This window comes from Leifsonia sp. Y862 (genome assembly GCF_057669585.1).
The window spans coordinates 1-111,857 of the sequence record NZ_JBYHFR010000002.1 but is presented as its reverse complement, the minus strand read 5'-3'; the positions used below and the strand labels follow the sequence as shown (position 1 = coordinate 111,857).

Below are 111,857 nucleotides of genomic sequence, written 5' to 3'. Positions count from 1 at the left end.
GCCGAACCCTGCTTCGGCGTCGGCGACGATCGGGGCCAGCCAGTCGCGAACGACCTCTGCTGTTCGACCCTGCTGGCCCTGCTCGCTCTGCTCGATCTGGTCTGCGCGCAGCAGCGCGTTGTTGATGCGGCGCACGACCGCCGGAACCGAGTTCGCCGGGTAGAGCGACTGGTCTGGGTAGGTCTGACCGGAGAGGTTGGCATCCGCTGCCACCTGCCAGCCAGACAGGTAGATGGCCTTCAGGCCTGCCCGCACCTGCTGCACAGCCTGGTTGCCGGTGAGCGCTCCGAGCGCCGACACCCAGTGCGGGTCTTCAGGGGTGCCGTTGTCGTTGATCAGCTCCCACAGGTTCTCGGCTCCCCGGCGAGCGAGGGTGCGCTCCTCGCGGACGGTGCCGCGGAGCGCAATGACGTCTTCTGCGGTGTAGTCGCGACGGATACCGTTCCAGCGGGGGTCAGCCGCCCACTCGAGTGCGAGCTCTGCAGCGGTCTGCGTCTGGTCGCCTGGACGGGTGGTGTTCTGTGTGCTGCTGGCGTTTCGGTCCATGAGAGTGCCTCCATTGGCTTCGGTCTGAGTCCACTGTGCGGGCGGCCTGGAGGTGTTGATCCGGATTGGTCTGCAGAAATACCCGGCTATTTCTGTTTGCCAGAACAACCGGGCCATGTGAGCATGAATCATGATCATCGACGATCGACCCGCATCTCCCACGACGGATGCCGCGAATGGGCCAGCAGAGACCGACGCGCTCACGCTGGGCCGCCGCATCCGTGAACTGCGCACAGTGCGGGGTATGACGCTGGAGGATCTGTCGAGCGCGGTCGAGCGCGCACCGTCGCAGGTGTCGATGATTGAGAACGGCAACCGCGAACCCCGGCTCGACATGCTGCGCTCCCTCGCCGCGGCACTCGGCACCACCGTTGACGACCTGGTGAAGGCCGAAGCGCCCTCTGAACGTGCAGCCCTGGAGATCGCGGTCGAACGGGCACAGCGCGGACCGGTGTTCGAGGCGCTGCGCCTGCCGAAACTCCGCGTGAATAAAGGACTCAGCGACGAGAACCTGCAGACCATCCTGGCGCTGCACGGCGAGATCGAGCGGCTGCACCGCGAACGCGCTGCGACGCCGGAGGAAGCCAGACGGGCGAATGCAGAGCTCCGCGCCACGATGCGCGCACGCGACAACTACTTCCCAGAGCTCGAGGCAGAGGCACTGAAGCTGCTGACAGCCGTCGGGCATTCCGGCGGGCCGGTCTCGCAGCAGGTGGTTGCCGACATGGCGACGCACCTCGGCTATTCACTGCACTACGTCGGGGATCTCCCACATTCCACGCGCTCTGTGACAGATAAGAGGTATGGCCGCATCTACCTGCCGATGGAACGGTCGGAGTCCCGCGACTCGCGCTCCCCGATCGTGCAGGCGTTCGCCAGTCATCTCTGCGGCCACGAAGAGCCGAGAAGTTATGCCGATTTTCTGCGACAGCGTATCGAGACCAACTATCTGACCGCCGCCATCCTGTTGCCGGAGAAAGATACGGTGAAACTGCTCACCGAGGCGAAGAACCTCCGCCGCATCTCCATGGAAGACCTGCGGGATGCCTTCTCCGTGTCGTATGAGACAGCGGCGCACCGCTTCACCAATCTCGCCACGGCCAGGCTCGGCATCCCGGTGCACTTCATGAAGGTGCACGAATCGGGCACCATCATCAAGGCGTACGAGAACGATTCGGTCCGATTCCCGAGCGACGCCCTGGGAGCCGTCGAGGGCACGACGGTGTGCCGCAGCTGGACAGCGCGAACCGTGTTCGACGTCGAAGACCGCTTCAGCCCCTGGTACCAGTACACCGACACTCCCTCTGGCACGTTCTGGTGCACCTCACGGGTGGAGAAGGCCAGGGAAGGTGAGTACTCGGTAAGTGTTGGCGTGCCATTCGCCCACGTGAAGTGGTTCCGCGGGCGGGAGACAATCCATCGCGCCGTGTCGACGTGCCCCGACGAGCGCTGCTGCAAGCGGGCGCCCGACGATCTCGCCGAGCGCTGGGCCGGCCAGTCGTGGCCGGCGGCACGCACCCCAACCAGCCTGCTCGCTGCCCTGCCAACCGGGACCTTCCCCGGCGTCGACCAAACCGAGGTGTACCAATTTCTTGAAGTTCACGCGCCGCGTTGATTCGATCTGATCCGATCCGACACAATGGCCTGAAGCCCAGACAGAGAGAGCGAGAGTCCCTACGTGGAACGCACAGTCTTCGAGAGGTCTCGTCCTCAGACCTCCGTCGTTGATCACGCCCTGGATGGCTCGAAGCTGGCAGCATTCTGGTTGGACGACATCGCTCCTGCCCAGCGCTATCCCACGCTGACGGCGGACCTCGAGTGTGACCTCGCCGTGGTCGGTGGCGGCTATTGCGGTCTCTGGACAGCGATCCTGGCCAAGCAGCGCAATCCATCATGGCGGGTGGTGCTGCTGGAGGCGAAGACCGTCGGCTGGGCGGCATCCGGTCGAAATGGCGGGTTCTGCGAAGCCAGCCTCACCCACGGTGAGGAGAACGGCCAGAGCCGGTGGCCGAAGGAGATCGACCGCCTGAACGAGATGGGTATGGAGAACCTCGACGCCATCGAGAAGGCCGTCACCGACCTCGATCTCGACTGCGACTTCGAACGAAACGGCGCCCTCTCCCTGGCCGTCGAGGAACACCAGGTCGAGTGGCTGAAAGAGATGGCCGCCGATGCAGCGAAGGCCGGTGATACCGGTGCAGGTAATACCGGTGCAGGTAATACCGGTGCAGGTAATACAGACGAGGAGTACCTCGACACCGCCGCGGTGCGCGCACAGGTCAACTCGCCCACCTACCTCGCCGCCGTCTGGAGCAAGCGCTCCTCCGCGCTCGTGCACCCTGCGAAGCTCGCCGCTGAACTCGCGCGCGCCGCCACCGAACTCGGTGTTGAGATCTTCGAGCACTCCCCCGTCAGCGCCCTCGACACGTCAGGACTGAGCCCAGCGCAGGGCACGGCGGTGCGAACGGGCAAGGCCCGCGTTCTGGCGAAGAAGACCGCGCTGGCGACCAACGTCTTCCCGTCACTGCTCAAGCGCAACCGCCTGTCGACGGTTCCCGTCTACGACTATGCGCTGATGACAGAGCCGCTGGATGCCGCCCAGCTCGCGGACATCGGCTGGGAGAACCGGCAGGGCCTCGGCGACCTGGCCAACCAGTTCCACTACTACCGGCTGAGCCGCGACAACCGCATCCTGTTCGGCGGCTATGACGCGATCTACCACTACGGTCGCCGGGTGCGCGCAGAGTACGAAGACCGCCCCACCACCTACAACACCCTCGGCCACCACTTCTTCACCACGTTCCCGCAGCTGGAAGGCCTGAAGTTCACCCACCGCTGGGCCGGCGCCATCGACACGTCGACCCGCTTCTGTGCGTTCTTCGGCACGGCACGCGGCGGACGCATCGCGTACGCGGCAGGCTTCACCGGCCTGGGTGTTGCCGCAACGCACTTCGCCGCAGAGGTGATGCTCGACAAGCTCGAGGGCAAAGACACCGAACGCACCCGCCTGGCCATGGTGCGAGAGACCCCGCTTCCGTTCCCGCCTGAGCCCCTCGCATCCATTGGAGTGCAGGTCACTCGGTGGTCGCTCGATCGCGCCGACCACAACAAGGGAAAGCGCAACGTCATTTTGAAGACCCTGGATGCCGTCGGCCTCGGTTTCGACTCCTGAAGAAACGAAGGACAATGCTTGACACCTCCCTGAAAATCGCCGCGACAGAGCTCGGCATCGAGCTCGAGCCTGTTGCCGTAGAGCAACGTCTCGCGGGACATCCGCACACCGGGTCGGCCACGCTGGGTGAATTCGGCGGCAGCGAGATCGGTGTCTGGGAGATGACCCCAGGAGCCATGAGCGACATCGAGGACGACGAGATCTTCATCGTGCTGTTCGGCACCGGTTCCGTCGAGTTCGAGGAGACCGGCGAAACCGTGCAGCTCGCTCCCTGCGACGTGATGCGCCTGCGCGCTGGCCAGCGCACGGTCTGGACGATCACGCAGACGCTCCGGAAGATCTACGTCGCGTAACTGCGGCAACACTGGCCTGTGCCTGGGCGCCGCGTCATAACACCGCCGTGTCATAACAGGGATCGAAGCGGAGTCCATCCGATCGGCAACGGACCGCGAATGTCGGCCCGTTCCCTGTCAGACGCAGCCGACCAGCCCTGGGCGTCGTCAGCAGCGGAGTGACGAACGGCCCCTCGAGCGACGCGGAAGCCGACATCCTCAAGGATCGCGTCTGGCGCACTTCCTCGGCGAACCGAGGCGCGGCAGCTCCAGGATTGATCAGCCCAGCCTCCGCCCCTGAGCGCGCGGTAGTCGCCGTACCGCGCGGTGTCGGCATAGTCCCAGCACCACTCCCAGACGTTGCCGAGCGTGTCGTAGAGCCCCCAGGCATTCGGTGATTTCCGGGCAACCACCTGAGGCCCATCGACACCATCGGCGGCCGTCCACGCCACCTCGCTCAGGGGTCCGTACGTTGGCGCGTCCGTGCCGGCCCTGCAGGCGAACTCCCACTCGGCTTCGGTGGGCAGGCGGTAGCCGTCCGAATCGATGTTCCACCGCACGCTGCGGCCGTCGATCGAGTACGCAGCGGGGATTCCGGCCGCGGCGGACGCGGCGTTGCACCACTCGATCGCGGCGAACCAGGTCACGGCGTGTGCGGGAACATTGGATGAGCCGGAGCGCACCGGTGTCGTGCTGATGGTGAATGGCCGGAGTTCAACGTCTCGCGAACCACCGGTGCGGGCGTCCCGCATCGTGATGAGCCCACCAGGAACCGGGGCGAAACTCACGGAATCGACGGTCATCAGTCGAGCGTACTGGCTTGTAGCGATTGGCCATCGAAGCTAACCTGAGCAAAACTCGCATGCGCCAGGCGTGAGCCAGCGGTGCGGGTGTTCCTGTTCCGTGACGCTTGGGAGGATCGCCCATGCCGCTGTATGACTTCCGCTGTCCAGACGGAACGTCGTTTGAAGCCGCGTTCCCGATGGCCACAGTGCCGGATGCCGCGGCGTGCCCAGAGTGCCATCAGCAGTCGCCCCGCCAGATGAGTTCGCCACGGCTGTCGATTGCCACGAGCGCCGAATTCAAGCTCATCGACTCCACGAAGCGAAGCGCCCACGAACCGGAGGTGGTCTCCGGCCGCACCGGATCCTCCAGGCAGGGCACCAGGTACACCAGCAACCCGTTGCATCGAAAGCTCCCGCGCCCATGATCGGGCGCAAGATCCCATCCAAGTACAACGTCGTTTAAGGAGAAAACACCATGCCAGAAGTGATCTTCCCGCTCGATTCGACCAAGAAGTTCGAGGATCAGGCGAAGCTCGGCCACAACAGGTGGCACCCCGAAATCCCACCCGTTGCCACGGTCAAGGCCGGGGACGTGTTCCGCGTCGATTGTCGGGAATGGTTCGACGGGGCCATCAAGAACGATGATTCGGCGCAGGACATCCTCGACGCACCGCTGCTGACCGTGCACAAGCTCTCTGGCCCCTTCGCTGTGGAAGGTGCCAGGCCAGGCGACCTGTTGATTGTCGACATCCTCGACGTTGGTCCGATTCCCCAGGAAGACACCGGCCCCCTCGCGGGGCAGGGGTGGGGCTACACCGGCATTTTCTCCCGCAACAATGGCGGCGGCTTCCTCACCGAACAGTTCCCCGATGCGTACAAGGCAATTTGGGACTTCACCGGGCAGGTCGCAACCTCCCGGCACATTCCGGAGGTGTCATTCGAAGGCCTCATCCACCCCGGCCTGATGGGCACGGCGCCCTCTGCAGCGCTCCTCGCGACCTGGAACAAGCGCGAAGGCGATCTCATCGCCACCGACCCACACCGTGTGCCGCCACTTGCCCTGCCACCAGAGGCTGAGCATGCCGTGTTGGGCGGACTGCCCCGCGAGCATTGGGCCCGCGTTGGCGGTGAAGCCGCTCGTACCGCACCGCCGCGTGAGAACGGCGGAAACCAGGACATCAAGAACCTGTCGAAGGGCTCCCGGATCTTCTATCCGGTGTTCGTCGACGGCGCGAACCTGTCGCTCGGCGACCTGCACTTCTCCCAGGGCGACGGGGAGATCACCTTCTGCGGCGCGATCGAAATGGGTGGCTTCATCGACCTGCGGGTGGACATCATCCGCGGTGGCATGGACACCTATGGGGTTTCGGAGAATGCCATCTTCCTGCCGGGCAGGGTCGACCCGCAGTTCAGCGAATGGATTGCGTTCTCTGGCACCTCTGTCACCCTGGGCGGTGAGCAGCGCTACCTGGATTCGCACCTGTCATATCAGCGTGCCTGTCTCCATGCGATCGACTACCTCACGAAGTTCGGATACTCCCCAGAGCAGGCCTATCTGCTGTTGGGCGCAGCGCCGATCGAGGGCCGACTTTCCGGCGTGGTTGACATCCCGAACTCCTGCTCGACGGTCTACCTGCCAACGGCAATCTTCGACTTCGACGTCCGGCCGTCGGCCAGCGGTCCACACCAGGTGAAGTCCGGAATGGCTGCGCCTCGGGCGTCGAACAAGTAAGCCGCGGCGCTCGCGCCTAACCAGCGAATCAGGCTAGAGCCGGTGCGTCCTGATGCGCCGGCTCTTCCTGCTGTTCCGGCGCGTCCTCATCCACCAGCTCTGGCGCCTTCCGAATGAAGAACGCACCAACGATCGCGAACAGCGAGATGATCGCTCCGACGAGGAATGCCATCCGCACCCCGCCTGCCGCCGCGACGTCCGGCGCAGCGCCCGCTACGAGCAGCGACGCGCTCTGCGACGCCATGATCGTGATGAAGACGGCCGTCCCAGCGGCACCGGCCACCTGCTGAACCGTGCCGAGGATCGCGCTGCCGTGCGAGTAGAGCTTCGGCTGCACGGCTCCAAGGGCCGACGTGAAGAGCGGCGTGAACACGAGGGCAAGGCCGAGGCTCAGCACGATGTGCGCGCCGAGCACGTAGAACTGCGACGTGCTCTCGCTCACGATCGTGAGAGCCCAGAGCGCCGCGCTCACGATGATCGAGCCAGGGATCAGCAGCGGGGCTGGTCCAACCCTGTCGTAGATCCGCCCGACGAACGGGGCAAGCACACCCATCAGCAGGCCACCGGGCAAGAGGAGCAGACCCGTATTGATCGCTTCGAGGTGCAGCACCTGCTGCAGGTAGATCGGCAACAGGATGATCGTGCCGAACAACGCCACCATGCTCACCGCCATCATCGCGATCGACACCGCGAAGGTCGGTGACCGGAATGTCCGAAGGTCGAGCAGCGCATTGTCGGTGCGTTGCAGGATGAGCTGACGGATCACGAAGGCCGCGAGTGCCACAACGCCAACCCCAATGGATGCCCACACCTGCGTGACCGCCATGGCATCCGCTGCAGGCTGGCTCAGTTCGCCGACGCGGCTCAGTCCGTAGATCAGCCCACCAAAACCGAACGCAGACAGGATTACAGAGATCACGTCGATCGGCACCTTCTGCGGCACCGTGACGTTCTCCACCCGACGGATGCCGATGATCAGCATCACGATGGCGATGGGCAGCACGAGCCAGAACATCCAGCGCCAGGTCAGGGTGTCGAGGATGATGCCGGAGATCGTCGGTCCGATTGCGGGAGCCACGGAAATGACGATGGAGACATTGCCCATGGTCTTGCCGCGCGATGCCACAGGCACAAGCGTCATGATGGTCGTCATGAGCAGCGGCAACATGATTGCCGTGCCGGATGCCTGCACGACGCGGGCAAGCAGCAACACGCCGAACCCTGGCGCCAGCGCGGCCAGCAGCGTACCCACTGAGAACAGCGACATCGCGGCGATGAAGATCGGGCGGGTGTTGAACCGTTCGAGCAGGAACCCGGTGATGGGGATGACCACCGCCATGGTGAGCATGAATGCCGTCGAGAGCCATTGCGCCGTCGCGGCTTCGATGTCGAGATCGAGCATCAGGTCGCGAAGCGCCACGCTCATGATGGTCTCGTTGAGAATCACCACGAAAGATGCCGAGAGCAGCAGCCAGATCACCCGGCGGTTTCGCCGTGTGTGATCCAGCTGAACGGTGGCGCTGGCCTGGGTCGATTCACGCTGGGTCGATTCACGCTGTGTCGATTCACTCACTGGCGATTCCATTCGTCGTCGGCGCGGCACGCTTTGCCACGTATCAGGGACGAAGAGAAGTAACCGAGAGCCAGCTCGGAGTATTCCGAGAAAATCCTGTTCTCTGACTGGTCGTTACGCGAACGCGTTCAGTCCGGTCAGGGCGCGGCCAATGACCAACTGGTGGATTTCATCCGTTCCCTCATAGGTGCGCACCGACTCAAGGTTGGCCAGGTGGCGCATCACGGGGAACTCACTCGTGATGCCGTCGCCGCCGAGGATCGTCCTGGCCTGCCTGGCGATCTCGATCGCTTCGCGCACGCTGTTGAGCTTTCCAACGCTGATCTGTGCCGGGGTGAGCGCACCCCGCTCCTTGAGCCGTCCGAGGTGCAGTGCCAGCAGGGTGCCCTTCTCGTACTCGACGAGCATGTCGGCCAGCTTCGCCTGCGTGAGCTGCATCGCTCCGATCGGCTTGCCGAACACACTGCGCGTGCGTGAGCGTCCGATCGCGGCCTCAAGACACGTCCTGGCTGCGCCCATCGCTCCCCACACAATGCCGAACCTGGCTTCGTTCAGACAGCTGAACGGCGCCGACAAGCCGCGCGCCGCAGGAAGCTCTGCCCCTGCAGGCACCCGCACTGCCTCAAGGGTGACATCACACTGGATGGAGGCCCGCATCGAGAGCTTGGTGTCGATCGGCGTCGCGGTGAAGCCCGCCGCAGTGGTCGGCACAAGGAACCCGCGGATGCCGTCCTCGGTCGCAGCCCACACCACCGCGACATCCGCGATGCTGGCCAGGCCAATCCAGCGCTTTGAGCCGTCGATGATCCAGTCGCCGCCCTCCCTGCGCGCAACGGTCTGCATGGCCGCCGGATCGCTGCCGCCCGTTGGTTCGGTGAGTGCGAAACAGCCCACGATCTGGCCGGCCGCCATGCCGGGCAGCCAGCGTTCCTTCTGCTCCTCTGAGCCGAATTTGGCGATGGCCGTCATCGCGAGGGATCCCTGCACAGACACGAAAGTGCGCCATCCGCTGTCTGCCGCTTCCAGCTCCTGGCAAACCAGCCCGTAGCTCACCGCGCTCGCCCCTGCTGCGCCGTAGCCGGTGAGGTGCATGCCAAGGAATCCGGCCGCCCCGAACTCGGCGACGAGCTCCCGGCGAAAGTGCTTGTCGTCGTAGTCCTGCTCGATGGTCGGCAGGATGCGCTCCGTCGCGAAGGTACGTGCCTTCTGCTGCCACGCGCGTTCCTCGTCGCTGAGCAGGGCGTCGAGGTCGAAGACCTCATCGACGTACAGCTCTGTGCCGGTGCCGGCACGGGTGAACTCGGTTGTGGTGGTGCCTGTTTCCGTCACTGCACGTCTGCTTTCAGGTGGGGGTGGTGGGCTGGGTGTGGTTGGGAAGCGCTGGACTGAGTGGGCTCGTGCCAGTCGGCGCCCGCGTGCTCACCGAGCGTTGGGGGCACCGATCGATACGCGGCAGGGGCACCAGACAGGTGGATCGGGTTGGCCACCTGCCGGCTGACCTGGCCACTGGCGTCCTGCAGCTCGACGACGGCGGCCAGTCCGAGGTCGGCGGCGAATGCGAATCCTTCGTCGATGGTGTTCACGACACCGGCTGGCACCCCGGCATCGGTCAGGGCTGCGACCCACGACGCGGCGGTGGCGGCAGCCAGGCATCCGTTCAGGGTGTCGCGCAGCTCTTCCCTGTGTGCGACCCTGCGCTCGTTGGTCAGGTAACGCGGGTCGTCGGCGAGCGCCGGCGCGCCGATGAGCCGAGCCAGGGTGCGGAACTGCCGGTCGTTTCCGACGGCGATGATGAGCTCACGATCCGCGGCTATAAACGATTCGTACGGCGCGATGCTCGGGTGAGCGTTACCGTGCCTGGCCGGTGAGACGCCGGTGGCGAGGGTGCTCGATGCCTGATTGGTGAGCGCGGCGAGCAGGGTGGTGAGCAGGTCGACCTCAAGGTGCTGGCCGGTGCCCGTCTGGTCACGGGCACGCAGTGCGAGCAGGATCCCGCTGAACGCGTTCTGCCCCGTGAGCACGTCGACGAGTGCAACACCCACCTTGCTCGGCTCACCGTCGACCGGTCCGGTGATGCTCATGAGCCCGCCGACACCCTGGACGAGCAGGTCGTAGCCGGCCAGGTGCGCTCCTGTCCCGCTGCCGAATCCGGTGATCGAGCAGTACACGACGCCGGGGTTCTCGGCGCGGAGCGTGTCGAAATCGAGGCCGAAGCGTTCCATCACCCCCGGTCGGAAGTTCTCGACCACCACGTCGGCGCTGGCAGCCAGGCGTCGCGCCTCTGCCAGCCCTGCGGCTGTCGCCAGGTCGCACACGACAGAGCGCTTGTTGCGGTTGAGCCCCGCGAAGTACGTCGACCCGCCATGGGCATCGACGGGCGGCAGCCAACCCCTGGTCTCGTCGCCAGACGGGCTTTCGATCTTGATGACGTCGGCACCGAAATCGGCCAGCATCATGGTGGCGTACGGGCCGGCAAGCACTCGGGAGAAATCGGCGACGCGAATGCCGGCAAGCGGGCCCGCTGCTGCATCGTTGCCCTGTTCACCCCGCACTGGCTCGCCTCCTCGCGTCCAGTGCGATCCTATACCGGATGTTTTCCCCGATAGATTGGCACCATGGCGGCTGAGCGACTCCCCGGTGCACGCGAAGCCGTCTTCGCGCAGTTGAACGAGGCCGGCCGCTCAGAGCAGGTGGCACAACGGCTCTCCGACGCGATCATCCTGGGCGTCCTGGCCTCCGGAGAGCGCCTGCCGACAGAACAAGATCTTGCGAAGCGCTTCGGTGTCGCCCTCATCACCGTGCGCGAGGGCCTCGGAATCCTGCGCGACTCCGAACTCATCGAGACCAGGCGCGGCCGCGAGGGCGGCAGCTTCATCACGAAGAACCCCGCCCCGCACGGTGCGCTGCTCGCGGCGCGACTCCGCACGCTGGCCAGGGTCGACATCAGCGATATGGCCGTGTACTTTGCCACGATCGCGGCCGGGTCAGCGGAACGCGCAGCCACGCGGGCATCCATCGACGATGCGGCGCGCCTGGCCGCCTGGCTCGCCGCTGCGGACTTCAGCACGGCGGCTGCCGCCCGCACCAATGCGGGAGGATTCCACCTGGAACTCGCGGTACTCAGCCAGTCCCCCCGCCTGGTGCGCGAGCAGATCAGCCTGCAGGCAGATTTCGGGCCCCTGCTGCTCATGTCGATGATGGATGCGTCAGCCAGGGAGCGTCTCGCCGCCGAGAACGCCGCCATCGTCGCCGCCGTGGCTGTCCAGGACGCCGGGGAAGCGCGCTCACTCGTCACCGTCCAGATCCAGCACCTTGCCGAGTGGTTACTCGCCGCCAAGTCAACGATCGAACGAGGAGGCCACCTCGATGACAGTGCCTGACCAGCAGATGACAGTCTCTGACGAGCACACGACGCCGACGATGGTGGCCGCCGATGTCGGCGAGCTCTTCGGGCGGATCTTCTCCCAGCTCGATGAGTGGCGGGATCGCATCAGCACCAGCACCAGCACCAGCACCAGCACCAGCGACGTGACCGGTGCGCCCGGCGACCTCGATGCGCTCGTCGAGACGCTGGTCGTTCCCGACCTCGCAGGATCGGATCCACTGTTCATCGGTGCTGGTTTCATCGGTGCTGGTTTTATCGGTGCCGGTGTCGCACCCACCCCCGATGTGCACTTCTCCTGGTGGCTGGGACCGCAGGGTGGCAATCCGGTCATTGCCCGTACCCTCGAACCGACGAGACTCGACCTGGCTACCCGCATCCACACCGAGTACCTGCGCGATTTCCGCTCGCTCGAGTGGTACAGCATCCCGGAGTCAACCCGGCGCACCCACGTCACAGGACCGTACGTCGATCACCTCTGCACCTTCGAGTACAACCTGACCATCACCGTGCCGGTTCCCACGCAGGGCGACGACCGCATGGTCGGCGTCGTTGGAGTGGATGTCACCGTGCGAACCCTTGAGGACCGCCTCCTCCGGCGCTTTCTCGACTGCAGTGCTCCCCTGGCGTTGCTCAGCCACAGCGGACGGGTCATCCTGTCGACAGACCCCGCTGTCGCACCAGGGTCGCTGCTTGACTCGGCTGTCGGCGATCGTGTCGCCTGCCAGGGGACCCCGTTCACGCTGGCGACACTGCAGCCGAAACTGTACGGCTCGTCCATTCCTACCGGAAGCTAAGGCCCCTAAGCTGGTGGCTCAATCTGCGTCGCATGAAGGAGCCCCCATGAGTGACTATGCCGTCATCAACCCCGCGACCGGGGAAACGGTCAAGACTTATCCCCTGATCACCGATGAGCAGCTCGACGCTGCGATCGCGTCCGCGGCGGCAGCTCATCGCGATTGGTCACGGGCCAGCACCGTCGAGGAACGTGCCGCACTCATCCGCCGGGTCGGCGAGTTGCACACAGAGCGTCGCGACGAACTGGCCGCGATCATCGTTCGCGAGATGGGCAAGCCCATCGAACAGGCTCTCGGCGAGGTCGACTTCAGCGCCGACATCTATTCCTACTACGCAGAGCACGCCGTCGACCTGATGAAGGATGAGGCGATCACACTGCGCGACGGTGATGGGTCAGCGCTCATCCGCCGCAGCTCACTCGGCGTGCTGCTCGGCATCATGCCGTGGAACTTCCCGTACTACCAGGTGGCCCGATTCGCCGGCCCCAACCTCATCGTCGGCAACACCATCCTGCTCAAGCACGCCTCACAGTGCCCGGAATCCGCCGCGGCCATAGAGCAGATCTTCCACGACGCCGGCTTCCCCGTCGGCGCGTACGTCAACATCTACGCGAGCAACGACCAGGTCGCCAGGGTCATCGCCGATCCCCGCGTGCATGGCGTCTCCCTCACCGGCTCTGAGCGTGCAGGGGCCGCCGTCGCAGAGGTGGCCGGCCGCAACCTGAAGAAGGTCGTTCTCGAACTCGGCGGCTCAGACCCGTTCATCCTGCTCAGCACCGACGACCTCGACGCCACCGTCGAAGCGGCCGTCGCTGCTCGCCTCGACAACAACGGCCAGTCCTGCAACGCGGCCAAGCGGTTCATCGTGGCCGACAGCCTCTACAACGAGTTCCTGGAGAAGTTCACGGCAGCGCTCGGAGCGGTGACCCCTGCCGACCCCACCTCGCCGGACACCGTGCTCGGCCCACTGTCTTCAGAGCTGGCCGCTGAGCGCCTGCAGGACCAGGTCGATCGTGCTGTCGCCCAGGGCGCAACGGTCGCCGTCGGTGGCGAGCGCAACGGCACCTTCTTCCCGTCGACAGTGCTCACGAACCTCACCCCTGACAATGACGCGTACCACGAGGAGTTCTTCGGCCCAGTGGCCTCCGTGTTCCGTGCCACGTCGGAGGACGACGCGATTCGCCTGGCCAACGACACCCCGTTCGGGCTCGGCTCCTACGTCTTCACAACGGATGCAGACCAGGCAGAACGCGTCGCCAACCGCATCGAGGCCGGCATGGTTTTCATCAACCTCGTCGGCGCTGATGGTGCAGAACTTCCGTTCGGTGGTGTCAAGCGTTCGGGTTCCGGCCGCGAGCTCGGCCGTTTCGGCGCAGACGAATTCGTCAACAAGAAGATGATCCGCATCGGCTAAGGACCAAACGCCGGACACCGGACGAAAAACCAATCATCCGGTTCTATAGCTTTACCGACACACCTTTCGCTATGTTTGGCTCACCACTGAAGGCTCCTGGCCGTACTGGCCGGGAGCCTTCTCGGATTCTTCTCCGAAAGGTCAGCCATGTCAGTAGATATGCCAGCGCAGAACGGGCTCGAAGACAGCGAACACCTCAAGGTGCTCGGCTACGACAACTCCTTCCACCGATCTATGTCCCTCTGGGGCAACTTCGCTCTCGGATTCACCTATCTCTCCCCGCTCGTCGGCGTGTACTCGCTCTTCGCCCTTGCCATGGCGACGGGTGGTCCGCCCTCCATTTTCTGGTTGTTCATCGTGGGTGGCGGACAGCTGCTCGTCGCACTCGTCTTCGGCGAGGTCGTCTCCCAGTACCCGATCGCCGGCGGCATCTACCCCTGGACACGGCGACTCTGGGGCAAGCGGTACGCCTGGATGGCCGCGTGGGTCTACATCTGGGCGATGCTCGTGACCATCACGGCCGTGGCGGAGTTCGGCAGCGGCTTCCTCGCCAGCCTGATCGATGCCCCGCTCACGAAAGAGGTCACACTCGTCCTGTCGATCGTGTTCCTGGTCGTCGCGTTCGCCTTCAATTTCTCCGGCACGAAGATGCTCGCCAGGGTCGCCAGGATCGGCCTCGCCGCCGAACTGGTCGGTGTCATCGCCGTCGGCCTGTACCTGCTCATCTTCCAGCGCCAGCAGGAGTTCAGCATCTTCTTCGACTCGATGGGCGTCGAGGGCGATGGCAGCTACGGTGCTGCATTCCTCGGTGCTGCCCTCGCAGGGCTGTTCCTGTTCTACGGGTTCGAGGCCTGCGGTGACGTCGCCGAAGAGGTGGCAGACCCGGCCAGGCGCATTCCGAAGGCCATGATCATGACTATCCTCGTCGGCGGCGTCTCCGCTCTGTTCGCCTTCGCCGGCTACGTCATGGCAGCCCCCGATCTCCAGGCCGTGGTCGACGGAACGGATGCCGACCCGATCCCACTCATCCTCGAATCGACGCTCGGTACTGTCGGCGCGAAGATCTTCCTCGTGATCGCCATCACCGCGTTCCTCTCCTGCGTGCTCAGCCTGCAGGCCGCGGCCAGCCGACTGCTGTTCTCGTTCGCACGCGACGGGATGATTCCAGGGCACCGCTGGCTCTCGCACGTCTCGCCGCGCACCGCGGTGCCGATCAACGCGCTGATCGTCGCCTGCTCGATCCCGCTGCTACTCTGCCTGCTGATCTACATCGGCTCCGACGCCCTGCTCACCCAGATCACGGCGTTCGCGGTCATCGGCATCTACGTCGCATTCCAGGCCGTCGTCCTCGCCGCCCTCCGGCAGCGGATCAAGGGGTGGAAGCCCGCCGGCCCGTTCAGCCTCGGCACCGCCGGGTACATCGTGAACGTTGTCGCCCTGCTCTACGGCATCTTCGCGATCATCCTGCTCGCACGCCCAGGAACATCCGGTGTCTTCCTCGACGACTGGATCGTGCTGATTGGTCTCGGCATTGTCATGATCAGCGGCCTGGCCTACTTGCTGCTCGCCAAGCCAGACCAGCAATCGAATGCGCCAGAGGGCGATGCCATCGAGGTCGCAGAGCGGCTGCGCTCGCACGCCACGAACACCAGAGTCTGACCCACGTCGCCATGGAGATTCTGCAGGTTGCCCAGCACGCCGACGATCTCGATCGGGCGGCGGAGTTCTACACCGACCTGCTCGGCAGTCCCCCTGCGGCTCGATTCGAGCCGCAGGGGCTGCTGTTCTTCAATGTCGGCATCTCCCGGCTGCTGCTGGAGAAGGCCGCGCCATCCGCTCTGATCTACCTGCAGGTCACTGACGTGCGTGACACCGTCGAGCGGCTCCGCGCGCGGGGCGTCACCATCGTCGACGAACCGCACGTGATCTTCAGCCACACCGACGACGCGCTCGGGCCGGCAGGAACAGACGAGTGGATGGCGTTCATCACCGACAGCGAGGGCAACACCGTTGGCCTGGTGAGCCACGAACCACGGCACGACCCGTAGCCAGCGACCCCTGAGCACTATCCCCCGCGCTGCTCCATGCCCATCCGGCGCAGCACGAGGTTCTCGGCCAGCTGGGCGAGCCCGTAGAGCAGCAAAGACACGATGGTGATCACCACGACGGATGACCACACCTCGAAGTTCTTCACCTGTGCGACGGCTGTCACGATCCCGTTTCCGAGCCCCTGGCCGGTGGCCAGCCACTCGGCGAGCAGGGCTCCGGTGATCGCGCCGGGAATCGAGATCTTGACGGCGGCGAAGAACGACGGCAGCGACCCGGGGAACGCCACCTTCCGCAGCACCGTGAATGCGTTGCCGCCATACACGGTCACCACGTCGGCGATCTGCGGCGACGGGCTCCGCAGGCCGAACGCGATATTCACGAGAGCAGGGAACAGCACGACGATTCCGCCCATTACAGCGGCAACGGATGCCCCGCGCCCGACGATCAGGATGATCACCGGCGCCAGCGCCACCAGTGGCACCGACCGCAGCAGCAGCGCCAGCGGCATGAGTGCACTCTCGATGCCGCGCGACAGCGTGAACACGGTGGCAAGCACCGTCGCCGCAAGGATGCCGGCGACGAACCCGATGAACGCGTCGTTCAGTGTGACGATGAGGTTGTCCCAGACGCCGGCCCGATTGTCGGCGGCGGCCGGCACCGTGAACAACCAGTTCCAGACGTCGAGCGGTCCCTTCGCGATGAACGGTGAGATGTTCAGCAGCAGGAGCAATCCCTGCCACACCGAAAGCACCACCACGAATGTGACGAGTCCGGTCAGCAGGCCCCTGGCCAACACAACGCCCATGCTCCGTGTTGCGTTCATCGTGCGCTCCCACCGCGTGACCACGGCGCCGCCGCGCGGGCGATGAGCCCGAAGAGAAGGTAACCGAGTCCGGCGACCAGGCCGGACACGATGGCGAGCCCCCAGACCCGATCCACGTTGGCCGACGATCCGGCGGTCAGCAGTGCGACGCCGAGGCCGCGTTCTGCCCCGCCCATGTACTCACCGAGCACGGCACCGAGGAAGGCGGCCGGCGCCGCGATCTGGAGGGCGGACAGCACGCTCGGCAGGCCGGCGAAGAGTCGAACTTTGCGTAACTGGGTAAGCCGGGTACCGCCGTAGACGGTGATGATGTCGAGACTGGCGGCATCCGCTGCCTTCAGGCCGACGAGGGATCCAACCACCGTCGTGAAGAAGACGGAGAGCGCGGCGAGGAAGACCGCGGTGCCGGAGATGCCACCGGCAGACGACGGGCCGATGACGATGTACGCGAGGGGCCCGATCGCGACGATGGGGACGCAGTACGTGATGACGGCCACCTGCATGGCCGTCTTCTCGATACGCGGAAAGATGAGCACGAGCGCGGCGAGGAGCAGCGCGAACGCGTTACCCCAGACGAACCCGATGCCGGCCTCTGTCGTGGTCGCGACGATGTGTGGCCAGTAGTACGCGAAACCATCGGTGACCAGCTGCCTGAGCACAGCACCCGGCGTGGGGATCGCGCCCCCTGGCACAGCACCAACGTTCTGGAAGACCGTGACGGCACCGCTCCACCACAACGCGATGATGACGATGCCGCCGATCGCTCCCGTCGCCCACTGCGGCAGGCGCCCGAGTGCGGCCATCAGTGTGCCACCGCCGCCTGGGCATCTCCGAAGAGCAGGTCGGACGCGCGGTCGTGCAACGCGTGAAACTCCGGCGTTCGCATGATGTCCGGATGCCGCGGGCGTGGCAGATCGACGTCGATGACCTCCTTGATACGTCCGGGCCGCGGGCTCATCACCGCCACCTGGTCTGAGAGGAAGATGGCCTCTGAGATGCCGTGCGTGACCATCAGCGTCGTGGCAGGCTTCTCCGTCCAGATGCGCAGGAGCTCGACATTCAGGCGCTGCCGCGTCATGTCGTCCAGCGCGCCGAACGGTTCATCGAGCAGCAGCACAGACGGCTTCAGCACCAGCGACCTGGCGATCGACACCCGCTGCCGCATCCCGCCGGAGAGCTGGGCCGGCTTGGCCTTCTCGAAGCCCTCCAGGCCGACGAGCGCGATCAGCTCTGTGACGTAGTCCTGGTCGACGGGCAGACCTGCGACCTCGAACGGCAGCTGAATGTTGGCGCGGACTCCACGCCACGGCAGCAGAGCTGCGTCCTGGAACGCGATTCCGAGTTCATGCTCTGAACGCAGTTGCTCAGGAGTCTTGCCGTCGACGAGCGTCGTGCCACTCGTCGCCTTCTCCAGGCCGGCCAGGATGCGGAGAATCGTGGACTTGCCACAGCCAGACGGCCCGAGCAGCGACAGGAAGCTGCCCTTCTCGGTGTGCAGGGTGGCGTTGTCGAGCGCGACCACCTGCTGCCGGCCAACCGTGAACGTCTTGTGAAGCTCGGAAATGTGGAGGCCGGTACCCGAGGTCGCCCCTCGGATACCGGCATCTGTGGTGCTCATTACTTGCTGTAGGCAATCAGGTCCGGGTTCTCCTTGTAGACCTCTGCGAGCAGGCTCATGTCGAAGAGCTTGTCTGCCGCAACGGTGATACCGGCAGCCTTCAACGTTGCGATGCTCTGCTTCTGCAGCTCCGTGGTGATCGTGAAGAGACCGTTCTTGGCCGTGTCTGCGCTGACGACGAGGTCAGTTGACTGCACGGAGGCCTGCTTGGATTCCTTGGCCATCGTCAGTCCGAGCTCGGTGCCATAGGTGTCTACGACGTAGGTCGCGGCGGCCTCAGGGTCGTTGATCGCGTCCGCCCAGCCCTTGATCTCTGCAATCAGCAGCGCTTTCAACTTGTCGCGGTCATTCGCGATGGAGTCATCCGACGCGATGAACGTCTCTGCGACGAACGGCAGGCCGTTGTCAGCCAGCGGGAGGTTGACGGGATCGAGGCCAGCCAGGTCGGCGTCAATTGCCTCGTTGGTCAGGTAGCCGAACCAGCCATCGACTTCACCGTTGAACAACGGGGTCGGGTCGTACTCAACGGGCACAGTTGTCACGTCACTGTCGGTGAGGTCGTTGACCGCAAGGAAGGCTTCCCACAGGTTCATGTTGCTGGCCTGTACGCCAACCGTCTTGCCCTTCAACGCGTCGACGGAGCTGATATTGCCGACGCCCTTCAGCGACAGGATGGTGAAGGGGTTCTTCTGGTACGTCGCGCCGATGATCTTGATGGGAGCGCCCTCGTTGGCGATGACAGTGCCCGTTGAGATGGCGTTGCCGAGTGCGATGTCGACGTTGCCGGCGATGACGGTGGCTTCAGCGGATGTCGGAGGCCCTGCGACCAGATCGACGCTGCCGAGTCCCGCCTCTGCGTAGTAGCCGTTCTTCTCCGCCAGGAATTCACCCATGAACTCGGCGTTCTTGATCCACGAGAGCTGAATGCTGGCATCACCCAGCGCTTCCTTGCCACCGTCTGCCCCAGAGGTTGCGCTGGTGTCTGCGGCGCAGGCGCTGAACGCCAGGGCGGCAACCGCTGCAACGGCCGCCAGCTTCCCGATGCGGAATGCCGACGAACGGGCGGTCTTCGAAGCTGATCTCATAAGTCCAGTCTTTCTGTGTCGTATCCGATGTGTCGGCAGGGAGGTATCGCTGGTGCCGCCGCGCATCACACTATGAGGCTCACGTCACGCCATTGAATCGATCATGTTTCAGACGCGTTGCGTGACCAACTCGTGACAATTACGGGCCCCCATCTGGGCTTTATCACCGCCATGAGTCGCCTGTGAACCACCGCGAAACACGCGAGAAACCCCGGCTTGCTAGAGTCCAATCCACGTACGAGAAAGGTGTCACCACCCATGTCACAGACTGTTCCGGATCGGGATTTCGTCACCGGCCTGCCCAAGAGCGAGCTCCACCTTCACCTGGAGGGCACGCTTGAGCCCGACCTGAAGCTTGCCCTCGCAACCCGCAATGGCGTGGACATCGGCCAGAGCACCGTCGCCGACGTGCAGCAGACCTATGTCTTCGATTCGCTCGCGAGCTTCCTGGCCGTGTACTACCCGGCCATGAACGTGCTCGTCACAGAGCAAGATTTCTATGACCTGGCCAACGCCTACTTCCTGCGCGCGGCCACCGACGGGGTTCGCCACGTCGAGGCATTCTTTGACCCGCAGGCGCACACCTCGCGCGGCGTGCCGATCGAGACCGTCATCACCGGCTACGCACGCGCTGCAACGTATGCCGCGAACTTCGGTGTATCCGCCGATCTGATTCTCTGCTTCCTCCGTGACTTCACCGCTGAGAGCGCCCTGGCGACCCTGCAGGAAGCGCTTCCGTACAAGGACCTCTTCATCGGTGTCGGCCTCGACTCTGATGAGCGGGACAACCCGCCGTCGAAGTTCGCAGAGGTCTTCTCCCTCGCACGGGCTGAGGGCCTGAAGCTCACCATGCACTGCGACATCGACCAGGTGGGCAGCATCGAGAACATCCGCCAGGTGCTCGAGGACATCAAGGTCGACCGTATCGACCATGGCACGAACATCGTTGAGAACCCCGCGCTCATCGAACTGGTGCGTGAGCGCGGCATCGGCCTCACCTGCTGCCCCGTCTCGAACAGCTTCGTCACGAGTGACATGAAGGCGTCCGAGATCATCGAGTTGCTTGCCAGCGGCGTGAAGGTGACCATCAACTCCGACGACCCTGCGTACTTCGGCGCATACGTGACCGACAACTACCTCGCACTGATCGAGGCCGGATCCCTGGGCATCGACGAGGTCGTGACGCTGGCGAAGAACTCGTTCGAGGCATCCTGGCTGCCAGAGAAGGACAAGGCAGAGTATCTCGCAGAGATCGACGCCTACGTCGCGGCATACACGGCATCCGCTTAAACACAAAAGGCCCGTCCAATGGACGGGCCTTTGCGTTGTTCCGAAGAACGGTGTTACGAAATTAGATGCTGTTCACATCGAGGGGGATGCCAGGACCGAACGTGGTCGAGACAGCACCCTTCTGGATGTAACGGCCCTTGGAGGAGCTCGGCTTCAAGCGCACGATCTCTTCGAGGGCAGCAGCGATGTTCTCCTGCAGCTGCTCTGCGTCGAACGAAGCCTTGCCAACGACGAAGTGCACGTTGGAGTGCTTGTCAACGCGGAACTCGATCTTTCCACCCTTGATGTCGGAGACGGCCTTTGCGACGTCAGGCGTCACGGTGCCGGTCTTCGGGTTGGGCATGAGGCCACGCGGGCCGAGTACCTTTCCGAGACGGCCAACCTGGCCCATGAGCTCCGGGGTCGATACGGCGGAGTCGAACGAGGTGTAACCAGCGGCTACCTTCTCGATCAGCTCTGCGCCACCGACCTCGTCTGCACCGGCTGCGATTGCAGCGTCGGCAGCGGGGCCCGTTGCGAAGACGATGACGCGGGCGGTCTTACCGGTACCGTGAGGAAGAATCACGGTGCCGCGGACCATCTGGTCTGCCTTGCGGGGGTCAACACCAAGCTTGAGGGCAACCTCAACGGTGGAGTTGAACTTGGCTGAACCGGTCTCCTTGGCGAGGGCGACTGCATCTGCCGGGGTGTAGAACTTGTCGGTGCCGATTTTCTCGGCCGCGGCCCGGTAGGCCTTTGACTTCTGTGCCATTTGATTCTCCTGTAATGCTACTGAGACTGTGGTGCGAGCCTGGCAGGCTCTTCCACGTGATGCCTGCGACTACTGTCGCCGGCTTTAGTTCTAGTGAACTCGTTCTGGTGAACGGGGAAGGACTAGCCCTCGACCGTGATTCCCATTGAACGAGCGGTGCCCGCGATGATCTTCGACGCTGCGTCGAGGTCGTTCGCGTTGAGGTCAACCATCTTGGCCTCGGCAATTTCGCGGACCTGAGCCTGCGTGAGCTTGGCAACCTTGACGGTGTGCGGGGTTCCTGAACCCTTTGCAACACCAGCTGCCTTCTTGATGAGCTCAGCTGCCGGCGGGGTCTTCAGGATGAACGTGAACGAGCGGTCCTCGTAAACGGTGATTTCAACCGGAACAACGTTTCCGCGCTGGGATTCTGTCGCAGCGTTGTACGCCTTGCAGAACTCCATGATGTTGACGCCGTGCTGACCGAGCGCCGGACCAATGGGCGGTGCTGGGTTGGCGGCGCCGGCCTTGATCTGAAGCTTGATCAGACCAGTAACCTTCTTCTTCGGTGCCATAGTTCTATTCCTTTTCGGTGATCGAGCCTGTCGAGATGCCTCGACGAGGTTCTCCCGCATCCCCGGCGAATCCGAGGCGCGGTAGTTGAGGGGAGTTGTTAGAGCTTGGTGACCTGGTCGAAGCTGAGCTCGACCGGGGTCTCACGCTCGAACAGGGAGACGAGCACGGTGAGCTTGCCGCTCTCCGGCTTGATCTCGCTGATCGAACCGGGAAGGCCAGCGAACGAGCCTTCCTTGATCGTGATGGTCTCGCCGATTTCGAAGTCGACCTCTGCGGGGATGACACGGGCCTGCGCCTTGCCAGGCTGTCCGCCACCTGCCTTGGTGACCGGAACGTCCTTGGGCTCGACCAGGCTCTTCAGCATGCCGAATGCCTCTTCGAAACGAAGCGGTGTCGGGTTGTGCGAGTTGCCGACGAAGCCGGTGACGCCAGGCGTGTGGCGAACCACTGACCAGCTGTCTTCGTTCAGGTCCATGCGCACCAGCACGTATCCGGGGATACGAACGCGGGTGACCATCTTGCGCTGGCCGTTCTTGATCTCGACGACATCTTCCATCGGAACCTCGACCTGGTAGATGAAATCTTCCATGGCCATCGACTGCTTGCGGTTCTCGATGTTCTGCTTGACGCGACGCTCGAAGCCGGCGTACGAGTGGATGACGTACCACTTGCCAGGCGCGAAACGAAGTTCCTTGCGGAACTCGTCGTAGGGGTCTTCAGAAGCTTCTTCTTCTTCGGCTTCTACAGCTTCAACAGCTGCTTCGGCTTCTTCGACGGAGTCGATGTCGAGCGCGTCGTCGACGAGTGCGTCGGCTTCGGGGTCGGTCGAGTCCGCGAGTGCATCCAGAGCGGCATCGAGGTTGTCTTCGACATCCTCGTTCTCGTCTTCGATGTGCAGCGCGACGTCTTCTGCAGCCTTGACTGCGTTCTCCTCGGCAGCCAGAACGTTTCCGGACTGGGCTTCGTCGTCTTCAGCGGACTGCTCAGCAGCGGTTGCCCAGTCGGCGTCGCCGTAATTCGTCTCAGACACTAAATCTCAATCCTTCTCTGTTGCATGGGCACGAAATCTTTACCCGTGCAGCGTTGCCATGTATGTCGCGCAGGTGCCAGCCCGACGGTGACGGCGGACTTAGCCGCCTGGCGTTCCGAACACCCAGGTGACGGCGAGTGCGAACACCCAGTCGAATAGCGATACGAGAGCCATCATGATGACCACGAAGACCAGCACGACGCCGGTGTAACTCAGGAGCTCCTTGCGGGTCGGCGTGACGACCTTCTTGAGCTCCGCAATAACCTGCTTGATGAACAGGGACATCCGAGCGAACGGGCCGCGCTTAGAATCGCGCGCCTGCTTCGCGTTGGCGACGATTTCCTCACTGGGTTCGTCGAGAACTTTTCGGGCCACCTATTACACCTTTCATGGGCCGGAGGAAACCCACCGACTTGCAGGGCGGACAGGACTCGAACCTGCAACCTGCGGTTTTGGAGACCGCTGCTCTACCAATTGAGCCACCACCCTATGGGCGAAATCTAAATGCTTCCTCGCACGTACCTATTCAATCAAATCACCTGGCATTTCACCAAAACGAGAAGCAAAAAAGGGCGCAAAAAAGCATGGCAGATTTCACTACCTGGATCTAGTGTAGGTCACTCAGGGGTGGCTGTAAAGCTGGGCCCCTGGCATCCGCTCACTCGATCATTTTCTTTCGGCGTACGTATTACAGAGTAGTCGCTCTGTGCACCAAACGTGTGCCCCCGTATGCTCGTACCGTGACCCACGAACTTCCACGAATCTCCCACCGCGTCGGCTCAATTGCAGAGTCGGCAACTCTCAAAGTCGATGGCAAGGCCAAGGCCCTGCAAGCTGCCGGACGCCCTGTCATCAGCTATGCAGCCGGCGAGCCGGATTTCGCGACGCCTGAGCACATCGTTGAAGCCGCCCTCGCTGCGGTGCGCGACCCGAAGAACTACCGGTACACCCCGGCAGCAGGGCTTCCTGAACTGCGTGAGGCTGTGGCCGCCAAGACTCTTCGTGACTCCGGTCTTGAGGTCTCCCCCAGCCAGGTGATCATCACCAACGGCGGCAAGCAGGCCGTCTACCAGGCGTTTGCCACCCTGCTCGACCCTGGGGACGAGGTTCTCGTGCCCACGCCGTACTGGACCACGTACCCGGAGGCCATCAGGCTCGCAGGCGGCGTGCAGGTCGACGTCTTCGCCGGCAGCGACCAGGGCTACCTCGTCACGGTGGAGCAGCTCGAAGCCGCCCGCACCCCTCGCACGAAGGTTCTGCTGTTCGTCTCCCCGTCGAACCCCACCGGTGCCGTCTACTCGCCAGAGCAGACGAAGGCCATCGGCGAGTGGGCCGACGAGCACGGCCTCTGGGTCATCACCGATGAGATCTACCAGAACCTCACCTATGACGGTGTGCAGGCCATCTCCATCGTCGAAGCCGTTCCTGCGCTGGCCGACCGCACCATCCTCGTGAACGGCGTCGCCAAGACGTACGCCATGACCGGATGGCGCGTTGGCTGGATGGTCGGCCCCTCCGACGCCATCAAGGCAGCAGGAAACCTGCAGTCGCACCTGTCGTCGAACGTGTCGAACATCTCGCAGCGCGCAGCGATCGCGGCGCTGAACGGCCCGCAGGATGCGGCCGCCACAATGCGTGACGCTTTCGACCGCCGGCGCAAGCTGATCGTTGCCGAGTTGAGCAAGATCCCCGGCATGATCACGCCAACACCACAGGGCGCCTTCTACGTCTACCCGGATGTCACCGGCTTGCTTGGCAAGACGTGGGGCGGCGTCACGCCGACCACCTCCCTTGAGCTGGCCGACCTCATTCTCGACCAGGCAGAGGTTGCCGTCGTTCCTGGGGAGGCTTTCGGCCCGAGCGGCTACCTGCGCCTGTCGTACGCACTCGGTGACGCTCCCCTGCTCGAGGGCGTTGAACGCCTGCAGCGACTCTTCTCGTAGGACTGCAGATCTGACGGTCCGGCACTCGTGCGGCTCAGGAGTCAGGTATCCACCGATCAGTGGATACCTGACTCCTCCGTTTGGAGGCTTCACACTCGAGTCGCCGACTGAGAGGCTGAGGCCATGAACGAGACATCCGCTTCACCGGTCGTGCGAGTACGCGACCTGCACAAGAGCTACGGCGGCGCTGTCGCCGTCGACGGCATCAGCTTCGACATTCAGGCCGGCGAGACTTTCGCTCTGCTCGGGCCGAACGGAGCGGGCAAGAGCACGACCATCGAGATCCTCGAGGGCTACCGCGATCGCACCAGCGGCGACGTCAGCGTGCTCGGCGTCGACCCAGCCAGGGGCGGACTCGACTGGAAGGCACGGCTCGGAATCGTGCTGCAGTCCAGCGGTGAGAGCGGCAACGTCACGGTGACCGAACAGCTCACCCACTTCGCCGGCTTCTACCCGCACCCGCGGAGCGTCCGTGAGGTGATCGAGGCCGTCGGCCTCACCGAGAAGGCCAAGACACGCATCAGCAAGCTCTCCGGGGGGCAGCGTCGGCGAGTGGATGTCGCGCTCGGCATCATCGGGCGCCCAGAGTTCCTCTTCCTTGACGAACCGACGACGGGCTTCGATCCGGAGGCCAGGCGCCAGTTCTGGGACCTCATCCGCTCGCTCAAAGCCGAGGGAACCAGCATCCTGCTGACCACGCACTACCTCGATGAGGCCGCGCAACTCAGCGACAGAGCCGGGGTGATCGCGGGTGGTCGCCTCATCGACATCGGAGCCATCGACGAGATCGGTGGAGCGGATGCCCGTATCCCCGTCGTTCGCTGGCGCGACGCGTCTGGCGCTGTGCGGCAGGAACGCACAGAGGAGCCAGCTATGCGCGTGGCCGCACTCGTGAGCGAGTACGGCGGAGAGCCAACCGATCTTGAAGTGATCCGGCCGAGCCTGGAGGACGTGTACCTCGACCTCGTGCGCGCAGCCAATGTCGAGACCCCAGAGCACACATTCCAGGAAGAAGAGGCCAACGCATGAGCACCATCGCCCTCGGTGCATCGCGCATCGGCTACGAGACCAGGATCTATTTCCGCGGTTTCGACACACTCTTCTTCACGTTCCTGTTCCCCGTTGTCATGCTCGCGATCTTCACGAGTGCGTTCAGCACGGCCGGCAACGTCGGCACGGCGGCGGATGGCTCAGGCGGCATCAGCGTCGGTGCGTACTACCTGCCAGGCATGTTGGCTGCCGGCATGCTGCTGTCCGGCCTGCAGAACCTGGCCGTCGACATTGCGACAGAGAAGGGCGACGGCACGCTCAAGCGACTGGGGGGCACCCCACTGTCTCCGTTCAGCTACTTCATGGGCAAGATCGGGCAGGTGTTCGTGACCGGCGTGCTGCAGGCTGCGTTGCTCCTGGCTGTTGCCCACTTCGCCTTCGACGTTGCGCTGCCAACAGAGCCAGAGAAGTGGCTCACCTTCGGGTGGGTGTTCGTGTTCGGCGTCATCACCTGCGCGTTCCTCGGCATCGCGCTCTCCGCGCTGCCCCGCTCTGGCAAGAGCGCGACGGCCGTCGTCATCCCGACGGTGCTGGTGCTGCAGTTCATCTCCGGCGTCTACCTGCAGTTCTACATGCTGCCGGAGTGGATGCAGAACGTGGCCAGCCTGTTCCCCCTCAAATGGATGGCGCAGGGAATGCGAGGTGTTTTCCTGCCGGAGAGCTTCGCCGCACTTGAGCCGTCTGGCAGCTGGGACTACGGCCTCATCGCGTTGAACCTCGGCATCTGGCTGGTCGTCGGCCTGGTGCTCAGCAGGGTGACGTTCCGCTGGATCCGCAAGGACGCTTGATCCGGTGGGATACTGCGTCGGTGGGACACTGAGCAGATGACGATGAAACGCTGGTGGGACCTCGCCGTGGCCGGGGGACTCACCGTGATGGCGATGGCCGCCGTGGTCGGCTACTCGGCATCGACCGCGAACCGAATCAGCGCCATCGTCACCCTTGCGGCAATCGGCCTCTGTTACGCGCTGTGGGGTCGTCGCCGACTGGGCGGTGACCGTCCGTCTGTCGTGTTCTGCATTGTCATCTGTATCGGATGCGGCGTCGCCACGTTCTTCGTTCCCAATATGGCGACGCTGCAGGCGATCGCCTTTCCACTTATCTGGGTGTTGTGCGGGCCGGTTGCCGTCGGTGTCACACTCAGTGTCTTGCTCGCGGCATCCGTTGCGGTCGGCTATGCGCTTGGCCTCGGCGGTTCAGTAGCCGTCACGCAGGAGGCACTCGCAATCGAGGGACTCTCGCTGCTGTTCGCCATCGCGCTCGGGCTGTGGATCAGCCGCATCGCCCACACCGGCGAGAAGCACCGCACGCTACTCGCCGAACTCACCGCGGCCCAGGGCGAGTTGGCTGCCATGCACCGGGATGCCGGCAGTGCGACAGAGCGGGAACGGCTGTCACGCGAGATCCATGACACCATCGCGCAGAGCCTCACCAGCCTGGTGATGCTGGCTCAGCGCACGAGATCCGAGCTGGCTGCCGCAGGCGCAGAGGCATCACCAGCGGCCGAGACGATCGATCTCATCGAAGACACCGCGCGAGATGCCCTGACCGAAGCCCGCGCCCTCGTCGCTGCCATGTCACCGGCGAGCGTCGGAGACTCCACGCTCACCGAGGCCCTGCATCGGCTGGCCGAACGCTTCGAGCGTGAAACGGGCATCCAGGTGGATATGACCGTTGCCACACGCGAGCTCGATCGGGAGATCGAGGTTGTGCTGCTGCGGTGCACCCAGGAGGGTCTCGCCAACGTGCGAAAGCACTCACGGGCGGAGACGGCATCCATCTCCATTGCGCTGGCCGATGACGATGACAGCATTGGCAATAGTGTGACCCTCACCGTGCTCGACAACGGGCGCGGACTCGGCGCGTACTCCCCAGACACTGCGACCGGATTCGGCCTGTCTGGAATGCGTGACCGCGTCGGATTGGTCGGTGGCGACCTGCGGGTCGGCGCTGGGTCTGCCGGCACGGGCACGGAACTGCGCATCAATATTCCGTTGGGAGAACCTTCGTGATCCGTGTGCTCGTCGCCGATGACCATCCCATCGTCCGCAGCGGCATCGTCGGCCTGCTCGGGGTAGCAGAGGGCATCGAGGTGGTCGGTGAAGCCTCCGACGGCCGCGAAGCTGTTGACCGTGCGGCCGCGCTCTCCCCAGACGTCGTGCTCATGGACCTGCGGATGCCTCATCTCGATGGCGTCGCTGCGACGGCACAGATCCTTGCGGCGACGCCCGGCATCCGCGTGCTGATCCTCACCACCTATGAGACGGATGACCAGATCCTCGGCGCGATTGAAGCCGGGGCAAGCGGCTATCTGCTGAAGGCAGCGCCGCAGGCGGAGATCATCGAGGGCGTGCGCTCGGTGGCCGGCGGCCAGACCGTGCTCGCACCCTCGATCGCCACCAAGCTCGTGCAGCGAGTTCGAACGGATGCGACGCCGGCGCCACGCCTGTCGGCCAGGGAACTCGAGGTGCTTCGGCTGGTGGCCGCCGGCAACAGCAATCCGGCAGTCGGGCGGGCGCTGTTCATTGGCGAGGCGACAGTGAAAACGCACCTGCTGCATGCGTTCGAGAAGCTTGGCGTGAGCGACCGCACGCGGGCCGTTACCCGGGCGATGGAGCTGGGACTGCTGTAGGGCTGGGCTCGCTGCTAGAGCAGCTTGCGCTCCAGCGCCCAGGCGGTCAGTTCGTGCCTGCTCGAGAGCTGCAGCTTGCGCAGCACGGCAGACACATGGGTTTCGACGGTTTTCGCCGAAATGAAGAGCGTGCCAGCCACCTCTTTGTAGGTGTAGCCGCGGGCGATCAATCGCATGACCTCCTGCTCGCGCGCGGAGAGCCGGTCGAGCTCATCGGTGGTCTCCGCGGTCTCGCCGGACACCGCGCCGAACGCATCGAGCACGAAGCCGGCCAGCTTGGGCGAGAACACGGCGTCGCCGTCGGCCACACGGCGGGCGGCATCCGACACCTCTGCCCCCGATGAGCTCTTGGTGATGTATCCGCGGGCGCCGGCACGGATGACGCTGACCACGTCGTCGGCGGCATCCGACACGCTCAGCGCCAGGAACAGTGTGGCCGGCGCGAGCGGCGCTGCGTCGCGGATGACCTCTGCTCCCCCGCCGCCGCGACCGCCAGGCAGGTGCACGTCGAGTAGCACGACCCGCGGCTGCAGCTGCGCGACCAGGGCGATGGCCTCATCGACGGTCGCTGCCTCGCCGAGCACTGCGATACCGGCGTCGAGTTCAGTCCTGAGCCCAGAGCGGAAGATCGAGTGGTCGTCGACGATCACCACGGGCAGGGTCGCCGGTGGCGGGGTGGGCTCCGCCGCTGCGAGGTCGGTCATTCGGCATCCGTTTCTGGTGACTGTGATTCTGAAGGCTGTGTTTCTGGGCTGTGCGACGCGGGCAGCGTCAGCAAGATCTCTGTGCCTGCTCCGCCAGGGCCCGGCCGAACAGACGCCGTGCCGCCGACCCGTCGCATCCGCCCCAGGATCGACTCGCGCACGCCGAGGCGGTCTTCTGGGATGTCATCGATGGTGAACCCTGGGCCGCGATCCGTGATGCTGAGTTCGATGCCGCGAGCGCCGCTCTCGAGGTAAACCGAGACCGCACCGCCGGCGTGCCTGGCCGCGTTGAGCATGGCTTCGCGGGCGGCGGCGACGAGTCCCTCAGGTGCGTCCTCAGGGCCGCTCCCTGCCGTGACGATCTCGAAGTGCACGGGGTGGTCCTCTTCGATGACCCCGGCGACCCGACGGAGTTCTGTTGCCAGGTCGACGCGCGTGGACTCAGCGCCGGTGAACAGCCATTCACGCAGCTCGCGTTCCTGTGCCCTGGCAAGGCGCGCGGCGTCGCTGTGCGGGCCGGCCTTCTGCTGGATCAGGGCGAGTGTCTGCAGCACCGAATCGTGCAGGTGGGCCGCGATCTCGGCGCGCTCCGCCTCGCGCACCCTGGCGGCGCGCTCATCGGCGAGGTCGCCGAACAGGCGAATCAGCCACGGCGCGAGCACGACAGCAACGCCGATGAGCACCGCAGCTGCGGCAACGACAACCGTCCAGACGTTCGGCTGCTCCCCGGTCACGAAGAAGAGCAGGATACCGACGGCGACCAGCACGAGGGCACCGAGGATGCGCACCAGGATCGCGGAGGTGCGGAGCGCTGCGCCGCTTCGCAGATCGGCGAACTGTCGCCAGGCGAGTGCAACACCGGCGAGCACCACGATGGCGGGGATGATGACCGCCAGCGGAATACTGGCGCCGTACCGGCTGGCGATCAGCGCGACTCCCGCCGCGAGCAGGGCAAGGCCGAGCAGGATCTCGGTGACAGGTGCGGTGCGAGCGGATGCCGTGGTCGTCGCGGCCGCGTCCGACGCGGCTCGGGGAGTCGTCGTCTGTGCTGGATCTGCCGGGGCGGGTGTCGCCCTCTCGGGAGTCGTCGTGGGGTCACACGTCGCCCCGGCCGGCGTCACAAGACTGGCCTTCGGCAGGGCGGCGGAGCGGGCGGCAGCGCTGCCGGCATCCGGTGTGGTGGCCCACAGCCAGGCGTAGAGAAGGATCCCTGCGCCGCCGCAGAACGCGAGGATGACCGTGGCCACCCGCACAACGTTCACGGGAAGACCGGTGTGCTCGGCGAATCCCGCGCACACGCCGCCGATGATTCGGAGCCGCGGCCTCGTCATCCGTTCGGTCTTCACTCCAGAATCAAAGCATGCCCGGGCTCTCTCCGGGAATCGGGGCGGGTAATTCAGGGACGAGCCAAACCTTTTCAGGGATGAGTCAGGGTGATCCCTGATAGCGAGCAACCCCGTGGCCGCGCCACACTCGAATCATGACCAACCACACCGACAACAGCTCGGGCGCCAGCCATGCCGATGGCTACGCGCAGATCACCCGATTCTTCAACTGGATCCGGTCGCTCGGCCTCGTTCGCGGCACAGACCGCTGGGCCGCCGGCGTCTGCGGTGCCATCGCCGCGCGCACCGGGCTCGACCCGCTGATCATTCGCGGCATCGTGATCGTGCTCGCCGTACTCGGCGCGCCGGCCATCCTGCTCTACGCACTCGCCTGGGCGCTGTTGCCAGACACCAGTGGCCGCATCCACGCTGAGCAGCTGGTGCACGGTGTCGTCGAGCCGGTGATGATCGGCATCCTGGCGCTGATCCTCTTCTCGCTCGCCCCGTTCAACCGCGGGCTGTGGTGGCAGGGCGCGCCCATCGCCTGGGGCATGCCGGACTGGCTCGCCACGACGCTGGCCGTCGGCTGGTTCCTCGCCGTAGCCGCCGCCGGCATCTGGCTGGTCGTCTACCTGCTGCGCCGCACGCCGGCTCCCGACTTCATGACGAAGCCGTTTGACTCCAGGCCGTACCAGACCACGCAAGCGGATGCCGCACCCGCCGGCTCCCCGACGGCCGCCTCATCCAGCGCGTACGCCTTCACCGCTGGCGCCGCCGGTGCCGCCGGGACGACAGTTCCCGCGCCACCGCCGGCCGAACCACAAGCAGCCACCGTTGGCGGAAGCACTGACGCCTACGCAGCAGCAGGGGCAGCAGGAGCGGCAGGGGCGGCAGCGACACCTCCGCGCAGCACCTGGGACGCCTGGCAGGAACAGAACCGCGCCTGGAACGAGCAGAGCCGCGCGTGGACTGAGCAGAACAAGCAGCGCCACCAAGGCAACAGCCTTCAGCACAGGCACCACCATCGTCACCCCGGTGCCGGCTTCTCCGCGATCGCGCTCGGCCTTGCCCTCGTGGCTGGTGCCGCAGCGGCTGGTTTCTTCACGATCAGCGTCGAGGGCGGGCTGTGGACCGGCCAGTCGCTCCTCATCGGACTCGCGTTCACCCTCGGCGTCCTCGCCATCGGGATCATCGTGTCTGGCATCCGCGGTCGTGACAGCGGAGCCATGGGCGGTTTCGCCTTCTTCGCCGCCCTCGCCCTCGTCTTTCTCGGAGTGTTTCCGCAGGGCACCCAGTTCTCGCCCTTCGGCTCACCGAACTGGACAGTGAGCTCGAACGATGTCGACGCCGTTCCCGGGTACGCGATCATCGCAGGGGCTCCGACAGTGGACCTCAGCCAGCTCGACGACGCACGACTGAACGACGGCCGCACCATCGACGTCTGGCTCGGATTCGGGGAGACCGAACTCATCCTGCCGTCCGATCGCACCGTCACGGTGCAGAGCAACCTGCTCGCCGGCGCCATCGAAGACGAGTCAGACCAGGGCAGCACCCGTGCCTCCAACGAGCGCGGCGGCGTCTTCCTCCACGACTCCCGCACCTTCAACTCGGGCGATGCCGGTGCCGCAACCGAGATCCGCGTCTGGTCGTTCGCCGGCCAGGTATCCATCGTCGATGCCGACACCGACCGCTAGGAGCATCCGAATGACAACCTCACCAGATTCGCCGACAGAACCGCAGCCCACCGATGGCCGGGCGGCCGATGCCCTGCCCACCGATGCTCAGCCGACAGTCCCTCTGCCGGCCGCAGACAAGGTCGGCGACGCCCGGCCCACAGACCCACTTGATGACCTCTTCGCGCCACCCGCCCGGCCTGCGCCGGCTCCAACCGACTCGGCCTGGGCACCCGCAAGCAGCGCCGCTCCGGCATCCGCTTCGGCACCTGCACCGGCACCCACCACCTGGCGTCCGCAGTTCGGCACCATCGTGTGGGGCGTTCTGCTGCTGGTCTTCGCCGCGTTCATGGTCGTCTGGACCGTCGTTCCGACGAGCCAGGACCCCACGCTGTGGCTTCTCGGTGCTGTGATCGTGACGGGCCTGTTGCTCGTGGTGGCCGGCATCGTGGCAGCGGCCAGGCGCGCGGGCTAGCTCCGCTCTCCTCTTACGTGCTGCGGTTGAACTGCCGAATCACCCGTGGCCGTAGGAGTTGGTCTGTCCCCACGTAGCCGACCAGTATCAGTACGGGCAGCCAGGCTGGCCAGTGCCCACCGAAGATGACAAACACGGCGAGGACGGCTGTTGGGATAGCTGTCACGAGCACGAGGTGCGGCGTCCGCACGCCGAACCGCCACGCGATCATCACGTTGGCGAGGTGGTAAACGGCGACCCCGCCGCCCAAGGCCACCACGGAACCATACGGGAGATGCGAGTCGTCTGCATGCTCGATAGCCGAACCGAGACCGGCCGCAATCCCAATAAGGCCGAGCACGATGAAGAAGTGGGCGACACCGATGACATCGCGTAGAACCGTCCCAGAGCTGTGACCCAGCATCGTGCTCGTGACAGGTATTCCCTGCTGGAAGTACTGCCACCAGATCGCGCAGATCAGCACGAAGCCCCCGGCAGTGATCGCCCAGGCAAGCGGCGACTGGTCCACGCGGACCGCGAGAACGAGCTCAAGGATCGACTCACCGAGCACGATCATGACGAAGAGGCCGACTCTCTCAAGAAGATGCCCAATCGCGAACGAGGCCTGTCCAAAGCCTGACGCACTGTAGACCACCTCGGCAACGACGAGACAGAGCCAAACCCAGGGGCGCACATCATCCGGAGAGAGAAGCGACCCAAGCCACAGCACAGAGATGCCCGGTCCGTGCATGGCCGCGCGGATTCCTCCGCCCCTGTGCGCTCTGAACCACAATGGCCAGACTGCGGTTCGAGCCACCGCGAGCCCCAGGACGAAGAGCGGGGCCGCACGGGATGTCGCCTCCGGTATCGATACGGCGATCAGCCCGACTCCGGCCATCGAGACCAGGAGAGGGATTCTCCAGTCACCGGCGCCATCACTCCAGAGGTTCACGAAACCGGTCACTGTCAGCCAGACGAGCCAGGCGACCGCAAGCAGACCGGCGACCGTGATGAAGTCGGTGAGTTCTGGTGCTCCGTGAAGCAGCCCCGTCAGCCGCAAGACGATGACGACGAAACCAAGGTCGAAGAATAGTTCGAGCCAGTCGACGTGACGGGTCGAGCTGACGTCGATCTCGGATGCCTCGGGGGCCGCCATGGTTCCTGCCCCTTATGCGGCTAAGCGCTCGTTCGCGGGTCGACGACGGAGGCTCACCCTTTCGATCGCCGGCGGGACGTAGGCCTGGTCGAGGGTGCCGATGTCCGTTCCGGGCGGGACGATCTCATCGATCCTGTCGAGGACGTCGTCGGAGAGGTGGACGTCCAGCCCCGCGAGGAGGTCGTCGAGCTGCTCAATGGTTCGTACCCCAAGCAGAGCGCTGGTGACTCCGGGGTGCGAGATAGCGAATGCCATTGCGAGGTGGGGCATGGTCAACCCGGCCTCCCCGGCGAGTGGGATCAGCTTCTCCACCGCGTCCAGGCGTCGCTCATCGCTGAACGCGGTGAAGATTTTCGCGCGAGTGACGTCGTTGGTCTGCCCACGGCGGACTCGACCGGTGAGCATCCCCTGGCCGAGCGGGCCCCACGCGAGAACGCCCATGCCGTACTCCTGTGCAACCGGAAGAACCTCACGCTCGATGCCGCGATTCAGGATCGAGTACGGCGGCTGCTCAGTGCGGAACCGATCCAGGCCACGCCGTTCGGCAGCCCAGTGTGCCTCCACGAGGTTCGACGCCGGCATCGTCGAGCTTCCGAACGCGCGGATTTTGCCGCTCCGGACGAGGTCCGTTAAGGCGGAGAGTGTTTCCTCGATATCCGTATCGGGGTCAGGACGCTGGAGCTGATACACGTCGATGTGGTCGACCTGGAGACGGCGCAGCGAGTTCTCGACCGCGGTCATGATCCACCGCCGGGAGGCGCCCCGCTGGTTCGGGTCTGTACCCATCGGGCGACTGACCTTCGTTGTCAGCACCACGTTGTCGCGTCGACCCTTCAACGCCAGCCCGACGACCTCCTCCGAGTCTCCGTACGCATCAGCGGTGTCGACCAGGTTGATGCCGGCGTCGAGCGCCTTGTGGATGATTCGGATCGAATCTTGGGGGTCGGAGTTACCGATTTGAGTGGCGAACATGAGCGCGCCGAGCCCGTACGGACTGACCTTGATTCCCGTTCTGCCGAGGTTTCGATAGTGCATGAGGTTCTCCAATTGTGTGTTTTCGAGATGCGGGAGTATCCCGTCCGGTCGTACTATGAAGAAACGGAATCTATTTCCAGTACTATACGGAACAGCGTTCCGCTAAGCAAGGGGTGCACCAATGGAACCAACCACCGTCCAGCCAGCCACGCAGCCTGCAGAGCTTGGCGGCACTACACGTCGCCGTCAGCGCGTTGACGCGCAACGCAATCTCAACGCCCTGCTCGAGGCAGCGAAGACTGTGTTCGCGAGCGCTGGCGTTGACGCGCCGGCGAAAGAGATCGCAGACCGTGCCGGTGTCGGCGTCGGGACTTTGTATCGGCATTTCCCTCGCCGCTCTGAGCTGATCGTCGCCGTTTTGCAACACGAGGTCGACGCCTGCGCCGATGCTGCGACAGCGCTGAGCGCCGAGCACGAACCATGGGACGCGCTCACGAAATGGATCGAACGGTTCACGGACTTCGTCGGAACGAAGCTCGGTCTCGCCGCTGCCCTCCACTCGGGTGACCCGGCGTTCAACGATCTCCCCCGCGTTCTCCTTGACCGCCTCGAGCCCGCGCTCGATGGACTTCTCACTACCGCACGAACCGACGGTCGGGTTCGACCAGACGTCAGCGCCAGGGACCTCCTGCTCACCGTTGCGCTGATGTGCCAGCCCGTTCCTGGCGAGGACCATCACTTTAATGAACGGATGATCCGCATCTTCATGGAAGGACTTGAGCTCAGGTGACACGGGAGTAGCTGCTGGGCGTTAGATGGCCGTGCGGCCGGCCGCGCTACTTGTAACTGCGTCTAGAGCGAGACCCCGATGAGCACGGGCTCCGGCTGCAGCACGACGCCGAACTCGGCTGCGACGCGGCCCTGCACGAAGCGCGCCAGCTGGGCGATCTCCTCTGCTGTTGCACCGCCCGTGTTGGTGAGGGCCAGGGTGTGCTTGCTTGAGATCGCAGCAAGGGAGCCCGGCAGGCGGAAGCCGCGCCTGATCCCCGCGTTCTCGATGAGCCACGCTGCGCTCAGCTTCACGAGGCGCACCCGTTCGATGCCGGGGACGGGCCCGACGCCGTAGTAGTCCTCCAACGGGATGACCCGGTCGGGGATGGCGTCTTCCTGCGTCCATCGCGGCGCGGATTCCGGCAGCGTGCGCGCGAAGCTCTCGCTGACGATCGGGTTCGTGAAGAAGGAACCGGCACTGGCGGTGTCTGGGTCGGCAGCATCCAGCACCATGCCCTTTGAGCGGCGCAGGGCGAGCACGGTGTCGCGCAGGTCCTGGATCGGCACCCTGTCTCCCAGCTGCACACCGAGAGACCCGGCCAGCTGGGCGTAGGCAACGGGCTGGCTGAGCGCGCTGCCCAAAACGGATGCCTCAGCCTGCGTGTCATGGAGGGCAAGTTCGATGGCCAGCACGATGCCCTCCAGCCCCTGCTTGAGCACCGACGTGCGGTAGCCGAGCTCGAGGTCGGCTGCGGTCAGCCGCTGCACATCGCCCGATTCGTAGTCGAGGAAGTCGATGGCCGTGAGGCTGGCCGCGATTTCCTGGCCGTACGCACCGATGTTCTGCACGGGGGCAGCACCGGAGGCGCCGGGGATTCCGGAGAGGGCCTCAAGCCCTGCCCAGCCCTGCGCGACGGTGTACGCCACCAGGTCGTCCCACGGTTCGCCGGCCTGCACACGCAAGCGCACGTGCTCCGAGTTATCGGATTCCAGCACCTCGATGCCGCGCGTCACCAGCTGGATGACCGTGCCGTCGAATGGGTCGTCTGACGCCAGCGTGTTTGAGCCGCCGCCCAGCAGCATCCACTTCTCGTCGCTTGCCCACACCTCGCGGGCGGCGTCGACCAGCTCTGCTTCGGTGGCGGGCGCCACCAGCCGACGCGGCACACCGCCGACGCGCAGGGTGGTGAGGTCGCTGAGCGGGATCGGTTCAGACACGCTTACGCCAGGGTGACGCGTGCTTGCGCCTTGCCGAGCACGGTCTGGTCGTTGTAGGTCACGGTGAGGTCGATGCGCGCGATGGCCGCATCGACATCGAGGGCGCCGACCTTGGCCGACACCGTGATGACTGCACCATCGGTACCGTCAACGGGAACCGGGCGGGTGAAGCGCACCTGGTAGTCAACGACGCGCGCGGGGTCGCCTGCCCAGTCGACGACGGGCTGCACGGCGATGCCCATGGTCAGCATGCCGTGCGCGAGCACACCGGGCAGGCCGACGGAGGCTGCTACGTCGTCGCGGTAGTGGATGGGATTGAAATCACCGGATGCCCCGGCGTAGCGCACGAGGGAATCGCGCGTCAGCGTGAAGCTGCCACCGGCGACGACATCGCCGACGGCCAGGGAATCAAGGGTGGGCGCTGGTGCGATTGTCATTCGTCTCCCCTGACGACGAGGGTGGATGTCGCGGTCACGACGTGTGCGCCGGTGGCGTCTGTGATGCTCGACTCAGCGGTCACCATGGAGTGTCCACCGAGCGACTTCACGCTGGCGACGGTGAGCGTTGCGGTCAGCTCATCACCGGCCACGATCGGGCGGGTGAAGCTGAAGCGCTGGTCGCCGTGGACGACGCGAGTGAAGTCGATGCCGGCATCCGGTTCTGAGAGCAGCTGTGCGAGCGTCTGTTCCTGCACAACAACGGCGAAGGTAGGCGGGGCGACAACGTCGACGTGGCCCGCAGCGCGTGCGGCATCCGGCTCGAAGTGGATGGGGTTCGTCGCGAAGACGGCGCGGGCAAACTCGCGTATCTTCTCGCGTCCGACCATATATGGCGTTGTGGGCGGGAAGACCCGGCCCTGAAGTTCGGGGTTCACTGGCACCATTCGAGTGTACTTGGAGGCCAGCGGGCGAGCGCCAGCATTCACCTGCGCAGTGCAACTGGCAGGCTAACGCAACTGGCAGACTAGTGCGAGTGAAATTCGCACGTGTGGGCTTGAACAGCCCGGAAGCAGCTCGCCTCCTCGATGGACTCCGCTGGGAGTACGAGACCCGCTATGGCCCCGGCGACGCGGCAGATGATGTTCCGGCCATCGAGTTTGATCCCCCGTCTGGCACCTTCCTGGTGCTGCTCGACGGTGAGACCACTGTCGCGGGCGGCGGTATCCGTCGTTTCGACGAGACCACCTGCGAGATCAAGCGGATGTGGACCCACCCCGACTACCGTCGCCAGGGTCACGCGAGCAGCGTGCTCGGGCGTCTCATCGAGATCGCTCGCACGGAGCTCGGCTACAGCCGTTTGCTGCTTGAGACTGGGCCGGCCCAGCCGGAAGCGCTCAGAATGTATCGCGAGCTCGGCTTCCGCGAGATCGGCAGCTACGGCAAGTACGAGCACGCCCACGGCTTCGAGCTCATGCTGAACCCGGCGCCGGCAGCTCCGTAACTCTTGTGTCTCCACGGGCGCCGGGTCGTGCGCGGGGTTGTGCGACGGGTTGTGGCTGCATAACTCCTGCAATTCGCCTGGCGGTCTGGCATCCGCTCCCGTATTTCCAAGGCTGCGGGCCGGGTCCGTCGAATTCTGCAGGAGTTATGCACCAGCAGCTCGGCTGAACAGCAGCGAGCGCAGCTGCACGAGCAGCAGACTACTTGGCGGTCGGGATGACCAGGCCGCCCCAGGTGTCTTCCATGAACTTCTGGGTTTCGGGTGCGAGCAGCAGCTCGGTGAGCTTCACGACGCGCGGGTCGCTCTTCAGCTCTGCGCGGGTGGCCAGAACGTTGGAGTACGGGCTGTCTGCGCCCTCGATGAGGATGGCGTCATCGGCGGTGAGGCCGGCGGGCAGCGCGAACGAGATGGTCACGAATGCGGCGTCAACGTCGGGCACGGCCTGCGGCAGCGTAGCGTTCTCGATCTCGAGGAACGTGAAGTTGTGCGGGTTCGAGGTCACGTCGGCGACGGTGGTCGGCTCATCCGTGGTTTCAATGAGGCCCTCTGCGGCGAGGATCTTGAGCGCGCGGCCCTCGTTCGTCGGGTCGTTCGGGATGCCGATCTTCGCGCCATCCTTCAGGTCATCGACGCTGTCGACCTTGTCGCTGTAGAACGCGGCGCTCGGCAGGTAGATCGAGCCGAGGCTGATCAGGTCGCCGCCAGCCTGGGAGAGGTAGGTCTTCAGGAACGTCTCGTTCTGGAAGAGGTTGGCGTCGATCGAGCCGTCGGCCAGCGCGGCGTTCGGCGTGTTGTAGTCGGTGAACTCGGTGAATTCGATGTTCAGACCGGCGTCGGCGGCCAGGTTGTCCTGCACGAATTTCAGGATGTCGCCAGCGGGGGTCGCGAGCGCGCCGACCTTGATGGTGCCGAGGTCTGAGCTGTCGGCGGCCGTGGTGGCCTCAGGGGTGGATGCGGCGCAGCCGGCCAGGCCGACGAGAGCGGTGACGGCAATGGCGGCACCGGCAAGACGCGAGGTGCGAGCGGAGAACTTCATGTGATGACTCATCTCAAGAGGGGGCTGTGGACAGGGGTGGTGCGTTGGTGCGTGGTGCGAGCTCAGGCGCTGGCTGCGGGAACGAGCAGCGTGCGGGAGGTGACCGAGCGTTGTGAGCGGCCGGTGTGAGAGAACCGGCGGGCAAGCCACGTTGCGATGCCCTGCAGAATCATGACGATGATGAAGATGACGACGATCACCGCGAACATGTGGATGGCGCTGTAGCGCTGGTATCCGTAGCGCACGGCGACATCGCCGAGGCCGCCGCCTGCCACCGTTCCGACCATTGCGGAGAAGTTGATGATCGAGGTGACCGTCGTCGACAGGCCCAAGATCATCGACGACAGCGCTTCGGGAACCAGCACCTTCGACACGATGTGCCAGCGGGTGGCTCCGAGCGACTCTGCCGCTTCGACGAGACCTGAGTCGACTTCCTTGACGGCGATCTCGACCATGCGGGCGAAGAACGGGATGGCGACGACGCTGAGCGGCACGATTGCCGCTGTCGACCCGATGAAGGTGCCAACGACCAGGCGGGTGAACGGGATGAGCGCCACCATCAGGATGATGAACGGCACCGAGCGGCCGAGGTTCACCACGAACTCGAGCACGCGATTGATCACGATGCCGAGGCGGCGGGAGCCGAACGGCTTCTCGAAGAGTCCGCCGGCTTCGGTACCCACGAGCACGATGCCGAGCGGGAGACCAACGATGATGGTGATCAGCAGCGCGACGCCGACCATATAAAGGGTCTGCCCTGTGCCGACGAGCAACACCTGGATGAGTCCCTGCCAGAAGCCTGGGGCGGATGAATCGATCATTCTGCAGCTCCTACGAGTTCGACGAGCAGGCCCTGCGCGCGGAGGTCCTCGATCGGCACCGCATTGGTGGCTGGCGTGCCAGGCAGCTCCAGTCGAGTGCGGCCGGCCTGGTTGCCACCGATCGTCTCGATGACAGCGCCCAGGATGCTGATGTCGAGTCCGTAGTTCCGCGCCAGCTGCGCGATGACCGGCCGGTCTGCTGTGCCACCGCTGAACGTGATGTCGATGACCGTGTTGCCTGTCGGCAACGGCGCGTCGCCGAGTGGGAACAGGTCACGGGCCAGACGCGAGCCCGGCGTGGAGATGAGGGAGACGATCTTGCCCTGCTCGACGATGCGGCCACCCTCGATAAGCGCGGCCGAGTCGCAGACGCCCTTGACGACATCCATTTCGTGCGTGATGAGCAAGACGGTGAGGCCGAGTTCGCTGTTGATCGTCTTGATGAGGTCGAGGATCGAGCGCGTGGTCTCTGGGTCGAGAGCGGATGTCGCCTCATCGGAGAGCAGGACCTTCGGGTTTCCGGCGAGGGCGCGGGCAATGCCGACGCGCTGCTTCTGTCCGCCGGAGAGTTCGGCCGGGTATGCGGTTGCCTTGGCGGCGAGGCCGACGAGATCGAGGATCTCCATCGAGCGACGCTTGCGGGCGGCGCTGTCGACGCCCATGATTTCGAGGCCGAGCTCGACGTTGCCCTGCACCGTGCGCGAGGAGAGCAGGTTGAAGTGCTGGAAGACCATGCCGATCTTCCTACGCGCTGCGCGCAGTTCTGCGGGACTCAGTGCGGTCAACTCGTCGCCGTCAACCGTCACGGTGCCGGAGTCGGGACGCTCAAGCAGGTTGATCGCTCGAATGAGCGTGCTCTTGCCTGCGCCGCTCTGGCCGATGACGCCATAGATCTCGCCCTCGGCGACGTCGAGGCTGACATCGTTCAACGCGAGGGTCGCCCCACCGCCTGATGCGAAGGTTTTCGAGACATGGCTGACGGAGATCACTGTTCACCCGGGTTCAGAGTAGGCGAGGCAGGTTGTTACCGTCGCCCATCGATCTTGTCAATCGGTAACGTCACACTCAAATTCGAGTGACGAATTGTTGCATTCTGACTCGATTTCGTGCATTGTGCACGGTCTGGCGCGGTGCGGTCTGAGGCGCCGATCAACGCGCGTACCCTCTACAGAGCGGATGGAGGATCATCCGCAGGGAAGTGGGCAGTAATGTACGAACGTTTCGTCGTGATGGGTGACAGCTTCAGCGAGGGAATCGGCGATGAACTCGCCGATGGCCGGGTGCGGGGCTGGGCAGACCTCGTCGCCGCCGGACTGGCTGCTGCGTCAGAGGCGCCCGTCGGCTACGCGAACCTCGCGATTCGAGGCAAGCTTCTCGGACCCATCGTCGCCGAACAGCTGGAGCCAGCGCTGTCTCTCGCGCCAGACCTGCTCACGATCTGCGGTGGCGGCAACGACTTGATGCGGCCCAAGGTTGAGATCTCGTACGTGGTTGACCTGCTTGACCAGGTCGTGGAGCGTGCCCGTGCAGCTGGCGCCCACGTCGTGCTGCTGAGCGGCGCCAATCCGAGCGGTCATCTGCCCATGGGCGCGCTCATGCAGAAGCGCGGCGACAAACTCGCCGAGGTCGTGCGCCCGGCGTTTGATCGCCCCGGTGTCACCGTTGTCGACAACTGGGCGGATACCGAGCTGCACTCAAGTCGCTACTGGTCGGCAGACAAGCTGCACCTCAACGCGATTGGGCACACCAAGGTTGCGTCCAATGTGTTGCGCGCGCTCGACATGCCTGTACCTGTCGCGTGGGAAGCGATCCTCGCCGACGCGAGCACCACGTCGCCCGGGCGCAGCAGGAACTCCCCCGCGTATTACCGGGAGCACGTGCTGCCCTGGATCGGTCGGCGCCTCACCGGTCGCTCGTCTGGCGACGGCCGGCTGCCCAAGCGTCCGACGCTGGAGCCTGTCGTACTCGACTAGGGACTCGCGTGTAGTTGATTCGCATGGGGTTGACTCGCGTGGGGTTGACTCGCGTGGGGTTGACTTGCGTGAAGTTGACTCGCGTACGCGGGGTCGCGGCGGTGGCGGGCGCTCGACACTACACTCCCAAACATGACCGACACTCAGATTGATGAGCGTGCTGTTCTGGATGCACGACGCGCATGGTTCCTCGGCGGGTCACTATTTCTCGCTTCGGTTCTCGTCAGTTACCTGATCCTCCTGCCCCTGATCCCTGGCGGGCGCACCATCGCCACTGCACTGTTCTCGGCAGCCCTCCTCGTGTTCGCCTTCGGCATCCGCGGATCTGGCAGCGTCACGTCGCGACGCCCGCTGGGGACGACGGCATTGGCCGCGCTCGGCGCCTGGGTGTTGGTGGGAACCGTGCTGCAGGACGTTGTTTACTCCAACTATTCCAACGACTCGCCGCCGGGAACCCTGCTCGCATTCGGATACGTCGATTCGTTTGTTCGGTTCGCACTGGCGCTGATCGCTGTCATTCAGATCGGTCGCACCAGCACCGTGCCCGCCCCGTGGAACTGGGGACCCGCCTGGATCGTCGGAGCGATATCGGCGCTCTGGCTGGTGCAGGCGATCATTTTTTCGGTACCGGCCTCGCAGAATGCGCTACCCCTGATCACGGCATTCTCCGCCGCGGACAATTTCATCCGCACTGGCGGCCAGATGCTCCTCGGCGTCGTTGCAATCCTTTTGGCGGACCGCACTGGGCGCTCCCTTGCCGTTGCCGATGAAGGGAACACTGTCACTGAGGAGGGGAACACTGTCACTGAGGAGGGGAACTCCCGGTAGGGCGGCGAACGATTCATGGGCACAACTGTACGACTTAAATGAGGAAACCTCTAGCTTCTTTCGAAACTTTGATCTAGAATTGAGGCATGGATCCAGCGCTGGAACATCCCGAACGGCCGGTGAACACTCCCGCCACTTCACCTTCCACGCGCTCCGCCTCCTCCCTTCCCGCCGCATCTCTTCCTGCCGCATCTCTTCCTGCCGCATCTCTTCCTGCCGCTTCTCGCCCGCGCCCGGTCATATCCGTTCCTGCGGTATCTCTTCCCCCTGCCTCGCTTCCCGCCGCCCAGCTTCCCGCCGACTCGCTTCCTGCAGCCTCGCCTCCCGCCGTATCTCTTCCTGCCGTATCTCTTCCTGCCGGCTCGCTTCCCGACCGTGTCCTCGCCACCGTTAGCCGGCTCGGCGCGGCGCAGACTCGGCCCATAACGTTTGACTGGTCCTATGCCGAGTGGCAGCTCTCGGGGTGGGTCATTGAGCGGGACGTGCAGCTGGTGGCGGAGCAAGCTGCGGAAGAGGCCGCAGAGCAAGCTGCGGAACAAGTGGCCGTAGAGCAGGCGGTAATGCGGGCGGCTGAGGAGGAGCTTGCAGAGCAGATGGCCGCGACGCAGGTCCTGATCGGCGATGTCGGTGGCCCGGGAACAGAGTCCGCACATGGCGCGATCAACCTCGCGCTCCGAAAAGCCGAGACCGCGCAATCCACGACGGCCCGGTCGATGGCCGTGGAGGTCGCAGCTGCGGCGGAGGTCATACGCCTGGCCCGTAACAACCTCAGCATCTACTTGACGCCAGGCGGGATGAGCGAGCCAGACGCCCTGGACCTGGCCGAACGAACCGCGGCCACCGACCTGAGCCTCCGTTTACATCGCTCGCCCGACCAGGTGCGGACCATGGCCCACGAAGGGTTGGTGCTCGCCGAGTCACTGCCGCAGCTCTGGGCACTGTTCCAGGCCGGTCACACCGGATACGCGCAGGCCCGCGCCGCCGTCAACCATCTCACCGGGTTGACCGACCCGGAGGTGATCGCCCACTACGACACCGAACTCACTGCGAAGGCCACCGAACTCACGCCGGAAGCATTCCAACGCAAAGCCCGCACCCTGCAGCAACGGCTACTCGCAGAGCCCCCTGAGCTCCGTCACGCCCGCGCGATGGCTGACCGCCGGGTCGTGATTGAACCGGCCAACGATGGCATGTGCACGGTTTTCGCGGTGATCAGCGCCGCGGACGGCATCCGGATCAACGCCCGACTCGATGCCACCGCCAAGAAGATTGCGAAGAAGGAAGCGGAAGAAGCCAAGGCTGCCGGCACTGGCCGGGACCGGTGCCGTACCCGGGCGCAGATCCGTACCGACCTGTTCGCCGGCTGGCTCGCGGGCGACGGCACACCGACCGCCGCGAAGGTACGGCCGCTGCTGTTCGTCCCCATCCATGGGCTCCTCGGTGGCACCAACTCTGCCGGGCAGGCCGACCACTCCGGTCAGGCTAGCCAAGACGGGCACTCGGGTCACGAGGGCCACGAGGGCCACGAGGGCCACGAGGGCCACGCCAGTGCTACTGATCCAGCTGGTCAGCCTGGTCAGGCCGGCCAGCCGGTCCCATTCGATCAGCCCGCAGTCTTGCAGGGCTACGGACCCATCGACCCCGTCACCGCCGCGCAACTCTTCATCGACGCCCCGGCGTTCCGCCGGGTGGGCACCGACCCGTTCACCGGCGAGATCCTCAGCTTCGACCGCACCCGCTACCGGCCCACAAGAGCGCAACGCGAATGGCTCGCCGTGAAATACGGCACCTGCGCACGGACCGGCTGCAACCGGCTCGCCGTCAGCTCCGACGTCGACCATCTCAAAGAATGGGTTCGCGACCACGGGCTCACCAACGAAGACAACCTGATCCCGCTGTGCGCACCCGACCACCGGTTGAAGACCTTGACGAAGATCCGGTACAAACGAGACCCAGACGGCAGCGTCACCGTCACCACACCGACGGGATACGTCGGGATCAACGCACCACCCGATCCACTGCCCCGGCATCCACTGCCCACGAATTCACTGGCACGTTCGCCACTACTCCGAAAGCTACGGGAGTCTCGCGCACCATTGCCCGAGAACCCGCCGTTCTAAGACTCCTTGTCGGGCACAGGCACGGACACAGACGCCGGCTCCGGCACAGGCACAGGCACCCAGCCGTGCTCGGCCAGCCACGCTTCGCAGAGTGCGCTCCACGCTTCGAGGGGACCGAGGCCAGAGGCGAGTCCCTTGCCGTGTTCGCCACGTTCGAAGACATGCAGGTCGAAGGGAATGTTGTGCGCAGCCAGAGCACTGGCATAGCGCAGCGAGTGACTGACCGGCACGCCGCCGTCATCGGCCGTATGCCAGAGGAACGTCGGCGGCGTGTGTGCGTCGACCAAATACTCGGCGCTGAGTGCTCGCCGATTGTCGAGGGTGTCGTCATCGCCGAGAAGATTGGCCAGTGACTGCGAGTGCGGCTCATGGGTCATCGAAATGACCGGGTAGGCCAGAATCGACAGGTCGACCCGCCCCTCAGCTGCAACCGGAGCTGAGGCCACCCCCGTCGAGAGCAGGGCGGCTACATGGCCACCAGCCGAGAAACCAACCACGCCGATGCGCGTGCGGTCGATGCCAAGGTCCAACGCGCCGGTACGGGCGGCAATGAGCACATCCTGCACGCGCTTGAGCCCGGTCGGGTACCGGTTCGGGTCAACCGGGTAACGCACCACCAGGGCGTTCAAGCCGATCTGCGACAGCCAGTCGGCGATGGCCGTGCCCTCGTGGTCTGCATGTTCGCGGTACGAGCCGCCAGGGAGCACGAGCAGCAGGGGCGCCGGCGCCGAGGCCGGCGCCAGATCAGAGGCCGGTGCCAGTTCCAAGGCCGACGTCGATACTGCTGGCGAAGCCGCGCGGAATGTCAGGTCCGCGTCCTTCAGGGAGGGTACAGAGGCGGTGGAATCAGCAGCGTGAGACGTGTCGGTCATGCCGCCATCGTAGCCAGACTGGGAATAAGTTGCACGGGGCCACAAATGATTTGCGTGGAGCGCTTCGATGACTTACCGTTGGTGTGCAGGCGATTCATCGAAGCGCTTAGACAATGCCGAAACAATGGAGTTATTGTGGCCAACATCAACGACGTAGCTCGTGTCGCTGGTGTCTCCATAAGCACTGTCTCTTATGCATTGTCTGGGAAACGCCCCATTGCCGCCGAGACCAAGACGCGCATCGCCCAGGCCGTAACCGAACTCAGCTACCGCCCAAACGCCGGCGCTCGCATGCTGGCCGGCTCCCGCACCAACATCCTGGCGCTCACCGCCCCGATGCACGCTGACACCCACCCGCCGGCACTCATGGCATTCGTGCTCTCCGTCGTCACGGCTGCCCGCAGCTTCGACTACGACGTGCTCCTGCTCACCGAGGGCGATGCAATTGCCGGCCTCCGTCGTGTCGCCTCCAGCTCACTTGTCGACGGCGTCATCATGCTCGACGTGACAGTCGACGACGAACGGGTCGCCGTCATCCGCGAAGTGGGCCTGCCAACCGCACTCATCGGAATCCCGAATGACACCGACGGGCTCACCTGTGTCGACCTCGACTTCGAAGGCGCCGCACGCCTGGCCGTCAACCAGCTCGTCGCCCTCGGCCACACCTCGATCGGCCTAATGGGCCACGCCCGCAACCTGTACGAACGCGGCTCCAACTACGCCCCGCGCTTCCGCGACGCCTTCCTCGCCGCTGGAGCAGCTGCCGGTATCGACACCGCGTTCAACACCACCGAGGCCACTAGGGCAGGAGTCGAGGAATCCTACGACGGCCTGCGCGCACAACTGCCTGCCATGACGGCCATCGTCCTCAACTGCAACGAGAACATCCACGGAATTCTGCTCGAGGTACTGCGGGAACGCGAGATCGCCGTCCCCCACGAGCTGTCGATCGTCTCTGCCTGCTCCAGTTTTTCCACCGATCATTTTGTCCCCCCGGTGGACGTCATCCCGCTGCCAGCGCTCGAGTCAGGCCGCCGTGCCGTCGAACTCGTCATGCAGCAGCTGGGCGGATTCGCTAACCCGCACATCGAGCTGATCGATCCGGTCTACGTCCGCAAAAGTTCAACCGCCCGTCCATCACCCTCGTGATCGACTAGCGCGGCCCCTTCCCCCCTAGCCCCACAGCCCCAAACGAAAAGGACGCCCTCAAAATATCGAAACGCTTCGATGCCCACGAAGCAGCATGTACGCCAGTTCAAAAAGAGGGAACACCACGCGGTGTTCGCCTACAAGGAAGTAGTTTTGAAATGAAGAAAAGCAAATTTGTCGCCGCAATCGCAGCCGTTGGCGTTAGCGCTGTACTGCTCAGCGGATGCTCCGCCGGCTCTGGCGGCAGCGATGAGAAGGTCACTCTCGATTTCTGGTCGTGGGCACCGGGCACCCAGGAGATGGTCGACACCTGGAACGCGGCCAACCCCAACATCCAGGTCAAGTACACGGATGCCGGTGGCGGAAAAGACTCCTCCGCGAAGCTCCTCACCGCGAGCCGCGCCGGAAACGCCCCCGACATCGCCGCAGTCGAGTACCCAACGCTGCCGTCGCTGATCGTTGCCGACGTGCCGCTGGACATCACCGACCTCGTCTCAGATGTGACAGACAAGTACGACGAGGGAACCCTCTCGCAGACCACCTTCGACGGCCACATCTACGGCCTGCCGCAGGACATCGGACCGATGGCGTTCTTCTACCGTTCCGACCTGCTCGCTCAGTACGGCATCCCCGTTCCCACCACCTGGGCAGAGTTCGCCACTGCAGCAGCAGCCGTTCGCGCCGCTGACCCGACCGCATATCTCGCATCATTGCCTGCCGACCAGTGGGCGTTCTACGCCGGCGTCGCAAACCAGGCCGGCTCCAAGTGGTGGTCAGTCGAAGACGGCACCTGGACTGTCGGCATCGCCGACGACGCCTCCCTCAAGGTGGCCGACTTCTTCGAGGGCCTCGTCGACGCTGACCTGATCTCGACCGACCCGATCCTCACCCCTGAGTGGAACGCCAAGGCCAACAGCGGCACCATGCTGTCCTGGCCAGGCGGACTCTGGGCTCCCGGCGTCATCGAAGGCGTCGCACCAGACACCATCGGCAAGTGGTCAATGTCCAACTTCCCCGAGTGGACCGCCGGAGACCCGTCCGTCGCCTACCAGGGCGGCTCCGCGAACATCGTCACCAAGGACTCCGATCACCCCGAGCAGGCGGCAGAGTTCATCTCCTGGCTGAACGCCAGCGAAGAAGGCGCCGACCTGCTGCTCACCGTGCAGAACGCATACCCGGCCGCCATCTCCGGCCAGGAAACGGCCAAGTCCAGCGCCCCGCCGGCCCTGATGCCGCAGCAGACCGACTTCTACGAGCTCGCCGCAACCATCTCGTCGAACGCGATCCCTGTCACGTGGGGCCCGAACGTCAACGTGGCAGAAAGTGCCTTCACCGATGAGCTGAACAAGGCCATCACCGCTGGAACCTCATGGCGCGACGCATTCACCGCCGTGCAGAAGACCGTCGTCGCCGACATGAAGAAGTCCGGCTTCGAAATCACCAACAAGTAGTACAGCACTTCAGAAACACACAGCAACACCCAGCTCACTCGCGGCGCCAGTCGCACTGAGAGGGTCGGCCACCGCCGGCCCTCTCCTGAAGAAGGAAGAATCGATGACTGCCACCTCCGCCAGACCGGCGGCGCCACTCACGCGCACGGGTTCCGTCCCACCGCGGAAGCGACCGCGTTCGCGCATCCGCTTCGCCCCGTACCTGTTCGTTGGGCCCGCGGTTGTGCTGTTTGTGCTGTTCATGCTCGTCCCGATCATCTACGCGGCGTACCTCAGCTTCACGGCGTACAAGATTCAGGGCGGCGGCATCCTCGGCACCAAGGCACTGGTCTTCGCCGGCTTCGACAACTACATCGCCGTACTCACCGACCCTGCCCTTGGCAGCGGATTCTGGCACCTCGCGCTGTATGCCGTGATCGCAGTGCCCGTCACCCTCGGGCTTGCACTGCTTTTCGCCCTGCTGCTCGACACCCCTGGCGTGCGCGCCAGCCGGTTCGGTCAGACCGCCATCTTCATCCCATACGCAGTGCCCGGCGTCATCGCCGCCCTGCTGTGGGGCTTCATGTACCTGCCGTCCACCAGCCCCTTCTCGTACATCACGCAGGCGCTCGGCTGGGGCACCATCCCGTTCCTCGAACCGGGTGGCATCTTCGGATCGATCGCCAACATCGCAATCTGGGGTGGCGTCGGCTTCAACATGATCATCATCTACACCTCGCTTCGCGGTATTCCAGGTGAGATCTACGAGGCCGCACGCATCGACGGCGCCAACGAGATCCAGATCGCCCTGCGCGTGAAAATCCCCCTCGTCGTCCCCGCGCTGCTCCTCACCGGAATCTTCTCCGTCATCGGCGCCCTCCAGCTCTACAGCGAGCCCACAACGCTGAAGCCGATGACCGACATCATCAGCCAAACCTGGGTGCCGCTGATGACCATCTACCGCAACGCATTCCTCACCGATGACCTCCCCGGCGCCGCAGCGCTGTCCGTGGTTCTCGCGGTCGGAACCGTTGCACTGTCTGGAATCGTCATCTGGCTCAGCAACCGCCGCAACAAGGGAGAAAAGTCATGACCGCCGCCGCAACTCGCGAGACGGCCAAGCTGGCCACCAATCGCGGCAAGGTCTTGCCAACCACCATCCTGATGATCGGTGCGCTCTACTGCCTGGTTCCGGTGCTGTGGGTCTTCACCGCCATGTCGAAGTCGCCGAGCGAACTCTTCACGACCTTCTCGTTCATCCCCGGCAGCGGCCTGATGGAGAACCTGGGTGACCTGTTCAGCTACGGCGGAGGCCAGTACGGCCTGTGGGCTGCCAACTCGATCCTCTACGCCGGCTTCGGCGGAGTGCTGTCGACGTTCGTCTCCACGATGGCCGGATACGGCCTGGCCAAGTATGAGTTCAAGGGCCGCACGGTCATCTTCTACTCGATCCTCGCCGGCGTCCTGATTCCCGGGATCACACTGGCCATCCCGCAGTACCTCCTGCTCTCGCAGGTGGGCCTGGCCGGCGGAACCCTGTCCGTGCTCCTCCCGCTCATCATCAGCCCGTTCGGCATCTACCTGTCCCGCGTTTACGCCTCTGCCGCCGTTCCGCAGGAAACCATCGAGGCCGCGCGTCTCGATGGCGCGGGCGAGTGGAAGATCTTCCTCCGCATCGGCCTGCCCATGATGCTCCCCGGCATGGTGACGGTCTTCATGCTGCAGTTCGTCGGCATCTGGAACAACTTCCTGCTGCCGTTCATCATGCTCAGCGACCAGAACAGCTACCCGCTGACCGTGGGCCTGTACACGCTCTTGTCGAAGGGCTCCGGCACCCCGGCGCTGTACTCGGTGGCCATCACCGGCGCCGCGATCTCCATCATTCCGCTGATCGCGCTGATGCTCTTCCTGCAGCGCTTCTGGCGTCTCGACCTGCTCTCCGGCGGGGTCAAGGGTTAGAACAGTCAATGTCAGCACAGGTTGAGCACGAGGCGGCGGTCCGCACGGCACCGCGCACCCTCGGACCGGATGGGCCAGCGGTCTCCCGGTTGTGCCTCGGCACCTCGTCCTGGTCGCGCGCCCGTTTTGGCGACGATCAGGTCACGGTGCTCGAGGCCATGCTCGACGCTGCTGCTGATGCTGATGCTCCGAACACCGCCGCCATCACCTTCATCGACACCTCGAACGAATACGGCGCTGGTGCCAGCGAAAGCTACATCGGCGATGCCATCCGTCGCCGCGGCGGGCTCCCGACCGGCGTCGTGCTGCAGACCAAGCTCGATCGTGACCCCGTCACCGGTTCGTTCTCAGGCGAGCGGATGCGAAGGAGCCTCGACGAGAGCATCGACAAGCTTGGTCTCGACCGATTCCCCATGCTGTACCTGCACGACCCAGAGCTGATCAGTTGGGATGAAGCCTTCGCGGTCGACGGACCGGTACGAGCCCTCGTCGAGATGCGTGATCGCGGGCTGGTCGACCAGATCGGCATCTCCGGCGGCCCCGCACCGATGCTCCAGCGCTATGTCGAGACCGGGCTGTTCACCGCGGTCATCACCCACAACCGGTACACCCTCGTTGACCGCTCCTCCGAGGAACTGGTGACGGTGGCGGCAGAGAGCTGCGTCAGCGTCATCAATGCCGCGGTGCTCGGCGGCGGCGCACTTGCTCGGTGGCCGGAGGTCGCACGCACCTACGCGTATCGACCCGCGTCATCCGCTCTGGCTGATGCCATCGTCCAGATGGGCCTGGCCTGCCAGCGCGCTGGGGTGAGCCTGTCGGCGGCGGCACTGCAATTCAGTACACGTGACCCGCGGATCACCTCCACCATCGTCGGGGGCAACACCGTCGCGCAGATGGAGCAGACGGTGGCGGCCGACTCCCTCGATATTCCACAGGAGCTCTGGGCAGAGCTTGAACAGCTCGTGCCAGACCGCTCCGTCTGGCAGGAACCGCCCGGAACCACCTGGCCTTGACCCCCATTCGTTGCAAGAGAAAGTGACCCACCCATGACGGACTTCGTGTCCCGCTCCGCCGATGTACCGGTCGGAACCACCTTCCCCTGGATCGCTGACGGCTTCGCCCTTGGTGGCGACTACAGCCCAGAGCAGTGGCCAGAGTCCGTCTGGGCCGAGGACATCGCGCTGATGACCGAAGCCGGCGTGAACTCGCTGAACGTCGGCGTCTTCTCCTGGGGCCTCCTCGAGATCGCCGATGGCGTCTTCGACTGGGGCTGGCTCGACCGCATCATGGACCTGCTCGCAGAGGCCGGCATCGGCGTCAACCTCGCCACTCCCACCGCGGCTCCGCCCATGTGGCTGATGCAGGCGCACCCGGAGATCGCCACCGTCAACCAGCACGGTGTGCGCAACTCCCAGGGTGGCCGCTTGGGCTGGTACCCGAGCTCTGCCGTCTTCCGTCGCTACGCGCTCCGCATGGTCGAGGCCATCGCCACCCGCTACGCGACCCACCCCGCACTGAAGCTTTGGCACGTGAGCAACGAGCTCGGCAACGAGAACGCCCACAGCTACGACGACGAGACCAGCCGCGCCTGGCAGGTCTGGCTTGAGAAGAAGTTCGGCACCATCGAAGCGCTGAACGACGCATGGGGCTCCGCGTTCTGGGGGCACCACTACACCGCGTTCACGCAGATCGTGCCGCCGCGCTACACCAGTACCAGCCACAACCCAGGGCTGCTGCTCGACTTCGAACGCTTCACCTCAGACGCGCTGCTCGACTACTACATGGCAGAGCGCGAGGTGCTGCGCCGGATCACCCCGAACATCCCCATCACCACCAACTTCATGGTGCAGAACCACCCCAACGGCCTCGACTACGCTCGCTGGGCCGACGACGTCGACCTCGTCGCCAACGACCACTACACGATGGGCCACGACCCGGAGACCTACGGCGAGCTGGCGTTCTCCGCCGACCGTGTGCGCGGCATGTCGGGCGGTGACCCGTGGCTGCTCATCGAGCACTCCACCTCTGCGGTGAACTGGCAGCCGCGCAACCGCGCAAAGGCCCCCGGCGAGCTCACCCGCAACAGCCTCGCCCACATCGCCCGCGGCGCAGACGGCGCACTGTTCTTCCAGTGGCGCCAGTCGACGGCCGGCAGTGAGCAGTTCCACTCCTCCGTGGTGCCGCACGCCGGCGCACGCACCAAAATCTTCCGCGAGGTGACCGCGCTCGGCAAGACGCTGCGCGACATCCGCGAGGTGGTTGGCAGTCGCGTGCAGCCGTCGCAGGTCGCGATCCTGTTCGACTACGACTCCGCCATGGCGCTGAAGTCCGGTGCGAAGCCCACCGTCGACGTGAACTCGCTCGACGTCGCCCTCGCCATGCACCGCGAGCTGACGAGCAGGGGCATCCAGGTCGATGTCGTGCACCCGTCTTCCCCGCTCACCGGGTACAAAGCGGTGCTGGCGCCCACCCTCTTCCTGCTGACTGCAGCGGATGCCGCGAGCCTCAGCGACTACGTCGAGGGCGGCGGCCACCTGGTCGTCACGAGCTTCTCCGGCATCGTCACCGAGCACAACCGGGTGATCGAGGGTGGCTACCCCGGCGCCCTGCGCGATCTCCTTGGCGTTCGCGTCGAAGAGTTCTTCCCGCTGTTCGAGGGCGACACTGTCGGCCTCGAGGGTGAGATCACGGGCGACGGATCGTGGACGGGCGCAATCTGGAGCGAGCTGATGGAGGCGACCACAGCATCCGTTGTCGCCCACTACACCTCAGGAGAGCTCGCCGGACTCCCCGCGATCACCCTCAGGGAGGTCGGCGCAGGGACAGCGCAGTACGTCTCGACCCAGCTCGACCGCCCGTCAACCGGTGCCCTGCTCGACCTGCTCATCGAGCGCGCGGAGCTGACCCCCGTCGCCCCAGCCGACCGCGGCCTTGAGCTCGTTCGCCGCGTCGCTGGGTCAGCGGATGCCGGCCCCTCCACCACCTGGCTCTTTGCCATCAACCACTCATCAGGGCCGCTCGCTCTCGATGCAACCGGACTCGACCTCGTGTCGGGCGACCGGTTCACCTCTGGCGGTTCCGTTGCCGCCGGAGCCGTCGCCGTCATCCGAGAGGACAGCACCGTATGAAGTTCACCGATGGTTTCTGGCAGGCACGCCCCGGCGTGACCGCCCTGTACGCCCAGGAGGCGTACGACATCATGCCCGACGGAGATACCCTCCGCGTCTACGCCCCCACCAAGGTCATCAACACCCGCGGCGACACGCTCAACCGCCCCATGCTGACGGTGACGCTGTCCTCCCCGCTCGACGGCGTCATCCGGGTGCGCATCGAGCACCACAAGGGCAGGCGTCCAGCTGCCGGCTTCGACCTCGTTGGCGCCACTGAGGGTGTTGGTGTTGCAGAGACCCAGTCGGTCGACGGCGCCCTGGCCTCTGGCACGCTGACCAGCGGTGGCCTCACCGCGCGCATCACCCCCGGCGCCCCGTGGAACCTCACCTTCGAGTCAGACGGCCGCGTGCTCACCTCGAGCAAGCACAAGTCGGTCGGCTACATGCGCCTCGCCTCCGATGCCCCCATCGCCGCCGAACCGGTGGGCGAGGTTGGCATCACCACGACCGGTCTCGCCCCGGCCAGCACGTACGTGCACGAGCAGCTCAGCCTCGGCGTCGGCGAACTCGTCTACGGCCTCGGCGAGCGCTTCGGCGCGCTGGTCAAGAACGGCCAGACCATCGACATCTGGAATTCAGATGGCGGAACATCCAGCGAGCAGTCGTACAAGAACATCCCGTTCTACATGACCAACCGCGGCTACGGCGTGCTGGTCAACCACAGCGAGCACGTCTCATTCGAGGTCGCCTCAGAGTCCGTCGAGCGCGTGCAGTTCTCCACTGCAGGCGAGGCACTCGAGTACTTCGTCATCCAGGGCCCGACCCAGAAGGATGTCCTCGAGCGCTACACGACCCTCACCGGTCGCCCGGCCAAGGTGCCGGCCTGGTCATACGGCCTGTGGCTGTCCACCAGCTTCACCACCGACTACGACGAAGCGACAGTGAACAGCTTCATCGACGGGATGCGCGAGCGCGACCTGCCGTTGTCTGTCTTCCACTTCGACTGCTTCTGGATGCGCGAGTTCAACTGGACAGACCTCGAGTGGGACGCCCGCGTCTTCCCAGACCCAGAGGGCATGCTTGCCCGCCTGCACGAGCGCGAACTGCGCCTGAGCGCCTGGATCAACCCGTACATCGCCGAGCGCTCCAAGCTGTTCGACGAAGCAGCGGATGCCGGCTATCTCGTTCGCCGCGCAGACGGCAGCATCTGGCAGTGGGACCAGTGGCAGGCCGGCATGGGCCTCATTGACTTCACGAACCCTGAAGCGACCGCCTGGTTCCAGGCCAAGCTGCGCGTGCTGCTCGAGCAGGGCATCGATGCGCTGAAGACCGACTTCGGCGAGCGCATCCCCACCGACGTCGTCTGGCACGATGGCTCTTCTCCTGAGGCCATGCACAACTGGTACACCCAGCTCTACAACCAGGCCGTCTTCGAGGTGCTCGAAGAGCACCGTGGGCAGGGCGAGGCTGTGCTGTTCGCCCGGTCAGCGACCACCGGCGGGCAGCGGATGCCGATTCACTGGGGTGGCGACAACTCGTCCTCCTACGAGTCGATGGCAGAGACCCTCCGCGGTGGGCTGTCCCTCGCTTTCAGTGGCTTCGGATTCTGGAGCCACGACATCGGCGGCTTCGAAGGCAAGCCAGACCCGGAGGTCTTCAAGCGCTGGGTCGCGTTCGGCATGTTCTCCAGCCACTCGCGTCTGCACGGCTCCTCCAGCTACCGGGTGCCGTGGGCATTCGACGAGGAGGCCGTCGAGGTCACGCGAAAGTTCTCCAAGCTGAAGCTCGAGCTGATGCCGTACCTGTACTCGGTGGGCCTCGAAGCCCACGAGCGCGGACTGCCGTTCATGCGCCCCATGCAGCTGGAGTTCCCGAACGACCTGTCGTGCTCCTACCTCGACCGCCAGTACATGATCGGCGCCGACATCCTCGTCGCTCCGGTCTTCAGCGGCGACGGCAGCGTCGAGTACTACCTGCCGGCCGGCACCTGGACGAACTACCTCACCGGTGAGGTCGCCCAGGGATCGACCTGGCGCAGGGAAACCCACAGCGTGCTGAGCATGCCGATCTGGATTCGCGGCGGCGCCGTGCTCGCCACCGGAAACCGCACCGACCGCCCCGACTACGATTACCTCGACGGCCTGCTCGTCACGGTGTACCCGGGTGCAACAACGGAGTCCACCACCACCCGTGTTGTGAGTTCTGAGACGGGTGCAGAGGCCCTCGTTACCGTGACCACAACCGGCACAACAGTAGAGGTGTCGACCACCGGCGCGGACATCCGTGTTCGCCTCGCCGGCGGCGACATCGTCACCACATCGAATGGAAAGGCCGTTCTCACCTATGTCTAACGCACCCACCACCACGGGCTCCGCAGCAGCATCCGTCGGCAACGCCGACTACCGCGACTGGGGACTGGAGTTCCCCGCTGACTTCATCTTCGGTTCGGCCACAGCGTCGTACCAGATCGAGGGAGCTGCCACCGAAGACGGCCGCGGCCCGTCCATCTGGGACACCTTCAGCCACACGCCAGGAAAGGTCTGGAACGGCGACACCGGCGACGTGGCGGATGACCATTACCACCGCCTCGAGTCCGACCTCGACCTGATGAAGGAGCTGGGCCTTCAGGCCTACCGCTTCTCCATCTCCTGGTCACGCATCCAGCCGACAGGCACAGGCCCGGCCAACGCCAAGGGCCTCGACTTCTACACGCGCCTGGTCGACGGGTTGATCGCTCGCGGCATCAAGCCCATCGCGACCCTGTACCACTGGGACCTCCCGCAGGCCCTTGAGGACGAGGGTGGCTGGACCAACCGCGCCACGTCATACGCATTCGCTGAGTACGCCCGCATCATGGGCGAGGCACTCGGCGACAAGGTCATCACCTGGACGACGCTCAACGAGCCGTGGTGTTCCGCCTACCTCGGCTACGGCTCAGGCGCGCACGCCCCAGGCCTCACCGACGGCGCGAAGGCCCTCGCCGCTGTGCACCACTTGAACCTCGCGCACGGCCTCGCCGTCACCGCGCTGAAGAAGGTCGTCACCAACGACCCCGCCTTCTCGATCACCCTCAACCTGCACGTCATCCGCGGAGAGGGCGAGCAGGCTGCAGAGGCCGTGCGCCAGATCGACGGACTCGCCAACCGCGTCTTCCTCGGCCCGCTGTTGCACGGCGCATACCCTGAGGACGTCTTCGTTGACACAGCGGATGTCACGGATTGGGCGTTCATCCTCCCCGGCGACCTCGAGCTGATCCACCAGCCGCTCGACCTGCTCGGCGTGAACTACTACTCCACCACCCTCGTTCGGATCTGGGACGGCGTCAGCCCCCAAGCCAACAACGACGGCCACAAGGACATGGGCGGATCACCGTGGCCGGGCGCCGACCGCGTCGAGTTCATCGCGCAGGCCGGCCCGTACACCGAGATGGGCTGGAACATCGAGCCGGCCGGCCTCGAAGAGCTGCTGGTGGCGTTGCACGAGGAGTTCCCGACCCTGCCTCTGATGATCACAGAGAACGGCGCATCCTTCGCTGATGTCGTCACCTCTGAGACCGCAGAGTCCGGCGAGACGATCTCCGTTGTGCACGACGAGCAGCGCACCGACTACCTGCAGCGCCACTTCACCGCCGCTCACCGGGCCATGGCCCGCGGCGTCGACCTGCGCGGCTACCAGGTGTGGTCGCTGATGGACAACTTCGAGTGGGGCTACGGCTACTCGAAGCGGTTCGGCATCGTCTACATCGACTTCGAAACGCAGGAGCGCATCATCAAGGACAGCGCCAAGTGGTACTCGAAGGTCATCGCCACCCGCACCATCCAGCCGCTTAGCTAACGAGAGCGACACCAACAAGGCCGGGCCCCACCGAATCATTCGGTGGGGCCCGGCCTTGTTGTGTTAGCGGATGCCGCCCTGCAGGGTTCCCCACGACTGGGATGCACCGGCCGCGTTCCGCTGCTGCGGAACATTCCACGGGTTGTCATCGCGCAGCGGAATCGGCAGCAGTTCCTGCGGAACGCTCTGGTAGGCGACTGGACGCAGGAATCGGCCGATGGCCGCGCTCCCCACAGAGGTGCCGCTGTCGTTGCTGGTGGCCGGCCACGGCCCGCCATGCTGCTGCGCCGGCGTGACGGCGACGCCAGTTGGCCAGCCGCCCAGCAGTACACGTCCGGCGTTCTGGGCGATCCAATCGATAATCCCGCGGAGGGCAGCGCTGTCTTCACCGGTGCCGGCGTGCACCGTACCGGTGAGGTTGCCCTCGAACAGCTGGCTCGCCTGCGCCGCGAGCTCTGCAGCGTCGTCGTACTCGACGAGCACTGACAGCGGGCCGAAAGCCTCATCGCCCAGGGTGTCGCGCCCGGCAAGCAGGTCGGTGGACGACACCGACACGATGGTGGGCGTCGCCCAGCCATTGCCGTCGTCGTCGACACGAACTGAACCCAGCACGATGGGCGTGACTCCAGCGGTTCCGAGGATCGCGTCGCGCCTGGCCTGGTAGCCGGCGGTGATCCCAGGGTTCAGCAGGCGGTGTTCTCCCACAGCGACCGCCTTCGCCACCAGAGCATCGGCCAGGTCGTGACCGCTCGGCACGAAGAGGAAGCCCGGCTTGGTGCATAGCTGGCCGGCTGAGCCCGACACGCTCGTGACGTATCCGCCTGCGATGGCGTCGGCATCCTCATCGAGCGCGGCCTGGGTGACGAACACCGGGTTGACGCTGCCGAGTTCACCGTAGAACGGGATGGGGGCTGGGCGTGCCGCAGCGATGTCGGCCAGAATGCGGCCGGCCTTGATCGACCCTGTGAAGCTGGCGGCTGCGATGCGCGCGTCCTGCAGCAGCTGCACGCCCTCTGCCTGGCCGGTGATGAGCTGCAGGATTCCGGCTGGCGCTCCAGCGCCCTCGAGCGCTGCGGCCACGATCTCTGCCGTGCGCGCAGAAAGCAGCGGATGCCCAGGGTGCGCCTTCACGATAACGGGGCACCCAGCGGCGAGGGCAGCGGCCGTGTCTCCGCCGGCGACGGAGAACGCGAACGGGAAGTTGCTGGCGGCGAAGTTCAGCACGGGGCCGACCGGTATGCGGTAGCGGCGGAGGTCTGGACGGGCACCGAGCACGAAGCCGGGGTCTGCATCGTCGATGCGCACATCGAGGTACGACCCGTCGATGACGACCTCGGCGAAGAGCTTCAGCTGCACGGCCGTGCGGCCGACCTCACCGGTGAGGCGCGCAACCGTCAGGCCCGTCTCGTCCTGCGCGATCGCGACGAGCTCGTCGCGGGCCGCGATGAGGGCATCCGCTGCCGCCACCAGGGCAGCTGCACGCACGCTCGGCTCTGTGGCGGCCCAGACGGGCGCCGCAGCCACTGCGCGGTTCGCGATCGCATCGAGCTGCTCTGGGGTGGTGACGGGGGTACTCGTTGCGGTGCTCATGGCACGACGCTCCTTACAGATAGAACGGGGTGAAGCAGAGAAAGAACGGGGTGAAGCTAGAACTGGAATCCGGTGGGGAACGGGTCTGCGGGGTCGAGCAGGTACTGGCCGATGCCGGTCACCCAGGCCCGACCGGTGATGGTGGGGATGACGGCGGGGATACCGGCAACCGTCGTCTCCCGAATCAGGCGTCCGGTGAACGTCGAGCCGATGAATGACTCGTTCACGAAGTCCTGGTCGAGGCCGAGCTCACCGCGAGCCCAGAGCTCTGCCATGCGCGCAGACGTGCCGGTGCCGCACGGTGAGCGGTCGAACCAGCCGGGGTAGATCGCCATTGCATGCCTGGAATACTCCGTCGTCGAGCCCGGAGCGATGAACTCGACATGGTGGCAGTGGTCAAGCCCGTCGATCTCTGGATGCTTCGGCGGGTTCGTGGTGTTGATGGCCTCCATGATGGCCAGGCCGGCGGCGAGGATCTCCTGCTGGTTGGCGCGGTCGAACGGCAGGTTGACCGCATCGAGGTCGACCATGGCGTAGAAGTTGCCGCCGAAGGCGAGGCTGTACTCGATGGGGCCGTAGCCGGGCACATCGACGGTGTCGTCGAGGCGCACGCTGTATGACGGCACGTTCTCCAGCGTGACGGAATCCGCATGGCCATCGCTGACGGCCACCCTGGCGATCACGAGGCCGGCCGGAGTGTCGAGGCGGATGGTGGTGACCGGCTCGACGACCTCGACCATGCCGGTTTCCACCAGCACGGTGGCAACCCCGATGGTGCCGTGCCCGCACATCGGCAGGCAGCCCGACACCTCGATGTACACGACGCCCCAATCGGCATCCGCTCTCGTCGGCGCCTGCAGGATCGCACCGCTCATGGCCGCGTGGCCGCGTGGCTCGTTCATGAGGAACAAGCGGATATCATCCATGTGCTCCATGAAATGGAGGCGCTTCTCGTTCATGGTCGCGCCGGGGATGACCCCGATGCCACCGGTGATGACCCTGGTGGGCATCCCCTCTGTGTGGGAATCAACCGCTGTATACATTCGCGATGAGCGCATGACTATGCGGCGGAATACGCAGCGCGGCGCACAGCCAGGTAGTCGAGCGCCTTCTTCGTGTCTGCACGCACCTGGGCGTCGACGGCCGGGCTCAGCGGTCCGCGCGGCGGACGCGTGGGTCCGCCGTAGCTGCCGCCAGCGAGGTCGATCGAGAGCTTGATGGCCTGCACGAACTCGGTCTTGGAGTCCCAGCGGAACACGGTGACGAGCTGCGTGTAGATCTCGAGGGCCTCAGCGATGCGGCCGTCCTTGACGAGGTTGTAGATCTCGACGGCCTCACGCGGGAACGCGTTCGGGTAGCCGGCGAACCAGCCGGTCGCGCCGGCAACGAGTGACTCGAACAGCAGGTCGTCTGCACCGGCGATGACGTCGATGTCGCAGAGTTCCTTGATCTCCAGCACCCGACGGATGTCGGCGGAGAACTCCTTGACGGCGACAACCTCAGGGATCTCTGCGAGCTTCGCCACGAGGCTCGGGGTCAGGTCGACCTTGGTGTCGTACGGGTTGTTGTACGCCATGATCGGCAGGCCGACCTCTGCCACACGCTGGTAGTGCTCGATGACCTCTGACTCGTTCGCACGGTAGAGGGTCGGCGGCAGCAGCAGCACGCCATCGGCGCCGTCTTCCTTCGCGTACTCAGCCCACTTCTTGGCCTGGTGCCAGCCGACACCGTGCACGCCGGCCACGACGAGACCGCGGCCGTCAACGGCCTCGACGGCAACCTGGACCACCGTGCGGCGTTCCTCGTCGGTCAGCGAGGAGTACTCCCCCAGCGAACCGTTCGGGCCGACGCCACGGCATCCGTTGCTGATCAGCCAGTCGCAGTGCGCGGCGAACTTGTCGTAGTCGACCGCGAGTCCGGCGGGAGCCGACGAGTCTTCCTTGAATGCGAGGGTCGTAGCGACGATGACGCCGCCGAGATCGAATGCCTGCTTAGTCATTGCGGTCCTTTCGTAGGTGCGTGGTGTGATTCGTGAAATTCGTTGGTTGAGCCCGTCGAAACCGGCGATGGAACGTCGTCAGCTGCCAGCTCGCCCAGCCGGATCGGCGCGGCGATCGGGCGACGATCCGTCGTCACGCCATCGGAAAGGCCACCGGTGCGGGTGGCGAGCAGCGCCTCGACGGTTCGCCCGCAGACGCGACCCTGGCAGAGGCCGAGGCCGGCCCTGCTGCTGAGTTTCAGCGCGCGAAGCGAGTGCGACTGGGTGGCGTCGGCCGCGCTGCAGAGCGCCCCATAGCTCACCTCTTCGCAGCGGCACACGATGGTGTCGTGCGTGAGCATCGTCGGCCAGCCGCTCCGAATGCCGTGAGCCGCTTCGATCCGCTGCGCGAAACCGCGGAATGTCGTTCGCTTTCGCGTCGCCTTGGCGAGTGTCGCGTCGGCCGCGGTGCCGCCGGCGGCGACATGTCCGGCGATGCTGCCCTCTGCGAGCGCCAGGTCGACTCCGCCGATGCCGGTGATCTCGCCTGCGGCGAAGACCCCTGGGACGCTGGTCTCCTGGCCTGCGTCGACCTGCACGAAACGCTCAGGGGTGAGCGCGCAGCCGGCGGCGATGGCCAGCTCAAGCCGCGGCGCGAAGCCGTGGCTCACGCAGACGGCGTCAACGGCGATCCGCTTCTCTGTGCCGGGGATCGGCGACCAGTCAGCCGTGACGGATGCCACAGTGACCGCTTCAACCCTGTCGGTGCCGTGCGCGGCGATGACGGCCTTGCCCAGTCGGTACGGGATGCGGTTCTTCAGGTGCCCAGCCACATAGCCGCCGAGCTCTGCGCCCTTGCTCGCCGCGGGGAAGAGCTGCCAGAAACGTGGCAGCCAGCCGCGCACCAGCGCCGGCATCCGGTTGGCTTCGAAGACGCCGAGCACGCGTGACCCCGTTGCCGCCAGTGAGGCTGCGACGGGAAGCAGGAATGGCCCTGCTCCGGCAACGACGACGCGGTCACCCACCGCGAGGCGCTCCCCCTTGGCGAGTGCTTGCGCTGCGCCTCCGGTGAAGACGCCTGGCAGGTCCCAGCCGGGGAACGGCAGCGTGCGGTCGTGCGCGCCCGTTGCCAGCACGATCGCGTCCGGGTGCAGCACGAGCCGGTCGCGCCCGACGCCGTCTGGTTCGCCGATGACGACGTGCACTGTGCCGGCGGCGTTGTCCCTCAGCTCGATGGCCCAGACCAGCGCTGAGGTGATGATGCGGCATCCGTCGTCGCCCTCGAGCGCGGCAGCCATGGCACGGAATTGTGCCCAGCCGTGGTGCAGGATGCGCTCATTGGCCGCTGGGCGCTGCTCTGGCAGGTGCCGCCAGAACTGGCCGCCCAGCTGGTCTGACGAGTCGAGAATGGTGACGGCTGCCCCGGCCTCGCGGGCGGCGCGAGCTGCGGCGAGACCAGCTGACCCTGCCCCGATCACGAGAACGGTGTTCACTCTGCACCGCCGCCCGGCAGCGCGTCGTGCTGCGTGACGACGACATCACCAGCGGATGCCCGGCGCTGGCACGCACGCACGTCGCGTTGGCCGTTCACCTCGACCACACAGTCGAAGCACACGCCGATGCCGCAGAACACGCCGCGCGGGGCATTGCTCACCGAGGTGCGCCGGAAGCCGAGGATGCCACTGCCGAGGATGACCCCGGCCAGGCTCTGCCCTGCGACGCCGGTGGCCGGCTCACCGTCGATCGTGATCGTCACCGGAGTCGGTGGGGCTGGGCGCACAGGGTCGAGGCCGTTGGGGAAAAGTCGGGGAGCCATCAGGCCACCTCCGTGAGGTGAGGAATCAGGTGGGGTGCCAACGACGGGCGCGACAACGAGAACGGGGTTGCATCGAGTGCGGTGGGCGTGCCGAGCATCAGGTCCCTGATCATGGCTGCCGTCGCCAGGCTGAGTCCGATGCCGGCGCCTTCGTGGCCCGTCGCGTGCCAGAGTCCTGGCAGCCGCGGGTCTTCGCCGATGACGGGCAGGTGGTCTGGCATGAACGGGCGGAAGCCGCCGTAACTGCGCATGATCGCCGCGTCTGCGAGGAACGGGAACAGGCGCATGGCCTTGGTCGCTATCTCGTGCAGGGCCTCGACCTGCAAACGGGAGTCGAAGCCGACCTGCTGCCTCGACGAACCGATCAACACGGTGCCGGCTCCGGTGGACTCGACAACGCTGGAGGTCTGCAGGGCGCTGTCATCCGACCCGACCGCGCCCACATAGTCGGCGTCGTAGACCTTGTGGAAGATGCGATGGCGCATCCGGCTCGTCACCAGCACCTCGCCCCTGCGAGGTCGAACCGGGAGGTGCACACCGAGGAGCGCTGCGACTTCGGCCGACCACGGACCGGCAGCAACGACGACCCGCGGTGCACGGAGCGCGCCCTCTGGGGTGATCACGCCGACGAGCGCACCCGCAGAATCGAGCAGCGGACCGAGCACGGGGGTGTTCTCCAACACACGGGCGCCGTAGAGCCTGGCGGAGGCCATGAGCGCGTCCGTCGCGATCGTCGGCTGCACCTGCGCGTCTTCCGGGTAGTGCACGGCCGCCTGGATCCAGGGCGCGATGTCGGGTTCGAGCACCCTGGCCTCGTCGGTGCTGATGACGCGGGCGTCAACCCCTGCGCCCAGCTGGCGGGCGGCGAACGCCAGCAACGGCGCGGCACCTTCCGGCGTTGTCGCGACGACGAGGCCGCCCTTTGGGTCGTATTCGACAGACGGGAATGACTCGCCGAGCTGCTCGCGGAGGTCGATGGCCGCCTGCTTCCACAGCGTTGCGGTGTACTGCGCGAGGGCGAGCTCGTGGCCTGCGCCCTTGTCGGAGACCAACAGATTTCCCTCGCACGCCGATGACGTGCCGCCGGCCACCGTGCCGCGATCGATGACCGTCACGCTCAATCCCGCAGCGGACAGCGTGCGCGCGCAGGCGGCACCGATGATGCCGGCGCCGACGATGATCACATCCTGTGCCATGCCCAGCCTGTTGTTTCCATCACGGTCGCTCTCCACCTGTTCTCGCAACGAGTTCGGTGAGCCGGGTGAACACCCGATCAGACCCGATGCCATCGTGTTCGTATTCATTGGTCACCCACGCTTGGGTGTTTCCGACGTTGGCTGACGTCTCCAGCTGCAGGTGCGAGTCGACATACATGTCGTCGTAGTAGACGGCCGCGGCGACCGGCACCTCATTGGCTGCGAGCGCGTCACGGTCGTACAGCGCACTCCAGTCGGTCTGCGCCGCCATCAGTTCCACCGCGCCACGGAACGGCCGCAGCGCGCGAATCTCTTCGAACATCCACGGGTACATCATTTCTCCGGTGAACAGCAGCGGCCGTGCTGATTCAGCGAATTGCGGATGGCGAGCACGCTCGCGCTCTGCCGCCCAGTTCGTCGCACCCGTGGTGTCTGCGGCGTAAATGCTCTCCTGCATGACGGCGAAGAGCGGGTTGTCAGCGTAGGAGGTGCGGGCCTGCACCTGGCTGAGGAATGTCTCGCTCAATCGGTCGTTGCCGGTGGCGAATGCCTCGTCGACCAACCAGTGCATGCGCTCGAATCCGGGCTTCATGCCGAAGTCGATGCCGAGGCTCTGGAAGCGTCGTACCGTCAGGGTGTCGCCGTCTGGCAGCACGACGTCGCCCGCCGCGAGCAGGTCAGCGATGCGGCCGACCTGTTCTTCGTCGTGCGGGAAGCGGGCGTAGAACTCGCGGTTCTTACCCTCCGTGCGCGGGTATGTGCGCCGGTAGACCTCGCTGGCGTCTGGGCGCACACTGGCCAGGCCGCCCGTGACGTAGCAGGCGCGAAGCCCCTCAGGTGCGAATGACAGGTAGCTGAGCGTGAGGAATCCGCCGTAGCTCTGGCCGAGGGTTGCCCACGGCTTTCCACCGAACACGGTGCGGCGCAGGAACTCGGCGTCCTTCACGATGGAGTCTGCCCTGAAGTGTCCGAGGTATGCGGCCGCGGCTGCATCGTCATCGAATGACGCGATGACCTGGCCGTCGATGCGCGAGCTGCGGCCTGTGCCGCGCTGGTCGAGCAGCACGACGCGGTGAGTCGCGAGGGCGTGCCCGAGCCATCCGCTCGGCTCGGTGGGCCGTGGACCCTTGCCGCCTGGGCCGCCCTGCAGGAACACCAGGTATGGCAGGTCGTCCGCGCGGCGCACCGGGTCGACGATCTCGCGCGCGAACACGGTGATGCGCCGGGTCTCTGTGTCGTCGAACCAGTTGAGGGGCACCTCGACGTCGTGGTCGGTGATGCTCATACCGGGCACCGTGTAACTGGCGGTGATCATGCCAGGACTCCTTCTGTTCACACTGCGTGATCAAGACCCTATGGTGATAGGTGACATATTACAATCCTGCACAACCCCTGCTGCGCGTGGCTTCGCGGCCACGGGCGTGCGCCTAACTGATTTCTGGCGTGCCGGCCCACCAGCCGACAACGTGGCCGAGGTGCAGCACGACGAGCTCTTCCAGGCCCGCACCGTCGCCCTTTTCGAGCAGATCGAGCATGAGGTGGTGCTCGTGCGCCGAGTCACGCAGCTTGCTGCTGTGAGTCATGCGGGCCAGGTTCACCATGCGGGTCTGCTGGCGCAGTTCCCGCACCATGTCGACCAGATGCGTGTTGCCATAGAGCTCAAGGAGCCCGAGGTGGAAGTCGCGGTCGCGCTCCACGAAACCGGTGAGGTTCGCGGTGTCGGCGTGTGTGCTGATCTCGTCGGCAATGGCACGCCATTTCGGCAAGGTCTCAACAGGGAAGTTCGCGGCGAGAGCGCGCATTGCAGGCGCCTCAAGTAGTTGTCGAAGTTCGAGGATCTCCTTGAGGTCCTGCTCACTGACATCGGTGACCCTGAAGCCCTTATTGCGTACAGACACCACGAAGCCGCGCTGCTCGAGGTCAAGCATGGCTTCGCGCACCGGCGTGGCCGACACCTCGAACTGGGCGGCAAGGGTGGGAACGGAGACAAGCGTGCCCGGCGCCAGCTCGCCAGAGATTATTGCGGCGGAGAGTGATTCGCCGATGCGATCGCGCAAGCTCGCCAACTGCTCCACCTTGTGGATCGCTGAGACGGTCATCGTGTACTCACTCTCGTAAACGCGGTTTCGTGCTGTTGCCGGCCGCGCGCCCGGTGAACCATATCGAATGGTAGCCGACGGCGTGATCCGTTAACGAGCGAAGGACCGCGTGAGTACTCACACGGTCCTTCGGGCGCACTCCCTCAGGAGTGGCAATCAATGGCTAGACGTTCTTCCGTCCGGAGATTGAGCGCATCAAGAATACGATGACTGCGATGACGGCCAGAACGATTCCGACCCACAGCAGGAAATTCAACGACTGCACGAATCCACCAGTGATGAGGAGGAGGACAGCAACGATTACAACAATGATCAGCAGGAGATTCAAGGGGTGACTCTTCTCTGTTCTTTTTCGCGGAGACGATCTCCGGCCTGATAGCTTACCCCCAAATAGGGGTGACGTGGTAGAAAATCATGAACCCGGGCGTGTCGCGCCTCCCGAAGAAGGGCTGATCACGTCAATAACGGAGCCCTCACCATACGCCGGACGAGCCGCGCCGGTGACTGTCGAGCAAGTGGGTGTCGACGATCCCTGTCGCTTCCATGAGTGCGAACATCGTGGTCGGGCCGACGAAGGCGAAGCCCTTCTTTTTCAGCGCCTTAGACAGTGCGATCGATTCCGCAGATTGCGTGGGAACCTCCGCGTGCGACCGCGGCTGCGGGGTCTCTGACGGACGGAACGACCAGATGAAGTCGACGAGGCCGCCGTCCTCCCGCAGCGCGACAGTGGCCCGCGCATTGGTGATCGTGGCGAGCACCTTGAGCCGGTTGCGCACGATGCCGGCATCCGCCATCAAGCGTTCGTAGTCGGCATCCGTGTAGGCGGCGATGCGGTCTGGATCGAAGTTGTCGAAGGCGGCCCGAAAGGCCGGGCGCTTCTTCAGGATGGTCGCCCACGACAGCCCGGACTGAAAGGCCTCGAGGCTGAGCCGCTCAAAGAGGCCGTGCTCATCGCGCACCGGCATGCCCCATTCGGTGTCGTAGTACTCGCGCATCAGCGGATCGGTGGCCGCCCAGGTCGGCCTGGCCAGCCCGTCAGCGCCATGCACGACAGCGCCATGCACGACAGCTGTCACGATTTCGCTCACCGCAGGTTCTCCTTGCTCATCGAAAGGTGCATTACACGGATGCCGCCTCAAGCGTAAGCAATATGCGCTTGGCTTCCGTACCTCCCGCATAGTTGCCGAACGATCCGTCTGAACGCACAACGCGATGGCACGGCACGATGAGGGGCAGCGGGTTCGTGGCGCACGCGGTTCCGACGGCGCGCACTGCATTCGGACGCCCCGTCGCGCGCGCAACCTCTGTGTAGCTCTCCGTGTGGCCGTAGCGGATGTCGGGCAGATGCTCGATCACGCTGCGTCGGAATCCGGCCGTCAGCCGCAGATCGAGCGGCAGGTCGAAGGTGCGGCGCGTGCCGGCGAAGTACTCGTCGAGTTCGCGAGCGAGCGCGTCGAGCCTGGCCGGCGCGCGCAGGATCCGCGGGCTGATCCGCGTGCCGAGAGTCTCGAGCACCGCATCGTGGTCTTCACGATCGAACGCCACCCGCACAACGCCCTGGTCGGTTGCCGCGAGCAGCATGAGACCGACAGGCGTATCGAGGGTGCGGTATGCGACGTCCAGGTCGCCGCGCTCGGCGGCAGTGAGCCCGAGTGCGGCATGCAACCGGTCGAGGTCGCTCTGCGCGACAGCACTGGCCGGCGCGAGCAGCGCAGCGATCTCTGTGTCGTCAATGTCAGTGTCGTCAATGTCAGTCATCCGACTAGTCCTTTCACGCGCAGCCGCACTCGCAGTGACGAGATGCCGTCCGCTGCTGCGCGACGGGCGGCATCCGTTGTGCCACCGAGGATTTCGGCAACATCGCGATGCGGGAGCCCGACGATGTAGTGGTAGGTCACGGCCTGCCGTTGCTTGGCGGGAAGCGTGCCGATGGCCGCCCAGAGGTCGAGGTCGCGGCCGTCTGGAATACCGAGTCGAGACTCCCCTTCCGGCAGCCGGTCGACCGGGATCGGCGTGCGGCCCCGCAGCCGAATGATGTCGATGGCCTTTCGGTGGGCAATAGTGACGAGCCAGGCTTCGACGTTCGCGCCTTCGCTGAGTTCCGGGTATGCCCTGAGGGCCGCGAGGAAGGTCTCCGACCAGGCATCATCGGCGTCGACGGCGCCAACGACCGCGCGACAGACACGCAGAACCGTGGCCCCGTGCTCGGCGACGACCTGCTCGAATGGTTTCATGGCCTCAGATTTCGAAGGCTCAAAAGAGCCGGTCGACGCCGGCCTCTGCCGGTTCTTCGAGGCCGAGGAGGTACCGTTTGCGGTCAAGGCCACCCGCGTAGCCGGTGAGGCTGCCGTCGGCTCCGACCACACGGTGGCACGGCACGATGATGCTGAGCGGATTCTTGCCGTTGGCCGTTCCGACCGCGCGAGCAAGATTCCGATCGCCGAGCAGCGTGGCCAGCTGCCCGTATGAGCGGGTCTGCCCGTACGGAATCTCCCGCAGCAGCGCCCACACCTTCAATTGGAATCCGTCACCAACCGGCGCCAGGGTGAGATCGAACGTGGTGCGGTCGCCCGCGAAATATTCGGCAAGCTGCGTGACGGCATCCGTAAAGGCCTCATCATCACGAAGCCCGAACGCCTCGGCCTCAGGTCGACGCTTGTGCTCAGCGAAATACACGGCAGAAAGGCCTGCGGATCGGCCAACGAGCGTCAACTCGCCCACCGGGGAGTCGATGATGCGATAGCGGATGCCTGCATCACGAGCGAGGTCCGCACTGCTTTCGATGCTCATCACGAGTTCCATCCTGTCGTTCCTATTCTGTCGAATCGGTGCCTCTATGGGGTAGACGTAGCCCAGTATCCAAACGTGAGATCGCTATTCCATTCCGCAGCCGCGGCGTAGCGTGACAACCGGATACGTGACAGCCGGAGGTAAGTGACATGGAAGCCCACGTTGGTGACCGAATCATCATTAGAGGCAAGACAGTCGAGACCCCTGATCGGCACGGCTCGATCATCGAGGTGCGCGGGCAGGATGGCAATCCGCCCTATCTCGTGCGGTTCGAGAATGGCCACGAGATCGTGGTGTTTCCCGGCACTGACTTTGTGGTGGAGCATCCCCACGACTGAGCCTGCCCGGCCAAGCGCAGTGTTTGCAAGAATGAGGGCATGAACCACGGCACGCCTGCGAACCCGCCCCTCCTGGTGCGAGACCGCCGCACCTCGGATGCAGGAACTCTCGTTCCTGCCCTCGCAGAGGTGCACCGCCTCGATGGCTATCCCATCATGGAGAGGCACGTCAACGCCCAGTGGCTCTTCGACGGAGACGTCGAGCAGGCGTGGGTCGCTGAAGTCGAGGGAACGTGCGTTGCACATGTGTCGCTCGTTCGAGCGTTTCGTGCACCTGGGCTCGCTGACGCGCTCGAATTGGATGCGCCATCGGTTCTGGGGCTCACCCGACTGTTCGTCGTACCCGCAGGCCGAGGCCTGGGCGCCGCGTCCGCGCTCATCGCGCGAGCAGAGGCCTACGCCACCGAGTCAGGCGCATCGCTGGCGCTCGAGGTCGTCGACCACAATCAGGATGCCGTCACCTTGTACGAGCGACGGGGATGGAAACGGATCCACTCCTACGAGTCTTCGTGGTTTGGTGTGGACGGGCCGCATCCAATCTCCCACGTCTACCTCGCGCCACTACTCACTCAGGATGCGCTGGAACAGTAAGTGGTCCTGCCAGCTGCCGGCGATTTTGAGATAGTTTCTGGCCACGCCAATGGGCTCGAATCCGGCCTTCTGCAACACGCGCTGCGAGGCGACGTTGTGCAGCAGGGTGCCGGCTTCGAGGCGATGCAGGCCGAGAACGTCCCTGCTGTGCGCGACGAGGTGGTCGAGGGCTGCGGATGCGAGGCCAGCTCCAGCGTGTTCCTTGTCAACCCAGTAGCCGACGCTGGCGCTCTGGAAGGGTCCGCGCACGATTCCTGAGAGCGTCATCCGGCCGATGATGGTGTTGCCGTGCACCATGACGAGCGGATACCCGGCTCCAGCTCCCAGCTGCGCGATCTGGTTCGCCAGGATCTGACCTTGTTCGGTCGACTCGAAGAACGACTCCGCGCGTTCCGGTTCCCACGGCGCGAGGTGTTCCCGGTTGCGTCGATACGCATCGCGAATCGACTCCAGGTCGCGGGCCGTGACCAATCGAATCGTCACATCGTCTGACAGCAGAACGGGATAGGGCATCCATCGATGCTAGCCAACAGAGGGTGGACCGGCATGAAGAAGGCCCCGATTCCGGATCGAATCGGGGCCTTGATCATGTCTTCACTACGCCAGCACGCTTTTCGCCAAGCGGTGAATCGTGACGGCACCAACGGCGGCAAACGGATGCAGCGGGTCAGGCTCGCCAGACCCGGTCGGTCCGCCCAGACGGGAATGCCCGACCGCGCTCATCACCGCGTATGCGTCGCCCTTGCTCCAGCCGTTGTCATTGACGAGGAACGAGAACATGTCCTCGTACCCGCGCTGGATGCTTGTCTGCACTGGATCGCCGAGCCCGACGAAGATCCACTCGTCTGCGGTCTCCACACGCGGTGCACGCAGTGCCATCCCGCGCACGAGGTCGATGCTGACGACGGCAATGCCTTCGGCTTCGATCGCCACGAAGGACGATTCGCCCTCCGCCATGATCGCGTGGATGTCGCCGATCGAGAGGTACGCACCCTCGACCATAACCGGCAGATACACGGTCGATCCCGGCCGGCACTCGGTGACATCCATGTTGCCGCCCTGCGGAGTCGACGGCATGATCGTCGAGTTCGACCCCTCTGCCGGAGCCGTGCCGATGCATCCGATCATCGGGCGCGGTTCGAAGACATGCCGATCTGTCACGTGCACGCCAGCGTCGTCGATCGGCACCTTGCGGGTGAAGACGTCGTCACCCATCAGGTGCTGCAACGCGCCGGAGCCAGGCAGGCTCACCGACCAGCCGTGCTCCTTCAACCGAATCTCGTGAATGGTCACGGCGAGGGCGTCGCCGGGCAGCGCCCCCTCGACGTAGACGGGTCCGGTCACCGGGTTGATGCCCGCGGTGACCTGTGCGAGGTCCTTCAGCTCGTGCAGCTGCGCGTAGACGGCATCGCTCGTTTCGAAGCCGATGCGCTCTCCCGTGCCTGGCGTGATGCGAATGGCCGGCTCCACATCTGCGGAGAAGCCGAACTTGCCGTGCGACTTGTCGAGAAAGTGATCCATGGGTTACAGCCCCCCGCGTTCGCCCGTTGCCGGAACCTCGAGTGACTCGGCTTCGCCGGCAAGATCGGTCTTGCGGCCAGTGACCCGGTAGTAGAAGAAGACCCCTGCACCGAGAATCAGCCAGACGATACCGCCGAGCTTTGCCTCGATGCTCGCGTTCAGCAGCACATAGCCGATGATCAAGAAACCGATGATCGGCATGACGAGGTGCAGGAGGAAGTTGCGTGACTTCTTGCGCACGATGTAGAACACGATCACCGAGAGGTGAAGCATCATGAAGCCGAACAGCGCACCGAAGTTCACGAGCGACGAGATCAGGTCGATCTGGCCCACGAAGAACAGCACGAGCACGGCCGAGAGCGCTGAGACAAGCAGCACGGCGTTGCGGGGCACCTGGCGTCCGCTGATCTTGCTCAGGAACTTCGGCAGCTGACGGTCGCGGCTCATCGAGAACAGCAGGCGCGATGTTGCGGCCTGGGCGGCCATGGCGTTGGCGATACCGACGGCCAGCACATTGACCACGAAGAACGCGTTCATCCAGCCGGTGTTCGAGGCAGCCTGCACGATGGTGAAGAAGGCGTTGCCCACTTCGTCGTCACCGAACGACTCACGCCCACCGGCGAGCGCTGCCGCGAGCCAGGTCTGCAGGATGAAGCAGAATGCGACGATCACGAGGGCAATGATCATTGCCTTGCCGGCCGAGTTGCGGCTACCGGTCGATTCTTCGGCCATGGTCGAGATGCCGTCGAACCCGAGGAAGCTGAGCACTGCAATCGACAGAGCGGATGCGATCAGTGGCCCTGTCATCTTGCTCGGGTCCCAGATCGGGTCGATCGTCAGCTCAGCGCCCGGGATGGTTCCACTGTTGAGTGCGGTGACGGCGATGACCACGAAGATCAGGATGAATGCGAGCTCAACGACGAGGAAGATGCGGTTCATGCGCTTGATCGAGCTGATTCCGAGCAGGTTGATCGTGGTGTTGATCGCCACGAAGACCAGCGCCCAGACCCAGCGAGGGGTGTCAGGGAAGATTCCGACCATCGACTCGGCCGCGAAGACGTAGAGCAGCGTCGGCACCAGCAGGTAGTCGAGCAGAATTGCCCAGCCAGCGAAGAATCCGGCCGTTGGATGGATGCCCTTTCCGACGTAGGAGAACACCGAGCCGGCCAACGGAATCGACTTCGACATTTGCTGGTAGGCGACAGCGGTGAAGATCATCGCGATGAGGCCGATCAGGTAGACCAACGGAACCATGCCATCGGCCGCGTTGTAGACGACGCCGAAGATTGCCCACGGCGCGATCGGCACCATGAAGATCAGGCCGTAGATCAGCAGGTCCATGGTTGAGAGCGAACGCTTCAGCTCTTGTTTGTAGCCAGCTGCCTCGAGCTGTTGCTGTGGGGTAAGCACAGTGGATCCGGTTTTCAATGTTGACACGGTGGTGTCCTTTCGACGGCGGGTGGGTGTGGTGCGGTCAGGACCTGTGGAGGGGGTCGTGACTGGCGAGGAATTCGCCGATGACGCGGCGGAACGCGTCGGGATGCTCCAGGTGTGCGCAATGGCTGGCGTCGGGGAAGACGTGGCTGGTCGCGCCACTGATTCCGTCAACAAAGGGTTGCCACGTCAGAGGGGTCGCCTCGTCGTGTTCACCCGCCACGACGAGCGTCGGGGTGTCGATGGCCCCGAGCCGGTCGATGATGGTCCAGGAGCGCATGCTCCCGATCACATGGAACTCATTGGGGCCGTTCATGGTGTGGTACACCGTGGGTTCGGCCTCCATTTGGTCGACACTCTCCTGATAGTCAGTCGGTGTCGGGGTGAGCATGCAAACGTGCCGTTGGTAGAAGACGTCGGCGGCGCTCAAGTATTCGGGGTCGAAAATGGTGCCAGCCTGCTCGTGTCGGTCGAGCGCATCCTGCACGTCGGCCGGCAACTGAGCGCGCAGTCCTGCCGCGGCTTCGCTCCAGAGCTGCATGGATGCAGGCGAATTGCAGATCATGAGGCCACGAAGACCTGCGGGTTGCCTGGTCGCAATCTCGGCGGCGAGCATGCCACCCCACGATTGGCCAAGCAGGTGGTATTCGGTCAGTCCCAGGTGCTCGACTAGGTTCATGAACTCATCGACGAACAGCTGCGGATTCCAGAACTCCGCCGGTGCGTCTGGCAGATGGGTGCTGTTGCCACAGCCCAACTGGTCGTAGTGGATGACCGTGCGTCCGGCATCCGCCAACTCAGCGATGTTGCGCACGTAGTTGTGCCCGATGCCCGGCCCTCCGTGCAGCACGATGAGCGGAATCGCGCCCGGCTGCGGCGCCTCTGGCGACGCAATGCGAACCCAGGTCTCCCACTCACGAAACGGGATGGTCTCGGTAGCCACGTGGTGCACTTCAGGTCCTTTTCTCGATGGGTACGACAGCAACGTGCCCAGGTCACGGCGAACGCTCAGCCGGCGCAGGTGGGTGTGCAATATCATGGCGCATTAATGGTCTTGTGCCAAGACCATTGTTGAGTCTTGACATGGTCGTAACGCGGAAGCCGAAGACGGATGCCGCCAGAATGCACGAGGAATGGGGACTTCGATGGCTGGTGCACTCGGCACGCCGGTGGCCACCCCGTCACAAGCTGACGAAGTCACCGACCGCTTGATCACTGCGATTGCCATCGGCGAATACCTGCCTGGGTCGAAGCTGCCGGCAGAGCGCGACCTGGCCGCGTCCCTGCATGTGGGACGAATGACGGTGCGAGCAGCGCTCGCGCGGCTGGTCGATCACGGCCTGCTCGAGACCCGACTCGGTCGTGGCGGCGGATCGTTCGTGCTTGAGCAGTGGGCAGCCACCTCGAGCGACTCTGTTCAGCGCACCCTGACTGCTCGGTTCGACGCGATGCTTGAGACCCGCGACGCTATCGAACGGCTCCACGGAACTATTGCGCGGGCGGCAGCTGAGAACCACACAAGCGCCGACAACCTCGTTTTACAGCAACGACTCAACGCCTTTCGCGACGCGGATTCCGGCGTGCAGAAGCAGCACGCCGACGAGTTGCTTCACACCGCGATCTTCGACGCCGCACACAACACAACCTTGAAGACGGTGCTCGTCGACCTCGAGGCTGGTCTGAGCATCGTCGCCCCAGCGCATCTCTGGGGCTCAGGGGAAAGCATGCTCACCATGGAACGCCGCGCCCTGCTCGAGCATGTGAACCTGGTCTCTGCGATCTGCGAACGACGCACCGACGACGCGAGCAGGATCGCGCGCGAGCACGCAGGGATCGACCTGGAACTACTCGAATACGCGATGTCGCAAGCCGGGCGAACCCAGTAGGCGTCAAGCAGGCATGAAAAAGGCCCCGATTCCAATGGAATCAGGGCCTTTTTCGAATGTCCGTGTAGCGGGAGCGGGACTTGAACCCGCGACACCACGATTATGAGCCGTGTGCTCTAACCACCTGAGCTACCCCGCCGCAACCTAATCGAAGAGTACTACGACCAAGTCTGAGCCCCCTGTGGGAATCGGACCCACTACCTCTTCCTTACCAAGGAAGTGCTCTACCAATGAGCTAAGGGGGCGCGCATCTCGAAGAGAAGCATGCCGCTTTTGGCAACCGAACTAGATTATCACCCCGGCGGGCCGGTTGCGTACACGAGGTGCCTTATACCCCCCGAACGCCGGGCAGAACCCACGCCGTAAACGACGTTTCCCCCGTAATTACGCGGAAGTTTCCGTCTGAAATCACAATTTCTCCGCTGCCAAATTCTCGCTGCGCATCCGCGATTCCTGCCACTGCGTGCCCCGGTAGCGTCAGTTCACCTCCGGTACGCGCCGCCAGCACGAGAACGGATGCCTCCGCGGCCTCCCGCACGAACAGGAGAAGATCGTCGTCCACATGCAGCCAGCGCATGCCGCCGCCATTCAGCGCCGGCTGGGATCGCCTGAGGGCGATCAGGTCGCTGTACAGGTCGATCACTCGCTCGGTTTCAGGAGCGGATGCCTGATCCCACGGAATCGGGGTCCGCGAGTGTTCGCCGTCAACACCGGTCAAGCCGAACTCGTCGCCAGCGAACACCACAGGGATGCCGGGCAACGTGACCGATAGCCCGAGCGCGACAGGAATCGCTCCCACGAGAGCCCTCGTGCGGAACCGCGGAGTGTCATGAGTGTCGAGCGCGTTCATCGTCGCCAGGCGGGTGCGCCACGGGAAGCCCGCCGCGAACCGCGTGTGCGCCTCGAAGAACTGCCGTCCGGTGAACGTCGGCACCTGGTTCGCGGCGAAGCCGATGCCACCGCCGGCCTGGCTCCCAGGCTCTGACAGCCAGCTCCACAGCGGCCGGGTGAAGTTGGCGTACGTCATCGCCCCGTGCCAGGCGTCGCCCTGGAAGTCGCTCGATGCGTCGTTCGTCGACTCGCCAAGCAGGATCGTGTCTGGATTGATGTCGATCATGGTGCGGCGGATGGTCTGGCGCACCTCGGCATTCAGGTCTTCGTCCTTGAGCCTGCCCGTCATGTTCGCCACGTCGATACGCCAGCCGTCGAAGCTGAACGGCGGCTTCAGCCAGCGGGCAACGACGGAGTCCGGCCCCTCGATGAAGCGGCGGCGCAGCTCTGTCGAGTTCCAGTTGAACTTCGGCAGGCTGGGCACACCGAGCCACGACTCGTAAGCCGTGTGCTCCGCATTCCGCCAGTAATAGAACTCGCTTTCAGGGGCATCCGGTTTGCCGAGGGCAGCGAGGAACCACTCGTGCCGGTCGCCGGAGTGATTCGAGGTGAGGTCGCCGATGATCTTGAACCCTCTGGCATGCGCGGCGTCAACCAGGCGAATGAGCGCCTCGTCACCGCCAAGCAGTGGGTCAACCTCGTCGAAGCTCGAGGCGTCGTAGCGGTGGTTCGACCCGCCTGGGAACACCGGAGTCAGGTAGATCAGCGTGACGCCGAGGCGCTCAAGGTGATCGAGGTGTTCGATCACGCCGTCGAGGTCTCCCCCGTAGAACTGCTGCGAGCGACCAGGCGGCAGCTGGTCAACCTCGTCGCCCCACGCCGCTGGGATAGCCCACTCCGGCAGCTCCCGCTCGTCTGCGGCGATCGAACGCCCGAACCTGTCCGGGAAGATCTGGTACATGACGCTGGATGCGGCCCAGTCAGGCGCAGCCGGGTACGCGAGCAGCTTGAAGTCCTCAGAATCGAGGGTTTCGACAGCATGCAGGCCCGTCGCGTTCAACCAGAACTGCCGACCGTCGGCCATCGCCAGGTGGAACCGGTAGCCGTGCACCGGGTTCTCCACCTCGACGGATGCCTCCCACCAGTCCCAACCATGGCCCGCACCGTCAGCAGCAGCTACAACGGATGCCGGCGCGAACCTCGGCTCCCGATTCGGGTTCGACCTGGTGTGCACCGAGGCCACATCGCCGAAGCTGGCGGGTACTCGCACGCGCACCTGCACGACGTCGCCGAGCTCCGGCTCCTGAGTGGACACATACAGCGGGGATCCGTCGTGGTGCGGAAGCAGCGTCATGACTCGAACTTACTTGACCGGCGCTACTTGACGGAGCCGGCCGTCAGGCCGCCGACAATGTACTTCTGCAGGAACAGGAACAGTGCCATCACCGGCAGCGCGGCAAGCACGGCGCCGGCGGAGAAGGCGCTCCAGTCGGCGTAGTTCGGGTTCGACACCAGCTTGTAGAGGCCGACGGCGAGCGTCTGCTTCTCCGGGTCGATGAGGAGCACGCTGGCCACCACGAACTCGTTCACCGTCGAGATGAATGAGAGCAGGGCCACCACGGAGAGGATCGGGCCGACCAACCGCAGAATGATGGTGAAGAAGATCCGGGCGTGCCCTGCCCCGTCAATCTTCGCCGCCTCATCAATCGACGACGGCACTGTGTTGAAGAAGCCGTACATCAGGTAGGTGTTCACGCCGAGCGCCCCACCCATGTAAACCATGATCAGGCCGATGTGGGTATTCAGCCCAATGGCGGGGAAGATGTCGCTGATCGTGCTCATCACCAGGAAGATCGCCACGACGGCCAGCAGCTGCGGAAACATCTGCACCAGCACAATGGTCAACAGCCCTGCACGACGTCCGGTGAAGCGCATGCGCGAAAAGGAATATGCCGCGAGCGCACCGAGGAACACGGTGCCAAGCGCCGTGATGCTGGCAATGAGCAGCGTGTTTCCGAACCAGGCGGCGAAGGGCTGGTCTGGGTTGGTCAGCAGGCGCTCGTAGGCGTCGAAGCCGATCGAGGAGAAGAGCGCGTTCGATCCCGTCAGCGTTCCGGCCGGGTTGAGCGACGCAGAGAGCACGTACAGCAGCGGGAACACGGAGAACACGACCAGGACGGCACCGATGAGGTGGCGCCAGCCTGTCGCCCTAAACCAACGGCTGAAACTGAATGGACGGCGGGTGGAGATGATCTCCCCTGACGCAGTAGTGATGATTGGCATCAGCTGAGCTCCTCCAACGCCTTCGTTTTTCTGAAACTGATGATGGCAATAAGCGCGACGACGATGAAGATGATGATCGAGAACGCACTGGCCAGGCCGTAGTCACGGGTTTGACCCGTGAAGGCGACCTTGTAGACCATCGAGATCAAAATGTCCGTCGATCCGACGTTGACACTGGCCGCCGGGTCACGGGGCCCGCCGCCGGTCAGCATATAGATGAGGTTGAAGTTGTTGAAGTTGAAGGCGAATGACGAGATCAGCAGCGGCGCAACCGTCACGAGCAACAGCGGCAGCTTGATCAGCCTGAACACTGCCCACGGCTTGGCGCCATCGACGGTGGCCGCTTCTTCGAGCTCTTCCGGAATCGACTGCAGCGCACCAGTGCAGACCAGGAACATATAGGGGAAGCCGAGCCACAGGTTCACGACCAGGATGCTGATCTTCGCCAGTGTCGGGTCGGTCAACCAGGGAATCGAGGCACCGCCAAGCAACACCTGGTTGATGAAGCCGAAGCTCTCGCTCAGCATTCCGGCCCAGACCAGTGCGGAGAGGAAGGCAGGGAACGCGTACGGCAGGATCATTGCGATGCGGTAGAACTTGCGTCCTCGCATCCGCTTGTCGTTGAAGACGATGGCCAGGAAGAGGCCGAGGAAGAAGGTCGAGGCGACCGAGATGAGCGCGAAGGCGAACGTCCACAGGGTGACGCCGATCAGCGGGCCGCGGATGCTCTCCTCCGTGAAGGCGCGGGTGAAGTTGTCGAAGCCGACGTTGACCTTCCAGCCAGGCAGCAGCTGCGTGCCGTCCGTCGCGGTGAAGGCGCCATCCCCGGTGTCGGCGTAGACCGTGCCAGTGGTGACATCCGTCATGGTGTCTGCCGTGGCATCGAATTCGAGGGTGGAGCTGTAGACGTACGCGCTGCTGCCGTCTGACGTGCGGAGGGCACCGTCGTTCGGGTCGCTGGAGAACGGCACAGCCATGGCCGTGATCTCGTCGGTGCGCTGCAGCACGGCTGCGAAGTTGAGTGCGGTGTATCCATCGAGGGCGACGGCCTTGCCGCCTTCCATCGTGGCGTTGTCGACGGCGTGAAGGGGCGAGTCAGCGTTGCCGACACTCACGTCTCCGTCTGGGTCGGTCACGAGCAGGTTGAGCTGCCCGGCCTGATCGAGCACGGTGACGGCGTAGGTGGGTGAGTCAGGAACGCGTTCGAGCGCAGAGCCCATAAGAGCAGAGATGGCCTGGCTCTTATCGCCGTTGTGGCCCGTGCTGTAGTTGGTGAAGCCGATGTATGCGGTGTAGCCGATCACGAAGATCTGGAAGATGACGAGGAAGATCACACCGGGCGTCAGATACTTGGCCGGTAGCTTGCGCTTGGAGAAGTAGATCCAGTTCACCAGGGCAGTGACGATGACGACGAGGGCGAGAATCACCCACTCGGCCTTGGCCAACAGGATGAACAGCGCGTAGACGGCGATGGCGTCCACCAGCCCAAGCGACACGATCTTGACCAGCAGGGTCTTGACCCCGACGGATGCCGATTCGGCGATGCTCGAGGCCTGCTTCTGCCGCTTCGTGGGCGGCTTCTCGGGGCCGGCTACGACGGCTTCCTCTTCTATGGTGGCGCTCATTGCTCTTACTTTCGACACGTCGTTGTGGTGCATGGGACAAAGCCCCCGGGGCTGCCGTGTATTCGACGGCCCCGGGGGCTCGGGGTGCTGCTGTTAGCCGATTGCTGCCTGCACGTCGGCGGCCAGCTTCTGCCAGGTGGCAACCGGGTCTGCACCGTTGATGATGGCGGCTTCCGCGATGCCCCAGTACTGCCAGACCTGGCCCATGGCCGGGATGGCCGGCATCGGCACAGCGTTGGCGCCTGCAGCGGCGAACCCGGCGATGAGCGGGTCTTCCGAAGCGGTCTCTGCGGCCGCAGTCAGAGCGGGCAGAACGTTGCCAGACTTGAACAGCGCGAGCTGCACGTCTTCGGTTGCGATGTAGTTGACGAGGAAGTCGTTCGCGGCAACCTTGTTCTTGCTCTGCTCGTTGACGAAGAAGCCCTTCACACCGGCGAACGGCTGCGCCGTCTCAGGCCCTGCGCTCGGGATGGCGTCAACGGCGACGTTGATGCCGGCATCCGTTGCAGCGGCGACGTTCCACGGGCCGGTCAGCCAGAAGGCTGCCTGGCCGGTCGTGAAGGCTTCCTTCGCGATGTCGCCGGTGATCTCCGTGTTGAAGACGCCGGTTCCGGTCTTGCCCTGGCTGCCGAGCCAGGTTGCGAATGAGTCGCCACCGGCGTTGCCGAGTTCGAGGTTGGTGGCGTCATAGCCGCCGTTCGCATCGGTGCCGAAGACGGGTGCTCCGAAGCCGGTCTGGAACGGGTACAGGTGGTACGGGTCGCCCTCTGTGCCCTGCTGCACGATGAACGGGTACGTGACACCGGCGGCAGTGCCCTGCGCGATCATGTCGTCGTAGCTGGTGGGAGCGGTCGGGGCGAGGTCAGCGTTGCGGAGCAGCGCAAGGTTCTCGACGGCGTACGGCAGCTGGTAGACCTTGCCGTCATAGGTGGCCGCGTTGAGGGCGACGGGCAGGAAGTCTGCCGACTTGTCGCCGAGTTCGATGGGAGACACGACGCCGTTGGTGACCAGCTCGCCGAGCCAGTCGTGAGCGCCCATGACCACGTCAGGACCCTTACCGGTTGGCGCCTGCTGGATGAAGTCATCCTTGATCTTCGCGGTGTCCTTCGACACGAGGTCGACCTCTACGCCGGTCTTCTCCTGGTACGCAGCTGCCGCGTCCTTCAACGCATCGACGCGTTCAGCGTCAACCCATACGGTCAGGGTGCTCGAAGCGGATGCGGCGCTGTCGCCAGCACCAGAATCTCCAGCTGAACATCCGACCAGGGCCAGAGAAGCTACGACCATGACTGCACCAGCAGTCAGAAGGCCATTCTTTTTCACCGTCATTGGTGTTGCCTTTCGTGAGAATGCTGGCAAAAATGCAAGCGATTACATGTATAGCTGCTCGTGCGCGGATTGACAACTCAACGTTTATCCATCGAGATCAGTTCGTGATGATCGCCCACGCCGCCAACTGTGCAAACGCTTCCAAAGGCGCCAAATGCCGTAAGGTATCGCTCATGACAGGCAACACAGAGTGGTGGAGAACCGCCGTTATTTATCAGATCTACCCGCGCTCCTTTGCGGACGCCAATGGCGACGGCATGGGCGACCTTGCCGGCATCACCAGCAGGCTGCCAGCACTGAAGCAGCTGGGCATCGACGCAATCTGGCTTTCGCCGTTCTACACGTCGCCTCAGCGTGACGCCGGATACGACGTTGCCGACTACTGCGACGTCGATCCCCTGTTCGGCACCCTCGCCGACTTCGACGTGATGTTGACCCAGGCACATGACCTCGGCATCCGCGTCATCGTCGACCTCGTGCCCAACCACAGCTCGAGCGAACACCCGTGGTTCCAGGCGGCACTCGCTGCTGGGCCCGGCAGTGAAGAGCGCGGACGCTACATGTTCCGCGAAGGCAAGGGCGAGAACGGCGAGCTTCCCCCGAACAACTGGGAATCGGTGTTCGGCGGCCGCGCCTGGACGCGCGTGACCGAGGCCGATGGCACGCCGGGCCAGTGGTATCTGCACCTGTTCGACACGACTCAGCCCGACCTCGACTGGGACAACCCCTGGGTGCGCGAGCAGTTCCGCGACATCCTGAGCTTCTGGCTTGACCGTGGTGTCGATGGCTTCCGCGTCGACGTTGCACACGGCATGATCAAGGCAGCAGGCCTGCCCGACTACTTCCCGCCGGCCGAAGGCGGCAGCATGGGCGGCGGCAGCGCCACCCTCGAACCCGCGATCAGCACCGAGCCGCCGGCTCCTGCTCCCTACTGGGCGCAGGAAGGCGTGCACGAGATCTACCGTGACTGGCGCGAGCTGCTCAACTCGTACCCCGGCGACCGCATCCTGGCCGCAGAGGCCTGGGTCGACCCGCTGTCCCAGGTCGCCAAGTGGGTGCGCCCTGATGAAATGCACCAGGCGTTCAACTTCGCGTACCTCGAGACCCCGTGGAACGCTGCTGCGCTGCACTCGGTGATCGATGCGTCGCTTGAGGCATTCGGCGCGGTCGGCGCCCCAAGCACCTGGGTGCTCTCCAACCACGACGTCGTGCGTCACGCCTCCCGCCTTGCCCTCACCGCAGAGAACCTGCAGGGACACGGCATCGGCCCGAAGACCCCCGGCCTGCCGGACCCGGTCGTCGGACTCCGCCGTGCACGTGCAGCCACGAGCCTCATGCTCGCGCTCCCGGGTTCCAGCTACCTGTACCAGGGCGAGGAGCTCGGCCTGCCAGAGGTCGTCGACCTGCCTGACGAAGCCCGTCAGGACCCGACCTGGTTCCGCACCAACCACGAGCGTTATGGCCGTGACGGATGCCGCGTGCCGATTCCCTGGGAGGCCAACAGCCCCTCATACGGCTTCGGCCCGTCAGACCAGAGCTGGCTGCCGCAGCCCACAGAGTGGGCAGAACTTGCCCGCGACGTTCAGGCCGGCGTCGCAGGCTCCACGCTTGAGCTCTACACGCTCGCGCTGAAGCTGCGCCGCGAGCTGGGCCTGGCGCTCGGCGCCGTCGAGTGGCTTGACGGCTACGGAACGGATGTCGCGGCGTTCCGCAACGGCGACCTGATCGTCATCGCCAACACGGGTTCTGATTCCGTTGAACTGCCGGACGGCGAGATCCTGCTCAGCAGCGAAGCGTTGGCCGGTCGCACGCTGCCCGGTGACACCACCGCCTGGATCCGCGCGTAATCCTCCTCGTTGATTGAGGAACGAGCGCCAGCGAGTGTCTCGAAATCCAGTGGGCCGATCTCTGAACTTCCGGAGATCGGCCCTCGGTGGTTTCGAGACGGCCTGGCGGCCTCCTCAACCAACGACCGGGTCTGGCTGAAACCGATAGCCCATGCCTGATTCGGTGAGCAGGTAGCGCGGTCGGCCAGGGTCCGGTTCGATCTTCTTGCGGAGCTGGGCGATATAGAGCCGCAGGTAGCCGGTGTCTGTGATGTGCTCTGACCCCCAGATTTCGGTGAGCAGGCTCTGCCGGGTGACCAGCTTGCCTGCGTTCCGCACGAGCAGCTCGAGCACCTGCCATTCGGTCGGCGTGAGGCGCACCAGCTCTGCACCGGCAGCGCCGGCAGAACCGGCAGCACCGACCCTGGTGATGCTCTTGGCTGCCAGGTCGATGGAGATGTTCGCAATGGTGACAACCGGCGTCGCCTCCTGGTTCGGCACCCGGCGCGTGAGCGCCCTGATTCGCGCCAGCAGCTCGTCGATGGCGAACGGCTTGGTCACGTAGTCATCGGCGCCGGCGTCGAGCGCATCCACTTTGTCCCCGGCACCCGTGCGGCCAGACACCACCAGGATGGGCGCACGAGTCCAGCCCCTGAGCGCTTCGATCACCTGGATGCCGTTCAGCTGGGGCATGCCGAGGTCGAGCATGAAGAGATCGGGGTTGTGCTCGATGGCCGCGTTGACCGCTTCCGTGCCGTTCGCTGCGGTGATGATGTCGTAGCCGCGCGCTGACAGGGTGATGCGCAGGGCGCGGAGGATCTGCGGGTCGTCGTCGGCTATAAGGATTTTCATGCGGTTTCCTGTCGGTTTTCCTGTCGCTGGGGGTCTTGGCGTTCACCAGCGGGAAGGGTGATGACCATGGTGAGCCCGCCGCCAGGGGTGTCTTCGGTGTCGAGGCTGCCTCCCATCCCCTCTGCGAATCCCTTGGAGAGCGCGAGCCCGAGGCCGAGTCCGGTGAGGTTGTCGGTGTCGCCGAGACGTTGGAATGGCACGAAGACCTCGTCGCGCCGTTCAGCGGCGATGCCGGGGCCATGGTCAATGACGCGAATCTGCACGGTGTTTCCGAAGCTGCTGGTCGAGATGCGCACGCGCGTTCCCTCTGGGGCGAAACGGTGAGCGTTGGCGAGGAGATTCACGACGACCCGCTGCAACAGTCCGGCATCGGCCAGCAGCGCCGGCAGCACGGGGTCGAGGTCGAGTTCGACGTCTCCAGGGCCCAGGCCCAGCTCGTCGAAGGCCGGCAGGATCACGTCTTCCGCGTCGACCGGCGCCAACGAGATCCCCAGCACGCCGGCCTGCAACCGGCTGACATCCAGCAGGTTGGTGACCAGGCTGGACAGGGTGGCAAGACTCTCCTCTGCCGTGGCCAGCAGCTCTGCCCTGTCAACGGGTGACCACGACACCTCTGTGGAGCGGAGCCCGGTGACCGCGGCAGTGGCGGCCGCGAGCGGACGCCTGAGATCGTGGCTGACCGCGGAGAGCAGCGCGCTTCTCACCCGGTCGGTTTCGGCGAGTGGGCCGACCTCCCTCGCCGTCTCGCTGAGGTCTGAATGTTCAAGTGCAGCATCAATCTGTGTGGCGATGACAGCCAGGAGCCGACGTTCGGACGAGGCCAGGTCTGCCCCGTGGAGCTCGAGTATCGCGCGGCTTCCGACGGGGATGGTGCTGAAGGTCTCACCAGCCGGCTCCCCGTCGACGCACAGCACCTGGTCGCCCTTCATGAGGCGCACCCCGGTGAGGTTGAAGGCTTCCCGGGTGCGGCTGACCAGCGCCTGGAGCGCGCCTTGCCCACGGAGCACACTTCCGGCGATCGTGGCGAGCAACTCTGATTCGGCTGCCGCGCGCGACATCGCCCGTGATCGCCGAGCGGCCTGGTCGACGACGTAGCTGACCAGCACTGCGTTGAGGATGTAGAGCACCAGGGCCAGAAGGTGCAGCGGCTTGTCGACGGTGACGGTATAGAGCGGTTCGACAAAGAAGTAGTCGAGGGTGAGGCCGGAGAGCAGCGCGGCGAACAGTGCTGGCCAGATGCCGCCGACAATCGCGACCAGCACAACCAGCAGCTGATAGGCCAGCACATCGCTGGTGATGGAGTCGGTGGTGCGCAGGGTGATCAGCAGCCAGTTCAGCAGCGGTCCGCCGATCAGGGCGATGGCGAGACCATAGACCCGGCGCTTGGTGGTGAGCCCACCGGAGATTCGAGGAAGTGTGAAGCGGCCGCCTGCACCAGCGTGGTTCACAATGTGCACGTCGATGTTGCCTGATTCGCGGATGACGGTGGCGCCGATCCCCGGACCGGTCATGGCCGCCTGCAGCCGACTACGCCGGCTGACCCCAATGACAAGCTGGGTGGCATTCGCCGCCTTCGCGAACTCCACAAGCGAATGCGGAATGTCGTCTCCGATGACCTGGTGGTACGTTCCGCCCAACTTTTCAACCAGGGCCCGTTGGGCGGCCAGCGCCTCCGGATGGGCGGTTCTGAGACCGTCCTGGCTGGTGATGTGCACTGCCAGGAGCTCCCCTCCCGCAGAGCGCGCGGCAATCCGCGCACCACGGCGCAGCAGGGTCTCACCCTCCGGTCCCCCGGTAAGGGTGACAACGACCCGTTCCCGGGCCTCCCAGGTGCTGTCGATGCCCTGCTCTGCCCGATAATTCTTGAGCGCACTGTCGACCTCGTCGGCCAGCCACAGCAACGCCAGTTCACGCAGCGCGGTGAGGTTGCCGAGCCTGAAGTAGTTGGACAGCGCAGCATCGATGCGTTCCGTCGGGTAGACGTGCCCATCGGAGAGACGATCCCGCAAAGCCTGCGGCGCCAGATCGACAACTTCGATCTGGTCGGCAGCGCGCAGCACACCGTCGGGGATCGTTTCGCGCTGTGGGACTCCCGTGATCTGCTGCACGACATCGTTCAATGATTCGATGTGCTGGATATTCACCGTCGACATGACGTTGATGCCGGCAGCAAGCAGCGTCTCGACGTCTTGCCAGCGTTTCTCATTCGGCGATCCAGGAGCGTTGGTGTGAGCGAGCTCATCGACCAGCGCAACCGCCGGGTTTCGCCGCAGGACAGCGTCAAGGTCCATCTCATCCAGCTCAACGCCGCGATGGGAGACGCTGGTGGGTGGCACGATCTCCAGACCGTGCGTCATTGCGATCGTGGCGGCGCGGCCGTGGGTTTCCACGACCGCGACAACCACGTCTTTACCTTCGCCCAGCAGCCGTTTGCCCTCTTCAAGCATGGTGAAGGTCTTTCCGACACCGGGAGCGGCACCGAGCAGCACTCGAAGCCGCCCTCGTTTCATGGCTAGCCCTTCAGCTCGCCGAGTGCGAGGTTGAGCTGCAGCACGTTCACCGTCGGTTCGCCCAGGTACCCGAGGTCACGCGCCTGGGTCTTGCTCTCGACCAGGGCGCGCACCGCATCCGCTGTCAGGCCGCGTGCCGCCGCAACGCGCTCTACCTGAAGCAGCGCGTATGCGGGACTGATGTGCGGGTCGAGCCCTGACGACGACGCGGTCAGTGCATCGGCGGGGATGTCCGCGGGCGCGACCTGGTTGAACTCGGCGATCTGCGCCCGGCGTTCGTCGATGGCTGCAATGAGGTCGGCGTTCTCCGGCCCCCAGTTGCTGCCGCTGGATGCGCCGGCGTCGTAGCCGTCACCGGCCGCTGACGGGCGCGGCTGGAACCATTCAGGCAGCGGGTTGCCGTCGGCATCGGAGAACGACTGCCCGATCAGGGCGGAACCGACAGTTTTGCCGTTCACTTCGACGGTGGAGCCGTTGGCCTGCGCGGGGAAGGCCAGCTGGCCGACCCCGGTGATCGCCAGCGGGTAGACAACGCCGAGGACGGCGGTGAGCACGAGCATGGCGCGGATGGCGACCCCGTAGTGGCGGAAGCCGGTGCGAGGTGAACTCATTTCGTTGTCTTCTTTCTTGGGTGAGGCACGGTTAGAAGCCGGGGATCAAGGTGACGAACAGGTCGATCAGCTTGATTCCGATGAAGGGGGCGATGATGCCGCCGAGGCCGTAGACCAGCAGGTTGCGGCTGAGGATCTTCGAGGCGCTGAGCGGCCGATACTTCACGCCGCGCAGAGACAGCGGGATGAGAGCGACGATGACCACGGCGTTGAAGATGATGGCGGACAGCACGGCCGATGATGGCGAGTGCAGCCCCATCACGTTCAGCACGGCGAGGCCAGGGAACACGCCCATGAACATCGCCGGGATGATGGCGAAGTACTTGGCGATGTCGTTGGCGATCGAGAACGTGGTCAGCGCACCGCGGGTGATAAGCAACTGCTTGCCAATGCGCACGATGTCGATGAGCTTGCTCGGGTCAGAGTCGAGGTCGACCATGTTCCCGGCTTCCTTCGCCGCCGAGGTGCCAGAGTTCATCGCGACACCGACGTCGGCCTGGGCCAGGGCAGGGGCGTCGTTGGTTCCGTCACCGGTCATGGCGACGAGGTGCCCGCCCTCCTGCTCCCGACGGATCAGCGCGAGCTTGTCCTCAGGGGTGGCCTCCGCGAGGAAGTCATCCACCCCGGCTTCAGCGGCGATCGCCTTCGCGGTCAGCGGGTTGTCACCGGTGATCATGACGGTGCGGATGCCCATGGCGCGCAGTTCTGCGAAACGCTCAGACAGCCCTTCCTTCACAACGTCCTTGAGGTGCACAACGCCGAGGATCGTGCCGACGCCCTCCGGGGATTTCACCGCGACGACCAGCGGGGTTCCGCCGTCCTGCGAGATGCGTTCGACGTGCGATTCAAGATCGGCGAGCACTGAGCTTGCGGCCCGCTGCCCTTCTTCGATCCAGGCGATGACGGCAGAGCCTGCACCCTTGCGGATCAGGGTGCCATCTGGCTGGTCAAGGCCGCTCATCCGGGTCTGGGCGGTGAACGGCACGATGTCGCCCACCGCGAATTCGCCCACGTGCACGCCCTGCTCATGGGCAAGGTCAACGATCGACTTGCCCTCTGGGGTGGGGTCCGCAAGGGAGGAGAGCGCTGCGGCCCGCACGAGCTCTGCGTGGCTCACCCCGCCGAGCGGCACAAACTCGGACGCCTGGCGGTTGCCGTACGTGATCGTGCCTGTCTTGTCCAGGAGCAGCGTGGTGACGTCACCGGCCGCCTCGACGGCACGACCTGACATGGCCAGCACGTTGTGCTGCACGAGCCTGTCCATGCCTGCGATGCCGATCGCAGACAGCAGGGCGCCGATGGTGGTCGGGATCAGGCAGACCAGCAGGGCGACAAGCACCGGCAGGCTGACGGTCGCTGCCGAGTACGACGCGATCGGATTCAGGGTCAGGGTGACGATCACGAAGATGATCGACAGGCTGGCCAGCAGGATGTTCAGGGCAATTTCGTTGGGCGTCTTCTGACGAGAGGCCCCTTCGACCAGGGCGATCATCCGGTCGACGAACGTCTCACCAGGCTTGGAGGTGATCCGAACGACGATGCGGTCTGAGAGCACCCTCGTGCCGCCGGTGACGGCGCTGCGGTCGCCGCCCGACTCCCTGATCACCGGCGCTGACTCGCCCGTGATGGCGGATTCGTCGACAGAGGCGATGCCCCAGACGATGTCTCCGTCACCGGGGACGAGTTCGCCGGCCGTGACAACGACAATGTCTCCGAGCGCCAGCTCTGCCGACGACACGTCGTGCAGGCCGGAACGCTCTGCTGCGGCATCCGTGACCTCGTCGTAGTTGCTGACCCGCCAGGCCATCGTGCTCGTGCGGGTCTTCCGCAGGCTGTCTGCCTGTGCCTTCCCGCGGCCCTCCGCGACTGATTCGGCGAGGTTCGCGAAGATCACCGTGAGCCACAGCCAGAGCGCGATGCCCCAGGTGAAGCTGCCGGGAACCGTGCTCCCGCCGGAGGATTCCGCCCCACCGAGGAAGGGTTCTGCGAACGCCAGCACCGTGGTGAAGAGCGCGCCGATCTCGACGATGAACATGACGGGGTTCCGCCACATCAGCCTCGGGTCGAGTTTTCGGAATGCACCTGGCAGGGCGGCGACCAGCTGGTCAAAGCTGAAGGCACCCTTCGAGGTCTTCGTGTCGTGCCCGACGCCGGATTTCTCCGGTGCAGGCAACGTTGGTGTTGTTATGGACATGGTTTACAGCAGCCCTTCCGCCAGGGGACCCAGCGCGAGAACGGGGAAGAAGGTGAGGGCCGTCACAATGACAGTCACACCGATGAGGAGGCCGACGAACTGCGGTCGGTGGGTGGGCAGCGTTCCGCTGGTGGGTGGAATCTTGTCCTGCGCGGCGAGGGAGCCGGCCAGTGCGAGCACGAAGACGATCGGGATGAAGCGCCCGAGCAGCATCGCAACACCCAGTGCGGTGTTGAACCACGGCGTGTTCGCGGTGAGGCCGGCGAACGCGGAGCCGTTGTTATTCGCCGCAGAGGTGAAGGCGTACAACACCTCTGACATGCCGTGGATGCCGGGGTTCCAGATGGACGTCGATTCGACATCCGCTCTGATGGCCGGGATCGCGAACGACAGTGCGGTTCCGACAAGCACGAGGGTCGGCGTCACCAGGATGTAGAGGCTGGCGAGCTTGATCTCCTTCGGGCCGATCTTCTTTCCGAGGTACTCCGGCGTGCGGCCGACGAGCAGTCCGCCGATGAAGACGGCGATGACAGCGAGGATCAGCATGCCGTAGAGACCGGAGCCGACGCCGCCAGGGGCGACTTCGCCGAGCATCATGTTGATCATCGGCATCATGCCGCCGAGCGCGGTGTATGAGTCGTGCATCGAGTTCACTGCACCGGTTGAGGTGAGGGTACTGGTCGACCCGAACAGGGTGGACGCGAAGATCCCGAAGCGCGCCTCCTTGCCTTCCATGGCTCCGCCGGCGAGCTCTGGCGCTGTGCCGGCACCTCTCGCCTCGAAGAAGCTCAGGCAGGCGAGTGAGACGGTGAAGATTGTCGCCATCACGGCGAGGATCGTGTACCCCTGCTTGTGACTGCCGACTATGCGGCCGAAGGTGCGCGGCAGGGCGAACGGAATCATCAGCATCAAAACGTTCTGCAGCAGGCTCGTCCAGGCGTTCGGGTTTTCAAACGGATGCGCTGCGTTGGCGTTGAAGAAGCCACCACCGTTGGTCCCGAGGTTCTTGATCGCTTCCTGCGACGCGACGGGGCCGCCTGGCAGGTTCTGTGTTCCGCCGACGAGCGTGGTGAGTTCTGTGAAGCCGTTGAAGTTCTGGATCCCACCGCTGGCCAGCAGCACGAGCGCGCCGAGCACTGAGATGGGGAGCAGCAGGCGCAGGGTGCCACGCGTGAGGTCGACCCAGAAGTTGCCGATCGTGCCGGACTTTCGCCGGGCGAAGCCACGCACGAGCGTGATTGCGATTGCGATGCCCACTGCGGCAGAGACGAAGTTCTGCACGGCGAGGCCGGCGATCTGCACCGTGTATCCCATCGTCAGTTCAGGGGAATATGACTGCCAGTTGGTGTTGGCGACGAACGACGCTGCGGTGTTGAACGACAGCCCCTCGGGAACGGCCGGCAACCCCAGGGAGTATGGAAGCGCGGCCTGGAAGCGCTGCAGCAGGTAGACGAACACCACTCCGACTGCGGAGAACGCCAGCACACCGCGCAGGTAGGACTGCCAGGTCTGCTCTGCGCGGGCATCCACTCCGATGAGCCGGTAGAAGCCACGCTCGATCGCGAGGTCTTTCGTTGACGTGTAAATGCGCGCCATGTACTCGCCGAGGGGACGGTAGAGCACAGCGAGGATGAGAGCCAGGGTGGCGACTTGGAGGATCGCGAAGAATACGTCCATTTAGAAGCGCTCCGGTTTCACGAGGGCGTATACGAGGTACACCACGGCGGCAACGGCCAGCGCGGCGGCCAGGAGGTCGAAGAAGATCACAGCTTCTCAACCCCCCGCCCGATGACGCCGACAAGCGCGAACACGGCGATGATGCCGAGCACGTAAACAATGTCAAGCACGAAAGACTCCATCTGGAGAGGGATGACGCGACCCGGTCGGGGCGCGCCTGCCGCGGTGGCACGGTGGTACAGCGGCACAGCATCCGATTAGATACCCGTATTCACGGCAGATTCCCGGCCCTAACGATTCCCACACGGCCTTCGCGCAAATCCTCACGGCATCCATACGGCCGGCCCTCGGCGCCTGCGGCACCCCGTTGATTGAGGAGCGAGCGCCAGCGAGCGTCTCGAAATCCGCGAAGACACATGGCACCGACCTGACACCGTGTGAAGACCGTAGGGTTTGGCCAGATACCCGTATGGATGCCGTTCACACACCTCAGACGGCACCTGACCTGGCGTAGACCTGACCCTCATGACCCTCACTTCGCTCATGCCATCGCTGCGTCGCAGCATCCCCGATCCCATCAATATCAACCTGTGGCCAGAGCACACCCAGGTCTCGACGACCGACGTGGTGGTGTCTGGGATTTCGATGCTGCGATTGGTTGAGATCTGCGACTCCCCGTGTATTCACACCGCGGCAGCCGTGATTCCTGGCACCGGCGGGCGCGCATCGTCTGTCGACCAGGCTGCGGTCATCGTCGTCACCGTCACGGCGGTTCTCGGCACCTGCGACGACGACCGAATCGTTCTCGTGGATGCGTGTCTCGATCGGATTCCGGTCGTATGGTGCGAGCTGCGACTCATCGGGCGCCCCTCCACCGCGCACCACGTGCGAGCAACGGTCCTTGCCGATGAAGCCCATGGCGGATGCGTGCCCTGCGAGATGAACGGTGCAGCCAGCCTGCCATCCGACGTCAGGGTCGGAGACCTGCTCGCGATTCCGTGTGCAGCCATGGTGGTGCTGCGTGAGCTCAGGTCGGCGCGAGAACGAGAGGTGGTCGACGCACTGGACGTCGTGAACCAGAGCTGGTTGAGCCGGCTCGGCTAGCCGTACTGGGCACGCAGAAGGGGGCGAGTGGATGCATCCACTCGCCCCCTTCTTTGTCGTTCAGGAGCGTTGCCGTTCAGGCGCCGCGAAAGCGCAGGTCGTGGAGTGCTGCAGGTTCTGCACTGGGGAATGCGATCAGGTCACCGATTGCCAGGTCACGGGGAAGCAGCACAACTGAGGTCGCCTGCGCCGCTATCGGGCGGAGATGCACCCGCTGGGTTCGAGTTGAGCTCCTCCGGCCAATGAGCCGGCATTCACCGAGAATGGGAACGCAACCGTCGAGCTCTGCGTCGACCCAGACGTCACGGCCGTCGCCGGCCGCGTGCGGCAGGATCTCCTGCACCCGCGTGACGACGACAGAGACGAAGCGCGTGTGCGCTGGGCGGACCACACCCACAGCTCCTGTCGCGATCAACGGGGTAGGTGCGGCAGCGGTGCGCACGCACGGCGTGCCCGTCCGTTCTGCGATCTGGGCCATGGAGGCGCCGACGACCCAGACATCCGTCGCGCCCAACACCGTGTACTCCGGCCAGGCTTCCAGGGCAGACAGGTGCAGCGCCAGGTTTCGCATCGATGCGATCGTGTGCATCAGGCTCATCGGATCACCGCCTGCAGTGAGAAAAGGGCAGGTCGGCTTCCTCGTCATCGTCCGGAACGAGAACGAGAACGACCGGCTGACGGGACGCGGCCGGGGCGGACTGGGTGGCGTCTGCCACTGGCGTCGCAGCGCTGTGCATAAGAAATGTCATGGAAAGGGTCTACCTCTCGGGCCGCTCCATCGCGCGCGTGCTAACAAAACCCGTGCACATTCGGTTCGGCAATGCGCCATTTGCTCACACAACGCATGCACGGCTCGTCAACGACGGGCAGCGGGAGTGCATGGATTCCGTTAGGCCCCGGCTGGCGGCGCGTATACGTCACTAGCGTCAGAGCGTGACCACGCAACAACCTCTCCCCGGCGCCGGACAGCCGCGCAACATCTCTCCATTCGCCCGTGAGCTCTTCCGTCGGGCGGTGGAGGGCGAGCACCGGTGGGGGCGCATAGACGTGAGCCCCAGCATCCGCTCTGGGTGGGTGAGCACGCGGCTGAGCGTCTATCCGCCAGGAACGACTGCTGGCGAACGACGTGCGCTGCATTTCCACCGGTCGTGGCCACTGTCAGGGGCATTCTTCACCCTGGCCGTCGCTATGGTTCTCGCCCCATGGCCGCCCGTGCTCGTCGCAACGACTGCGGTCGCACTCTATTGCGCTGGCCTGTGGGCCGCCGCAACGATGACCAGGGACGTGCGTGCCGGCATCCGTTCGATCGCCGTTGCGGAGTTGGCCACGGTCAGGGGAGCCGAAGTCGTCGGCGATGTCGAGCGCCTGCGCGCAACGGTCCGTCAGCTCACCGCGCTCGATACGCTGCTTTCCATCGGCGCGATCGATGCGGTCGACCATGAGGCGCGGCTCACGGCCATTTACGACGCCCTGCCCACAGTGCAAGGTTCGCCAAACACCTAGTTCGTGTTGGCCTTCAGCCAGACCAGCGGGTTGACGTGAACGCCGTTCACTCCGCCGAGGCGAATCTCGAAGTGCAGGTGCGGGCCGGTCGACATGCCCGTTGTGCCCGTCTTGCCGATGATGTCGCCCACCTTGACCAGGTCACCGGTCTCGAACAGCATCGAACCGTGGATCATGTGCGCGTAAACGCTGGTCACGACTTCGCCGTCGATCACATGATCGATCATCATGTGCACGCCGAGGCTGCCGTTGCCGTCCTGCGTGTAGCTCACGACACCGTCTGCGATGGCCTGGATCGGCGCGCCGAGGCCTGGGTTGAAGTCCTGGCCCTGGTGGTTCGATGAACAACCGGCGCAGTCGCGGGAACCGAATTCGTCACCGACGTGCACGCCAACGGAGAACGGCCACTGGATAGTGCCGTTCGGGTTGTTCGTGAACGTGTTCTCAAGGCGAATACCGCTTGCCGCGGCGACTTCGGCGATGCTCTTGGATTCGTAGCCATCGCGTTCCACCGATGCACCGCTCGTCACCGTGCCGCTGGCAGCCACCGACAGGCTCTGCGACGGCTCCGTCTGCGACGACTTCGTGGCTTCAATGGCGGCAGCCTGCACGTCGGCCGACGACAAGAGGGCTTCGGCCGGGATCGAGGTCGACACGGCGATCAGGGCTACGACGGCCATGGCCGCGAACGATGCTCCCTGGGCGGCCAATTTGCGCATGCGGCCCGTTGGGGCGGCAGCGGTGAGTGCTACAGGCTTCGTGCGTTCAGCCGTCGCCCTGTTCCTTACAGAGGTACTGGGGCTCCAGCTGCTCGCCGGACGCTCTGCGTCAGAGACGGAGTGCGATGTGCGAGCGGATGCCTTGGCATCCGACCTCTTGAACGGAGCGAAATTGGCACGCATCGTGGGTGCTGCCGCAGCTGCCTGTGCGCGCTGCTCACGTCTCGAGGTGAACAGCAGCGGAATTTCAGTGGACGTCGTCGTCGACGGCACTTCGTTGTCTTCGGTGCCGTTACCGTGACGCACGACGGGAATAACCATCGTTTGCACCGTAACAGTGGGAACGTCAGCGGCAAAGGGGCCAGTGGGGGCCACTGCGGCCGGCACGATGACCGTCTGAGCGTCGCTGGCTGCCGGCACTGTGTCCGCGGCGGGTGAGGCCTGGGCTGCAGGTGCCGGCACTGCCGGTGCTGCGCCGCGTCGCTCGAGTTCGCGCATTTCGCGACGGGTAAGTGGCATAACCGGCGCTATGGCCACGGTTTCCGTCGGCGCAGGCACTGTCAACGCAGCTTCGACCGGCCGAGATGCCGAAGCATCAGAGGCTGAGGAGTGACGTGACAAAAGGTGAGTGCTCTCGCTAAGTGACGGGATTTAAATGCTCATCTTGGCCAACGCCAAAATAACGAATTGGTAAAAGGCTATCCCGCCAGCCACGAGACTTCAAAGGAAGAGCACGCGTTTGCCCCCAGAAAAGGGGGCGGATCACGCCTTACACTCCAGACCGGTCTCCACGACCAAATACCGCGTCGCCAGTCACTCGCTGGTCAGCGGGGGCAGAAGCCACAGGAGCAGGCGATCAGTCTTCGTCGGTCATGAATTGTGAAAAAAGTTCTGCCAGGAGGGGCTCAACCGTGTCGTAGAGATCAGGTGCCGCCGCGATCGTCAAGCTTTGGCCAGCTTTGGCTCCGTCGAAACCGCCAACGCGAGCGCCCGCTTCCGCCGCGATCAGCGCACCGGCAGCGTGGTCCCACGGGTTCAATCCACGTTCGTAATAGAGGTCCAGCCGGCCGGCTGCCACATTGCACAGGTCGAGAGCTGCTGACCCGATGCGACGGATGTCACGCACCTCGCCGATCAGGCCATGCACCACCTGGGCCTGGCGCTTGCGCCTGGCAGCCGAGTACGAGAATCCGGTGCCGATGAGGGCAAGGTTCAGGGCGACGCCGCTGGTGACTGCCAGCTTCTGGTCGCCGAGGTATGCGCCCTCCCCTGCCGCCGCTGTGAACAGTTCGCCACTGGCCGGGTTGAACACCACACCGGCCAGCGCGCTCCAGGTCTGCGGGTCGGCCTCACCGGCAACGACGGCAATACTCACCGCATAGCTCGGGATGCCGTAGAGGAAGTTCACGGTGCCATCGATCGGGTCTACGACCCACGTCAGTCCTGAGGTGCCGGACGTCGCATCCGATTCCTCGCCGTAGAAACCGTCATCGGGGCGTACCACGGCGATCAACCGACGGATGAGCACCTCTGTCTCGCGGTCTGCGTGCGTCACGATGTCTTCTGGTGCCGACTTGGACGCGGCGACCTCAACGCCCTCCTCGCGCCGGGTGCGTGCAAGCTCCCCAGCGGCGAGCGCGATCGTCGTGGCGAGGCCCAGCAGTTCAGCAGGCGTTGGCAGATCAGCAGGCGTTGGAGTCGACATGCGACCAGCGTACCCTCGCCGATTTTGCCGATCTGGTGCCCTAAGCCGTTCTGGTGCTCTAAGAAATGACAGCGAGCGGAGCTTCGTTGTGCGCGAGCGCCCGGCGAACGTCGACGGCACCCTGATACGACCGCTCATTCAACGTTGCGAGCGGAAGCACATCATCGTCGGAGAAACCGCCTCGCTGCGCCTCACGAATGAGATCCTCCGGCCTGGCCGGGTACTCCATCCCTGACAGGAAGCGGTTCATGCGCCCTGTTACGTTCATCGCCTTCCCCTTCCCTGGTGAGAAAAACCATGCGCTCGGTACAGCCCAACGTTACGCGCGGCATGGCAGGGAATCAACGGATTGACGGGAGCTCACAGTGGCTCAGGAGAAACAGCGAAGGCCCCCTGCGAATCGCTGGGGGCCTTACGTGTATTGGTGGCGAGTGAGGGATTCGAACCCCCGAATGCTGAGCAGTCTGATTTACAGTCAGATCCCTTTGGCCGCTTGGGTAACTCGCCAGTGCGCACCCGACCATATGAAAAATCACCTGACCGAAGACGCTCATCAAGAATACTCATGACTTGGCCCCCACGAGAAATTGAGAGGGCCTTCCGCGCCAAATTGGTTCCAAAATGGCGCGAAAGGGGCGATTTCGTGCTCGGTCGATAAGATCAAGCACACCCCACCCACCACGACGAGGTAACAATGGTTGGCATCGACGAGGTCGCCCGCCGCGCGGGTGTCTCCACTGCAACGGTTTCCCGCGCGCTGAGCGGCAACGGACACGTTTCCCCTCCGACGAAGCTCAAGGTCGAGACGGCTGCCGCCGACCTCGGGTACGTTGTCTCCTCGAATGCGTCGAGCCTGGCATCCGGTCGCATGAAGAACATTGGCGTCGTGGTGCCGTTCCTCAACCGCTGGTTCTTCTCCAGCGTCGTCGAAGGCGCCCAGCAATCGCTGCTGCGCAACGGCTACGACCTCACCCTCTATAACCTCACGGGTGGAGGTGAGGAACGTCGCAGCGTCTTCGAGCATTTCCTGCTGCGACAGCGAGTGGATGCCGTCATCGCCATCTCTCTCGAGCTGACCGAGAGCGAGGTCACGCGCCTGCACGCGCTGAATAAGCCGCTGGTGGGCGTTGGCGGTCCTCTTGAAGGGGTGCGCACCCTCACCATTGACGACATTGCCGTCGCGCGGCTGGCGACCGAGCATCTGCTTGCGCTTGGCCACACCCGCATCGCCCACATCGGCGGTAATAAGGACTACGACCTCGATTTCCATCTCCCGACGAACCGCCGGTTCGGCTACGAGGCTGCGCTGAATGCCGCGGGCATCCCGTTGGCCCCCGAGCTGTTCCAGCCGGCTGACTTCACCATGCGCGGTGGCTACCAGGCGGCCAAGCAACTCCTCGGCACCCCGCACAACCGACCGACGGCGATCTTCGCTGCATCGGATGAGATGGCGATGGGCACCATCCTTGCTGCCCGTGACCTCGGCCTGATCGTTCCGCGAGATGTGTCCGTCATCGGCGTCGACGACCACGACCTCGCCGACTTCTTCGGGCTGAGCACGATCGCCCAGTTCCCCAAGGGCCAGGGCCAGAAGGCCGTGGAGATCCTGATGGACCAGCTGCACCCTGGCCAGCACGACCAGTCGGGGTTGAGCACCCCAATGCCGTTTGAACTGATCGTGCGCTCCAGTACAGCCAGCCCCGCCTCGCACTGAACCTCGCACTGAACCTCGCACTGAACAGTCCGGCCCGTTCCGCCACACCAGACGCCGTCAGCGTGCGTACTCGGTAACATGGCAGGTATGGCAGATTCAACGTTCGACATCGTCAGCAAAGTCGACCAGATGGAGGCCGACAACGCCCTCCACCAGGCTCAGAAAGAGGTCGCTCAGCGCTACGACTTCAAAAACGTCGGAGCCTCGATTGAGCAGAGCGGCGACAAGGTGCTTATGAAGGCCACCAGCGAGGAGCGCGTCAAGGCGATCCTCGAGGTCTACGAAGCCAAGCTCATCAAGCGCGGCATCTCCCTGCGCAGCATCGACGCTGGTGACCCGTACCCGTCTGGCAAGGAATACCGCATCGAGTCAACGCTGAAGGCCGGCATCGACCAGGAGAACGCGAAGAAGATCAACAAGATCATTCGCGACGAGGCGCCCAAGAGCGTCAAGAGCCAGATCCAGGGCGACGAGCTGCGTGTCAGCTCCAAGAGCCGCGACGACCTGCAGGCCACCATGGCGCTGCTCAAGGGCAAAGACCTCGATGTCGCCCTGCAGTTCGTGAACTTCCGCTAGCGAGAACCGGCACTCAGCCGGCGAAGATCCGACGTGCGCCAGAGTCAAACTCGCCCAGGTCGCCGGTCTCGCCGGCTCTGTATGCCCTGCGCCCCAGGATGAGCATGTAGGCGAGGAACGCGCAGAGCGCCGCAGCGCCGATGCCGATCTTCACGGGCCATGGCCACGGCGCCGGGGTCACAAATCCTTCGATGATGCCGGAGACGAGCAGCACGAAGACCAGGCCGATCGCCACCGTGAAGAGCGCACGGCCGTCCTCGGCGAGCGCCTGCCCGCGGGTCCTGGCCCCAGGCGCAATCCACGCCCAGAAGATGCGGAGCCCGCCGGCCGCCGCCACGAAGATCGCCGTGAGCTCAAGTAGTCCGTGCGGCAGGATGTACAGGAAGAACACGTCCCCCTTGTCGTAGGCGAACATCACGGCAGCTGAGACGCCCACGTTCTGCGCGTTCTGCAGCACGATGTACGGCACATAGACGCCGAGGATGCCGAAGGCGATGCACTGCGCGGCAATCCAGGCGTTGTTCGTCCACACCTGCCCCGCGAATGACGCGGCCGGGTTCTCTGAGTAGTAGTTGACGAAGTCGTCGCTGGCCAATTTCTGCAGGTCGGCGTCCGAGCCAAAATTGGCGAGCACCCGGGGATCACTGAGGGCCCACGAGGCGTAGAGCCAGGCGACGAGAACGGTCACGACGGCAACGGCGAGCGTGATCCAGCGCAACCGGTACAGCGCGGCGGGCAGCTGCAGCAGGAAGAACTGGGGAAGCTGCGACATCAGATTCGTGCTGGTTCCGGTGAAGCGGAGCCGCGCCCGCGACAGCGCCACCGACAGCCGATCGCCCTGCACCGTGGAACCGGCGGTGGTCTTGATCGCCGAAAGCTGGGTGGCACCCGACTGGTACAACTCGATTAATTCGTCGGCTTCCGCACCCGACAAACGCCGCCGTTGGCCGAGTTCGGCGAGGCGGTCCCATTCGGCGCGATGCGCTGCCGTGTATGCGTCGAGGTCCATCTGGTTCAATAGTAGACATGGCAGACCTGCAGGTGCCCGTCCACGACGAAGATGTCCCCGGCGAGTACGAACTCGTGACGGGCGAGGCCGTCGCGCTTGATGTACGTCCGGCGAGCGTCATCCTGCGGGCAGCGGGCACCATCATCGACTGGTTCGCCTACATCGGGCTCTACCTCGCACTTGTCCTGATCGTGAGCTGGCTGTTCGCCGACTCCCTCGACGCCGCCTTCATGCAGGCGCTCTCCATCGCCGGCCTGGTGTTCGCCATCCTCATCGTGCCGACACTGGTCGAGACAGCGACCGGTGGCAGGTCCCTCGGCAAGCTAGCGGTCGGGGCGCGCATCGTGCGTGACGATGGCGGCGCCATCGGGCTGCGGCACTCGTTCATTCGTGCGCTCGTCGGGGTGATCGAGATCTACATGACCTTCGGCGGCATCGCGGCCGTGGCCGGGCTCCTCAATTCTCGATCAAAGCGCCTGGGCGATCTCCTGGCCGGAACGTACAGCCAGCACGAGCGGGTCCCCCAACTCACAAACGTGGTGTTCGGCATGCCTCCTGAGCTCAGCGCCTGGGCCGAGACAGCGGATGTCGCACCCCTGCCAGACGCCCTCACTCGCCGAATCTCGCAGTTCCTCCAGCAGGCAGCCAAGCTCAGCCCCACGAGTCGGGCGCGCATCGGCGCAGAACTGGCCCATGAAGCCACACCTTTTGTCTCACCTGTCCCGCAGTGCCACCCGGAGGCCTTCCTTGCCGGTGTCCACGCTCTGCGCCGCGAACGTGAATACACGGCACTCATGCTGGAGCGAAACCAGCTGAGCCGGTTACGCCCCGTGCTCACCGGGCAACCCCACGACTTCCCCACCCGCTGACGCCGGTTCAGGCGTGCGCACCGCTTCGTGGATCAGTGCGGGAGCGGGCTTGCGTCGGATAACAAGGAACATCCCGAATAGCGTCAGCGTCATGCCTGCGATCTGAAAGGGTGTGGGGACCGCTGCCAGGTGTAGCGCCGCAGAGCTGGCTCCGACCAAAACCGGAGTGGCGAGCCCGAGGAGCGCCACGTACGAGGGCCCGCTCGTCACGAGGAGCCGATGCTGGAGGAGATAGACGGGGACGTAAATCACGAAACCGAGGAACGCCAGCATCCCGATCGACGACCAGTTGACGCTGTCGCCAGCCGCAACCCGCATCGCGCCCCAGACCGCGAGAGGAATGGCGCCCACCCCAAAGATCGGCAGGATCCGCGGAGCCATCGCTCCCTGATACCCACGGTTCACCCTCGCGAAGTACAGGGTGTAGAACACCATCGACAACATTGCCGCGACTGCGACACAGGCACCGAGCCCGACTCCCTGAGCTGTCGCGTCCGAAAGCTGGGGAAGAACGTAGCCAACGGCGCCTGTGACCGCGAGGGTCGTTCCAGCGATCACGCGTGCTGGCGGGCGAGTGCGGGTCGTGAGCGCTTCGGCGACCAGGACCACGGCCGGCGTGAGCGCCATGACCAAGGTTGGCAGCGCGGGGCCGCTCAGGCTGATTGCAACGGTTGACAGTACCGTATAGGCACTCACGCCGGTCAGCGCGAGGAGCACCACCTGCCACCAGCGGTATCGGGATGGGGTCGCACGGGAGGAATCGTCGTTTCTCGAAGACGATGGCGTTCTGGACACCGACCACCACGTGAGGGCCAGCAAACCCATGACGGTGAACCCCGTCCGCCCCGCCGACACAATCGCCGTACTGGCTTCATGAAGTGACGCTCCGACAATCAGCCACGTCGACGCCAGAAGCACCACCAGTGCGGCAGACTCCCCCACCGATCGCGCCGTGCGGCCGCTCGCGTTCACGCCTCGATTCGTTCCGCAGATGTGCCGGACATTCGTGCTCGCTTCCACGTCGTTGTTCGCTGGGCCAATCATCGTTCGTCGACACAGCATTCGCCTAATGGAACGTGCTCATCGAGTTCTCAAACGTGGTTTTGTATCAACCAATCGACGTTCGTGCTTCGCCATTGCTTTATTTCAGTGGTTTGTAACAAAGATATTAAGAAGTTGTTTCGGGTTTCGATAGGGGGTTACATAACCTGCTAGCTTTACCTTCACCGCATCACGTGCTGCGGGAAAGAGAGAGCTCATCATGGTTGCCCCCAGTCCCGCAGACATCCGTCATGCGAACGCACTCACCTGCGTTCATGTGCTTCGAACCTCCGCCGGCCCGCTGACAATCAGTGATATCGCCCAGCGCACCGGGCTCTCCCGCCCGACGGTGGACGCCGTCATTGCCGGGCTTGAGGTACACGGAGTCGTCGCTGGCGCCTCTGCCGATTCGTCGACCGCGAGCGGCGGGCGTCCGGCACGCCGCTTCCAGTTCCAGGCCGACAGCGCGATCGTGGCCGGCGTCGATGCAGGGCCACGCAACATCCGCGTTCTGCTGGCCAACCTGCAGGGCACTGTGATTGCACGCGCAGAACGAATGATCGAGGGTGCCCCCACTGCCAGCCAGCGGATGGAGCTCGTCGCTGAGACCGTCAGGGACGCGTACACCGCCTCCGGCGTTGGCGCGGGAAAGCTCAAGGCACTCTGCCTCGGGGTGTCGGGCATCATGGGCTTCGACAACAAGCTCTCGCACAGCTTTGCCGTGCCTGAGTGGAACGGCGCCGACATTGCCCAGCGCCTCGGCGCCACCTTCGACTGTGATGTCGTCCTCGAGAACGACATCAAGCTCGCGGCCTTCGCCGAGCACCACATGGGCGCCGCGCAGCTGGTCGACAATACCCTGTACGTACAGATCGGCAACCGCATCTCTCTCGCGCTTACGCGGGACGGTGGCATCTACCAGGGCGCGCATCGCAGCGCAGGCGAGGTGGGCAGCCTCCGCGGTATGCACTGGACGAAGAATTCAGTGCAGGGGCAGCTCGTCTGGACGAGCGCGCCGACTGCCGAGCAGGTTTTCGCAAAGGCCCTCGCCGGCGATGCGGACGCGTTGGCCGAAATCACGCAGCTCGCAGTCGAGATCGCTCCGCGCCTCACCACCGTCAGCCTGGCGCTCGACCCCGACCTGATCGTGGTCGGCGGCGGGCTTTCCCAGTCTGGGGGGCTCTTCGTTGAGCTACTGCGCACCGAGATCCACCGTCTCATCATGATCGAGGGCAAACCGAATGTCGCCGCGTCGACGCTCGGCTCAGATGGCACAGTGCTCGGCTCCCTGGCACTTGCCTTCGAGAGCGCATCAACGCGCCTCTTCGGCATCGACGGAGTTCCTGTGCCAGACATCAGCGTCGGGGACAACGCGTGAGCGCCGCAGACCTCCGCGTCGCCCTGGTCGGCGTCGGGGCACGTGCCGCCATTGGTAACTGGGTCGCCGCAGACGGCAACCGGGCAGAACTCGTCGCCGTCGCTGACGTGCGCCCCGCAGCGGCACAACGGGCACGCGACCTCTTCGGCGACTCCGTCGAATTCGTCACGGACTACCGCACACTGCCGCAGCTCAACATCGATGCGGCCATCGTCACGGTTCCAGACGATGCCCACGCAGAGGTTGCCGAATACCTGTTGCGTGCCGGCATCGCCGTGTACCTCGAGAAGCCACTCGCCATCTCCCTGCCAGACGCCGACAACATCCTGCGTGCCGCCTACGAATCGGGCAGCAAGCTCTACATCGGCCACAACATGCGTCACATGAGCGTCGTCCGCCAACTGCGCGACATCGTGCAGAGCGGTGCAATCGGCGAAGTGAAAGCCGTCTGGTGCCGGCACTTCGTCGGCAACGGCGGTGACTACTACTTCAAGGATTGGCATGCAGAGCGCGAGCATGTCGGCACGCTGCTCCTCCAGAAGGGCGCGCACGACATCGACGTCATCCACTGGCTTGCCGGTGCGTACACCGAGCGGGTCACCGGTATGGGCGACCTCGCCGTGTACGGCGACGTAACCTCACGGCGTGACAACACCGACCGGCTGATGGGCGACTGGTTCAGCCACGACAACTGGCCCCCTGAGGAGCAGACAGACCTGAACCCTGTCATCGATGTCGAAGACATCTCGATGATCCAGATGCGGCTCACCAACGGCGTTCTGGCCTCCTACGAACAGTGCCACTTCACTCCTGACTATTGGCGCAACTACACCGTGATCGGCACACGCGGCCGGGTCGAGAACTTCGGGGATTCAGCCGGCGGTGTCATCCGTGTCTGGAACAAGCGCCACAACTATCAAGAACAGGGCGACCTGGAGTTTTCCATCGGAGGTGACGAGCACGGCCACGGTGGTGCCGACCAGCTCACGATGGCTGAGTTCCTGCGGTTTGTGCGTGAGGGCGGGGCGACCGAGACGTCGCCTGTCGCCGCGCGTCAGGCCGTTGCGACGGGTATCAAAGCCGCGGAGTCACTGCGCGACGGATCGATGCCACACGTGATCGAGCCGTTGCCGGAGCAGCTGCTTCGGTATTTCGACAATCACCAAACTGCATCCGGGTAGACGGCTCTGCCGCAACGCCTCGCAGATCACCGAACAACCAACGTAATAAGGAGTATCGAATGCGCCTGTTTCGAACAACGGTAGGAGTGGCCGCACTGGCACTTCTGCTGACGGGCTGTGCCACATCGGCGACCGGCAACGCGTCAAGCGGGATCGACACCGACACAGCCCCGGCCGACGTCAAGGGTAAAATCTCGTACGCGATCTGGGACATCAACCAGGAACCTGCGATGAAAGAACTCGTCGCCGACTTCAACAAGACCTACCCGAACGTCGATGTATCGGTAGACGTCACCGCATACGGTCAGTACTTCACCAAGCTGCAGACCCAGGGCTCGTCCGGCACGCTGCCCGACGTGTTCTGGATGAACGGCCCGAACTTCCAGCTGTTCGCGTCCAACGACCTGCTCGCACCCGTTGAGCCGTTCGCCGACGCCGACCTGATCGACCCGGCCAACTACCCGACGGCCATGAACGACATCTACACCTACGACGGTGAGCAGTTCGGCGTGCCGAAGGACTTCGACACCATCGCCGTCTTCTACAACAAGAAGATCCTCGAGCAGGCCGGCGTCGCCGCGCCGACGGAGGACTGGACGTGGGACGACTACCACGCAGCCGCCAAGAAGATCTCCGACACCCTGGGCGACCAGGGCATCGTTGGCTCCGGTGACAACTACGACAACCAGGCCATGGTCTACCCGGCAATCCTGAGCAACGGCGGCACCATCCTCGAAGACGGCGTCTCCGGCTACGACGACCCGAAGACCATCGAGGCACTGCAGTTCTGGGCCGACATGGTCGCAGACGGCTCGATGCTCTCACCGGCTCAGAACGCCGACACCTCTGGTCTCACCAAGTTCCTCAACGGCCAGGCCGGACTCGTCTGGACGGGCAACTGGCAGGTCTCCGGCCTGCTCGAGTCCGTCGTCGCCGACGACGTGACCACTGCGCCGCTGCCGCTGTCCCCTGCAGGCAAGCGCGAGACCGTCATCCACGGTGTCGGCAATGCGCTGAGCGCGAAGTCTGCCGGTGACCCCGCAGCGCAGGCGTTCTTCACCTACCTCGCCTCGAAGGAAGCTGCCGTCATCCAGGCAGAATCCGGCGTCGCCAACTCGGCATTCACCGGAACACAGCAGACCTTCGTCGACTCGGTTCCCGGCTACAACCTGCAGGTGTTCCTTGACGCTGCCACCGACTACGCCGTCGCTTACCCGGTGTCAAAGAACACGAGCGCCTGGAACAAGCTCGAAGGCGCGTTGCTTCCAGAGGCATTCTCTGGGCAGCGCCCGGTCGCCGAGGTCGCACAGGACCTCGCTGACCAGATGAACGAAGCACTGACCAAGGAGAAATAGGAACCATGGTCATCACGAAGGAAGGGGCGGGCGCAGCTGTCGCGTCCGCCCCGGCGACGGGCAAGGCATCCGGTGCGCCCGTAGCGCGCAAAAAACGCCCCATCGATGGGTACTGGCCGGTGTTGTTCGTGCTCCCGCTCTTCGTGGGTGTGGCACTGTTCTACCTCTGGCCCCTCCTGCAGTCGTTCTACTTCAGCTTCACCGAATGGGGAGCTTTCGGTGGAACAACCTGGATCGGCCTCGACAACTACGTGCGGCTCGCTGCTGACCCACAGGTCGGCCGGGCGATCGCCAACACGCTGATCTACACGGTCATCCTGCTCCTCGGCATCCCGATCGCTGTCGGCTTTGCGAGCCTGCTGAACCAGCCGGGCCTCAAGTTCGCGATGGTCTATCGCACCTGCTTCTTCCTGCCGTATGTGGCCATGCCGACCGCCATCTCCATGGTCTGGAAGATCATCTACAACCAGGAGTACGGCGTCATCAACTCGGCTCTTCGCGTTGTGGGCATCGAAGGCCCTGCGTGGATTTCCACCGAGTGGTTCTCTCTCATCGCCGTCGCGGTGATGGGTTTGTGGATGTCGATCGGGTTCAACATGATCATCCTCTCTGCCGGGCTGAAGAGCATCCCGCCAGAACTGTATGAGGCCGCTTCAATCGATGGCGCGAGCCGGTGGCGACAGTTCGGCTCCATTACGGTGCCGCTGCTCAGCCCATCCATCTTCTTCCTGTCCGTCATGACGCTGATCAGTGGATTCCAGCTTTTCGACATGCTCTACGCCCTCCTCGGCCCGAGCAACCCCGTGATGCCGAAGACGCAGTCGCTCGTCTTCCTCTTCTACGATGCAGCCTTCCTCACCAACGAGAAGGGCTACGCGTCAGCTATCGCCATGTTCGTCCTCGTGATCATCGCGGTCTTCACGTTCTTCCAATTCCGACTTCAGCGCAGATGGGTTCACTATGTCGACTGAAACTCTCTCCCGCGCGATACACGCGGAACCGACACGGCGAAACCGTGTGAAGGCGTCGCGGGGCACCGTCAACCACGGCAGCAACTGGATCGCGCACACGATCTTGATCATCGCCTCAATCGTCATGATCTTCCCGTTCGTTTGGCAGATCAAGATGTCTATCTCCACGGAGGCGGAGATCACCTCGATCCCGCCGAACCTCTGGCCATCGGGCATCGAGTGGGAGAATTACGCAGAAGTCTTCCAGCGGCTGCCGTTCCTCAGCCAGTTCTGGGTCTCCATCGGCATCACAGCGCTCCGCACCCTCGGCCAGGTCGTCATGTGCTCGATGGCCGGCTATGCATTCGCCAGGATGCAGTTCAAATTCAAGGGCCTGCTGCTCGGGCTGATCCTCTCGATCCTGATGGTGCCCGGCCAGGTATACCTGATCCCGCAGTACCAGATCGTGCAGAACCTCGGCCTGCTCAACACCATCATCGGTATCGCAGCTCCCGGCCTCTTCAGCGCGTTCGGCACGTTCATGATGATGCAGTTCTTCAAGACGATGCCCACAGAGCTGGAGCAGGCAGCCAGGCTCGACGGCTGCAACAGCTGGCAGATCTTCTGGCGTGTCATGCTGCCACTGGCCAAGCCGGGCATCGTCTCGCTGGCGATCATCACCATCCTGGCGTCGTGGAACGACCTGTTGTGGCCGCTCGTCGTGGCCAGCACTCCTGAATCCATGCCGCTCTCCGTCGGGCTCGCCACCCTGCAGGGCTACCGCGGAAGCGTGCACATCGGCGTGATGATGGCGGCCTCGCTCCTGGCGATGGCACCCATCCTCATCGCTTTCATCCTGTTGCAGCGTCGAGTCGTCGAAGGCATCGCCTTCTCCGGCCTGAAGTAAGAGAGAAATTCATGAACACCACGCCTACAGGCGCGTCCGCCCCGGCATTCGTCGTCGGACTGATCGGAGCCGGCGGTATCTCACGGGTGCACGCCCCAGCGTGGAAAGCCCTGGGCGCCCACGTGCTCGTCTACTCAGAGGTCGGAGCCGCCGAGCTGGCTGAGCAGTTCGGCCTTGAGGTCGTCGACACCTTTGACGAGGTACTGCGCCGTGCCGAGTTCATCGACATCGTCACCCCGACGCCGACGCACAAGTCGATCGCGTTGGCGGCCATCGCGGCCGGCAAGCAGGTCGTCTGCGAGAAGCCGCTGACGCTGACCGCTGCCGATTCCCGCGAGGTGCACGCAGCAGCGATGGAGGCCGGCGTTCAGCTGTATCCGGCTCACGTCGTGCGGTTCACCGCCCCGTACGCTGCCGCTCACCGCGCGGTAGCGGCGGGCAAGATCGGGCAGGTCGCCGTTGCGCGATTCTTCCGTGAGGGTTCGAGTCCCGGCATCGGAACCTGGTTCCAGGACCAGGCCGCGTCAGGCGGCATCGTGATGGACCTGATGATCCACGACTTCGACCAGGCCCGCTGGACCTGCGGCGAAGTCGAGACCGTGTATGCGGTGCAGAACCCGCCGACGATCGACAATGTCATCCCTCCGTTCGTCTCTGCGCACGTCACGCTGACACACGTCGGCGGCGCCATCTCGCACATCCACGCCACGTGGGGTGCGCTGGGCACCAAGTTCAAGACCGGCTTCTCCATCGCGGGCGACAAGGGCGTCATCTCGTACTCATCGCTCGACAACAATGGCTTCACCGCCGAGCTGCAGACGCCTGACGAGGCGAACCTGGTCATCCCATCGTCGTCGCTGCGTGAGAGCCCATACCTCACGGAGATCCGCGAATTTGCCGATGCTTTCAGGGGCGGTCCCGTGCCGCGGGTCACGGCAGAGGACGGTGCCATTGCGGTGTACCTGTCTGAAGCAGCCCAGGAATCCCTGGCGACCGGGCAGGTCGTCACCATGTCGAAGTTTGCATCGAAGGCAGAGGTAGCAGCATGACCGCCCCGGCAACACTGAAAATTGCCATTGCGTCATTCGCGCATGTGCACGCGGCCGGCTATGCCTCTGCTCTCGCCGCGATGCCGGGCATCCAGGTCCTCACCGCAGATCCCGACGGCGCTGCTGCACCGGATGCCGCGCTGCGCGGGGCCGCTCTGGCAGCCTCACTGGGTGTCGACTATGTCGACAGCTACGACGAGCTCTTCGCCTGGAAGCCGGATGCGGTCGTGATCACGAGTGAGAACTCACGCCATCGTGCGCTCGTCGAGCAGGCCGCGGCGGCCGGGGTGCATGTCTTGTGCGAGAAGCCGCTGGCCACAGAGGTCGCCGACGGCGAAGCCATGGTTGCCGCCTGCGCGGCGGCCGGCGTCATCCTGATGATCGCGTACCCGGTGCGCTTCGCTCCCCAGTTCACGGCACTGCGCGGCTATCTCGATGCTGGTCGTTTGGGCGAACCGTTCGCCGTCTTTGGCACAAACAACGGCAAGATCCCGATCGACTCCCGTCGATGGTTCACCGACAGGGAGCTCTCCGGCGGCGGCGCTCTCGTCGACCATGTCGTGCACTGCGCCGACCTGATCGATGTCATCACCGACGGCGCGCGCGCACGCACGGTGTACGCGGCGGCCAACAGCATCCTGCATGCAGACAAGGGTGTTGATGTTGAGACCGGCGGCCTGGTGACGATCACCTATCCGAGCGGCCTCATCGCCACGATCGACTGCTCATGGAGCCAGCCAGACAACGCCCCGACCTGGGGCGGAGTGACACTGCAGGTGACGGGAACCCTCGGTTCCGTCGAGGTCGAGCCCTTCGCAGAGCACGTCGGCGGCCAGGGCGTCGGGGGCGGCATCCGCCTCGGCTTTGCCACCGACGTCGACAGCCTGCTGCTGACCGAGTTCCTGCGCGCGGTGCAGCTCTCCGGAGCGCCGACCCCCGGCGAAGCTCCGGCAGTACAGCCGCAGCCCGACGGCCATGTCGGGCTGCGGACGCTGGAGATCGTCGACGCGGCACGTCGCTCGGCGCTCTCCGGCACACCGATCACCATCGCGTAGCTCGCTCAACCGCCCAGCCCACTGCACGTCAGCCCCACCGCACTAAGGACACCTGATGAAAGCCCTCCTCACGTCGGCGACCGGTCCCGGTCTCGAACTTGTCGACCGTCCGGAACCGATCGCCGGCGAGACCGAGGTCACGATTCGGGTGATGCGCACCGGAATCTGCGGCACCGACCTGCACATCGAGTCGTGGGACAACTGGGCGCAGAGCATGATCACGGCACCGCTGGTGCCTGGTCACGAGTTCTATGGCGAGGTCATCGCTGTCGGACAGAGTGTGCGCGATGTGAAAATCGGCGACCGGGTGTCGGCAGAGGGGCACGTGGTCTGCGGCATCTGCCGCAATTGCCGGGCAGGCCGCGGCCACATGTGCATCCGCACCGTCAGCGTCGGCGTGCAACGTGACGGCGCGTTCGCCGAGATGGTCGTGATCCCGGAGAGCAATGTGTGGGTGCACCACGCGGATGTGACCCCAACGCTGGGCGCGATCTTCGATCCGTTCGGAAATGCCGTCCACACCGCACTGAAGTTCCCGGTGGTGGGCGAAGACGTACTGATCACGGGCGCAGGCCCCATCGGCCTGATGGCGACCGCGGTTGCCCGCCACGCCGGCGCCCGATTCATCGTCGTCACCGACGTGTCCCCCGCCCGCCTTGAGCTGGCCCGTGGAATGGGAGCAGACCTCGCCGTCGACGTGCGCTCAGCCGATGTGGCCGGCGCGCAACGAGAGCTCTGCATGCGCGAGGGCTTCGACGTCGGTCTTGAGATGTCGGGAAACCCGAGGGCTCTCCCCGAGATGATCACCAACATGAACCACGGCGGATCCATCGCGCTTCTCGGCTTGCCGAGCGCACCCATCGACGTCGACTGGGCGACTGTCGTGAGCCACATGATCACCCTCACCGGGATCTACGGCCGCGAGATGTTCGAGACATGGAATGCCATGAGCGCCATGCTTCAGTCAAGCGTTGCCCTCCGCGAGTCGATCACCTCGGTTGTGACCGACGAGCTTCCGGCATCAGACTGGCAGCGCGGCTTCGATCTTGCACGCGCCGGTGGCGGCGGCAAGGTCGTGCTCGACTGGACCCAGCTCTAAACACGAAGGAACACGATGACATACGCAACGGTGCAGGACAGCCTCCAGGGCGAGCTCGATGACATCAAGGCCAGCGGCCTGTACAAGGCGGAGCGGGTGATTGCCTCCGCGCAGTCAGCTCGCATCACGGCGGGGAACGCCGGCGCCGATGCGGCGAGCGTGCTCAACTTCTGCGCCAACAACTACCTGGGCCTGGCGAACCACCCCGCAATCATCCAGTCGGCCAAGGACGCCATGGACACCCGTGGGTTCGGCATGGCCAGTGTGCGGTTCATCTGCGGCACGCAAGACCTCCACCTCGAGCTCGAGCAGCGGATGTCGCGCTTCCTCGGCACCGACGACACCATCCTGTTCTCGTCGTGCTTCGACGCCAACGGTGGTGTCTTCGAGGTCATCGCGGGCGCCGACGACGCCATCATCTCCGATGCACTGAATCACGCATCGATCATTGACGGTATCCGCTTGTCGAAGGCAGCCCGCTACCGGTACCGCAATACGGATATGGCTGACCTCGAGGCGAAGCTCATCGAGGCTGCAGGTGCCAGGCGGCGCGTGATCGTCACCGACGGTGTGTTCTCAATGGATGGGTCGCTCGCTCCCCTGGCCGAGATCTGTGCCCTGGCGGATCGGTACGACGCGCTCGTGATGGTCGACGATTCCCACGCGGTCGGCTTCATGGGCGCTGGCGGACGCGGCACCCCAGAGCTCGCCGGTGTTGGCTCTCGGGTGGACATCTACACGGGCACCTTCGGGAAGGCGCTTGGCGGCGCATCCGGCGGCTACGTCAGTGGACGGGCTGAGATCGTGGAGTTGCTGCGCCAGCGTGCGCGGCCATACCTGTTCTCCAACAGCCTGGCTCCGGCCATTGTCGCGGCAACGCTGACGGCGCTCGACCTGGCAGAGGACGCCACCGAGCTGCGGACACGCCTGCACGAGAACGCAGCCCTGTTCCGGTCGAGGATGGCGGACGAAGGCTTCGACCTGCTCCCCGGTGAGCACCCGATCGTGGCTGTGATGTTCGGCGATGCCGCAGCGGCCACCCGGATCGCGACCGACATGCTTTCCCGCGGAGTCTTCGTGACCGCCTTCAGCTTCCCCGTAGTCCCGCGCGGAGAAGCCCGCATTCGCGTGCAGCTGTCCGCCGCACACTCCCCCGCCGACGTAGAGACCTGCGTGAGCGCCTTCGTGGCGGCCAGGGCGGCGACCACCACCACCGCCTCGACGGCGTAACGCCCGCCCCAGCGCGGCCGATACCGAACCCCGTTAGTCAGTTACACCCGAACGTCCCCAGGCTGCCGTCGCCCAGGCACGCACCACTGCTGCTGCAGCACTTGGTGGTGTCTCGTGGTCCTTCTACAGGATCGTTCCGGTCACCGTGGTTTCTGTCACGGTCGGCGGCGTCGCGGTGACGTCATAGACCCGAATCCAGACAGGTCGGACAACGACGACGGCAAACCCACTCGACTGCGCGCGCGATCCAGGAAGTTGTCGGTTGTATTCCGCGCCAAACGAGTCCCGCTCGGCGCCTTGGACGATAGCTGCGATCCCTTCTATCTGAACCGAAACGCCACCGACCGTGCCTGCCACAATCGCAACTCGGTCAGTCGAGCGAAGATTCACGATCTTTCGGGCGTCCTCATGACTGTTGAAAAGCAGTGTGCCGTCGTCGAGGATGGCGAGCCCAACTAGTGCTGCTTCTGGTTGCCCGCTCGAGGTGACCGTGGCGACAACGCCGCGACCGGCAGCGCGAATGAACGCAACGACGGTGGCGAGATCATTCGCGTTTACAGCCATGCCACAGGATAACAACGTCTCTCACCGCCGAAACGCACAAGCGCCGCAGCGGCGCGAGTTCGCGCCGTCGTCTCACGGGCCCACAGCTACCCGCCACCCGGCACAATGTCGTGCGGCGCGGGTTGAACGCAGCTGCGCGCACTCTGCAGTGCCCGCATACCTGCGTTCGATGAGCGCGGCGCCCCAGTGAGCCCCGCCGGCGCACTTGCACCGTCGCGTCGCGGTCACGAGGACAGGACGGATCAGCCTGCTGTCACCGGATACCGGATAGTTTCGCTCGGTCCACCACGCTCATCCTGTATCCGCACCGCCTGGCAGCCTTCGCCCGCCGGCCTGGTGGCCTCGCCGGCTGTCCGGAGTGGTGGGTGTGGCGGGGTGCCGAGTTATGGGGGTGTGGGGGAGGACCAGAGACCTCGGAGGGGCTTTCCCCCCCCCCCCTTTCTTCGCTTTGGAGGCCCCCCCACC

Annotated in this window: 108 protein-coding genes and 4 tRNA genes (1 of these 112 running past the window's edge); 49 read left to right on the top strand and 63 right to left on the bottom strand. The window is 64.7% G+C overall.

Annotated elements, in window-relative coordinates:
- Positions 1–546: the 5' portion of an isocitrate lyase gene (aceA, locus tag AC25Z0_RS10705; RefSeq protein ID WP_488133213.1), read on the bottom strand. It extends 807 nt beyond the left edge of the window; the window shows 546 of its 1,353 coding nt (coding positions 1–546); it begins with the start codon at positions 544–546; its stop codon lies beyond the left edge, outside the window.
- 130 nt (positions 547–676) lie between these two features.
- On the opposite strand from aceA, the gene AC25Z0_RS10700 reads away from it, so the two are divergent.
- The 3 genes from AC25Z0_RS10700 to AC25Z0_RS10690 all read left to right on the top strand — a co-directional run bounded on the left by AC25Z0_RS10700 (position 677) and on the right by AC25Z0_RS10690 (position 4,071).
- Positions 677–2,161, top strand: a complete 1,485-nt coding sequence (locus tag AC25Z0_RS10700) for a helix-turn-helix domain-containing protein (protein WP_488133212.1) — start codon at positions 677–679, stop codon at positions 2,159–2,161.
- A gap of 63 nt (positions 2,162–2,224) precedes the next feature.
- Entirely contained in the window at positions 2,225–3,718 is a 1,494-nt protein-coding gene (locus AC25Z0_RS10695; protein ID WP_488133211.1) for an NAD(P)/FAD-dependent oxidoreductase, read from the top strand.
- Positions 3,719–3,732: 14 nt separating this feature from the next.
- Entirely contained in the window at positions 3,733–4,071 is a 339-nt protein-coding gene (locus AC25Z0_RS10690) for a cupin domain-containing protein (protein WP_488133210.1), read from the top strand.
- A gap of 50 nt (positions 4,072–4,121) precedes the next feature.
- Here the strand turns inward: AC25Z0_RS10690 and AC25Z0_RS10685 are convergent, their stop codons facing one another.
- Complete coding sequence (locus AC25Z0_RS10685) at positions 4,122–4,853, bottom strand: formylglycine-generating enzyme family protein (RefSeq protein WP_488133209.1); 732 nt, start codon at positions 4,851–4,853, stop codon at positions 4,122–4,124.
- 122 nt (positions 4,854–4,975) lie between these two features.
- Here AC25Z0_RS10685 and AC25Z0_RS10680 point away from each other — a divergent pair, with 122 nt between their 5' ends.
- Both AC25Z0_RS10680 and fmdA read left to right on the top strand, forming a co-directional pair.
- Positions 4,976–5,260: a zinc ribbon domain-containing protein gene (locus AC25Z0_RS10680; protein ID WP_488133208.1), complete on the top strand. Its 285-nt coding sequence runs from the start codon at positions 4,976–4,978 to the stop codon at positions 5,258–5,260.
- A 50-nt stretch (positions 5,261–5,310) separates the two neighbouring features.
- Positions 5,311–6,567 carry a formamidase gene (fmdA, locus tag AC25Z0_RS10675; protein WP_488133207.1) on the top strand — a complete coding sequence of 419 codons (1,257 nt, stop codon included), beginning with the start codon at positions 5,311–5,313 and terminating at the stop codon, positions 6,565–6,567.
- 28 nt (positions 6,568–6,595) lie between these two features.
- Here fmdA and AC25Z0_RS10670 read toward each other — a convergent pair whose 3' ends face one another.
- The 3 genes from AC25Z0_RS10670 to AC25Z0_RS10660 form a co-directional block, all read right to left on the bottom strand.
- Complete coding sequence (locus AC25Z0_RS10670; protein WP_488133206.1) at positions 6,596–8,152, bottom strand: MDR family MFS transporter; 1,557 nt, start codon at positions 8,150–8,152, stop codon at positions 6,596–6,598.
- A 102-nt stretch (positions 8,153–8,254) separates the two neighbouring features.
- Positions 8,255–9,412 (bottom strand): acyl-CoA dehydrogenase family protein, encoded by a 1,158-nt coding sequence (locus tag AC25Z0_RS10665; RefSeq protein WP_488133626.1) that lies wholly within the window; start codon positions 9,410–9,412, stop codon positions 8,255–8,257.
- Between the two features lie 53 nt (positions 9,413–9,465).
- Positions 9,466–10,692: a CaiB/BaiF CoA transferase family protein gene (locus tag AC25Z0_RS10660; protein ID WP_488133205.1), complete on the bottom strand. Its 1,227-nt coding sequence runs from the start codon at positions 10,690–10,692 to the stop codon at positions 9,466–9,468.
- 63 nt (positions 10,693–10,755) lie between these two features.
- Between AC25Z0_RS10660 and AC25Z0_RS10655 the strand changes: the two genes are divergently transcribed.
- From AC25Z0_RS10655 to AC25Z0_RS10635, 5 genes are all read left to right on the top strand, one after another.
- Complete coding sequence (locus AC25Z0_RS10655) at positions 10,756–11,520, top strand: FadR/GntR family transcriptional regulator (RefSeq protein ID WP_488133204.1); 765 nt, start codon at positions 10,756–10,758, stop codon at positions 11,518–11,520.
- Positions 11,507–12,319 (top strand): PDC sensor domain-containing protein, encoded by an 813-nt coding sequence (locus tag AC25Z0_RS10650; RefSeq protein ID WP_488133203.1) that lies wholly within the window; start codon positions 11,507–11,509, stop codon positions 12,317–12,319. Before AC25Z0_RS10655 ends, AC25Z0_RS10650 begins: the two co-directional genes overlap by 14 nt.
- Before the next feature lie 46 nt (positions 12,320–12,365).
- Positions 12,366–13,733 carry an NAD-dependent succinate-semialdehyde dehydrogenase gene (locus tag AC25Z0_RS10645; protein WP_488133202.1) on the top strand — a complete coding sequence of 456 codons (1,368 nt, stop codon included), beginning with the start codon at positions 12,366–12,368 and terminating at the stop codon, positions 13,731–13,733.
- A 147-nt stretch (positions 13,734–13,880) separates the two neighbouring features.
- Positions 13,881–15,392 carry an APC family permease gene (locus AC25Z0_RS10640; protein ID WP_488133201.1) on the top strand — a complete coding sequence of 504 codons (1,512 nt, stop codon included), beginning with the start codon at positions 13,881–13,883 and terminating at the stop codon, positions 15,390–15,392.
- Positions 15,393–15,403: 11 nt separating this feature from the next.
- Positions 15,404–15,781, top strand: a complete 378-nt coding sequence (locus tag AC25Z0_RS10635) for a VOC family protein (RefSeq protein ID WP_488133200.1) — start codon at positions 15,404–15,406, stop codon at positions 15,779–15,781.
- Positions 15,782–15,798: 17 nt separating this feature from the next.
- Here AC25Z0_RS10635 and AC25Z0_RS10630 read toward each other — a convergent pair whose 3' ends face one another.
- From AC25Z0_RS10630 to AC25Z0_RS10615, 4 genes are read right to left on the bottom strand one after another with little or no spacing between them, the layout of a single operon-like run.
- On the bottom strand, positions 15,799–16,605 hold the full coding sequence (locus tag AC25Z0_RS10630) for an ABC transporter permease (protein ID WP_488119629.1): 807 nt from the start codon (positions 16,603–16,605) through the stop codon (positions 15,799–15,801).
- Entirely contained in the window at positions 16,602–17,408 is an 807-nt protein-coding gene (locus AC25Z0_RS10625) for an ABC transporter permease (protein ID WP_488119628.1), read from the bottom strand. Before AC25Z0_RS10625 ends, AC25Z0_RS10630 begins: the two co-directional genes overlap by 4 nt.
- Positions 17,408–18,223: an ABC transporter ATP-binding protein gene (locus AC25Z0_RS10620; protein WP_488119627.1), complete on the bottom strand. Its 816-nt coding sequence runs from the start codon at positions 18,221–18,223 to the stop codon at positions 17,408–17,410. Before AC25Z0_RS10620 ends, AC25Z0_RS10625 begins: the two co-directional genes overlap by 1 nt.
- Positions 18,223–19,308: an ABC transporter substrate-binding protein gene (locus AC25Z0_RS10615; protein ID WP_488119626.1), complete on the bottom strand. Its 1,086-nt coding sequence runs from the start codon at positions 19,306–19,308 to the stop codon at positions 18,223–18,225. Before AC25Z0_RS10615 ends, AC25Z0_RS10620 begins: the two co-directional genes overlap by 1 nt.
- Before the next feature lie 258 nt (positions 19,309–19,566).
- Between AC25Z0_RS10615 and add the strand changes: the two genes are divergently transcribed.
- Positions 19,567–20,598 carry an adenosine deaminase gene (gene add / locus AC25Z0_RS10610; RefSeq protein WP_488133199.1) on the top strand — a complete coding sequence of 344 codons (1,032 nt, stop codon included), beginning with the start codon at positions 19,567–19,569 and terminating at the stop codon, positions 20,596–20,598.
- Between the two features lie 61 nt (positions 20,599–20,659).
- On the opposite strand, the gene rplA is transcribed toward add, so the two are convergent.
- The 5 genes from rplA to AC25Z0_RS10585 form a co-directional block, all read right to left on the bottom strand.
- On the bottom strand, positions 20,660–21,349 hold the full coding sequence (gene rplA, locus AC25Z0_RS10605) for a 50S ribosomal protein L1 (protein ID WP_488119624.1): 690 nt from the start codon (positions 21,347–21,349) through the stop codon (positions 20,660–20,662).
- A gap of 122 nt (positions 21,350–21,471) precedes the next feature.
- A complete protein-coding gene (gene rplK / locus AC25Z0_RS10600; RefSeq protein WP_488119623.1) occupies positions 21,472–21,903 on the bottom strand; it encodes a 50S ribosomal protein L11 in 432 nt (143 codons plus the stop codon).
- A 98-nt stretch (positions 21,904–22,001) separates the two neighbouring features.
- Positions 22,002–22,934, bottom strand: coding sequence for a transcription termination/antitermination protein NusG (nusG, locus tag AC25Z0_RS10595; protein WP_488119622.1), 933 nt, complete (start codon positions 22,932–22,934; stop codon positions 22,002–22,004).
- Between the two features lie 99 nt (positions 22,935–23,033).
- Positions 23,034–23,309, bottom strand: a complete 276-nt coding sequence (secE, locus tag AC25Z0_RS10590; RefSeq protein WP_488119621.1) for a preprotein translocase subunit SecE — start codon at positions 23,307–23,309, stop codon at positions 23,034–23,036.
- Between the two features lie 41 nt (positions 23,310–23,350).
- Positions 23,351–23,423 (bottom strand) — tRNA-Trp (locus AC25Z0_RS10585).
- A gap of 230 nt (positions 23,424–23,653) precedes the next feature.
- On the opposite strand from AC25Z0_RS10585, the gene AC25Z0_RS10580 reads away from it, so the two are divergent.
- The 5 genes from AC25Z0_RS10580 (at position 23,654) to AC25Z0_RS10560 (ending at position 28,559) form a co-directional block, all read left to right on the top strand.
- The gene (locus AC25Z0_RS10580) at positions 23,654–24,877 is read left to right on the top strand and encodes a pyridoxal phosphate-dependent aminotransferase (protein ID WP_488119620.1); all 1,224 of its coding nucleotides are present in this window, start codon (positions 23,654–23,656) and stop codon (positions 24,875–24,877) included.
- A 123-nt stretch (positions 24,878–25,000) separates the two neighbouring features.
- A complete protein-coding gene (locus tag AC25Z0_RS10575; protein ID WP_488133198.1) occupies positions 25,001–25,906 on the top strand; it encodes an ABC transporter ATP-binding protein in 906 nt (301 codons plus the stop codon).
- Positions 25,903–26,715 (top strand): ABC transporter permease, encoded by an 813-nt coding sequence (locus tag AC25Z0_RS10570; protein WP_488133197.1) that lies wholly within the window; start codon positions 25,903–25,905, stop codon positions 26,713–26,715. The genes AC25Z0_RS10575 and AC25Z0_RS10570 overlap by 4 nt, the downstream gene beginning before the upstream one ends.
- Before the next feature lie 36 nt (positions 26,716–26,751).
- Positions 26,752–27,939, top strand: coding sequence for a histidine kinase (locus AC25Z0_RS10565; protein WP_488133196.1), 1,188 nt, complete (start codon positions 26,752–26,754; stop codon positions 27,937–27,939).
- Positions 27,936–28,559 (top strand): response regulator transcription factor, encoded by a 624-nt coding sequence (locus tag AC25Z0_RS10560; RefSeq protein ID WP_488119616.1) that lies wholly within the window; start codon positions 27,936–27,938, stop codon positions 28,557–28,559. Before AC25Z0_RS10565 ends, AC25Z0_RS10560 begins: the two co-directional genes overlap by 4 nt.
- Positions 28,560–28,573: 14 nt before the next feature.
- On the opposite strand, the gene AC25Z0_RS10555 is transcribed toward AC25Z0_RS10560, so the two are convergent.
- Entirely contained in the window at positions 28,574–29,263 is a 690-nt protein-coding gene (locus AC25Z0_RS10555; RefSeq protein ID WP_488133195.1) for a LuxR C-terminal-related transcriptional regulator, read from the bottom strand.
- A complete protein-coding gene (locus AC25Z0_RS10550) occupies positions 29,260–30,594 on the bottom strand; it encodes an ATP-binding protein (protein ID WP_488133194.1) in 1,335 nt (444 codons plus the stop codon). Before AC25Z0_RS10550 ends, AC25Z0_RS10555 begins: the two co-directional genes overlap by 4 nt.
- 149 nt (positions 30,595–30,743) lie before the next feature.
- Between AC25Z0_RS10550 and AC25Z0_RS10545 the strand changes: the two genes are divergently transcribed.
- Both AC25Z0_RS10545 and AC25Z0_RS10540 read left to right on the top strand, forming a co-directional pair.
- Positions 30,744–32,282 carry a PspC domain-containing protein gene (locus AC25Z0_RS10545; protein WP_488119613.1) on the top strand — a complete coding sequence of 513 codons (1,539 nt, stop codon included), beginning with the start codon at positions 30,744–30,746 and terminating at the stop codon, positions 32,280–32,282.
- Between the two features lie 10 nt (positions 32,283–32,292).
- On the top strand, positions 32,293–32,736 hold the full coding sequence (locus AC25Z0_RS10540; RefSeq protein WP_488119612.1) for a hypothetical protein: 444 nt from the start codon (positions 32,293–32,295) through the stop codon (positions 32,734–32,736).
- 13 nt (positions 32,737–32,749) lie between these two features.
- Here AC25Z0_RS10540 and AC25Z0_RS10535 read toward each other — a convergent pair whose 3' ends face one another.
- Both AC25Z0_RS10535 and AC25Z0_RS10530 read right to left on the bottom strand, forming a co-directional pair.
- Positions 32,750–33,871, bottom strand: coding sequence for a low temperature requirement protein A (locus tag AC25Z0_RS10535; RefSeq protein WP_488119611.1), 1,122 nt, complete (start codon positions 33,869–33,871; stop codon positions 32,750–32,752).
- Between the two features lie 12 nt (positions 33,872–33,883).
- Positions 33,884–34,906, bottom strand: coding sequence for an aldo/keto reductase (locus tag AC25Z0_RS10530; protein ID WP_488119610.1), 1,023 nt, complete (start codon positions 34,904–34,906; stop codon positions 33,884–33,886).
- A gap of 121 nt (positions 34,907–35,027) precedes the next feature.
- Between AC25Z0_RS10530 and AC25Z0_RS10525 the strand changes: the two genes are divergently transcribed.
- Complete coding sequence (locus tag AC25Z0_RS10525; RefSeq protein ID WP_488119609.1) at positions 35,028–35,636, top strand: TetR/AcrR family transcriptional regulator; 609 nt, start codon at positions 35,028–35,030, stop codon at positions 35,634–35,636.
- A gap of 62 nt (positions 35,637–35,698) precedes the next feature.
- Here the strand turns inward: AC25Z0_RS10525 and AC25Z0_RS10520 are convergent, their stop codons facing one another.
- Genes AC25Z0_RS10520 through AC25Z0_RS10510 form a run of 3 tightly spaced genes read right to left on the bottom strand, consistent with a single transcriptional unit; the run spans position 35,699 to position 37,715 of the window.
- Positions 35,699–36,835: a UDP-N-acetylmuramate dehydrogenase gene (locus AC25Z0_RS10520; protein WP_488119608.1), complete on the bottom strand. Its 1,137-nt coding sequence runs from the start codon at positions 36,833–36,835 to the stop codon at positions 35,699–35,701.
- Positions 36,836–36,837: 2 nt separating this feature from the next.
- Positions 36,838–37,272, bottom strand: a complete 435-nt coding sequence (locus tag AC25Z0_RS10515; protein ID WP_488119607.1) for a MaoC family dehydratase — start codon at positions 37,270–37,272, stop codon at positions 36,838–36,840.
- Positions 37,269–37,715, bottom strand: coding sequence for an FAS1-like dehydratase domain-containing protein (locus tag AC25Z0_RS10510; RefSeq protein WP_488119606.1), 447 nt, complete (start codon positions 37,713–37,715; stop codon positions 37,269–37,271). Before AC25Z0_RS10510 ends, AC25Z0_RS10515 begins: the two co-directional genes overlap by 4 nt.
- Before the next feature lie 92 nt (positions 37,716–37,807).
- On the opposite strand from AC25Z0_RS10510, the gene AC25Z0_RS10505 reads away from it, so the two are divergent.
- Positions 37,808–38,275, top strand: coding sequence for a GNAT family N-acetyltransferase (locus AC25Z0_RS10505; RefSeq protein ID WP_488133193.1), 468 nt, complete (start codon positions 37,808–37,810; stop codon positions 38,273–38,275).
- 199 nt (positions 38,276–38,474) lie between these two features.
- Here the strand turns inward: AC25Z0_RS10505 and AC25Z0_RS10500 are convergent, their stop codons facing one another.
- From AC25Z0_RS10500 to AC25Z0_RS10490, 3 genes are all read right to left on the bottom strand, one after another.
- Complete coding sequence (locus tag AC25Z0_RS10500; RefSeq protein WP_488133192.1) at positions 38,475–39,311, bottom strand: MetQ/NlpA family ABC transporter substrate-binding protein; 837 nt, start codon at positions 39,309–39,311, stop codon at positions 38,475–38,477.
- Between the two features lie 62 nt (positions 39,312–39,373).
- Complete coding sequence (locus AC25Z0_RS10495; RefSeq protein WP_488133191.1) at positions 39,374–40,132, bottom strand: methionine ABC transporter permease; 759 nt, start codon at positions 40,130–40,132, stop codon at positions 39,374–39,376.
- The gene (locus tag AC25Z0_RS10490; RefSeq protein WP_488133190.1) at positions 40,129–41,121 is read right to left on the bottom strand and encodes a methionine ABC transporter ATP-binding protein; all 993 of its coding nucleotides are present in this window, start codon (positions 41,119–41,121) and stop codon (positions 40,129–40,131) included. Before AC25Z0_RS10490 ends, AC25Z0_RS10495 begins: the two co-directional genes overlap by 4 nt.
- A 219-nt stretch (positions 41,122–41,340) precedes the next feature.
- Between AC25Z0_RS10490 and AC25Z0_RS10485 the strand changes: the two genes are divergently transcribed.
- The 3 genes from AC25Z0_RS10485 to AC25Z0_RS10475 all read left to right on the top strand — a co-directional run bounded on the left by AC25Z0_RS10485 (position 41,341) and on the right by AC25Z0_RS10475 (position 45,053).
- Entirely contained in the window at positions 41,341–42,105 is a 765-nt protein-coding gene (locus AC25Z0_RS10485) for an SGNH/GDSL hydrolase family protein (RefSeq protein WP_488133189.1), read from the top strand.
- A 132-nt stretch (positions 42,106–42,237) separates the two neighbouring features.
- Complete coding sequence (locus tag AC25Z0_RS10480; protein WP_488133188.1) at positions 42,238–42,933, top strand: hypothetical protein; 696 nt, start codon at positions 42,238–42,240, stop codon at positions 42,931–42,933.
- A gap of 86 nt (positions 42,934–43,019) precedes the next feature.
- Positions 43,020–45,053: an HNH endonuclease signature motif containing protein gene (locus tag AC25Z0_RS10475; protein WP_488133187.1), complete on the top strand. Its 2,034-nt coding sequence runs from the start codon at positions 43,020–43,022 to the stop codon at positions 45,051–45,053.
- Here the strand turns inward: AC25Z0_RS10475 and AC25Z0_RS10470 are convergent.
- Positions 45,050–45,925 (bottom strand): alpha/beta hydrolase, encoded by an 876-nt coding sequence (locus AC25Z0_RS10470; RefSeq protein ID WP_488133186.1) that lies wholly within the window; start codon positions 45,923–45,925, stop codon positions 45,050–45,052. The genes AC25Z0_RS10475 and AC25Z0_RS10470 overlap by 4 nt on opposite strands.
- A gap of 135 nt (positions 45,926–46,060) precedes the next feature.
- Between AC25Z0_RS10470 and AC25Z0_RS10465 the strand changes: the two genes are divergently transcribed.
- The 8 genes from AC25Z0_RS10465 (at position 46,061) to AC25Z0_RS10430 (ending at position 57,407) form a co-directional block, all read left to right on the top strand.
- Positions 46,061–47,074, top strand: coding sequence for a LacI family DNA-binding transcriptional regulator (locus AC25Z0_RS10465; RefSeq protein WP_488133185.1), 1,014 nt, complete (start codon positions 46,061–46,063; stop codon positions 47,072–47,074).
- A 158-nt stretch (positions 47,075–47,232) separates the two neighbouring features.
- Positions 47,233–48,525 carry an ABC transporter substrate-binding protein gene (locus AC25Z0_RS10460; RefSeq protein ID WP_488133184.1) on the top strand — a complete coding sequence of 431 codons (1,293 nt, stop codon included), beginning with the start codon at positions 47,233–47,235 and terminating at the stop codon, positions 48,523–48,525.
- 103 nt (positions 48,526–48,628) lie between these two features.
- Positions 48,629–49,597, top strand: a complete 969-nt coding sequence (locus AC25Z0_RS10455; protein ID WP_488133183.1) for a carbohydrate ABC transporter permease — start codon at positions 48,629–48,631, stop codon at positions 49,595–49,597.
- Positions 49,594–50,463 carry a carbohydrate ABC transporter permease gene (locus AC25Z0_RS10450; RefSeq protein WP_488133182.1) on the top strand — a complete coding sequence of 290 codons (870 nt, stop codon included), beginning with the start codon at positions 49,594–49,596 and terminating at the stop codon, positions 50,461–50,463. Before AC25Z0_RS10455 ends, AC25Z0_RS10450 begins: the two co-directional genes overlap by 4 nt.
- Before the next feature lie 8 nt (positions 50,464–50,471).
- The gene (locus tag AC25Z0_RS10445; RefSeq protein ID WP_488133181.1) at positions 50,472–51,476 is read left to right on the top strand and encodes an aldo/keto reductase; all 1,005 of its coding nucleotides are present in this window, start codon (positions 50,472–50,474) and stop codon (positions 51,474–51,476) included.
- A 33-nt stretch (positions 51,477–51,509) separates the two neighbouring features.
- The gene (locus AC25Z0_RS10440) at positions 51,510–53,591 is read left to right on the top strand and encodes a beta-galactosidase (RefSeq protein WP_488133180.1); all 2,082 of its coding nucleotides are present in this window, start codon (positions 51,510–51,512) and stop codon (positions 53,589–53,591) included.
- Entirely contained in the window at positions 53,588–55,924 is a 2,337-nt protein-coding gene (gene yicI, locus AC25Z0_RS10435) for an alpha-xylosidase (RefSeq protein ID WP_488133179.1), read from the top strand. Before AC25Z0_RS10440 ends, yicI begins: the two co-directional genes overlap by 4 nt.
- Entirely contained in the window at positions 55,917–57,407 is a 1,491-nt protein-coding gene (locus AC25Z0_RS10430) for a GH1 family beta-glucosidase (RefSeq protein ID WP_488133178.1), read from the top strand. Before yicI ends, AC25Z0_RS10430 begins: the two co-directional genes overlap by 8 nt.
- A 63-nt stretch (positions 57,408–57,470) precedes the next feature.
- Here the strand turns inward: AC25Z0_RS10430 and AC25Z0_RS10425 are convergent, their stop codons facing one another.
- The 13 genes from AC25Z0_RS10425 to AC25Z0_RS10365 all read right to left on the bottom strand — a co-directional run bounded on the left by AC25Z0_RS10425 (position 57,471) and on the right by AC25Z0_RS10365 (position 68,876).
- Positions 57,471–58,997: an aldehyde dehydrogenase (NADP(+)) gene (locus AC25Z0_RS10425; protein WP_488133177.1), complete on the bottom strand. Its 1,527-nt coding sequence runs from the start codon at positions 58,995–58,997 to the stop codon at positions 57,471–57,473.
- A gap of 56 nt (positions 58,998–59,053) precedes the next feature.
- Positions 59,054–60,055 (bottom strand): proline racemase family protein, encoded by a 1,002-nt coding sequence (locus tag AC25Z0_RS10420; protein WP_488133176.1) that lies wholly within the window; start codon positions 60,053–60,055, stop codon positions 59,054–59,056.
- A gap of 2 nt (positions 60,056–60,057) precedes the next feature.
- A complete protein-coding gene (locus AC25Z0_RS10415; protein WP_488133175.1) occupies positions 60,058–60,996 on the bottom strand; it encodes a dihydrodipicolinate synthase family protein in 939 nt (312 codons plus the stop codon).
- Positions 60,993–62,468, bottom strand: a complete 1,476-nt coding sequence (locus AC25Z0_RS10410; RefSeq protein ID WP_488133174.1) for an FAD-dependent oxidoreductase — start codon at positions 62,466–62,468, stop codon at positions 60,993–60,995. Before AC25Z0_RS10410 ends, AC25Z0_RS10415 begins: the two co-directional genes overlap by 4 nt.
- Positions 62,465–62,791: a (2Fe-2S)-binding protein gene (locus AC25Z0_RS10405; RefSeq protein WP_488133173.1), complete on the bottom strand. Its 327-nt coding sequence runs from the start codon at positions 62,789–62,791 to the stop codon at positions 62,465–62,467. The genes AC25Z0_RS10410 and AC25Z0_RS10405 overlap by 4 nt, the downstream gene beginning before the upstream one ends.
- The gene (locus tag AC25Z0_RS10400) at positions 62,791–63,987 is read right to left on the bottom strand and encodes an NAD(P)/FAD-dependent oxidoreductase (RefSeq protein ID WP_488133172.1); all 1,197 of its coding nucleotides are present in this window, start codon (positions 63,985–63,987) and stop codon (positions 62,791–62,793) included. Before AC25Z0_RS10400 ends, AC25Z0_RS10405 begins: the two co-directional genes overlap by 1 nt.
- A gap of 19 nt (positions 63,988–64,006) precedes the next feature.
- A complete protein-coding gene (locus AC25Z0_RS10395; RefSeq protein ID WP_488119586.1) occupies positions 64,007–65,302 on the bottom strand; it encodes an alpha/beta fold hydrolase in 1,296 nt (431 codons plus the stop codon).
- Between the two features lie 112 nt (positions 65,303–65,414).
- Positions 65,415–66,086 carry a GntR family transcriptional regulator gene (locus AC25Z0_RS10390; protein WP_488133171.1) on the bottom strand — a complete coding sequence of 224 codons (672 nt, stop codon included), beginning with the start codon at positions 66,084–66,086 and terminating at the stop codon, positions 65,415–65,417.
- Between the two features lie 163 nt (positions 66,087–66,249).
- Complete coding sequence (locus AC25Z0_RS10385) at positions 66,250–66,414, bottom strand: hypothetical protein (protein ID WP_488119584.1); 165 nt, start codon at positions 66,412–66,414, stop codon at positions 66,250–66,252.
- A 145-nt stretch (positions 66,415–66,559) separates the two neighbouring features.
- A complete protein-coding gene (locus AC25Z0_RS10380) occupies positions 66,560–67,174 on the bottom strand; it encodes a DNA-3-methyladenine glycosylase I (RefSeq protein ID WP_488133170.1) in 615 nt (204 codons plus the stop codon).
- A 31-nt stretch (positions 67,175–67,205) separates the two neighbouring features.
- Positions 67,206–67,844 (bottom strand): methylated-DNA--[protein]-cysteine S-methyltransferase, encoded by a 639-nt coding sequence (locus tag AC25Z0_RS10375; RefSeq protein ID WP_488119582.1) that lies wholly within the window; start codon positions 67,842–67,844, stop codon positions 67,206–67,208.
- Entirely contained in the window at positions 67,841–68,320 is a 480-nt protein-coding gene (locus AC25Z0_RS10370; RefSeq protein WP_488133169.1) for an RNA polymerase sigma factor, read from the bottom strand. Before AC25Z0_RS10370 ends, AC25Z0_RS10375 begins: the two co-directional genes overlap by 4 nt.
- Positions 68,321–68,339: 19 nt before the next feature.
- Positions 68,340–68,876: a methylated-DNA--[protein]-cysteine S-methyltransferase gene (locus tag AC25Z0_RS10365; protein ID WP_488133168.1), complete on the bottom strand. Its 537-nt coding sequence runs from the start codon at positions 68,874–68,876 to the stop codon at positions 68,340–68,342.
- Positions 68,877–69,025: 149 nt separating this feature from the next.
- Between AC25Z0_RS10365 and AC25Z0_RS10360 the strand changes: the two genes are divergently transcribed.
- Together AC25Z0_RS10360 and AC25Z0_RS10355 are read left to right on the top strand one after the other, a co-directional pair.
- A complete protein-coding gene (locus AC25Z0_RS10360) occupies positions 69,026–69,214 on the top strand; it encodes a DUF1918 domain-containing protein (protein ID WP_488133167.1) in 189 nt (62 codons plus the stop codon).
- 39 nt (positions 69,215–69,253) lie between these two features.
- Positions 69,254–69,805 (top strand): GNAT family N-acetyltransferase, encoded by a 552-nt coding sequence (locus AC25Z0_RS10355; protein ID WP_488133166.1) that lies wholly within the window; start codon positions 69,254–69,256, stop codon positions 69,803–69,805.
- Here AC25Z0_RS10355 and AC25Z0_RS10350 read toward each other — a convergent pair.
- From AC25Z0_RS10350 to AC25Z0_RS10335, 4 genes are all read right to left on the bottom strand, one after another.
- On the bottom strand, positions 69,776–70,318 hold the full coding sequence (locus AC25Z0_RS10350; RefSeq protein ID WP_488133165.1) for a GNAT family N-acetyltransferase: 543 nt from the start codon (positions 70,316–70,318) through the stop codon (positions 69,776–69,778). The genes AC25Z0_RS10355 and AC25Z0_RS10350 overlap by 30 nt on opposite strands.
- A gap of 84 nt (positions 70,319–70,402) precedes the next feature.
- Positions 70,403–71,326: an acetamidase/formamidase family protein gene (locus AC25Z0_RS10345; protein ID WP_488133164.1), complete on the bottom strand. Its 924-nt coding sequence runs from the start codon at positions 71,324–71,326 to the stop codon at positions 70,403–70,405.
- 3 nt (positions 71,327–71,329) lie between these two features.
- Positions 71,330–72,763 (bottom strand): APC family permease, encoded by a 1,434-nt coding sequence (locus tag AC25Z0_RS10340; protein ID WP_488119574.1) that lies wholly within the window; start codon positions 72,761–72,763, stop codon positions 71,330–71,332.
- A 37-nt stretch (positions 72,764–72,800) separates the two neighbouring features.
- Positions 72,801–73,703 carry a proline iminopeptidase-family hydrolase gene (locus AC25Z0_RS10335; protein ID WP_488133163.1) on the bottom strand — a complete coding sequence of 301 codons (903 nt, stop codon included), beginning with the start codon at positions 73,701–73,703 and terminating at the stop codon, positions 72,801–72,803.
- 202 nt (positions 73,704–73,905) lie between these two features.
- Between AC25Z0_RS10335 and AC25Z0_RS10330 the strand changes: the two genes are divergently transcribed.
- On the top strand, positions 73,906–74,646 hold the full coding sequence (locus AC25Z0_RS10330) for a FadR/GntR family transcriptional regulator (RefSeq protein WP_488133162.1): 741 nt from the start codon (positions 73,906–73,908) through the stop codon (positions 74,644–74,646).
- 65 nt (positions 74,647–74,711) lie between these two features.
- Here AC25Z0_RS10330 and AC25Z0_RS10325 read toward each other — a convergent pair.
- From AC25Z0_RS10325 to AC25Z0_RS10300, 6 genes are all read right to left on the bottom strand, one after another.
- Positions 74,712–74,785: transfer RNA gene (locus AC25Z0_RS10325), tRNA-Met, on the bottom strand.
- Positions 74,786–74,819: 34 nt separating this feature from the next.
- A tRNA-Thr gene (locus AC25Z0_RS10320) sits at positions 74,820–74,891 on the bottom strand.
- A gap of 83 nt (positions 74,892–74,974) precedes the next feature.
- A complete protein-coding gene (locus AC25Z0_RS10315) occupies positions 74,975–76,831 on the bottom strand; it encodes a glycoside hydrolase family 13 protein (RefSeq protein WP_488133161.1) in 1,857 nt (618 codons plus the stop codon).
- 23 nt (positions 76,832–76,854) lie between these two features.
- Positions 76,855–77,760, bottom strand: a complete 906-nt coding sequence (locus tag AC25Z0_RS10310) for a sugar ABC transporter permease (protein WP_488119570.1) — start codon at positions 77,758–77,760, stop codon at positions 76,855–76,857.
- Complete coding sequence (locus tag AC25Z0_RS10305) at positions 77,760–79,385, bottom strand: ABC transporter permease subunit (protein WP_488133160.1); 1,626 nt, start codon at positions 79,383–79,385, stop codon at positions 77,760–77,762. Before AC25Z0_RS10305 ends, AC25Z0_RS10310 begins: the two co-directional genes overlap by 1 nt.
- Positions 79,386–79,478: 93 nt before the next feature.
- Positions 79,479–80,714 carry a sugar ABC transporter substrate-binding protein gene (locus AC25Z0_RS10300; protein WP_488133159.1) on the bottom strand — a complete coding sequence of 412 codons (1,236 nt, stop codon included), beginning with the start codon at positions 80,712–80,714 and terminating at the stop codon, positions 79,479–79,481.
- Between the two features lie 173 nt (positions 80,715–80,887).
- On the opposite strand from AC25Z0_RS10300, the gene AC25Z0_RS10295 reads away from it, so the two are divergent.
- Entirely contained in the window at positions 80,888–82,561 is a 1,674-nt protein-coding gene (locus AC25Z0_RS10295) for a glycoside hydrolase family 13 protein (RefSeq protein WP_488133158.1), read from the top strand.
- Positions 82,562–82,675: 114 nt separating this feature from the next.
- On the opposite strand, the gene AC25Z0_RS10290 is transcribed toward AC25Z0_RS10295, so the two are convergent.
- Genes AC25Z0_RS10290 through kdpF form a run of 6 tightly spaced genes read right to left on the bottom strand, consistent with a single transcriptional unit; the run spans position 82,676 to position 90,474 of the window.
- Positions 82,676–83,392, bottom strand: coding sequence for a response regulator (locus tag AC25Z0_RS10290; protein WP_488133157.1), 717 nt, complete (start codon positions 83,390–83,392; stop codon positions 82,676–82,678).
- Positions 83,389–85,902, bottom strand: a complete 2,514-nt coding sequence (locus tag AC25Z0_RS10285; protein WP_488133156.1) for a DUF4118 domain-containing protein — start codon at positions 85,900–85,902, stop codon at positions 83,389–83,391. The genes AC25Z0_RS10290 and AC25Z0_RS10285 overlap by 4 nt, the downstream gene beginning before the upstream one ends.
- Positions 85,903–85,904: 2 nt before the next feature.
- Positions 85,905–86,513, bottom strand: a complete 609-nt coding sequence (gene kdpC / locus AC25Z0_RS10280; RefSeq protein ID WP_488133155.1) for a potassium-transporting ATPase subunit KdpC — start codon at positions 86,511–86,513, stop codon at positions 85,905–85,907.
- Between the two features lie 31 nt (positions 86,514–86,544).
- Positions 86,545–88,707: a potassium-transporting ATPase subunit KdpB gene (gene kdpB, locus AC25Z0_RS10275; RefSeq protein WP_488133154.1), complete on the bottom strand. Its 2,163-nt coding sequence runs from the start codon at positions 88,705–88,707 to the stop codon at positions 86,545–86,547.
- Between the two features lie 3 nt (positions 88,708–88,710).
- Positions 88,711–90,384 carry a potassium-transporting ATPase subunit KdpA gene (kdpA, locus tag AC25Z0_RS10270; RefSeq protein ID WP_488133153.1) on the bottom strand — a complete coding sequence of 558 codons (1,674 nt, stop codon included), beginning with the start codon at positions 90,382–90,384 and terminating at the stop codon, positions 88,711–88,713.
- Entirely contained in the window at positions 90,385–90,474 is a 90-nt protein-coding gene (kdpF, locus tag AC25Z0_RS10265; protein ID WP_488119561.1) for a K(+)-transporting ATPase subunit F, read from the bottom strand.
- Positions 90,475–90,909: 435 nt separating this feature from the next.
- Here kdpF and AC25Z0_RS10260 point away from each other — a divergent pair, with 435 nt between their 5' ends.
- Positions 90,910–91,488: a hypothetical protein gene (locus AC25Z0_RS10260; protein ID WP_488133152.1), complete on the top strand. Its 579-nt coding sequence runs from the start codon at positions 90,910–90,912 to the stop codon at positions 91,486–91,488.
- Between the two features lie 76 nt (positions 91,489–91,564).
- Here the strand turns inward: AC25Z0_RS10260 and AC25Z0_RS10255 are convergent, their stop codons facing one another.
- Both AC25Z0_RS10255 and AC25Z0_RS10250 read right to left on the bottom strand, forming a co-directional pair.
- Entirely contained in the window at positions 91,565–92,086 is a 522-nt protein-coding gene (locus AC25Z0_RS10255; RefSeq protein WP_488133151.1) for a hypothetical protein, read from the bottom strand.
- Between the two features lie 4 nt (positions 92,087–92,090).
- Positions 92,091–92,237 (bottom strand): hypothetical protein, encoded by a 147-nt coding sequence (locus AC25Z0_RS10250; RefSeq protein ID WP_488133150.1) that lies wholly within the window; start codon positions 92,235–92,237, stop codon positions 92,091–92,093.
- 184 nt (positions 92,238–92,421) lie between these two features.
- Here AC25Z0_RS10250 and AC25Z0_RS10245 point away from each other — a divergent pair, with 184 nt between their 5' ends.
- The gene (locus tag AC25Z0_RS10245) at positions 92,422–92,991 is read left to right on the top strand and encodes a DUF6611 family protein (RefSeq protein WP_488133149.1); all 570 of its coding nucleotides are present in this window, start codon (positions 92,422–92,424) and stop codon (positions 92,989–92,991) included.
- Here the strand turns inward: AC25Z0_RS10245 and AC25Z0_RS10240 are convergent.
- From AC25Z0_RS10240 to AC25Z0_RS10225, 4 genes are all read right to left on the bottom strand, one after another.
- Positions 92,988–94,229: a M23 family metallopeptidase gene (locus AC25Z0_RS10240; protein WP_488133148.1), complete on the bottom strand. Its 1,242-nt coding sequence runs from the start codon at positions 94,227–94,229 to the stop codon at positions 92,988–92,990. The genes AC25Z0_RS10245 and AC25Z0_RS10240 overlap by 4 nt on opposite strands.
- Before the next feature lie 337 nt (positions 94,230–94,566).
- Positions 94,567–95,415, bottom strand: a complete 849-nt coding sequence (locus tag AC25Z0_RS10235) for an inositol monophosphatase family protein (RefSeq protein WP_488119555.1) — start codon at positions 95,413–95,415, stop codon at positions 94,567–94,569.
- Positions 95,416–95,473: 58 nt separating this feature from the next.
- The gene (locus tag AC25Z0_RS10230) at positions 95,474–95,683 is read right to left on the bottom strand and encodes a DUF2795 domain-containing protein (protein WP_488119554.1); all 210 of its coding nucleotides are present in this window, start codon (positions 95,681–95,683) and stop codon (positions 95,474–95,476) included.
- A 154-nt stretch (positions 95,684–95,837) separates the two neighbouring features.
- A tRNA-Tyr gene (locus tag AC25Z0_RS10225) sits at positions 95,838–95,922 on the bottom strand.
- Between the two features lie 187 nt (positions 95,923–96,109).
- On the opposite strand from AC25Z0_RS10225, the gene AC25Z0_RS10220 reads away from it, so the two are divergent.
- Both AC25Z0_RS10220 and AC25Z0_RS10215 read left to right on the top strand, forming a co-directional pair.
- Positions 96,110–97,129, top strand: a complete 1,020-nt coding sequence (locus AC25Z0_RS10220; protein ID WP_488119553.1) for a LacI family DNA-binding transcriptional regulator — start codon at positions 96,110–96,112, stop codon at positions 97,127–97,129.
- 87 nt (positions 97,130–97,216) lie between these two features.
- Positions 97,217–97,705 carry a YajQ family cyclic di-GMP-binding protein gene (locus tag AC25Z0_RS10215; RefSeq protein ID WP_414804481.1) on the top strand — a complete coding sequence of 163 codons (489 nt, stop codon included), beginning with the start codon at positions 97,217–97,219 and terminating at the stop codon, positions 97,703–97,705.
- Between the two features lie 13 nt (positions 97,706–97,718).
- Here the strand turns inward: AC25Z0_RS10215 and AC25Z0_RS10210 are convergent, their stop codons facing one another.
- Complete coding sequence (locus tag AC25Z0_RS10210; protein WP_488119552.1) at positions 97,719–98,714, bottom strand: stage II sporulation protein M; 996 nt, start codon at positions 98,712–98,714, stop codon at positions 97,719–97,721.
- A 17-nt stretch (positions 98,715–98,731) separates the two neighbouring features.
- Between AC25Z0_RS10210 and AC25Z0_RS10205 the strand changes: the two genes are divergently transcribed.
- Complete coding sequence (locus AC25Z0_RS10205) at positions 98,732–99,583, top strand: RDD family protein (RefSeq protein ID WP_488133147.1); 852 nt, start codon at positions 98,732–98,734, stop codon at positions 99,581–99,583.
- On the opposite strand, the gene AC25Z0_RS10200 is transcribed toward AC25Z0_RS10205, so the two are convergent.
- Complete coding sequence (locus AC25Z0_RS10200; RefSeq protein WP_488133146.1) at positions 99,536–100,555, bottom strand: DMT family transporter; 1,020 nt, start codon at positions 100,553–100,555, stop codon at positions 99,536–99,538. The genes AC25Z0_RS10205 and AC25Z0_RS10200 overlap by 48 nt on opposite strands.
- Before the next feature lie 289 nt (positions 100,556–100,844).
- Between AC25Z0_RS10200 and AC25Z0_RS10195 the strand changes: the two genes are divergently transcribed.
- From AC25Z0_RS10195 to AC25Z0_RS10155, 9 genes are read left to right on the top strand one after another with little or no spacing between them, the layout of a single operon-like run.
- Entirely contained in the window at positions 100,845–102,002 is a 1,158-nt protein-coding gene (locus AC25Z0_RS10195) for an ROK family transcriptional regulator (protein WP_488133145.1), read from the top strand.
- Positions 101,999–103,183, top strand: coding sequence for a Gfo/Idh/MocA family protein (locus AC25Z0_RS10190; RefSeq protein WP_488119548.1), 1,185 nt, complete (start codon positions 101,999–102,001; stop codon positions 103,181–103,183). The genes AC25Z0_RS10195 and AC25Z0_RS10190 overlap by 4 nt, the downstream gene beginning before the upstream one ends.
- Before the next feature lie 59 nt (positions 103,184–103,242).
- Positions 103,243–104,538 (top strand): ABC transporter substrate-binding protein, encoded by a 1,296-nt coding sequence (locus tag AC25Z0_RS10185; protein ID WP_488119547.1) that lies wholly within the window; start codon positions 103,243–103,245, stop codon positions 104,536–104,538.
- Positions 104,539–104,543: 5 nt separating this feature from the next.
- Positions 104,544–105,509 carry a carbohydrate ABC transporter permease gene (locus tag AC25Z0_RS10180; RefSeq protein WP_488119546.1) on the top strand — a complete coding sequence of 322 codons (966 nt, stop codon included), beginning with the start codon at positions 104,544–104,546 and terminating at the stop codon, positions 105,507–105,509.
- Positions 105,510–105,555: 46 nt separating this feature from the next.
- Positions 105,556–106,395: a carbohydrate ABC transporter permease gene (locus AC25Z0_RS10175; RefSeq protein WP_488119545.1), complete on the top strand. Its 840-nt coding sequence runs from the start codon at positions 105,556–105,558 to the stop codon at positions 106,393–106,395.
- Between the two features lie 11 nt (positions 106,396–106,406).
- Positions 106,407–107,444, top strand: coding sequence for a Gfo/Idh/MocA family protein (locus tag AC25Z0_RS10170; protein WP_488133144.1), 1,038 nt, complete (start codon positions 106,407–106,409; stop codon positions 107,442–107,444).
- Positions 107,441–108,499, top strand: coding sequence for a Gfo/Idh/MocA family protein (locus tag AC25Z0_RS10165; RefSeq protein WP_488133143.1), 1,059 nt, complete (start codon positions 107,441–107,443; stop codon positions 108,497–108,499). The genes AC25Z0_RS10170 and AC25Z0_RS10165 overlap by 4 nt, the downstream gene beginning before the upstream one ends.
- Before the next feature lie 55 nt (positions 108,500–108,554).
- Positions 108,555–109,598, top strand: coding sequence for an L-threonine 3-dehydrogenase (gene tdh, locus AC25Z0_RS10160; RefSeq protein ID WP_488119542.1), 1,044 nt, complete (start codon positions 108,555–108,557; stop codon positions 109,596–109,598).
- A 15-nt stretch (positions 109,599–109,613) separates the two neighbouring features.
- Positions 109,614–110,828, top strand: a complete 1,215-nt coding sequence (locus tag AC25Z0_RS10155) for a glycine C-acetyltransferase (RefSeq protein WP_488133142.1) — start codon at positions 109,614–109,616, stop codon at positions 110,826–110,828.
- Between the two features lie 123 nt (positions 110,829–110,951).
- On the opposite strand, the gene AC25Z0_RS10150 is transcribed toward AC25Z0_RS10155, so the two are convergent.
- On the bottom strand, positions 110,952–111,392 hold the full coding sequence (locus AC25Z0_RS10150) for a pyridoxamine 5'-phosphate oxidase family protein (protein ID WP_488133141.1): 441 nt from the start codon (positions 111,390–111,392) through the stop codon (positions 110,952–110,954).
- Between the last annotated feature and the right edge of the window lie 465 nt (positions 111,393–111,857).

Excerpts from the sequence above, each read along its gene's own strand:
- AC25Z0_RS10690 (WP_488133210.1), top strand. The coding sequence starts at position 3,733 with ATGCTTGACACCTCCCTGAAAATCGCCGCGACAGAGCTCGGCATCGAG.
- AC25Z0_RS10305 (WP_488133160.1), bottom strand. The coding sequence starts at position 79,385 with ATGAGCGCCACCATAGAAGAGGAAGCCGTCGTAGCCGGCCCCGAGAAG.
- AC25Z0_RS10365 (WP_488133168.1), bottom strand. The coding sequence starts at position 68,876 with ATGAGCATCGAAAGCAGTGCGGACCTCGCTCGTGATGCAGGCATCCGC.
- AC25Z0_RS10515 (WP_488119607.1), bottom strand. The coding sequence starts at position 37,272 with ATGACAATCGCACCAGCGCCCACCCTTGATTCCCTGGCCGTCGGCGAT.
- AC25Z0_RS10485 (WP_488133189.1), top strand. The coding sequence starts at position 41,341 with ATGTACGAACGTTTCGTCGTGATGGGTGACAGCTTCAGCGAGGGAATC.
- AC25Z0_RS10415 (WP_488133175.1), bottom strand. The coding sequence starts at position 60,996 with ATGACTAAGCAGGCATTCGATCTCGGCGGCGTCATCGTCGCTACGACC.
- AC25Z0_RS10360 (WP_488133167.1), top strand. The coding sequence starts at position 69,026 with ATGGAAGCCCACGTTGGTGACCGAATCATCATTAGAGGCAAGACAGTC.
- AC25Z0_RS10400 (WP_488133172.1), bottom strand. The coding sequence starts at position 63,987 with ATGGCACAGGATGTGATCATCGTCGGCGCCGGCATCATCGGTGCCGCC.
- AC25Z0_RS10650 (WP_488133203.1), top strand. The coding sequence starts at position 11,507 with ATGACAGTGCCTGACCAGCAGATGACAGTCTCTGACGAGCACACGACG.
- AC25Z0_RS10215 (WP_414804481.1), top strand. The coding sequence starts at position 97,217 with ATGGCAGATTCAACGTTCGACATCGTCAGCAAAGTCGACCAGATGGAG.
- AC25Z0_RS10235 (WP_488119555.1), bottom strand. The coding sequence starts at position 95,415 with ATGTCGACTCCAACGCCTGCTGATCTGCCAACGCCTGCTGAACTGCTG.
- AC25Z0_RS10355 (WP_488133166.1), top strand. The coding sequence starts at position 69,254 with ATGAACCACGGCACGCCTGCGAACCCGCCCCTCCTGGTGCGAGACCGC.
- AC25Z0_RS10685 (WP_488133209.1), bottom strand. The coding sequence starts at position 4,853 with ATGACCGTCGATTCCGTGAGTTTCGCCCCGGTTCCTGGTGGGCTCATC.
- AC25Z0_RS10345 (WP_488133164.1), bottom strand. The coding sequence starts at position 71,326 with ATGGATCACTTTCTCGACAAGTCGCACGGCAAGTTCGGCTTCTCCGCA.
- kdpC (WP_488133155.1), bottom strand. The coding sequence starts at position 86,513 with ATGAGTTCACCTCGCACCGGCTTCCGCCACTACGGGGTCGCCATCCGC.
- AC25Z0_RS10645 (WP_488133202.1), top strand. The coding sequence starts at position 12,366 with ATGAGTGACTATGCCGTCATCAACCCCGCGACCGGGGAAACGGTCAAG.
- kdpB (WP_488133154.1), bottom strand. The coding sequence starts at position 88,707 with ATGTCCATAACAACACCAACGTTGCCTGCACCGGAGAAATCCGGCGTC.
- AC25Z0_RS10555 (WP_488133195.1), bottom strand. The coding sequence starts at position 29,263 with ATGACCGACCTCGCAGCGGCGGAGCCCACCCCGCCACCGGCGACCCTG.
- kdpA (WP_488133153.1), bottom strand. The coding sequence starts at position 90,384 with ATGGACGTATTCTTCGCGATCCTCCAAGTCGCCACCCTGGCTCTCATC.
- AC25Z0_RS10295 (WP_488133158.1), top strand. The coding sequence starts at position 80,888 with ATGACAGGCAACACAGAGTGGTGGAGAACCGCCGTTATTTATCAGATC.
- AC25Z0_RS10220 (WP_488119553.1), top strand. The coding sequence starts at position 96,110 with ATGGTTGGCATCGACGAGGTCGCCCGCCGCGCGGGTGTCTCCACTGCA.
- AC25Z0_RS10545 (WP_488119613.1), top strand. The coding sequence starts at position 30,744 with ATGACCAACCACACCGACAACAGCTCGGGCGCCAGCCATGCCGATGGC.
- AC25Z0_RS10375 (WP_488119582.1), bottom strand. The coding sequence starts at position 67,844 with ATGACTGACATTGACGACACTGACATTGACGACACAGAGATCGCTGCG.
- AC25Z0_RS10205 (WP_488133147.1), top strand. The coding sequence starts at position 98,732 with ATGGCAGACCTGCAGGTGCCCGTCCACGACGAAGATGTCCCCGGCGAG.
- AC25Z0_RS10310 (WP_488119570.1), bottom strand. The coding sequence starts at position 77,760 with ATGCCAATCATCACTACTGCGTCAGGGGAGATCATCTCCACCCGCCGT.
- AC25Z0_RS10495 (WP_488133191.1), bottom strand. The coding sequence starts at position 40,132 with ATGATCGATTCATCCGCCCCAGGCTTCTGGCAGGGACTCATCCAGGTG.
- rplA (WP_488119624.1), bottom strand. The coding sequence starts at position 21,349 with ATGGCACAGAAGTCAAAGGCCTACCGGGCCGCGGCCGAGAAAATCGGC.
- AC25Z0_RS10440 (WP_488133180.1), top strand. The coding sequence starts at position 51,510 with ATGACGGACTTCGTGTCCCGCTCCGCCGATGTACCGGTCGGAACCACC.
- fmdA (WP_488133207.1), top strand. The coding sequence starts at position 5,311 with ATGCCAGAAGTGATCTTCCCGCTCGATTCGACCAAGAAGTTCGAGGAT.
- AC25Z0_RS10700 (WP_488133212.1), top strand. The coding sequence starts at position 677 with ATGATCATCGACGATCGACCCGCATCTCCCACGACGGATGCCGCGAAT.
- AC25Z0_RS10240 (WP_488133148.1), bottom strand. The coding sequence starts at position 94,229 with ATGCCACTTACCCGTCGCGAAATGCGCGAACTCGAGCGACGCGGCGCA.
- AC25Z0_RS10500 (WP_488133192.1), bottom strand. The coding sequence starts at position 39,311 with ATGAAGTTCTCCGCTCGCACCTCGCGTCTTGCCGGTGCCGCCATTGCC.
- AC25Z0_RS10370 (WP_488133169.1), bottom strand. The coding sequence starts at position 68,320 with ATGAAACCATTCGAGCAGGTCGTCGCCGAGCACGGGGCCACGGTTCTG.
- AC25Z0_RS10315 (WP_488133161.1), bottom strand. The coding sequence starts at position 76,831 with ATGACGCTGCTTCCGCACCACGACGGATCCCCGCTGTATGTGTCCACT.
- AC25Z0_RS10480 (WP_488133188.1), top strand. The coding sequence starts at position 42,238 with ATGACCGACACTCAGATTGATGAGCGTGCTGTTCTGGATGCACGACGC.
- AC25Z0_RS10210 (WP_488119552.1), bottom strand. The coding sequence starts at position 98,714 with ATGGACCTCGACGCATACACGGCAGCGCATCGCGCCGAATGGGACCGC.
- AC25Z0_RS10350 (WP_488133165.1), bottom strand. The coding sequence starts at position 70,318 with ATGCCCTATCCCGTTCTGCTGTCAGACGATGTGACGATTCGATTGGTC.
- AC25Z0_RS10300 (WP_488133159.1), bottom strand. The coding sequence starts at position 80,714 with ATGACGGTGAAAAAGAATGGCCTTCTGACTGCTGGTGCAGTCATGGTC.
- AC25Z0_RS10155 (WP_488133142.1), top strand. The coding sequence starts at position 109,614 with ATGACATACGCAACGGTGCAGGACAGCCTCCAGGGCGAGCTCGATGAC.
- AC25Z0_RS10655 (WP_488133204.1), top strand. The coding sequence starts at position 10,756 with ATGGCGGCTGAGCGACTCCCCGGTGCACGCGAAGCCGTCTTCGCGCAG.
- AC25Z0_RS10420 (WP_488133176.1), bottom strand. The coding sequence starts at position 60,055 with ATGCGCTCATCGCGAATGTATACAGCGGTTGATTCCCACACAGAGGGG.
- AC25Z0_RS10475 (WP_488133187.1), top strand. The coding sequence starts at position 43,020 with ATGGATCCAGCGCTGGAACATCCCGAACGGCCGGTGAACACTCCCGCC.
- AC25Z0_RS10625 (WP_488119628.1), bottom strand. The coding sequence starts at position 17,408 with ATGGCCGCACTCGGGCGCCTGCCGCAGTGGGCGACGGGAGCGATCGGC.
- AC25Z0_RS10635 (WP_488133200.1), top strand. The coding sequence starts at position 15,404 with ATGGAGATTCTGCAGGTTGCCCAGCACGCCGACGATCTCGATCGGGCG.
- AC25Z0_RS10285 (WP_488133156.1), bottom strand. The coding sequence starts at position 85,902 with ATGAAACGAGGGCGGCTTCGAGTGCTGCTCGGTGCCGCTCCCGGTGTC.
- AC25Z0_RS10540 (WP_488119612.1), top strand. The coding sequence starts at position 32,293 with ATGACAACCTCACCAGATTCGCCGACAGAACCGCAGCCCACCGATGGC.
- AC25Z0_RS10460 (WP_488133184.1), top strand. The coding sequence starts at position 47,233 with ATGAAGAAAAGCAAATTTGTCGCCGCAATCGCAGCCGTTGGCGTTAGC.
- AC25Z0_RS10565 (WP_488133196.1), top strand. The coding sequence starts at position 26,752 with ATGACGATGAAACGCTGGTGGGACCTCGCCGTGGCCGGGGGACTCACC.
- AC25Z0_RS10470 (WP_488133186.1), bottom strand. The coding sequence starts at position 45,925 with ATGACCGACACGTCTCACGCTGCTGATTCCACCGCCTCTGTACCCTCC.
- AC25Z0_RS10530 (WP_488119610.1), bottom strand. The coding sequence starts at position 34,906 with ATGCACTATCGAAACCTCGGCAGAACGGGAATCAAGGTCAGTCCGTAC.
- AC25Z0_RS10570 (WP_488133197.1), top strand. The coding sequence starts at position 25,903 with ATGAGCACCATCGCCCTCGGTGCATCGCGCATCGGCTACGAGACCAGG.
- AC25Z0_RS10255 (WP_488133151.1), bottom strand. The coding sequence starts at position 92,086 with ATGAGCCTGATGCACACGATCGCATCGATGCGAAACCTGGCGCTGCAC.
- AC25Z0_RS10405 (WP_488133173.1), bottom strand. The coding sequence starts at position 62,791 with ATGGCTCCCCGACTTTTCCCCAACGGCCTCGACCCTGTGCGCCCAGCC.
- AC25Z0_RS10575 (WP_488133198.1), top strand. The coding sequence starts at position 25,001 with ATGAACGAGACATCCGCTTCACCGGTCGTGCGAGTACGCGACCTGCAC.
- AC25Z0_RS10260 (WP_488133152.1), top strand. The coding sequence starts at position 90,910 with ATGACCCTCACTTCGCTCATGCCATCGCTGCGTCGCAGCATCCCCGAT.
- rplK (WP_488119623.1), bottom strand. The coding sequence starts at position 21,903 with ATGGCACCGAAGAAGAAGGTTACTGGTCTGATCAAGCTTCAGATCAAG.
- AC25Z0_RS10390 (WP_488133171.1), bottom strand. The coding sequence starts at position 66,086 with ATGACCGTCTCAGCGATCCACAAGGTGGAGCAGTTGGCGAGCTTGCGC.
- AC25Z0_RS10180 (WP_488119546.1), top strand. The coding sequence starts at position 104,544 with ATGGTCATCACGAAGGAAGGGGCGGGCGCAGCTGTCGCGTCCGCCCCG.
- AC25Z0_RS10150 (WP_488133141.1), bottom strand. The coding sequence starts at position 111,392 with ATGGCTGTAAACGCGAATGATCTCGCCACCGTCGTTGCGTTCATTCGC.
- AC25Z0_RS10670 (WP_488133206.1), bottom strand. The coding sequence starts at position 8,152 with ATGGAATCGCCAGTGAGTGAATCGACACAGCGTGAATCGACCCAGCGT.
- AC25Z0_RS10620 (WP_488119627.1), bottom strand. The coding sequence starts at position 18,223 with ATGAGCACCACAGATGCCGGTATCCGAGGGGCGACCTCGGGTACCGGC.
- AC25Z0_RS10170 (WP_488133144.1), top strand. The coding sequence starts at position 106,407 with ATGAACACCACGCCTACAGGCGCGTCCGCCCCGGCATTCGTCGTCGGA.
- AC25Z0_RS10425 (WP_488133177.1), bottom strand. The coding sequence starts at position 58,997 with ATGAGCACCGCAACGAGTACCCCCGTCACCACCCCAGAGCAGCTCGAT.
- AC25Z0_RS10330 (WP_488133162.1), top strand. The coding sequence starts at position 73,906 with ATGGCTGGTGCACTCGGCACGCCGGTGGCCACCCCGTCACAAGCTGAC.
- AC25Z0_RS10395 (WP_488119586.1), bottom strand. The coding sequence starts at position 65,302 with ATGATCACCGCCAGTTACACGGTGCCCGGTATGAGCATCACCGACCAC.
- AC25Z0_RS10680 (WP_488133208.1), top strand. The coding sequence starts at position 4,976 with ATGCCGCTGTATGACTTCCGCTGTCCAGACGGAACGTCGTTTGAAGCC.
- AC25Z0_RS10450 (WP_488133182.1), top strand. The coding sequence starts at position 49,594 with ATGACCGCCGCCGCAACTCGCGAGACGGCCAAGCTGGCCACCAATCGC.
- AC25Z0_RS10535 (WP_488119611.1), bottom strand. The coding sequence starts at position 33,871 with ATGGCGGCCCCCGAGGCATCCGAGATCGACGTCAGCTCGACCCGTCAC.
- AC25Z0_RS10525 (WP_488119609.1), top strand. The coding sequence starts at position 35,028 with ATGGAACCAACCACCGTCCAGCCAGCCACGCAGCCTGCAGAGCTTGGC.
- AC25Z0_RS10550 (WP_488133194.1), bottom strand. The coding sequence starts at position 30,594 with ATGACGAGGCCGCGGCTCCGAATCATCGGCGGCGTGTGCGCGGGATTC.
- AC25Z0_RS10250 (WP_488133150.1), bottom strand. The coding sequence starts at position 92,237 with ATGACATTTCTTATGCACAGCGCTGCGACGCCAGTGGCAGACGCCACC.
- AC25Z0_RS10630 (WP_488119629.1), bottom strand. The coding sequence starts at position 16,605 with ATGAACGCAACACGGAGCATGGGCGTTGTGTTGGCCAGGGGCCTGCTG.
- AC25Z0_RS10230 (WP_488119554.1), bottom strand. The coding sequence starts at position 95,683 with ATGAACGTAACAGGGCGCATGAACCGCTTCCTGTCAGGGATGGAGTAC.
- AC25Z0_RS10290 (WP_488133157.1), bottom strand. The coding sequence starts at position 83,392 with ATGAAAATCCTTATAGCCGACGACGACCCGCAGATCCTCCGCGCCCTG.
- AC25Z0_RS10640 (WP_488133201.1), top strand. The coding sequence starts at position 13,881 with ATGTCAGTAGATATGCCAGCGCAGAACGGGCTCGAAGACAGCGAACAC.
- AC25Z0_RS10615 (WP_488119626.1), bottom strand. The coding sequence starts at position 19,308 with ATGAGATCAGCTTCGAAGACCGCCCGTTCGTCGGCATTCCGCATCGGG.
- tdh (WP_488119542.1), top strand. The coding sequence starts at position 108,555 with ATGAAAGCCCTCCTCACGTCGGCGACCGGTCCCGGTCTCGAACTTGTC.
- AC25Z0_RS10165 (WP_488133143.1), top strand. The coding sequence starts at position 107,441 with ATGACCGCCCCGGCAACACTGAAAATTGCCATTGCGTCATTCGCGCAT.
- yicI (WP_488133179.1), top strand. The coding sequence starts at position 53,588 with ATGAAGTTCACCGATGGTTTCTGGCAGGCACGCCCCGGCGTGACCGCC.
- AC25Z0_RS10185 (WP_488119547.1), top strand. The coding sequence starts at position 103,243 with ATGCGCCTGTTTCGAACAACGGTAGGAGTGGCCGCACTGGCACTTCTG.
- add (WP_488133199.1), top strand. The coding sequence starts at position 19,567 with ATGTCACAGACTGTTCCGGATCGGGATTTCGTCACCGGCCTGCCCAAG.
- AC25Z0_RS10445 (WP_488133181.1), top strand. The coding sequence starts at position 50,472 with ATGTCAGCACAGGTTGAGCACGAGGCGGCGGTCCGCACGGCACCGCGC.
- AC25Z0_RS10430 (WP_488133178.1), top strand. The coding sequence starts at position 55,917 with ATGTCTAACGCACCCACCACCACGGGCTCCGCAGCAGCATCCGTCGGC.
- AC25Z0_RS10455 (WP_488133183.1), top strand. The coding sequence starts at position 48,629 with ATGACTGCCACCTCCGCCAGACCGGCGGCGCCACTCACGCGCACGGGT.
- AC25Z0_RS10195 (WP_488133145.1), top strand. The coding sequence starts at position 100,845 with ATGGTTGCCCCCAGTCCCGCAGACATCCGTCATGCGAACGCACTCACC.